The sequence below is a fragment of the Arenibacter troitsensis genome (assembly GCF_900177645.1).
Lineage (GTDB): Bacteria > Bacteroidota > Bacteroidia > Flavobacteriales > Flavobacteriaceae > Arenibacter > Arenibacter troitsensis.
Genome location: NZ_FXAO01000009.1, coordinates 57,672 through 168,559, shown reverse-complemented (window position 1 = coordinate 168,559; position 110,888 = coordinate 57,672). Strand labels below are relative to the sequence as shown.

Here is a 110,888-nt window from a genome sequence, read left to right as displayed (position 1 = left end):
TGATTTTCAAACCCTGAATACCCAACGGAACCCCAGATCATGTTGTCCAGCCCATAGCGCAGGTTGGATGGCCCTGCATGGGTGTCCCAGGTTCCGAAACCATCGAACAGCACCGTGCTTTTGTCCATCTTGTCGTCCCCATCGGTGTCCTGCAAAAAGACCATATTGGGGGCTTGGGACACAATGGCCCCGCCTTTTACCAAGGTGATTCCCGTTGTAAGATTTTGCTCGGTGGCGTAATCCGTAAATTTATCTGCCCTGCCATCCCCATTGGTGTCCTCGCAAATAGTGATCCTATCACCGCCAACATCATTGGCCAGCCCGTGTGGATAGTCCTTGGACTGTACCACCCAAAGTCTGCCCCTTTCGTCCCAGGTAAAGGCTATTGGGTTGATGATATCGGGCTCGGCGGCATATAGCTCCGCCTTGAATCCTTCCGGGAGTTGGATATGCTTTTGGGAATCCTCCGGACTTAAAGGATCCTGGACCCTTGGGTTCTCTCCCGTATAGGTCAAAGGAGGGGGCGGTTCCTTTTCCCCTGAACAGCTGGATAAAAGTGCCATTCCACAAAATAGCAAAGTAAGATAAGCGGTTATATTTTTCATTTTTTAAATTTTAATTTAATTGTTCAGTAGGGTCATTTATGAAACAATGTTTTTTTAGATAAAAACAAATGACACCCTATTATATCCTAGGTCGATAGTCCGAATATGGGGTATTTTCGCTTACATCCACGGTGCCGGCTTCCCAGCCCTCTGGAGGTGACAGGATGGCCAAAAATTCCAATTCGCCTTCTCCGGCGTTAAAAGTGCCATGGGCAACATTGGCACCGATATAGACCGAGTCGCCCTCCTCCAAAATTTGCATCTCATCCTCTATCCATTGTTCGGCCGTGCCCTTGAGTACATAAAGAATTTCATGCATTTCGGGATGAACGTGAAAGTTGTGTCCGCCGCCTTCCGGCATCACTACCTTTACCATGTAGGAGTCGGCCTGTTTTATGATCTCGGGATGATAGTGCCAATGATGGTCCCGCCCGAAGGCCCTTTCGAACATTTGGTCCTTTTCCTTGACAAATTTCCAATTCCTTTCCATAATCGAGCTATAGGGTCAATGCCTTGAATTCCTTGGTCAAATTGGTCAAGGATTGTTCTACGCCCATTCTTTCCAAGGAAGATGCCCCCACAAAGCCGTGTAGGCCGTTGCAATGTTCCAATACGTATTTTACGTCGGCCGGGGTATTTATAGGTCCGCCGTGGGCCAATAAAAATGCATTCGGATTGGCCTTATTTACGGCATCCACAATTTTTTGTGTACGCTCCAACGCATCGTCCATGGAGGCGGTGGCACTGGTAACCCCAATGGATCCCCCTACGGTTGTTCCTACATGGGCAATAATGGCATCGGCACCCACATCGGCCATTTGTACGGCCTCTTCCGGTTTGCCCACATATACAATGGAAAACAGGTCCATTTTGGTGGCCAGATCCACCATATCCACTTCTTTTTGAAAACTCATCCCGGTTTCTTCAAGGACATTTCTAAAATGGCCATCGATAATGGAATGTGTTGGGAAGTTATTTACCCCTGAGAATCCCATATCCTTTACTTTTCCCAGAAAATGCCACATCCTTCTTCGTGGGTCGCTTCCGTGCACACCGCAGATAACGGGAATTTCCTCCACTACTGGCAAGACTTCGAACTCGCCGATCTCCATGGCCACGGCGTTGGCATCCCCATAGGCCATCATACCGGCAGTGGAACCGTGTCCGGACATTCTAAACCTGCCGGAGTTGTATATTATTATTAGATCCGCGCCACCTTTCTCTATGAATTTGGCACTGATCCCGGTTCCGGCACCGGCCGCAATAATGGCTTTTTTTTGATTTACCACTGCTTGTAATCTATCTCTAACTTCTTGTTTTGTGTAGGGGTTTCCTTTCCCTGTCCATGGATTCGGCATAATATTCTATTTTATTATTAAATTTTTTATTTAAGTTTCAATTTCTAAAATTTTAAATCTATTGTTTGGGAATCTTATATTTCGACTTGTTTATATCCTCCGCGCTTTTTAAAATATAGTATAAGGATTAGATAGCCCAGGGCCATCGTTAAGGGTATCAATGCCGTTATCACCAATGCTCTTCCAGCACCATAAAAACCAGCCTGTTCCACAGGCACCTTGTCAATATTAACCTTGGTCTGGGCATTGTCCCACCAGTTTTTCAAATTACTCAGATTGGCGTTGTCACTTAATCTTTTTCCAGTGCTTTCCCAACGTTCAATATCTGCCTTCAACTGCTCTCCATTATCCCTTAGGATTGCGACTTTACTACCGTCCAATCCTTTTATTGGGCTAAAGAACAAGAATCCATTTTCCTGTTCCGCCTTATAACGGTCATATGATTCAGTAGACTCCACCTTAATTTTGTTGGAAGCAAAGTAATCTTGCTTATATCCAATACCAGGTCCACCCAAGAGACCTGCAGACAACATTCCCACTCCACCGACAATACCCATAGTAACAGCACCTCCCCTTGGAAATCGTTCCCCGACAACACCGAGCATGGTGGGCCAAAAGAAAGTTTTCGCTATTCCGTAAATAGTTACGGCAAATACCATCACAAGTCCAGAAGTGGAGTTTCCTAGGATATACAGTCCTATTGCTCCGAGTATAGAACAGACAAAGAGCAATCCTAAAGGTGATATTCTATGGACTATAGGTCCCGCAAAAAATCTAAGTACGAACATTAGGGCCGATGTGTAAATGAACAACAAGACCCCTTTAGTTGGATTTTCCAGAATATTACCTGTTATATTCTGTATCCAACTATCAGTGCCCAATTCTACATAACCTACCAGCATCATCAAGATCAACAAAGAAATTAATAATGGGGAAGCCAGTTGACGAAACATCTCGCTAAAGCCAACTCCTGCTGCCCTTGCCTCCGAAATCGGAAATTTTTCCTTAAGTATTATAAAACCATAAATAAGCACGGGAATCAGAAAGAAGCTCATTAAAATCTCCCAAGAGACCAAGCTATGAAAGGCAATAGCCAATAAACCGCCTACAATCATTCCTCCTGGCCAACCAGCGTGTAATATATTCAAGTAGTGCGTTTTGTTTTTTGGAAATAGTGTTGCTACAAGTGGATTTACAACCGACTCGCATATACCATTCCCTACAGCAAAAAGGAAAGTGCCCCAGTATAGGCACCAGTAGGCAGCCTCCCGTCCCATGGTTTCAAAGACATATACAGTTGCCACAGTGACGACCAAGGACAGAAAATGCATTATAAAAGCTAAAACAAGTAATGGTTTGTAACCGACCTTATCGACAACCAGACTGAAAAGTATAATGATAACGCCAAAGCCTACAAAACCACCTCCGGTAATGGATCCCAATTCGGTCATGGTAAATCCGAACTGATTTCCCCAATCTACCAGTATGGCCCCACGCACGGCAAAACCGACTCCACCTGTTACGATAGTGAAAAAACTTGCCCATAATAGTCTATTTCTATTGACTTTTCTTATTTCCATCATTTTTTGACCTTAATATTGTTTAACTGTTTATGACCACATCAATTCCAGTGAATCTTAAATTATTTCCAACAGTGAATTAACTGCGTGTATGGCAAATTCTTCAGTGTTTATATTTGATTGAACTTCTACTATTTTAATATTTCTATTTATATGCTCTTTTATAGAATTAAACAATTCTAGATCTATGGCAGGATTGTAAAAAACCTCTCCCTCTCCGCCAATTTGTGAAAGACCTCCCATTGGGAGCAGTACAATTACTGGAGCCTTTGATACATTTAATTTTTCGGCAATAATTTTACCTAGAGTTCTATTCTCCTCTGCATTAGTTCGCATAAGGGTAACGTCCGGAGCCCAACTGTATAATTGTCGAACTTTAAATTTTTCAGGTACGGTGTCCAAAGGACCAAAATTTACCATATCCAAGCATCCGGGCACGACAACCTGCGGTATTCCCATGTCGGACGCTGCCGTCAAACGCTTTGGCCCTGCGCTACATATCCCTCCGCAAAGTTCATCGGCCAATTCGGTGGTAGTAATGTCCAATACAGCATCGAAACATCCATCCCTAGTTAATCCTTCCATAGTTCTACCTCCTACTCCAACGGAATGGAATGCCAATATCTCATATTTCTTTTCCTTGAGTATTTCGGTACATTTATCTGCACATATCGTGGTATTACCAAAAACACTTATTGCTATAGATCGGTTCGGTCTTATATCGGACTGTACGGAGGCTTGCATCATTCCGACAATCGCAGACGCTCCCTGCCGCATTATTACTTTACTTATACTATTTAGTCCTGCAACATCTACAATTGAAGGCATTAATAATATGTCCTTGCTTCCTATATGTGTGGACAAATCTTTCGTTGCCAATGTGCTGATACATAATTTTGGAAAACCAAATGGCAAAGCCTGCATGGCTTTAATAGCTATGAAGGTTCCACCGCCTCCGCCCATACCTATAATGGCATTCACTTTATTTTGGACAAAGAGATCTTCAATTATGGTAGCTGCACCATTTCCCATTACTTCAATAGCATTCCCACGATCATTTATGTCACGTATACCTGTTAGTGTTGTGCTAGCTTTCAAGGCCACTATTTCAGCCTCAATATGTACAGGAAACAGATTGGTCGAGCCCATAATGCCAGTGTTTATTGTGATAACATTGACACCTAGTTGTACTAGACAGGTGTATAAGTATCCGAAATCTTCCCCTTTGGTATCAAAGCACCCCACCATTACAATATTTCCTGCTGAGGACAACCGATTAATTTTTGTTACATTCATTTCTGTCACTTGCAAGTATGGCTTAAGAATTGTTGAAACATTTTATGGTGGCCATTATATTTCTAGCTGTATCCTGAATAAGCTTTGGAGCTTCTTCAATTGCTTGATCCAATTTCATAGGTCGATTAACAATAGAATACACGGCATTGACGCCCATGTCATATATATCCTCAATATCCTCACCAATTTTACCAGTAATGACAATTACTGGAACTTGGTGTTTTTTGGCCATTAACGCAATTCCGGATATCGTTTTGCCTTGTAATGTTTGCCCGTCTATCTTGCCCTCACCTGTAAATAATAAATTTGCCTCTTTTAATCGCTCTTCAACTCTTAAAGTTTTCAATATTAATTCGATACCGTTTACGGGCCGTCCTTTTAAAAATGCCATTAATCCAGCCCCGGTCCCTCCTGCAGCTCCCGCACCTGGCATATCAGAGACATCCAGATCAAGGGTGGATTTAATTATTCTGGCATAATGGGCAAGATTGCTATCCAGTATTTTCAAATCTTGTTGATTTCCTCCTTTTTGATATCCGTAAACGAATGAAGCACCATTGATACCTGTTAGCGGACTGGAGACATCGCAGGCAACGATTACTTCACATTTCTCGATTCTTTTGTCAAAATCTGATAGATCAATTGTGAAAAGTTCATTTAAATTACCACCTCCATCATTAATCTCATCTCCAGCTTCATTTAAAAACTTTGCTCCCAATGCCCTAACCATACCTGCACCTCCATCATTGGTTGCACTTCCTCCAATACCAATAATGATCTTTTCACAACCTTGATCCAAGGCTTCCCTAATAAGCTGACCTGTACCAAAGGTTGTTGTTATTAAAGGATTTTTTTCATGTTCGGTTAATAATTCTATACCAGAGGCCTGCGCCATCTCTATTACTGCAGTTGTATTATCGTTTAAAATCCCGTATTCAGCTTTTATTTGTCGCATCAGAGGATCCATTACAAGAACAGATAGTCTTTTACCACCTGTGCCATTCAGAATGGCTTCGAGCACACCTTCCCCTCCATCAGAAATCGGAATTTCTTGGATTTCTGCATTGGGCATTACCATTCTGATCCCTAAAGCAATATTAGCCGCCACTTCCTTGGCAGTTAGACATTCCTTAAAAGAATCTGTAGCGACCACAATATTCATATTACATGGGTCTGGCATCTGTTGAACATTATTTTTACCGGTGTTATTGATTTGCAAATTCATTTTATTGACTCTTCAAAAACCTGAACTTGTTCTTGTTTATTTTTAAGTAATCCGACTTTGAGGAATCCTGTACAAATTGGATATTTACCATCGCTGTTCTTCTTGGTTGAACCATAGCATCGTCAAAATGAGTATGCAAAACATACTGTAGGTTCCCTTGGGTATCTGTAAATACGTCTCCATGTCCGGGGCCGTTCTCACCTAATTCACCCTTGTGGATTATTGGGTTTTTATCTGATTTTTTCCAAGGCCCCATTGGGCTATCACTAACGGCATAACCAACGGCATAGTCAGGGTTTCTGAAATCATTTGCAGAATAGATCAGGTAGTATAGTCCTTTGTATTTTAATACTGTAGGGCCTTCAGTTACCGGCCAATCCGTATTTTGTGTATTTTCCCATTCGCGTTCCCCAACAATACATTCCCTCAGGGTTTCTGGTTTAATTGCCATAAGATCTTCCTGCAATTCAGCTACATATATTCTATTACCTTTTGTAAGCCGTACATGGTATAAGTATTTTTTACCGTCATCATCAAAAAATACAAATGGGTCGATTTGTTTCACAGGAGCTTTGAGATCCTCCTTTGTAGCGTTTATAAAAGGACCCAAAGGATTATTACTGGTAGCCATTGCGATACGTTCATTTGCAGTATAGGCCATATAAAATTTATCGTTATACTCAAAAACCTGGGGCGCCCAGAATCCTATTTCCCCAAAAGCATCACCTTTTTGCAAGGCCAAGCCGTTCTTGGCTCCATTTGGTCCCGACCACTCTGATAAATCCTTGGAAGTGTAAACCAAAAAACCTTTATCCTTACCCATTTTGGGATCGCCAGTAGTGCCATACAAATAATAAGTATCGTCATAATAAAAGATAGTAGGATCTGCCAAATAGATTTGACTGGAATCCATATCCATATACTTTTGGGCATTAGCTCCCCAAAAAACAATTGAAACTAAAATTATACAGAATGCTCTCAAAACTTATTTAACGCTAAATTGATAAACTGAAACAGTATGGTAAACGTCCCCTGGACGAAGAGTAATCGAAGGAAAATCAGGTTGGTTGGGAGAATCTGGGTAATGCTGCGTTTCCAGACAAAAGGCCGTCCTATAATCGTCTTTGGCGCCGGATTTTAGTGTATTTGCCGAAGCCATAAAATTGCCGCAGTAAAATTGTACTCCAGGCTCCTGGGTATATACATCCATCACAATGCCAGATTTATCCCCTATAACGGTAGCGGCATGGTTCATGCCATATGATTTGGTTCCATTTAATACAAAATTATGGTCATAACCCCCGCCGTATGCCAATTGTTGATCCTCCTGCTCAATATATTCACCAATAGCATGCGCTTCGATAAAATCAAAAGGTGTTCCCTGGACGTCTTTCAATTCCCCTGTAGGAATCAATCCTTGATCCACAGGTGTAAATTGATCTGCATTAAGTTGTAAGGAATGGTTAAGGATACTTCCACTTCCTTCTCCATTGAGATTGAAATAGGTATGATTGGTCAAATTTACCACTGTGGCTTTATCTGTAGTGGCTTCATATTCCATTCTAACAGCCTTGGTATCCGTTAGCGAGTAAGTTACTTTTACTGTTAAATTCCCAGGAAACCCCTCCTCCATATCAGGGGAAGTATATCTCAGGATCAGGGTTTTGGCATCAGGTTGTTCGGCTTCCCAAACCTTATCCTGAAATCCGTTCTCCCCACCATGAAGGGCATTTTCATTATTGTTCGGTAACACAGAATATTCGGTGCCATCCAAAGAAAATTTACCTTTTGCAATCCTATTTCCTACTCGACCTATCGTAGCTCCAAAGTAGGTTTCGGCAGAATCCACGTAGTCCTTAATGTTGGAATAACCTATGGAAACATCAACATAATTGCCATTTTGATCTGGAGCCAAAAGAGTAACTATTCTACCCCCATAATTGGTAATGGCCATTTTCAAATCCTTGCTTTCCAACCAATAGAGCTTTACGGCCCTTCCATCAATGATGGTGTCAAAATTGTTTTGTTGCAAAGTACTTTCCATCGGTGTTTGCATATTTGTACCGGCCGTTTCTGAAATTATTTCTTTTTTATTGGCATTCTTGCAGGCCGACATTGCCATTATAGCAAACACAACTAAGATCTGACTACATTTTATTCTCCTCATTTGTTTAGTTTTTATATAAATTACTTACTTATACAATGGCCGTATTCGACTCACAATCTGTACCAATTTATTTATTTGCCACCTCATTCAATTTCTTTATCAAATCCGCCTCATCCTGTCGGTAAGGAGTTCCATCCTTTCTAAAAACTTCATGAAACCATTCGATTGGTTCCCCTCCGTCCTCGATCGGTGTATTCCAGGCATATTTTGTATTGGATCTTCCTGCTACCAATCCCCAGTTGATGGCGCCGATATTTTCTCTATGTAAAATGGGTAAAATATTAGAGAAGCGGCTATTATTGGTCCGTGCCATATATTCTGTGCAGACCATTGGCCTTCCATGGGATTTTAAAAGGTTGATTACATGCTGATGGTGTTTTTCATCCTCATAATTGTGATAGGTCAATATATCAGAATTCAAAGCCTGGAAAGCGTTGAGTTCTTGAAAGTCCCACGCCCATAAACCCGCAGTTAAGGGCTGATTAGGATTAATTTCCCTAGCCCATATGAATACGCTCTTTAGCAGCGGCATTGAACTGGTTAGTTTTCCCGTATTTCCCGGCTCGTTGTAAAGATCCCACATGACAATCCGATCATCATTGCCAAAGGTTTTGAGGATATCCTTGACATAAACCTCAAGAGCTGGGAAATTTTCCTTTTCTTTTGATGCCGGGTCACCGGGATCCTGCACCCATCCAGAATTATGGGTTCCCGGAACAGGGTCTGGCTGTTTTCCGATTTTAGGAGTCTTGCCCCATACATCATCAAAAAAAACAAAAATTGTTTTGATACCGTGATTACTCGCTATTTTCAAATAGGTATCCATACGCTGCTTAAACCCCGTAGGGTCTGCCTTGTATGCCAAGCTATGAAGATACACTCTCATGGTGTTGAACCCGATGCCTTCTGCAAAGCCCAATTCCTTATCTATTGTTTTTGCGTCGAAGGTACTCGCTTGCCACATTTCCAATTGATTAATGGCAGTACTTGGATTAAAATTGGCACCGGTCATCCACTTTTGTTGTGAGTACCATTCCTTGGCCTTTTCAATAGGCCATTTATTCTTAGTTAAAACATCTTCCTGTGAAATACCTGTATAAGATATAATTAGTGCGGAAACTATAAGTATTGTTTTTTTCATCTGCTTTTTTTTGATTTAATTGTTTCCCCAGTTGCTATCGGGAGAAATTACTTTTTTGAATAGAGTTGGATAAGGACTCATGTCTCCTCCTCATATATGCTTTTGCAAAAAGAAATTAACTATCGAGTTGTCCAATTAATTTGATAAAATTACCGGGCCTTATGGAGAGACCCGATAATTTAAGAAACTAACTCAACTCAAACATTCTTTGTTTTAGGTTAATGGATCGCTAACTTGGTATTTCAAGAATTACATTCTCGGGCAATGGTGGTCCCAGATACGGCATTCCACTTGTATCCCAATACAATCTTTGCATTCTTGGTGAGCGAAACCTACCGCAACCTTGACCCGGTTTGGAATTGGCATGGTACAGAATCCAATCCTGTTTGCCATCTGGGGACTTGAAAAATGAATTATGTCCCGGGGCATAAACTCCATTTTGTGGAGCCTGGGTAAAAATTGGTTCCTCCGATTTAGTCCAAAGAGAAGCATCCAGTAGATCATCACTTCCATTAAATGATAATAATCCAAGACTATAGTTATCGGTCCAGCAACCGCTTGCCGAAAAAACGATAAAAATGCGCCCCTTATGTTCTAAAAATTGTGGTCCTTCATTTACATTGACATGGGGAAGATCAGGATCATCCAAATCCCCATGTTTTTCCCAATCAAATGTTGGGGAAGAAATTCTTACCCTGTCCCCATCTATCTCCAATGGGTTTTTCATCTTGGCAATATAAATATCCTGTTGGCCGTTGGTGTCACCTTCCCATCCAGACCATATCATATATAGTTGCCCTTTATGGAAGAATACATTCCCATCAATTGCCCACTTATCAGTTTTGGCCGCAATTTTGCCTTTAAACTCCCATTTTCCTTTGAATGGGTCTTTTGAAGTATTTTGCAAGGCATACATTCGATGTGTTTTGTTATCACCGTCATCCGCTGCAAAATATATATACCAGTTGTTGTTTATAAAATGAACTTCCGGAGCCCAAATATCCTTGGAGTAATCCCTTCCTTCCGGTGGTGTCCATACCGTTACACTTTCAGCCTTGTCGAGGACCGCTAAATTTTTGGTTTTCCATAGTACCAAACGGTTCTGTAAGGTATTTGTATAGTAATAATATCCATTGTAATAGGTACTATATGGATCGGCCCCAGAGGGCAATATTGGATTGGTAAATGTTTTGTCTTGTGAAAACACCGAAATAGTGAAGAGAAGAAAAAACAATAATATGTATGTTATTTTAGGTGTTCCCATCTAGGTATTCTTTTATCCCTATCATTAGCGGAATATTGTTCTATTTGAACCCTCGGAAATTTTTGATCCCCGAGGGATTCATTTATTAAATTTAAAATTCTATTTTCTGAACTTGAGTGTAAATCATGTCTTCAATCCCAGCGATTTTAACACCAATACGGGCAAAAATGTAATTTTGATCCGGTTTCTTTGGATCACTGGGTATTTCTACGGACATATTGATATTGTCTAGATCGGAAAGGTCTGCCGCATCTACCTGTGCAAGACTTCCTTCACCTCCACTATTGGCATCAACAAATAGCGTCCTGTTGATAATCAATGTTACCCTTTCCACCGTTTTGGCATCTGCACCAGTAATGATTTGCTCCACCGCGCAACTAGCGTTTACGGATCCAGCTGTATATGAGAACTGGGAATTCCTGATCATGTGATATGGAGTTACCTCAATGTCCATAGCCTTATCCCCAGTCAATTCAAAAAATATAGTATCTGTAGGAGTTCTGAATGGACCCTGTCCGGGTACAAACGAGAGTTTGTATTCTCCCGTAAATAACCTACTACTGTAACTACCATCTTGAGCAATGGCAACGTCTATAGGTGCCGTAAGTGCATAGCCAGGTTGCCACAATTGAAACCTTACTTGGTTCCTTGCAACAGGAATGGCCTCACCGTTATAGACAATATTTCCGGAGAACATTGCATTTGGTTCATCAAAATTATCTAGTGAACAAGAAGTCACCAATAATAATGCGCTGAATATGAATATATAAAATTTAGCTTTCATTTTTATTTGTTTAAAATTGATTATTGATTTGGGTTTCTAACCAATTTAGGGTTGTTATTGATTAAATCCTGTCCTATTTCGGAGTAATAGTTCCCAAATTGAAATCTGTCAGCACCTGTGATTCTGGAAAGTCTCAAAATTTTGTAAAGATACTTACCATCATTAGGGTCACCAGGGTTATGATATTTATACGGCCAGATACTGTAAGGCTGGGTTTCTCTTTTCGTTGCTTCACCTATATTCTGGGTAACTTCAGCTTCGCTGATAGGATTTCCATCCAGTACGATATGTGCCAGCCTCCATCTTTTTAAATCAAAGAAATGAAGCCCTTCAAATGCCAATTCTACATATCGCTCATGCGCAATTCGGTCAAAATCGACATCGCCACCGGTTAATGGTGTAGTAATACCGGCTCTGGCTCGGACCTGGTTTAAATATCCTGCGGCAACATCTGGTTGTCCAAGTTCAAAAGCGGCTTCGGCAGCATTTAATAGAACTTCTCCAAATCTATATCGAATAAACCACACATCGCTTTGGGTCCCTCGTCTGCCAGATCCCGTATTTGGGTCCTGATATTTACGAATATAAAAACCTGATTGTGCAGTAAATTCCAACCCATCTATAGGACCGTCAAATCCAACCACCTGAACTTGTTCCGTGCCTCCAGGAAGCGTTTTTTCCTGTCCTCTAGAATCCCCACTTACTATGGATCCATCAGCCAGTACTATACCGGCCCATATATCGACTGGTTTAGATTTAAAAGTGGTGCCCGGTAAAATTACTGTTCCGGCCAAACGGGCATCCCTACCTTGGAATATATCGCCAATATTATCATAGTAAACTGGGTTACCACCCACTTCGTTTGCCAAGGGGGCATAAGTACCATCCAATAATTCAAAGGATTGAACGAATTGTAGACTAGGATTTATCCGACCACCTTCTTCTTCCTCTGCTCCAAAACGAGGTTGGTTCCAACCGGTAAAATAATGAGTTTTTCCACCACCAACTTTATAGTCTTCTACAAAAATAGCTTCGGGATTGTTGGCTTTATCATAAAACAAAGCCTCAAAATTCTCAGAAAGATTAGGCTTGGAGTTGTATAGAGCGTAAGCGCCGGCACTTCCACTTATAATGGCTTGGGCAGCTGTAAGTGCCTTGGTATAATAGCCTTCTGCCATTGAAGCTGGGATTCCAACCTCGTTTCCAGGTAGTGAAACCTGAGGGGTTGTTGCCCCATATTTAGCTATGGATGCTGCATAAAGCGCGGCTCTTGTTTCCATTGCCAAGGCTGCTCCCTTGGTAGCCCTTGACTTAGAATCTGCATCGGTTGGCAATATATCCTTTATAGCTTCAGCTTCACTTATTACGAAATCATAAATGGCGGCTTCTGTTTCCCTAGGGTGCTGTAAGTAGGATGCATCGCCACTAAAATCATAGGTTTCCGATTCCAATATTAAAGGAACTCCTCCCATGCGTTTAACCATTTCAAAATAATAAGAGGCACGCAAAAATCTTGCTTCAGCCAAAAAACGCGTTTTAAGGGAAGCCTCTAATTCAGTAGCTTCCTCACATCTTTCCAAGAATAGATTTATTTCACGGATGTATCCGTAATTCCAAATACCCCAGCTTCCAAATCCCCATCCATCATTTTGAAATGCAGGATAGCGGCCTGCCTCAGACCAATAGGCTATATTGAAATCTGCCAGAGAAGCCCAATCATCCAATCTTCCAAAATCTTCATATCTATTGTAAAGATCTCCCAAAACCGAGAGTACGGCACTCGGATCTGTAAAAATTTGCTCTTGGGTCAATATAGACGAGGGCGGTCGATCCAAAAACTCCTCATCGTTCTTTGAACAGCCTAAGGCCAAGAATAAGGCTAATAGTATTGTAAATATATATTTTTTCATTGCGTATAAATTTTAACGATTTATATAGATAGGTTTACCCCGACGTTTACGAATTTATTCTGTGGGTACTGCAATCCATTGGTATCGTTGACTTCTGGGTCAATACCAAATTTTGATAGGTTATCAAAGGAAAATAGGTTGTACCCATTTACATAGAACCTAGCTTTTTGTAGACCTATTTTTTCAAGAATTGGTTTAGGTAAGGAATACCCTAGTTCTATAGTTCTTGCCCTTAAATAGGTTACGTTATGCATCCAGAAGCTAGATGCTTGACCTCCTCTATAGTTACTGTGATATGATGCATTATAACGCAGCGCAGGATATTTCCCTGGAACCCAAGTACTATTGGGGTCCGCCGGATCCTGACGACTCCAGCTGTCCAAAAATATGGTGTTCAAAGCTCCCTGGTTTTGGAAAGCCCATCGAGTTTCCCATTCCTGTGCCCAGGAATATCCAGAGCCGCCTGAAAAATCCGCGGTAAAATCAACTCCCTTATAGGCCATGCGTATGCTAAGTCCGAAGTTTACAGAAGGTTGCTTACCAAAATTATAGCCTATCGGTTTTTCATCGTAACCGTTAATTCTTCCGTCACCATTTAAGTCTTCATAGATCAAATCTCCAGGCAATAAGGTTCTGTTACCCTGACCATCAATGTCTACTGGGTAATTGTTGATCTCTTCTTGGGACTGAAATTGACCGATGGTATTGAATCCCCATCTTATATCATTGAATCTTCCTTCATTGGATACCCTATATTCCTGCCATGAGTTTTCAAATCTAGGTTTATAGGATTCTATAAACTTACCACGGGAGTAGGAAGCATTACCAGAGACGGTTAGATAAAAGTCTCCAAAACTATCACTATAGCTTAAGGCCCCTTCAAAACCGGACTGGGCATCGCTATTTACGTTTTCATCTGGCAGACCATAGCCCAACTCACTGGGAATTAAGATATCATATTTCCTGCCTCTTAAACCTGTACGCAGTCTGTAGAAGTAGTCATAGGATCCATTGATCTTACCATCAAAAAGGGTGAAATCCATTCCTATATCCGTAATCTTACTCTTAAACCAGGAAATATTATCCACAATTTGACCTTTGTCCCTAGCACCTACGATTGGTTGACCATCCAATACAACTGTTCCTGTATTGTAATTGTAGCCTGGTAAATAGTCGTAGGCACCTATACCAATATTATCGTCTCCTAAAACACCATAGGAACCTCTTATTTTAAATTCCGAAACCCATGCATCCTCTCCAGCTATACTCTTATACCAGTCTTCCTCTGTAATCCTCCAACCGATGGAACCGGAAGGAAAAAATCCCTTTCTTTTGCTGGGGGCAAATTTCCAAGAGGCGTCCTGTCTTCCAGAAAGTTCCAAATAGTATTTTTCTTTGTAGTTATAGTTGAATTTACCAATGTAACCGATCCGTGCCTCTTCATTATCGGCATCTTGAAATTCTACCACATTTGCAAAATAGATCAGGGGCAAGATATTTGTTTCCGGTACCGAACGTACCCATTGATTTTGGTCACGTTGCTCTTGGCGTTCTACTAGAAATAGCCCTTCAACATTATGATCATCCCCAAAAGATTTTTTGTAGGTGGCTTGTCCTTGGTACACGTTTTTAAGAATCTTTCTATTTCTTCGTTCCCTCCATGGGTTGGAACTACCACCTGTAGCATTATAGGTGTCGTTGGCAGCATCATAGGTATATGCATCATAAGTGTATTCGTGGCCATTGAGTACTTGATCTGCTATATAATAGGAATACATTCCCTTTACAGTTAGTCCCTCTGCAAAACCACCGAACTTGTACTCCCCACTGAAGTTTGTTTGTAACACCCTCCAAATGTTGGTAGAATACCCTCCGATCTTCTTGTTGTGTAAAGCCCAGTTGGTCTCATTATGACCAATGTCATTAAGATATTCTGGGTTGTCATTGGCATATGGACGTTCAAAAGGACGATTACGCAATATGGCAAATCGTGGGAGCCAATAATCATCGGCACCAGGTATCCCCGGGTTATCAGTGGTTTCAATTCTACCGTTAATTTGAACTCCAACCTTTAATCGATCGGTAATATTGGCATCCAAATTACTCTGTATGTTATTACGCTCAAAATTAAACTCAGGGCCTAATACAGCTTCCTGTTTTAATTGGGTTCCGGAAATATAATAGTTGATTTTATCCGATCCTCCAGAAGTACTGACGTTTAAGCTGTAGAGCGGTGCGTCCTTCTTTATTATGAAGTTTTTCCAATCAAATGATTTATAACCGGCTTCTGTGCCTAATCGATACTTCTCCAATTCCTCATTCGTGATTTGTGTTTCTCCAAACTCGTTCAGATCGGCCTCTGCCTTTTTAGACATATACACATAGGAATCATTTACGGTCTTTGGAAATCTGGACCAATTTTGACCTCCGTAATAGGAATTGATATTGACCACATTTTTGGTATTCTTTCTACCACGTTTGGTGGTTACAACAACAACTCCATTTGCAGCCCTAACACCATAAATTGCAGCAGATGCATCCTTAAGTACAGAGATACTTTCAATATCGCCAGGAGAAATGTTGTTGAATTGACCGGCATCCTGTTGTATACCATCAATAACATATAGTGGGTCGCCCATATTCCTAATTTGAATGGCGGCAGTTGCCCCTGGTCGTCCATCTGGCATTTTAAAGGTAACCCCAGAAATTTTCCCAGCTAGTCCAGAACTTACCGAAGCCCCGGCATGGACGCTTTCTAAATCCTCGCTAGTTACCGTGGATATAGCGGCCGTAATGGATTTTTTCTCTTGGCTGGAATATCCAGTAACCACTACTTCATCCAAGGCAGCCACATCATCCGACATTTGTAGATCTATTGTAGTCCTGCCGTTTACAGGTAACTCCATAGTCTTGAAACCAATGTAACTGAACACAAGTACCGCATTTGTTGGTGCTTCAATGGTGTAGTTTCCATCAAAATCTGTGGAAACCCCATTATTTGTTCCCTTGACGATTACAGATACCCCAGGCAAGGGCATTGTGTCCGTTTCCGAACTTACATTTCCTGATATCTTCAGTTTATCCTGTGCATAGGATTGGGAAACCACTAAGAAGATACCCAGCAAACAGATCTGTTGAAATAATTTTTTTAAGATTGTCTTCATGTTGTTTTCATTTTTAATGTAATTAAGTTTTAGTTAGTTGTTAAAAGGTTTTTTTGAGACTGCTTTATTCGAAATTCAACCGTCAACATTTTTAGATTTAAGCTATGAGTATATTTTCAACTTTAATGGCATACTGTGTCGAATTAGATATTTGGTTAATTATTTGCCGATATCATAATATTGCACTGTTGTTGTTGATAATATTATTAATTCTATATATGTAAACTGTTGATTTAGCAGTTGCGACAAATAGAAGGATTTTAACATGGATTTAATTTGAATTTCGTTTCAATAGTTCCCCGAAATGATTCATAATCTTGCTTTTGTCTTTAGAAATGCGCTTATTGAGCCAAATTGTTGAACAGTGAAACATTATGTAGAACAAAAAGTTTTATATTTTCCAAAAATTGTTAAGCGTTGAAAAAGAGTGTTAAATTATTGGTTGTTGCTGTCCTTGTTTCCTGTTCCCTATGGTCACAGGAGTTTTACTTTAAACACTATAAGGTTGAGGATGGTCTATCGCATAATACGGTACTAAGTTCTTTACAGGACAAGAATGGCTTTATGTGGTTTGGTACTAAAAACGGACTGAATAGATTCGATGGCTATACCTTTAAACTGTTTCAAAACAATTCTGAAGATGTAAAAAGTTTACATGGCACTTATATTGAATGTCTTTATGAGTTTGAGGATGTCTTATGGGTGGGTACGGATAATGGTTTGTATAGCTATAACGAAAAACAGGAAAATTTTGATCTGTTGGAAGGAACTAGTGCCAAACAAATTTTAGGTCTCATGGCTGACGTAGAAAGTAATCTATGGTATATTGCCAACAGTACTTTGAACAAGTATAACACTAAATCTGGGAAAACCGATTCCTTTCCAACAGACCTATTTTTTAATGCCACAGCTATCATAAAAACAAATGATAACGAAATCATAGCGGCATCTAGTAATGAACTTTATAAATATAATAAGGTATCGAATAGCTTTATAAGTTATGGCATTAAGGTTCAGGGAGATCCTAAATTGCCATTTCGCATTAACCGATTATTTAATTTGAATGACCATGTAATCTTGTTGGGAACACAGAATCATGGTGTATTAGCATATGATATTTTAGAGGGTAAAATCTTAGACATGCTTCAGGAATTAAAGGGACCAATTTATGTCAGGGATTTTGCATTGAGAGGAAAAGAGGAGCTTTGGGTTGCCTCGGAATCCGGTATTCATTTATATAATATTAAAGAAAAAGTATATACCAATTTGGTAAAAGATTATGGTAATCCTTATGCTCTGGCCGATAATGCCGTATACGCATTAACAGTGGACGATGAGGGCAGTGTATGGGCGGGAACCTATTTTGGTGGAGTAAACTATTATCCCAACCAGTACAATCACTTTAAGAAGTATTTCCCGTCCCTATCGGAAAATTCAATTAGTGGAAATGCTGTACGTGAAATTCGTCCCGATAATAAGGGCAATTTATGGATAGGAACAGAAGATGCGGGATTAAATAAGTTCAATTTAGAAACGGGAAAATTTACAAATTACACCTCCAAGGATAAAGGAGGCATATTGTCCCATTATAATATTCACGGCGTACTTCCAATTGAGGACAAGGTTTGGATAGGTACATTCGATCATGGGTTGGATGTTCTGGACGTTAAACAGGACAAAATCGTAGCACATTACAATATGGGAGACAGGAGTACTCTCCGCAGTAATTTTATTTTCTCACTTTATAAAACTAGGACAAATGATATTATTGTAATATCCACATCCTCAATTCAATCCTATAATTCACAAACCGATAATTTTGATTTGGTAGGGACTTTTCCTGAACATATACATTATACATGCTTTTTTGAGGACAAAAGTGGGGTTTTATGGGCTGGAAGTTATTCCGAAGGTTTGTTTTATTACGATCCAAATACTGGTGATAACGGTAATTATATATACAATAGCCTTGATGCCGAGGGTATTAGCAATAATCACATAAATGGTATATTTCAAGATAACAACGATACAATGTGGGTTACTACAGAAAATGGATTGAACCAATACGACCCAATTAAAAAAACCTTCAAGAAATACGGGACCAAAGATGGTTTCCCAAGTAATGCTTTCTATTCCATGTTGGCGGGTAAGGATAACGAAGTTTGGGTAACTACCTCCAATGGATTGGTGGAATATGAAACCGTAACAGGTCAAAAAAAAATCTATTCCAAGGAAAGTGGTTTGCTTAGTGATCAATTCAATTATAATTCTGGTTACAAAAGTCCGGATGGAACAATATATTTTGGGAGCGTTAACGGAATGATAAGTTTTAATCCTGAAAACTTCCTCAATAATACCTATGTGCCCCCAATTTTAATTACAGGACTGCAAATTAACAACCAGGAGGCCATTGTAGGAGTAGATGATTCCCCATTGCAGAAATCAATAACTTTTCTAGATAACTTGCTGCTTAACGCAAACCAGTCTTCCTTTAGTTTAGATTTTGCCGCTCTAAGTTATATAAGTCCCGAATCTACAGAGTATATGTATCAAATGAAAGGCATAAGTGATGACTGGATTCCAATAAAAAAGGATCATAGGGTGCACTTCACTGAATTGGCAGCGGGCAAATATACGTTGAACATTAAATCCTTGACCAATAATGGTATTTGGAGTGCTAAGTCCAAACCCCTTTCAATAGAGGTTTTACCTATTTTTTGGAAAAGTAATCTGGCCTATTCCCTTTATCTAATTTTATTGGCAATTGCGGTGTTTTTAATAATTAGATTCTATCACTTGCGAACTGTATCAAAAAATAATCAGCGAATCAAGGAACTAAGCAATAAAAAAGAGAAAGAGGTTTATCAGGCAAAAATTGAATTTTTCACCAATATCTCCCATGAGATAAGAACTCCTTTGACCCTTATAAAAAGTCCTTTGGATAAATTGATTAATAATAATAATCATTCCCCCGATGCAATGGGCCATCTATCAATAATGCAGAAGAATACCACCAGACTATTGGATTTGGTAAATCAGTTATTGGATTTTAGAAAGACTGAGATGGAAAGTATTAGCCTCACCTTTGTTGAGTGCAATATTACTGAATTGATAAATAAAACCTGTAATCGTTTTAGTGAGGCAATCAACGATAAGGATATCGATTGTCAGTTGAATTTGGGAGAAACAGAGATATTTGCCTATGTGGATGCCGAGGCCATAAAGAAGATATTGAGCAATCTTTTTGGTAATGCTATAAAATATGCGCATAAAAAGGTTAATGTTAATTTGGAAACTACTTCGGAAACCTTAATACTCACAGTTCAGAATGACGGGGATATGATCCCGGAGCATCTTTCAAAAAAAATATTCGAACCTTTTTTCAGGGTTTCTGGGGTCGAGAATCAGAATGGAACGGGAATAGGTCTTGCCTTGGCTCATTCACTTACTAAGCTACACAATGGAAATTTGGAAATGGAAAACAAAAATAACTCCCTGAATACCTTTGTTTTAAAGCTGCCCATTCACCAAGAAAGAGAATTTAGACTTTATTCGCAAGATCGATCTTTGGAAAGTGACAAATCAGAGGTTGCAATGCTTAATATGGAGGAGGATGCAACCAAACCAAATATCTTAATAGCAGAGGATAGTATCGACCTTTTGGATTTTATTGCCAACGATTTAAAAGAACTGTACAATGTTTATAGGGCTACCAACGGACAGGAAGCATTGAGGATTATAGAATTAAAAAATATCCAGCTTGTGGTTACCGATGTTATGATGCCAATAATGGATGGTTATGATTTGTGTAGAAATATTAAGCGCAACTTGGAATCTAGTCATATTCCTGTAATTTTCTTAACCTCCAAACAGGCGTTAAACGCAAAAATTGTAGGATTGGAATCCGGTGCGGACGCCTATTTGGAAAAACCATTTTCCATATCGCACCTTAGGGTGCAAATTAAAAACTTGATTGAAAACCGAAAGAATATAATGGCGTACTATTCCAGTTCTCCCCTAGCCCACCTTAAGAGTATTGCACTGACGGCGACCGATGAAACGTTTATAAATAAGTTGGACGAGGTAATTTCCAAACATATTTCGGATCCAGATCTCAGTGTGGAAACCTTGAGTGATATAATGTTTATGAGTAGGTCAACACTCTATAGGAAAATAAAGGAAATGTCTAACCTTAGCCCGAATGAATTGATCAATATTGCCCGCTTAAAAAAAGCAGCTGAATTGCTAAAGAAAGGAGAATATAGAATTTATGAAGTTTCAGAAATGGTAGGATACAATTCCCAAACGAGTTTTGGCCGGAATTTTCAAAAACAATTCAATATGACCCCAACGGAATACATGAATTCTTAGGGTATTTACTTGATGTGTTCTTAACTATTGAGCGGCATCTAATTGGCGGTGCGTAATTAGGTGAGTATTAATGATTTTTAAAATTATAAGTATCTGATAATAAGCATAGTACGTAAGGGGTTGCAGTTCCTATTCTCCGCTGAAAAGCCCCGTAGACTAATGTTTATGGGGCTTTGTTTTTATAGGTGACAGAATAGGTGACAGTGTTTAGGGCTAAGGTTGGACGCTAAAGTTCAATTGTTCTGTTAATGTAAAGGTTTTAATTGTTGAACAAAATAAGATCTATCCATAATTTCTTATCAGGTCAATTCACATGAACTCAATGGAACAAACCAATTATTTTTTCTAGGTCTCGGGACATATAGATTTTACCTTCTCCAATATTTTTGCTTTCACTATATAAGAATAATTTTCTTCATCCATCAAATAATTGAGGTATATTTGATTTATACGTCAGTAAAAAATTAAAAATTCAGTGAAACTCCACGTTAAAAATATGGTTTGCAATCGCTGTATTATGGTTGTAAAATCGGCGTTCGAAAAACTTGGTTTTGATCCTTTATCGGTAAAGTTGGGGGAAGTTGAACTAGGTGAAGAACTTACTATTCAAGAAAAAGAAAATCTTTCAATAGCGCTTGAAGGCTATGGGTTTGCCATCATGGATGATAAAAGAAGTAGGTTGATTATTAAAACAAAGGCATTGATAGTTGAATTGGTCCATCAACAGAACAACGATATTAAGACCAACCTTTCCACATATTTGAGCGATATGCTTAATCATGACTATAATTATCTCTCCAATCTTTTTTCCGAGGTTGAAGGCACTACCATAGAAAAGTATTTTATTGCCCAAAAAATTGAAAGGGTAAAAGAACTATTGGTGTATGACGAATTATCTTTGAGCGAAATCGCTTTTCAACTCAATTATTCCAGTATAGGGCATCTAAGCAATCAATTTAAAAAAGTTACAGGCCTTACCCCCAGGCACTTTAAAGACGTTAAATTAAATAAGCGAAAACCCTTGGACGAACTGTAATCTTGTAAATTATTTCCATAAAAGTGTAATTTTTAAAGCCTCTAAAGTGGCCAACTTTGTATTATAATTTTAAATACAATTATTATGGCAACGTTAGCTGCAAAACCAATGTACATTCCATTAGAAGGCGTGGAAAGTGAGCACTGTGCGCTTATTGTGGACAATGGTTTAAAAAAGGTAAAAGACATTGAAGCCCACAAAATAGAAATCAATAACAAAAGAGCCGTCATTGAATCTTCTAAAATGAGTGCCGTGGTGCCCGAAGTGGTTAAAACTATTCGGAATCTGGGATATGAAGTGACTACGGTAAAAAAGACATTTCCCGTTATGGATATGACCTGTGCCGCCTGTGCTATTAGTGTAGAAAGCATTATAAAATATTTAGACGGAGTAGTGAATGCCTCGGTAAATTTCGCCACTGCCACCGTAAGTGTAGAGTATCTTCCCAATACGGTCAGTCCCAATGAACTTAAAAATGCCGTTCAATCCATTGGCTATGATCTATTAATTGATAACAATGAAAATGTTAATCAAACTTTAGAAGAACTACAAGCAAAGAAATTTCATCAGTTGAAATGGAGAACCATCAAAGCAGGTCTGTTTTCTATACCATTAGTAGTAATCGGGATGTTTTTTATGGATATGCCTTATGCCAATTATATCATGTGGGCCTTATCTACTCCAGTTATTCTTTGGTTCGGAAAGGACTTTTATATAAACGCATATAAACAGGCAAAACACCGTTCTGCCAACATGGATACACTGGTAGCCTTGAGTACAGGTGTAGCTTATATTTTTAGTGTGTTCAATACACTGTTTACCGAATTCTGGCACGCAAGGGGCGTACATGCCCACGTTTATTTTGAGGCTGCTGCAGTAGTCGTTGCATTTATTTTACTTGGTAAACTTTTGGAGGAAAAAGCGAAAGGAAATACCTCTACTGCCATTAAAAAATTAATGGGACTGCAACCCAAGTCGGTTACAGTAATAGATTCTCAAGGAAATCATATTGATACATCGATTGATCTTATCAATCCCAATGATGTGATACTAGTGAAACCCGGTGAAAAAATCGCGGTAGACGGTATTGTGACCAATGGAAACTCTTATGTCGATGAAAGCATGTTGAGCGGTGAGCCTGTGCCAGTTTTAAAAAATGCAAATGACCAAGTATTTGCAGGAACTATAAATCAAAAAGGGAGCTTTCAATTTCGTGCAGAAAAAGTTGGTGCGGAAACAATGCTGGCCCAAATAATAAAAATGGTACAGGATGCCCAGGGCAGTAAGGCACCCGTTCAAAAATTGGTCGATAAGATTGCAGGTATTTTTGTGCCTGTGGTAATTGGTATTGCCTTGATTGCTTTTGGGGTTTGGTTAATTTTTGGAGGCGATAACGGATTTACTCACGGTTTACTGGCCCTTGTAACGGTATTGGTTATAGCTTGTCCCTGTGCGTTAGGTTTGGCAACACCTACGGCTATTATGGTAGGAGTGGGTAAAGGAGCTGAAAAAGGGATATTAATCAAGGATGCCGAAAGTTTGGAACTAACAAAAAATGTAAATGCCATAGTATTGGATAAGACCGGTACTATAACCGAAGGTAAACCTGTGGTAACAGATATGGCCTGGTTGGACAATAATGATAGCACCAAGGGAATTCTGTACAGTATAGAAAAACAATCAGAACACCCCTTAGCTGAAGCCGTTATTGATTATTTGGGCAATGTACCACCTGTAGAGATTTCCAATTTCGAAAGTATTACAGGTAAAGGTGCCAAAGCACAACTGAACAATGAGGCCTTCTTTGTAGGCAACCAAAGATTGCTAAACGAACAAGCAATAGAGATTTCTACAAAATTACAGGAAATAGGGAATAATTGGAGCGCAGAATCCAAAACGGTAATTTGGTTTGCCAATTCTGAAGAAGCCTTGGCAGTAATTGCTATAGCCGATAAGATTAAAGAATCCTCCATTGAGGCCATAATGCAATTACAGGATAGGGGTATTGAAGTTTATATGTTGACCGGTGATAATGAATCGACCACAAAAACTATTGCAGCCCAAACTGGCATAAGACATTATAAAGCCGAAGTTCTACCAGAACAAAAAGCGGCCTTCGTAAAAATGTTGCAAAATCAGGGAAAAGTAGTTGCAATGGTGGGAGATGGAATTAACGATAGCGCAGCTTTGGCCCAGGCCAATGTAAGTATTGCTATGGGCAAAGGTAGTGACATTGCTATGGATGTAGCTAAAATGACCATTATTTCATCAGATCTAAATAAAATACCAATGGCTATAAAGCTATCCAAACAAACGGTAGCTGCTATTCGGCTAAACCTTTTTTGGGCCTTTATATATAATATTATTGGCATCCCTATTGCGGCAGGCATACTTTATCCGATAAACGGATTCTTACTAAATCCAATGATTGCAGGAGCGGCAATGGCCTTTAGTAGTGTAAGCGTTGTTGGAAACAGTCTATTGCTGAAGTTGAAAAAATAGAAATTTAAAACTTTATTGTAAATATATAAAATATTGATAATCAAACTATTAATTCGTTATGTGTAATTTAAAACATAAAAAGCAATGAAAACATTAAAAATACAAATTCCGAACATGCAAAGTTCACATTGCCAAATGCGTGTCAACAAGGCTTTAGGTACAATTTTAGGTGCCACCAACATTAGGACGCAATCCGGGGTTGCAAGCGCAAGCTTGCCAATGGAAGCTACTTCGGCGGAAGTTATTTCTACTATAGAAAATGCCGGATATTACGTTACCGATATAGAGCAGGAAAATGAAATTACCTTTTCGGAAACCGAATCTACTATTGAAAATGGTATTGTTAATGACCATTGTCTTGATTAGAAATTAAACAAGAGGGGTTACAGTTTTCATACGTATAGCAAAGAGACTTAATTCTGCTTATTGTATAATCCATAACATTGGATTTCCTCTTGACAACAATAGGTTCCCCGGTTTAGAGTGTTGGAGTACAACAAATGTAAATTCCATCCTTTTATACCGGGGCACTTCATTTACTATGGCACTTATAGTTATCCATAGCCCAATAAATAATAAAATCCTAAAACTTCCTCCAAGGCTAGTTTCTCAAATTTGCACTCAAGACCTAGTTTTCCAGCCTAATTCTGTCACTTAAATTCCATTAAATAAGATTGAAATTTTACAATTAATCTATGTAAAAGTGTAAAAATACAATTGTATTCAGAGGTTAATTTTGACACATGTTATTAACCTAAAAATCAATGTATTATGTATCTAAAAATCAACATTTGGAAAACGGCTTTTCTGTACGGAGCATTATCTGTATCCGTAATTTCTTGTTCAGAAAGCGCAGATAAAAATCTTGAATCCGATAGTACTTCAATGGAAGTAAATAAACTTCCAGTTGATGTAATAGAAGCCCAAGAATTAGAACTTAAACAGGAAGAAGTTCTTGTAGGAACCGTAGTCCCTATTCAGGAAGTTGCCGTGGTTAGTGAAATCTCTCAAAAAATCTCAAAAATAGCCTTTAAAAATGGGGATAATGTACGTAAGGGTCAACTCCTTTACAAATTAAACGATGCCGATTTAAGGGCAAAACAAAAAGAACTCAATGCAGCATTAAAATTGGCAAGTTTAAATGAACAACGTTATTCAAGTCTATTAAGAACAGAAACAATTCGTCAACAGGAGTATGATGAAATAGACACAAAACTTCAGTCATTACGTGCTCAATTGGAATTTTTGAATGTTCAATTGGGTAAAACAGAAATAAGGGCGCCGTTCTCTGGTATAATTGGGATTACACAAGTAGATGTTGGCGCCTTTGTTTACCCTGGTCTGGAATTGGTAAATCTTCAAGATCAATCCAAAGTAAAAGTCATTTTCTCTATACCGGAAAAACACCTTCTACAGGTAAGCAAGGGAAAGGTCATCAACTTTAGCACACAACTTTCCGATACAAAACACGAAGCAATTATTGCAGCTGGAAATTCTGGTTTGGATGATCAGAACAGAAGTTTAACGGTCGAGGCTATTGCCGATAATTTTCAAAATGAATTTAAAGGTGGTATGTCGGCTAAAGTTTATTTCTCAACCCTAAATCACGGTACAAAAGGAATAAAAATTCCGTCACAGGCCTTAATACCAAGTGAACATGGGTATAGTGTTTATTTACTTGAAAATGACAAAGCAAAAATGACCCCGGTCACCATAAACTATAGAACGGAAAATGAGGTGACCGTACTGTCCGGTATTAGGGACAAAGATAAGGTTATTGTATCCAATATCCTCCGCTTGGGTGAAGGTATACCAGTAGTGGAAGTTGTAACATCTAATTAAATATAAGATCATGAGTTTACCATCATTAAGTATAAAAAAGCCCGTTTTGGCAGGTGTATTTTCTGCCTTAATAGTTATTATGGGTATTGTTGGTTGGATGAATTTAGGGGTAAGGGAATATCCATTGACAGAACCGCCAGTAATATCCGTTGTAACCTTTTATCCTGGAGCAAGTCCAGACGTAATTGCTTCTAAGATTACCAAACCAATTGAAGAGTCTATTGCCGAAGCCAATGGGCTAAGAACAATATCTTCAGAATCCAGGGAGCAAGTAAGTATTATTTCTATCGAGTTTAATAGGGATATTGATCTTGAAGATGCCTTGAACGATGTACGGGATAAGGTTTCAAAATCCAAAAATCAAATTCCTGCGGATGTCGACCCACCCATCGTTGAAAAGGCATCATCACCAGATAATTTGGTTGCTTTTCTGGAGGTGGAAAGTGATACCAAGGATATTAAGGAAGTAAGCCATTTGGCTTCCACAGTTATTAAAGATCGAATTCAATCTATACCCGGTATCAATAGGGTGGCCGTCGTGGGTGAGCATAAATACGCCATGAGATTACGTTTTGACCCTATTAAATTGGCCTCATTACAACTTACCCCTGAAGATATAAGGGAGGCTCTATTAAGGGAAAATATCGATTTGCCATCAGGTCGGATTGAAGGTGATAATAATGAATTGAGCGTGCGTTCCATCGGGCGTTTAACCACAGAGGAGGAGTTTAATAATATGATTATTAAGCAAGATGCCAATTCCATCATTAAATTAAAAGATATTGGTTATGCAGAGTTGGGCGAAATGAACGAACGTACGGCCATCATCAATGGAACCAATAATGTCAACCGTGTAGGTGTTGGTATAGCCATACAGATTCAACGCGGTGCCAATGCCATAGAAGTTGTAGACGAATTCTATAATAGGCTTGATCAACTGAGACAAGAGGTGCCTAAGGAATACCGTTTAATTGTCGGTTTCGATTTTACAAAACCAGTAAGGGAATCGATAAAGGAAGTTGAGGAAACCTTATTTATTGCTTTTGGTTTAGTGGTGTTGATTATATTTTTATTCCTTCGGGACTGGCGTTCTACCATTATTCCTGTATTGGCCATACCGGTATCCATTTTATCGGCATTCTTTATCATGTATTTAGCTGGGTTTTCTATAAATGTACTTACCCTCTTAGGTTTGGTTCTGGCCATAGGATTGGTAGTTGATGATGCCATAGTAGTTTTGGAAAATATATATAAGAAGGTGGAAGAAGGCATGACCCCAATACAAGCAGCTTTTAAAGGTTCCAAAGAAATATATTTCGCCGTTATCTCCACTACCGTGACGCTTGCTGCTGTTTTTACACCTATCATTTTTATGGGGGGTATTAGTGGTCAACTTTTTAAGGAATTTGCCATAGTGGTCTCCGGATCTGTCCTGGTTTCAGCTTTCGTAGCATTAACACTATCCCCTATGCTCAGTGCCTATTTGTTAAAGAAACAGGATAAACCCAATTGGTTATATCGCACTACGGAGCCATTTTTCATTAGGTTGAATAATGGTTATGAAAGTTTACTGACCGCATTTATGAAAAAACGTTGGATGGCATGGATATTCTTGGTAATTGCAGGGGGACTAATTTATGTGGTCGGAAAATCATTGCCATCAGAGTTGGCACCTTTGGAGGATCGGTCTAACCTGAGCCTAATAGCAGTGGCTCCTGAAGGTGTTTCTTTTGACTATATGAAAAAAGGGATGACCGAAGTTGGTAGATATGTAAACGAATCCACAGATGGTCTCTACCAAACCTATTCCATGGTTGCAATTTCCTTTATCCCAGCCCCGGCTCCAGTAAATATAGCGGTACAAAGTATATACCTAAATGATCCAAAGGATAGAAAAATGTCTGCACAGGATTTGTACAATCAATATGGTGCGGCGTCAGGAAATTTTAGGGATTTCTTATTATTTCCTTATATGCCACCTACTATTGGAACTAGATATGGAGGCGGTATGCCCGTGCAATTTGTTTTGCAGGCACAAAGTCTTGACAGTTTAAATAAAGTACTTCCAAAATTCTTACAGGCTGCCCGTCAGAGTCCAAAGCTAATGTTTGTGGATTCCGATCTAAAAATAAACAAGCCAGAGGTCAAAATAAATATAGATAGGCAAAAAGCTGCATTAATGGGGGTTTCCATTCAAGAAGTTTCAAGGGCTTTACAACTATCACTTTCAGGACAACGTTATGGTTATTTCTTAAAAAATGATAGACAATACGAAGTTATAGGTCAGGTAGAAAAGCCACAAAGAAACGATATCAGTGATTTAAGATCGATCAATGTTAAATCTTCAAACGGACAAATGATTTCATTGGATAATTTGGTTTCTATGGAGGAAGGAATTAGTCCCGCTGCAATATATAGGTACGATCAATATACATCGGCAACTATTTCGGCTGCACTTGCCCCGGGAGTTAGTTTGGAGGAAGGAATAAAGGAAATTGAAGCTATTAAGAATGATGAATTGGGTCAAACGTTTAAAACTAGTTTAGCTGGTCAGGCAAGGGATTACGAAGAAAGTCAGGGCAACATACTTTTCACCTTAATATTGGCTCTTATCATTATATACATGATTCTTGCGGCTCAGTTTGAAAGCTTGAGAGACCCACTTATTATTATGCTTACAGTTCCTATGGCGGTAACCGGGGCTATTTTAAGTCTTTATTGGTTTGGTCAAAGTTTAAATGTATTTAGTCAAATCGGGATAATTACCCTGGTTGGCTTAATTACGAAAAACGGAATTCTAATTGTAGAGTTTGCTAACGATTTAAAGGCCCAGGGACTTTCTAAATTCGAGGCTGCAACGCAAGCAGCAGTTCAACGTTTTAGACCCATACTAATGACTTCTCTAGCCATGATTTTTGGGGCTTTACCCATAGCGCTCACTTTTAATAGCCGACAATCTTTGGGGATTGTAATAGCAGGAGGTTTAATTTTTGCAGGAATTCTGACACTCTTTATTATCCCCGCAGTTTACTCCTACTTATCCAGTGACAAATCTACTACTGAGGTTGAAGAGGAGTTGTATCCGGTATCAAAACTCATCAATGAACATTAAAACTAGAACAATGAAGACAACTGTTTTTAATATTGTGGTTTTCCTGTTGATCTATTCCTCAGGAATAAGGGCTTTTGCCCAGACCAACTTAAGTTTGGAAGATGCTATTGAATTGGCATCCAAGGGAAATAAAACGCTGAACATTCAAAATCTTCAGGAATTAAGTGCCAAACAAGCTGTAAGGGAAGCAAAAAGTGCTTTTTTGCCAAACATTGATTTCAACGGAAATCTTTCCAGATATTTTGATCGCCAAGTTATTTATTTACCTGGCAGTTTTGCAGGATCTGAAAAGGCCGTTCAGGACGTGTCAGTTGGTGGATTACATCAATATGATGCCGTAATTTCTTTGAATCAGAAACTTTTTTCCAAAAGTTCCAAAGAGGATTTCAAAGCTTCCAAGATTGCAGAAGAAATAGAGAATGAAAAAACAGCGGATATGGAAGGGCAGTTGATACATGAAGTCACTAAAAGTTTTTATCGGGTACTACTAAGTCAAAATCAATTAATGCTTTTGGAAAAAAGCTTGCACCGAAATGAAAAAGCCCTTCAAGACGCCAAATACTTATTGATTCAAGGAAAGGGTTTAAAAACGGATACCTTGCAAAGTTATATTGCGGTGGAAAATTTGAAAACTTCCCTTCACTATCAAAGGAGCAGTGTAGATATAGCCAAAACTCAATTGAAACAATTAATTGGGCTAAATGAGGAAGTGGACATAAGCTTGGAAGATATCTTCCAGATGGGTGAAAAAAGTGAAGATTTTTATATTCAAGATCAAGAGTTTCCAGTGGATGAATTGACGAGGCACGACCTATCCATTCAAAAATTGAACATTGAATTAGAGGAAAGAAAATTATCTGCTATAAAGGCTACCCGAGTTCCTGAAGTTTCTTTAATTGGCCAATATCAGTTGCAATCCCAGGATGATAATTTTGGTTTTAAGAACCAACCATGGCAGAATACTTCTTTAATAGCAGTAAACCTTTCGTTTCCAATTTTTAGCGGGGGTAGAACTTCTGCAAAAACAAAACAGGCACTTATAAGATTGGACCAGGAAAAATTAAGAATGGATGCTTTATATGACGAGGTGAAATTAGAGATTTCAACAATTTCAAACGAATGGAGTAATGCCAAAATGCAATACGCAACCCAAAAAAAGAATGTAGAAGCTGCCCAACTTAACTATTCCATGGTCAATCAGCGATACATTAACGGGATAGGTTCAAAACTGGAGATTTCAGATGCGGAACTCGCATTAACATCCTCGCAGTTCAATTATTTACAAGCCTTATATAATCTTAAAATTTACAGTTCGGATATGCAAAAGGCATTGGGCAGGCTAAAATTTTGATAGAAAACAAAATTATATAAAACATTAAATTTTAAAAAAAACTTACAAAATAGTGTAAAACTAGACCGTTCAGGAACAAGTAATTTTACTAAAATAATTAAATCTATGAAAACAAATGAAACCATGAATGCTGGTAACAATTCTTTACGTTGGATAGCATTATTTGTGCTTTGTGTTGCACAATTTATTGTCATAATGGACACTTCTATTATTGGTGTGGCCCTACCGGCAATAAAGGCTGACCTGGGTTATACGCAATCCGGGTTGCAATGGGTATTCAATGCCTATGTAATTGCCTTTGGCGGATTCCTATTGTTGGGAGGCAAATTATCCGATATTTTCGGTGCCCGCAGAATATTTGTTGCAGGCTTTACAGTATTGACTTTTTCCTCCCTTTTTGCAGGCCTGGCCTGGTCGGATCTTTCTCTAAATGTTGCTCGGGCATTACAAGGATTGGGATCTGCTTTAATAGCCCCTGCAGCACTGACCATGGTGTTTGGCCTTTTTAAAGAACCCAAGGAGCTGGGAAGAGCGCTTGGGTTCTGGGGAGCAGCAGCTGCTGCCGGTGGTTCGGCAGGAGTATTTCTAGGAGGTGTAATTACGGAATGGGTCTCATGGCAGTGGATATTTTTTATAAACATCCCAATAGGCTTGCTAGTACTTCTTGCATCTCCCCGTTATCTGCCTAGAGGAGTAAAAAGAAAAGGTCGGGTCGATGTAATTGGAGCTGTTTTGGCAACCTTATCACTAATGTTTACTGTTTATGCTATAGTTGCAGCAGAAAGAAATGGTTGGACTTCCTTTACCACTATGGGATTATTATTGGGCTCCATAGTTCTAATAATCCTGTTCATAGGTATACAAAAAAAGAAAGAACACCCATTGTTGCCCATGTCCATTTTTAAAACACCAAATCTTTCGGCTGGTAATGTCGTTATGGCACTATTGGCCGGAGCGTGGATTCCGTTATGGTTTTACCTAAACCTATATCTTCAGCAAATTTTGGGTTATTCCGCATTTCACAGTGGATTGGCTTTATTACCGATGACAATAACCATTATGATTCTTATGGTAGGTTATTCAGGAAAATTGGTGCAGAAATTTGGGTTCAAGAATAATTTGACACTTGGACTACTTTTTTTGACTTTATCATTACTCCTATTTGGAACAGTACCTTTAAACGGTAGTTTTATGATCCATGTACTACCGCCATCATTACTTGGCGCGATGGGAATGTCGTTGGCCTATATTCCAGGAACAATTGCTTCTATATCCAGCGCCAAACCCGAAGATTCTGGTTTGGCCTCAGGGCTTGTCAATACAAGTTATCAAATAGGGTCAGCTTTGGGATTGGCCCTAATAGTAGCCGTTGCAGCAGCTTCGTCTCATTCCATGGCCATTGAGGTTTCTACCACTCAGGAAGCTTTAATTTCAGGATTTAGATCTGCTTTTATGGCTGCCGCTGTTATAAGTGCTTTGGGTACGGTGATATCAATGTTTTATGTAAAGACACAAAAGGCTTAAAATTGAATTATTAATATTAAATAGTTATAACAATGAAAAAACTTGAATTTAAAACAAATATTAAATGTAGCGGCTGTATTGCCAAGGCTACCCCAATATTGGACGATAAACTAGGCAAAGGTAATTGGGAGGTAGACCTATTTACCCTTAAAAAAACCTTAACGGTTAAAGGAAATAATGCTAACGAAAATGAAATAATTTCCGCAGTCGGTGAGGCCGGATTTACCGCTGAAAAATTGTGATAATTACGTTGGAAAGGAATGATAAGTGAACCCCTATATTCAACCCCCGATAAACATTTTAGGCATATTTGCCGTAATCTGTATTATTAGATATAGGTGGTTTCCTTGTCATTATTCCTGCATCATTCTTTATAGCTAGTATGTTTACTAAGAAGTTTTCAACAACCATTTCTGTAGAAAGTGCTCACTTAATGCAGCCCAATTCGAAAATTTATGGCCTATTATAATTTGCACGTAACAGGCTTTAAAAAATAAATATGTCAGCGCTATATCATGGACTTATAATTAATAAGAAATGTTGCCATCAAATTGGCCTATGTAAGGTAAGTATTTCTAATTGACCCTTACTTGGGTAAAAAGTTTTCACAACCGTCATTTGCGGGAATTTAGGAAAATCCAATAATGGATCTTCCCATAACTATCCAGGAAATCCTATCAGGTTTAGATATGGTGTTAGTTTCATATTGCCATCCAGACCATTTTGATAGACCCGCAGAAGTTGCTATGGCCTAAGATACTCTGATTGGCCAACAGCCAGAAGAATTAAACTTTTAAAAATCAACGGGGTTTACCAATGTAAGGGCGAGGGATTCCAAATTTAACTTTGGGGACATATCAATAATAAGAACTATAGACCAACATGGACATGGGGACAGATTAACTGTGATGGGTACAGTATCCGGTTATGTATTCCAACATAAATTAGAACCAACTCTTTACTCGTTAGAGGATACGGTATTCAATGATAGTATCAAGGAGAATTTAATCAATTTTGCCCCCATTATTAATGGTTACCCATTCTAGTTGGGCATTGTGGTCCAAAGATGAGTTTCCTGTAATCATGGATAATAGGCAGACTTGGAAGTTTGTTTTATGTCACCGAAAGCAAAAATCTTATCAAAGCACATGGAAACCTTGGACTTGGCGACCATAACGGCGCAAGAACTTAGGATGTATACCAACAACTTTGGAATTTCGGATATACAGCTGTTAATTCCAATGGATTGGAAAAATTAATTTTTAACTTAGAATACGATGATAATTGAAACAGATAAATTAATTTCAGAATTAATAGAAATTACAAAAGAGAATATTACAATTGTGGAAGATTTTATTCAGAGACCATTCGATGATCTGAAAGCAAAATCAAATGAAAATAGTTGGAGTGTACTCGAGTGCATTGCGCACTTAAATTTATTTAGCGAATTTTATTTGCCTGCACTTAAAAAAGCGATAAACAAGAATATATCCCCTCCCTCCTATTTCTTCTATCCCAGCTTTACCGGGAAATATTTGGTTAAATTAATTCGGTACAAGGAAAAATTAAACAAGATGAAAACTTCATCCATAATGGATCCTAATGGAAGTATTTTATCCAAAGAGGTGTTACGACATTTTGTTTTTGAACAAAGGCAAATTATTGACCTTTTGGATGATGCTAGGGAGGTAGATATAAATAAGATCAAAACGCCCCTCATTTTGAGCAAATGGATTAAATTGAGATTGGGGGATACCTTTCGATTTGTAATTTATCACAATCAAAGACATGTATACCAGGCATGTCTGGCATCCGGGTCATTCAAAAGCATAGCCGTTTAAATTTAAACTGCATGGTTGTTCTTACAGCATTGGAATAGATACTACTGGTAGTCTAATTTTGTCAATAAGGTTTATCCTTATGGACCCAAAAGGGAATATTTATTTCTTAGGTCTTATTACTTGCTATTTATTAACGGTATTTAGTTACGTAAGGTGGTTCTCACCTACTCTGGTTACTCTTATGAATATGATTAAAAAAAGGAGACCAATTGCCTAGAGGCAATTGGTCTCCTTTCAATTTTTGTCTTTCTCCCCTATTGTACAGAATCTATTATACTTCCACAATTCATCATTTGTTCACCATAATACGGATTGCGAATTTCCTTTAGATTGCTGAGCCAAAATGCCCCCTTATTGTTATCTGCCATTGGACACTTTTGGATGTATAACGTTTCTGATAAACCCTCTGTATTTTTGACCAAGGGCACAAAATTTTCATTAAGTATAACGAAGTGGGAACGTTGGTTCTCCAAGTCGGTATTAGCTCCAATGGCATCCAACATTTCAATACTTTTGGCAAGGTGAGCTATTTCCATGTTGCCCAACCCATCCTGAGTTATCAATTTTAGTTTTTGGGAAGTGGATTTTGCCAAGGTAGAAACTTGCTTGGAATTCCCTTCTACAAAGGCATCTTTCAAATTAATATAATGTTCAAGGGAAGTCTTAAAACTTTGTTGAAAGGATTGAGGCAAAGTCATTTTCATTACTGGTGTTTCTGACTCTGTAGACCCCTTGTCCCTGTTCATCATAGATTTTTTACCTTGCAACTGTGCAGCAGCATCTACGGTAAAGGTACCATTGGTTACGATTTCATCGCCATTTTTTAACCCAGAAACCACTGTAAAATCGTCGCCATTTCTATTGCCAAGGGTAATTTCCCTCATTTCAAATACGGGTTCGTTGGGATTGGTCTTAATGTAAACTAAAGATCGTTCCCCAGTCCACATAATGGCTGTAGCCGGAATGCTTAATTGCCCTAATGGACTAGCCATAGAACTATCAATTTTCCCACTTACGAACATTCCGGGTTTGAACAATCTTTCACTATTCTGCAATACGGCACGAACGGCAACGGTTCTGGTAACTGTATTTAGAACGGGGTCTATAAAGGAAACATTTGCATTAAACACCTTATTGGGATAGGCATTGGAAGTTATTTTAATATTTTGTCCTTCCTTGAATTGTGCTATTTGATTCTCGTAAACATCGAATTCTGCCCAAACCGAGTTCAAGTTGCTTACTTTTAGAATGGGCTGACCTTGTTTAACATAGTCTCCTTCCGAAGCCAATTTTTCAGAAACAGTACCGGAAACAGTAGCATAAATCGGGAAGTTTTCCACTACTTTTCCCGTATCCTCAATGCTATTGATCTGCCTTTCCGTAAGTTTCCAAAGTTGTAATTTATTGCGCACCGCATTGTATAATTCCAGTTGCGTATCCTTTAAGGATGCAGCAGTAATCAATTCTTGCTGTGCTGCAACAAGATTTGGAGCATAAATAGTAGCCAACAACTGACCTTTTTTCACTTCTTGACCAACATAATCTATATTGAGACGTTCGATCCTACCATCAAAATAACTTGCCTGAACGGCATTGACTTCCTCGTTCAATTTTATTTTTCCAGATAAGGAAATAGTATTTTCGCTATCGGAAGTAGTTTTGCCGACTTTTAAAGTTTGAACGTTGGCAAGTGCCATAGCGTTCTTGGTCATCTTTATTTCGTTAGCGGTAAGTCCGTCAGCACTTGATTCCGCTGGTATCAGATCCATTCCACAAATTGGACAGTCGCCTGGTTCAGGTTGCATAATCTGTGGGTGCATGGAACAGGTCCACATTTGGACCAAGGATTCTCCTGTGTGATCGTGATCATCCGAAATATTGGAATCCTCTGTATTTGTATTGGATGTTCTTGTTGATCCTCCAAAAATGAGATATCCGGCAAGTAAACCAGCAATCACGGCTATCCCAATGTATAAAACGTTTTTATTCATGATTTTTTTTTCAGGGTATTATTTATTGTTTTCCAATCTGGTTATCATAGCCTTCATTTCCTCAATTTCTTTTTTTTGGGCTTTAATGATATCTTCTGCCAATCTTTTGACCTCAGGGTCTGCGATATCGGCACGTTCACTTGTTAAAATGGCTATGGAATGATGTGGTATCATTGCTTTCATCCAAAGTACATCTCCAATAATAGGAGCTTGTATTCTTACTAACGTTAGTGCTGTAGTAAAAAGAACTAAACTGCCCAGAACAATAGCAATGTTTTTCTTGTTGTTCCGGTACATATTGCGCATTGCAACAAACATAATTATAGCCATTGCAGAAATTCCCAAACAGCTCATATAGAACCGTGTAAGACTAAAATATACATGATCCATTTCATAGGAATTCAAATACATGGTAATGTACATAGCTACAAATGATGCTGCCAACATTAGAACAAATTTTGTGTATTGGTTATTACCTTTTTTATCTTTATTTTCCATAGTTTTTGATTTTAAGATTAATAATTTTCTCTCTTTTTGATCTTCCTAATTGTCGGGGAACTAATATACCAAAGCAGAAAACCACTAAATACAGTAACAAGGCCTAGAATTGAAAAGATTCTTAATATTATGGTGTTAAAATCATCCCTGCCTTCGTAATCCATAGTATGGGTCATCCAAAGGAAATCGAACCAACGCCAATCACGGTGTCTTACGGTTTGGAAAGCTCCATCCCGAGCAGAAACATAAGCCATAAGATTGTTCGGAGTTTCATATGAAATAACATAGGCGGGAAGCCTTCCATTCCTATATTCCGAATATTTTCCTACTTGCTCTAGACGCTCAATGCCGGTAACTTTAAGTTCTTTTAACATATATCTTTCCGCAATTTGAAGGGCATCCGATTCCATAATTTCATTTTTTAACCTCCCCGTTTGCGCATGTACTAATTTCTGGTCATTAATCCAATAATAGGGTTCTCCTGCAATTTCACGAAGTGCAATTGAGGTTATCTTTTCCTCGGGTTCAATTGCAGAGGGACTAATTAAATTGGAATAGGCTGTTTTTCGAACGTGCTCCAGGCGAAATTGGTCTCCATGTATATCATCAATATCTGTCCAACTAAAATATGTGCCACTAATGGTCCACATCAAAAATTGGATGCCCAAGAAGATGCCCAGATAGCGGTGAGCCTTTCTGATCAATATCGCCGTTTTTCTTTTGGCCATATCCTTTAGTTTATATTTGAACCTTTTAGCCTAAGCGAATTGGCTATGACCGAAACCGAACTGAAACTCATAGCCAAGGCCGCTATCATTGGAGACAACAAAATCCCGAAAAAAGGATATAGCAATCCCGCAGCGATGGGAATCCCTAGGGTGTTGTAAATCATCGCAAAAAACAAATTCTGCTTAATGTTCTTCATTACCACATCACTTAGGTTTTTTGCCTTTACGATGCCATGAAGGTCGCCTTTCACCAAGGTAATGGAGGCACTTTCTATGGCCACATCGGTTCCCGTTCCCATGGCGATGCCCACATCGCTTTTGGCCAAGGCAGGGGCATCATTAATGCCATCACCAGCCATTGCGACGACTTTTCCGTTCTTTTGTAGTTTTTCCACTTCCTGCAATTTGTTTTCAGGTAGCATTCCAGCCTGAAAGTCAGCAAGATCGAGTTCGCTTGCAACGGCCTGTGCCGTATCATGATTGTCGCCCGTAAGCATTATCACGGCGATTCCTTTGTCCTGTAGTTCTTTGATGGCCTTGGCACTAGTTTCTTTGATTTTATCGCCTATGACCACATAGCCGACCGTATTACGGTCGATAGCCAGAAACGAAACTGTTTTGCCCTGTTTTTGGTAGGATAGGGCTTCTTCTTCCATTGTCTCGGAAAGTACTGATTTGGCCCGTTTCATCATTTTGGCATTACCTAGAAATACTTTCTTGCCATTGACAATTCCTTCAACACCTTTTCCCGTGACAGCATTAAAACCATCTGCTTTAAGGAATTCAGCGTTATGTTCCTTACCGTATTTAACGGTTGCTGCTGCTAATGGATGTTCGCTTTGACTGTTGAGTGAAATGATATATTGAAGTACCTCGCTTTCGCCGAAGTTTTTATTATCAAAAGAACCTACTTTCTCAACCGTGGGTTTTCCTTCAGTAATGGTCCCGGTCTTATCCACGATAAGCGTATCCACTTTGTCCATTTTTTCCAGGGCCTCGGCATTCTTTATGAGCACGCCGTTTTGTGCGCCTTTGCCAACACCCACCATAACGGACATTGGTGTGGCAAGACCCAGGGCACAAGGACAGGCGATTATTAATACGGCAATGGCATTCACCAAAGCATAAACATAAGCGGGTTCTGGACCCCAAATGGCCCATACCCCAAAAGTTATGGCTGCAATGATGACCACAATGGGTACAAAATAACCTGAAACCGTATCGGCCAGTTTTTGGATAGGTGCACGACTGCGACTGGCATCGTTGACCATCTGGATAATTTGGGACAGCAAGGTGTCAGAACCAACCTTTTCAGCTTTCATCAAAAAAGACTGATTGCCGTTTATCGTTCCGCTGCTTACTTTATCACCGACGGATTTGTTTACAGGAATGGGTTCGCCAGTAATCATCGATTCATCTATGGATGTTTCGCCCTCGGTAATAACACCGTCAACGGGAATCTTATCCCCCGGTTTTACCCTTAGAAAATCGTCCAATTCAATTTGGTCGATGTCTACTTGCTGTTCTTCCCCATCCACAACTTTAATTGCTTTGTTGGGTGCCAATTTTAAAAGTTCCTTTACTGCAGAATTGGTCTTGCTATGGGCGCGTGCTTCGAGCAATTGACCCAATAGAACCAAAGTCAGAATTACGGTAGCCGCTTCAAAATAAACGTGCACCGTGCCAGCTTCGGTCTTGAATTGGTCTGGAAAGAAGTCTGGAAATAACATTCCGAACACGCTAAACAACCAGGCCACACCGGCACCTATGCCAATAAGCGTAAACATATTTAGATTCCAAGACCTGATGCTTCTATATGCTCTCTCAAAGAACATCCAGGTGGCATAGAAAACAACCGGTACGGAAAGAGCGAACTGCACCCAGTTCCAATATTTCAATTCCAGAACGTCGTACAATGGATTGTTAGTCAGCATCTCCGACATTGCAATAATAAAGATGGGCAATGTAAAGGCAGTTGCTATCCAAAACTTTTTGAGCAGTTTTTTATACGTCTTTTCCTCGGCGGACAGGTCGGGTTCCATAGGTACCAAATCCATCCCGCAAATTGGACAACTTCCAGGAGCATCACTAATAATTTCCGGGTGCATTGGACATGTAAATTGAGTGGCCGAACTTGTTGTTAGTTTATGCTCCTCTACTAGGTCCATGCCACATACTGGGCAATCTCCCGGATGATTATAGGTTTTGTCACCCTCACAATGCATTGGACAGTAAAAAGTTCCTGATCCCTTACCTTCTGGTTTTGATTTCTTTTGCGCCATCTCCTTGGCATGATCACCGGGCATATGGATGGAATAACTTCCTCCATCTTTTTCCAATGCTTCTTGAAATTTCTGAATAGGAATGTGATTTTCCATTTCAATCCTGGCCTCTGCTTTTTCTAAATCCACCGAAACGTTGGATACCCCTTCCACTTTTGCCAATATTTCTTCAACATGGCTCCGGCAGCCATTGCAAGTCATTCCGTGTATATGATATAAATGTTTCATTGAATAATTGGATTTAGAATATTGTCTGTTTCAGTTTATGTTTCAAGGTTGATAGAGTCTAAATTGAATATTTTCAATTTATAATTGTAATTATCCCTTTGATATTCCCGACTTTCATTGGTCAGAAATTTAAATGGAATTATATGCCTGAAAAAGGAAGGATAATAAACACTAACCATTAACTATACTTCTCCTTCCCCAAACAGGACTTCACTTTATACTGCTGCTAAGTTCTTGTAAATATTTTGCGATATATGTCCTATCATCACCTGACAGCGTCGCATCCTTATGAATAAAAGTATAAGATTGCATTGGCATTTTTCCATTTTTGATCTGACTCTTGATCGACTTTAATTTGCTTTTCTTCCTTCTATCAGATAGTGTCCCCCATTCATTGAAGTTCAATACCGATTTTCCTTCATTAATGTGACTTTCCAAGTACCATGCCGCGGGTTGAATTTTATTGTACCACGGATACTTGGTGTTATTGCTGTGACAATCATAGCATGAAACCTCTATGATTCCCCGAATCTTGGATGGCACCTTATTGACCAACATAAAATCAGTATCGGGAACAACATCACTTTGGTTGGGATTGGTGGGTATAAATTGGATACCCACCATCACAACCAAAAAAAAAATCACTATGAATTTTAAAGCATTCACTTAATTAATCTCTTTCTGCACTTTTCCGCAAGTCAACATTTGGCTTCCGTAGTAAGGGTTCATAATCTCCTTGCTAGCACTTAACCAAGCAGTTCCCTTGTCATACATAGGACAGAACTGTTCATAAATGGTCATCGAGGTTCCCGTAATGGCCACTATATCGGTCATATCCTTACTTAGCGTCTTAAAGTGCTCGCGTTGGTGATTAATGTCACTCTCTCCAATATGCTCTGCGTGTTCTGTTGCATCTTCGATAATGTCTTTCAATTCGTTTTGCTCGTTATCGGAATAACTTGATGCATCAAAGGATTTGAGCGATTGTGCCAACATATTTCCCAGTTCCTTTGCTAGGGAATTGTCATCGTTGACCAAGGCGTCCTTCAAGCTGAAATAATCCTTCAATATCGCTTCCGCCTTGGCATCTTGACTTTTGCCCATAGCCATATCTTCTTTGTCATCCATGGTTTTTTGATGCATTTCAGTGCTCACCGGTGTTGTAGCTTCTTTTTTGTTCCCATCTTTACAGGAAACTGTTGCAATCATTACAGCGGCAAGTGCCATTGTACTCATTGTTCTTTTTACTGACTTCATTTTGTTTGTTTTAAATTGTTACTTGTTAAAATCGGGCTAAAAGGCCGCCACCCCAGCCATATCGGTTGTTGTAATTTGCTTGTATTGAAAAATTTCGGGATAGGATATAAGAGGCTCCCACCAACCACTGCGTTTCGCTTTGATAAGATGAATCCCCAATATCGTTCACCCAAACTAAGTCGGCTCGGTATTCGTATTCCCCTTCCAGAAAAATTCTCGGAAAAATCAAGAATTCCCTATCCAGACGAATTCTTGGCCTTAGTTGGTGGTCCATACTCACATCTACATTGAAGCGGTACGGAGTAAAGTATTTTAAACCCACCAAACCTACCGTATTAAAGGTGTTATAAGAATCGAGTGTGGAGGTTTCGGTATTTACCCCTACGTATAGGCGCACCCAATCATTAAGGTATCTGTTATAGTTTACTTCGGCTTCAAGGTTTTTGTCATAGTCAAATTCAGCCCGTAGTCCGAACTCGTTGCGGATATTGCTTGACATTAAAAAGAGTTCATTGAAGTTTGAGCCCAAGCGCGCCATCCCCCACGAATAATAATGGTCTGTTTCGTCAATCAGTTTTTGAACAGGAAAATCCTGCATCCTTTCATCCCTTGGGGTATCATAACTGAAAATGCGTGCCATACCACCCATCATATGGTACAGGATGTGGCAGTGAAAGAACCAATCGCCATACTCCTCGTTGTAAAACTCGATGACCACTTTCTGCATCGGTGGCACATTGACGGTATGCTTTAATGGGGAACGTTCGCCATTTTCGTTGATTACCCTAAAATAATGACCGTGTAGGTGCATCGGGTGGTGCATCATTGTAAGGTTGTTGAGCGTAATGCGGGTTACTTCACTTCCTTTGATTTTAATTTTATCCGTTTCTGAAAGCGGCACACCGTTCATACTCCATACATACCTTTGCATATTCCCGGTCAGGTTCAATAGAATATCGTTCACGGGCAAATCAGCATTGTAGGTCGTATTTTCGGTTGCCTTTAAGAAATCATAGTTGAAGTAGGTTTTTCGGGTATCATAATCGAAAGATGAAGTGTCTTTCTTCATCATAAACATATTGTGACCCATATGACCCTTCATTTTATTGGATGCGTTCTTTTGGTTCATAGGCATTGAATCCTTTCCTGCCCGTCCGGCAGGCGGGTTCATTCCCTCCATACCGTCCATCTTTTTGTCCATCTCCATTTGCATATGTTTTTCATTCATATCCATAGGTTTTTGGTCATCCATTTTCATTTTATCCATTTGGCCATTATTCATTGACATCTTATCGTGCATTCCCATATTCATCTTGCCGTCTTTCATATCCATATTCATTCCGTACTTTTGCATAAGATATTCCGGCGTGTTCTTCTTTTTGTTACCGGCCATTGCAGGTGCGCCCATTTTCATATTCATTTTGGCCATCTGTTTCATCATTGCCACCTTATCGGGCCTGTCGATTCTTTTTGCCGGATACAGGGTTCCTTGGCCCAAGCGCAACGAAGTACTTCCAGAGCCATCCTGTGCCGTTGCAGTAACCTCCAAAGTACCCTCGGGAACGGTAACTATAACATCATAGGTCTCTGCAATGCCAAAAAGAAAACGACTTTTGAATACAGGTTCCACATCAATACCGTCGCCGGAGACCACCATAGGATTTCCGCCTCCGAAATCCATCCAATAATAGGTAGAGGCGGATGCATTGATAAAACGAAGCCGCACTTTTTCGCCCGCCTCGAATTCTGGATATTCCGCCAAAGTTTTCCCATTGGTCAGAAATGCCGGATAATAGATATCGGCTATATCAGCACCTTCCATACGGTCTCTCCAAAACTTGAGTTGAGCACCAAATGCACCCTCTTTGATGACCCTCCCTAAAGGAACCGCCGTACCTTTTTTGACTTGATACCACTCATTCCCGCGCTTAAGGTTTCGCAGTACGTTCATTGGTTTTTCGTTGGTCCAGTCAGAGAGTACCACGACCAAATCCTTATCATATTCCAATGTTTTTTCCTTGGGCTGAATCATAATGGAACCATAAACACCCTTTTGTTCTTGGAGCATCGTATGCGAATGGTACCAGTAGGTACCCGATTGGTTAATGGGTATTCTATATTGAAAAGTGGTTCCAGGTTCTATTGGTGGGGTAGTCAAATAGGGTACGCCATCATAAAAGTTAGGCAGTATCAATCCGTGCCAGTGGACAGAGGTTTCCACGTCCATTTTATTGGTCACGTTTATGATGGCGAGGTCACCTTCAGTAAATTCCAATGTAGGTCCGGGAATACTGCCATTGATGGTCATCCCGTTTGCCGTTACTCCTCCAAGTGTTATTCTATTATTTTCCAAAACAAGGCTGTATTCCTTGACTGGTCGCCCCTCTTCCTTTCTATCCTGCCCGTTGGTTCCCACTTGGGCGAATACCGTGGAAGAAGACAGGAGTAATGTGATAATTCTTAGCAATTTCATAGTGTTTTCATTGTTATTGTTCAATAAAAATATTACTGGCATTCAGTATGTTGTATCCTAATTCTGGCTCATATCTATACAATTTTGTCCAAAGGATTTCTAAAATTTTTCCGGCCATTCTTATAATCTCTCAGGCTCATCCCAGTCTCGCTTTTAAATTGTTTGCTTAAATGATTGACGTTGCTGTAATCGAGCATCTGGCTTATTTCCATAAAATTGTATTCCGGTGTCTGGATAAGTTCCTTGATCTTTTCTATCTTCAGCTTGATAAAATATTTTTCAATAGTGATGCCCTCTGTAGTGGAAAACACCTTGCTGATTTTCGAATAGTCCCTTTGTAATTTATCCGCAAGAATATCTGATAGCTTACCTTTATTTTCAAGTGGCATCATATTCAGTAACTTTATCAATTCAATTTTTACTTTCTCCGTCAATTTATCCTCGGTCGAAATGATGAGTGCAAAACCGTGTTCTTTCAATAAAGTTTCGAGTTTATCTACATAATGGTCTTCAATATCCAATCGCAAACGGCCTAATTCTACCTGAAGCAATTCAATGTTATGTGCATGAAATTCGTCTTTCAACCCCTTTATACACCTGTCATAAACCATATTATTTATGTAGAAATCCTTGACCATAATCAATTGATTAAATAGTTAATAATTGCCGATTGTACGTAATACAATTGCACTGATTCGACTTGGTTCAATTGAAATTTTAACTGCAATTCCTGAATATCCAGCACATCATTAAAATCAATAGTACCAGTCTCATAATTTTTCATAAGAATTTCTTCAGCATTTTTGGACTGTTTTAGATTGATTTGTTGGGTGTTATACTTGATACGTGCCTCATTACGAACTGACTCAGCCTTTGCCAATGCTGATTGAAGTAGATTAATGCGCTCATTTTTTTGCAATTCGGTTTCTTTTAGACGCATTTCGTTTTGCTTGGAAACAGATTTAATACGATTGTTAAAAATAGGGAAAGAGAAAGTTACCATGGGCATCACAATATCTTTCCCATTATCTTCAAAATTCATGTCCGGTCTTTCCTGAACAGGAATGAAATCCACTCCAAAACCAATATTGGGAGCACCATCCTTTTTGTTGAGCAATTCTGATTGGACTATGGATTCATACAATTCATCGTACTTCAGGATTTCAGGGTTAAGTTCCAATCCATTCCCTAAGTAAATAGGGTCCTCCAAGGGAAGGGTCATTTCCGAAACAATACCTATAGACATGGTTGTCTTTCTATTTAAAAGATTGTTGAAATTAGATTTTTCGGCCACGTAGTCCTGATCCAAAATTTCCCTTTGTTGGCGTAATTCATTTTGACGTATTTGTAATTTCAGTACATCAACGGCCGAAGCCTTACCTACTTCCACCGAAGTCAATGCCAATCGCTCATACGTTTTCAGTAATTGTATGTTCTGATCTAGTACCTTTTGCTTTGCTTCAATGGCATGCAATTGGTAATAAGATTGGGCCACAGCAAGCGCCAATTTACGTTTGGCGATAGCTATTTCTATGTAATCCACATTGGACATTGAAACAGCATAATTTTGCCGAGCTGTTATGGTCCCAAACCAGGGCAACATCTGCGATACCGAAAACCTGGCCCGTTGTGCTCCAGTTCGTGTTTCCGGTTCACTTACAAAATAGCCTGCGCTCAGGTTGGTGTTGGGTAGCGTATTTACCTCGTTTACCTTCTCTTGGGCAATGCTATATTTTAGATTAAAGGCCTGTATCTGTGGATTATTTTCCTGAGCCTCCAGAATATAAGATTGCAGATCCTGTGCTTCTGCCCAAGTCGAAACCATTATTAAACAAATGAGGATTTTAATATTTTTCATTTACTTACTCTTTTTAATTGAAATTCCTTTTTCCAACTATAAAGTACCGGTACAATAAAATAAGAAGTGATATCTATGACCATTCCCCCAAAAATGGGGATTGCCATTGGGATCATTATATCACTGCCTTTTCCGGTAGACGTCATTACGGGCAGGAGGGCAAGGATTGTTGTGACTGTGGTCATTAAACAGGGTCTAATACGTTTTTCCGCTGCCTCTAGAGCAGCTATGCGTATCCCCTTTTTATCGGTTGGATTTTCTCTGTCAAAAGTTTGTGTTAGGTAAGTGGCCATGACTACCCCATCATCTGTAGCAATACCAAACAGGGCAATAAATCCTACCCATACGGCCACACTTAGATTGATTGTTTTCATGTTAAACAGATCCCTAAGGTTTTCTCCGAAAAAACTGAAGTTTAAAAACCACTCTTGGCCGTATAGCCATATCATGATGAATCCGCCAGCAAAAGCCACTGTAATTCCCGTAAATACCATTAGGGAGGTTGCTACGGATCTAAACTGAAAATATAGTATCAAAAAGATAATGGCTAATGCCAAAGGAACCACAATAGATAGCGTTTTTTCTGCGCGTAATTGGTTTTCGTAGGTTCCGGTAAATTGATAAGTAATTCCCTTAGGAACCACTAGTTCTCCGCCATCTATTCTTCCCTTGATTATGGTCTGGGCATTCTCTACCACATTTACTTCTGCAAAGCCATCAAGTTTGTCAAACAAAACATAGCCAACTAAAAAGGTGTCTTCGCTTTTGATGACTTGTGGCCCTTGTTCGTATCTTATATTTACCAATTGGCCCAATGGCACGGGACTTCCTTTTTCAACTGGAACATATATGTTTTCGAGATCCGTTGGATTTTCCCGTAACTCCCTTGGATAACGAACCCTTATTGAGTACCGTTCCCTGCCTTCAACAGTTTGGGTCAAAGGCATTCCGCCCACCGCTACTTGTAGAACTTCTTGTACGTCCATTACAGATATGCCATAACGAGCAAGTTGCTTACGATCGATATCTATCAATAAATAGGGCTTACCAACGATACGGTCTGCAAATACGGCCTGTTCTTTTACGCCATCTACCTGTTTAAGGATTTTTTCCAATTGCAGACCAAAGGCTTCAATTTCCTGTAAATCCTGACCCTTTACTTTTATGCCCATTGGTGCGCGCATACCAGTTTGCAGCATCACCAAACGTGTTTCTATGGGTTGCAATTTAGGAGCGGAGGTAATTCCAGGAAATTTAGTTACCCTTACAATTTCGTTCCAGATATCGTCAGGAGATTTTATTTTTGGTCGCCAGTTCCTATAATATTCACCGTTATTATCTGGAACCAGGTCATCATTGGTTACTATTGTTTGCAATTGATACTCCTCGTAATGTTTGTCACCGTCCAATTTGTTATTGTGATTAATATTAAAATTGCCATTTTTCAAAACAAAAAGGCCATCCTCATTAACTTTATACCGTTGGCGTTCTCCTTTCGAATTACGCATGTACTCCGATTTGTATTGAATTACATTTTCGTACATGGAAAGAGGTGCAGGGTCCAATGCCGATTCTGTTCGTCCGGATTTACCTACTACAGTTTCAATTTCGGGAATGCTTGCTACGGCCATATCTAGCTGTTGTAGCACGCGCTTATTCTCTTCTACACCTGCATGAGGTAATGATGTAGGCATTAATAAAAATGAACCTTCGTTTAAAGAGGGCATAAATTCCTTGCCGGTATTTTTCATGATAATAAATCCCAATGTTAAAACCGTGGTAGGAATTATCAAGAAGAGTAATTTGTTTGCCAGCGCCCATTGGAGAATACGGGAGTAATAGTTTCTGAAAATCGAGAAACTTCCCAACAGACCAAAACAGATAATACTAACGAAGATCAGGTTCATGAATATGCTTCGATCAAAACCAAGAGGCCTCCAATACGCCGCAAGCAGCAGTATTATGGCTACAACCGATATGATAATATTGATCAAATTTGCTCTTTTAGAGGAAACTTTCCCCAGTATACCCAAAAACGCGGTTGTTGCAAAAGCTATCAGAATCAACCCAAGCCAATATCCATAAAAGATGGCTGTGATGCCAAGCATAACGAGGATGGCATTTAAAATATATTTAGAATTTTGTTTAAGGTTGTTCTTTTTAAAGAACACTGCCGCAAATGGGGGAATTAAAAACAGTGCTATAATCAATGAGGCCGTAAGTGCCATGGTTTTGGTGAAGGCCAATGGACGGAAGAGTTTGCCCTCCGCACCTATCATTGTAAATACAGGTACAAAGCTTATAATAGTTGTAAGTACGGCGGTTAAAATGGCACCGGAAACTTCTGAAGTGGCATTATAAATAATTTCGTTGATCGTATATTCGGTGCCGTTTTCGTTATGACGCAACTTCTCATCTTCCAAGTGTCTTATCATATTTTCGGCGAGAATTACCCCAACATCCACCATGGTACCGATTGCAATTGCGATACCTGATAGGGCAACAATATTGGCATCCACATTAAAAAGCTTCATGGTAACAAAAACCATTAATACAGCTACAGGTAATAAACCGGAAATAAGTATGGAAGCCCTTAAATTGAATATCATTACAATTATGACTAAAATAGTAATGAGAATTTCCAAGGTCAAGGCTTCATTAAGTGTTCCCAGGGTTTCATGTATCAATTCCGTTCTATCGTAGAAAGGAACTATGGTCACCTGCGAAGTTGTACCATCCTCTAACTGCTTTGATGGTAGACCAGCGGCCAACTCCTCAATTTGTTTTTTAACATTGTTAATGACTTCTAAAGGGTTTGAGCCATACCTAGCTACTACTACTCCACCAACAACTTCGGCTCCTTCCTTGTCCAATATTCCACGACGAGGGGCCGGCCCCATGTGTACCTTGCCTAAATCCTTAATGCGGAGGGAAGTGAAATTTTCTGAACTTACAACTGCATTTTCAATATCCTCAATAGACTCGACATAGCCAAGGCCACGCACCAAGTATTCGGCTTGATTAATCTCCAAGGTCTGGGCACCTATATCCTGATTAGATTTTTTAACGGCTTTGACAATATCGCTCAAGCTAATATTGTACTGCCGCATAATTTCAGGATTTACGTCCACTTGGTACTCCTTAACATATCCACCAATGGAGGCTACTTCTGAAACACCTGCAGCAGAAGAAAGCGCATATTTTACGTAATAGTCCTGAATACTTCTTAATTCCTGAAGATCCCATCCCCCGGTAACATTACCATCTTTATCCCGACCTTCCAACGTATACCAAAAAATCTGCCCCAGACCAGTAGCATCGGGACCTAGTGCAGGATTTACATTGTCAGGTAATAGTCCGCTGGGTAAGGAATTAAGTTTTTCCAAGATTCGACTTCGTGACCAATAGAATTCAATATCTTCTTCAAAAATGATATAGATACTTGAAAAACCGAACATGGAGGAGCTACGTATCGTTTTTACTCCTGGGATTCCAAGTATCGAGGTAGTAAGTGGATAAGTAATTTGATCCTCTATATCCTGAGGGGACCTTCCCTCCCACTTGGTAAAAACTATTTGCTGATTTTCACCTATATCAGGAATAGCATCCACAGCAACCGGATCTGTAGGTAAAAATCCTGTATCCCAATTAAAAGGGGAGTTGACAATGCCCCAGCCTACAAAAAGAGTAAGCATTAGAACCGCAACGAGCTTATTTTCTATTAGAAATTTTATGCCTTTGTTCAGCATGGATTCTGGTAATTAGACAGTTATACATTTGTGTGTTGATGGGCGTACAGAATATTGAACGCAACAAAAGTTGCCCATATCGGATGTACCGTTGGGCTTATATCCCGATAGTTTTCGGGAACTGTCTAAAAATCAAATCAAATATACTTCGTAGAGAGTCTGTGCGTCCTGTTTGAGAAACGGTGGTGAGTAGTCAATAAAATGTTTGATGTTTTCATCAAACCCCTCATACAGATTAATATAAGAATAAAGAAATGCAGCAACAAAAATTTGCTGCTCAAAAGTAATTTTATCAAATGATATTTTGAGGTCTTGATTAGCTTGCTTGACCAACTGGTGTTCTGTACAACAAGACTTTGAAGTAATTTCCGTTTCGCAATCTTGTGTAGGCTGTTCTTTTTCCATCCCACAGCTATCCGCAACTCCATTGAATGAAAGATCTACCAAAGATGTTCCGCAAAAGTGCATGTCCATGGTAAAGGACATTGTAGTAATCATAACCACAAACGCCATGGAAACCGCTAAAACCTTATGGAAGATTTTCTTCATACCATGCAAAAATACAAAATTTTGTTATTATTAATTGAGATTAACAGAATTTTAATTTAAATATTTAGCAATAATGAACACCTTTTTGGGCGAGCTGGCAAACAGTTATACCATAATATCATTATACGAAACAATCGTCATCTTTTGACCTTAACATTTTCTTGCAGCTTGTGCATTCATAGAAAAATTGATAAGCATCCGTGGGCATTTGCTCTTCTTTTTTATGTCCACGGTTGGGGCATTTTAAAGTAATAAAGACCTTTATTTTTATATTATTCAACAATTTTATATCCTGTGCTGTTAATGGCTTTTTGGATTGCGGCCAAATCGGTTTTGGCCTTCTCATACTTCACTACTGTATGCGCATCTTCGTAACTGGCCTTGACCGATAAAATGCCATCCAATTTGTTGACCTCGCTCTGTACGTGTCTTCACACCCTGCGTAGGTCATTCCTTCTACATCAAAGACATGCTTTACGATATTGGATTGTGAAACGTCAATAACATCCTTACCGGGCTGTGCATAAAACATATTCGAGTAGTTTGGAAATGCCAATATCAATCCCGCGAAAACTGTTACTATTAAAAGAAAGCTCTTTGGTTACCAAAAGAAGGGTTTTGCATCATCCTCACAAGCACAGCCAATTACCTTCTGGGCTTTTGGTCGTAGTTTCTGGTACCAGGCTAAGACCAATACGAGTACAATGATGTCGATAAGATAGGGCCGAAATGGTTCCACCCAAGAAAAGGTGGATGCGATTCCACTGGTTCCTGCAATCAATGCCATAACCGAGGTTATACAACATATTGATGCCGCTATGGCCGTCAATATTCCGGCGTAGGCGACCTTGTTCGAGGTTTTTCCTGTTTCCATTTTATGCTACCTTTTTATTTTCTGAATTTTGGCAAAGACATTGTCCAATACTTCGTTATGATTCTGGACCAGTGAATAATACAGGGTCTGCCCCTCACGTCTCGAAGTAATCAATCCTACATCCTTCATTTTACGTATGTGCTGTGAAACTGAGGGTACACTCATTTCAAGTATATCAACAAAATCGCAGGGACATAGCTCACCTTCCTCTTTCAAAAAGAAAAGTATCCTTAATCGCGTTTCGTTACCGGCCAAGGCCAGGACTTTGCAGATTGCGGTAATTGCCTCTGAGTTTGTTCCTTGGGTTTCGCGACAGCGTGTAGTTGTTTTTGGTTGGCCTCTGCGCGCGTACAACTCAATTCAAGTGTTATAGTATTATTTTCAGGAAAGATATATTCATGTAATTATTTAAGCAAATACTTAAATAAAGTTAATATCGTAACCCTATGTTTTTAAAGGGTTACGATAGAACTATCTAATTATTTCTTGAAACCATCAATTGATATACACAGGGAATTACTAACAAGTTTAAAATGGTCGCAGATAACAATCCCCCCAAAATAACCACTGCCATAGGGCTTTGTATTTCACTACCAGGCTCGCCGCCTTTTAGTGCCAATGGAATCAATGCCAAACCTGTTGTAAATGCCGTCATTAAGATCGGGTTTAGGCGATCTAAAGCTCCTGTTTTTATCAATTGAAAACCTTTCATTCCATCCTTTCTCAAATCCTCATATCTGGAAACCAAAAGGATTCCATTTCGGGTTGCGATACCGAAAAGGCTAATAAAACCTATGGTCACTGCGATACTGATAATTCCGGAAGTGAAGTACACGATCAATATACCACCGATTAAAGCCAAAGGCAGATTGATCAATACTACAAATGCCAGTTTTACATCTTTAAATTCATAATACAATAGCAAGAAAATGATAGCTATTGCAATGACTGCAGTGAACATAAGTAATTGGGATGCTTTGGATTCGCTTTCAAACTGTCCGCCATATTCCACCCGGTAACCTTCCGGAATTTTTACATTACTGCCAACAACATCCTTTATTTCATTTACGGCACTTCGCAAATCCCTGCCCTGTACATTGGCAGCGACTACAATTTTACGTTGCACACCCTCTCGGTTAATAGTGTTTGGACTGCTCACGGATTGAACGGTTGCCAATTCACCTAATATTGTGTATTTTCCATTGGGAAGGCTTACCAATGTATTGTTGATGTTCTCAATGTCATTCCTAAATGGTTTTTCGTAGCGCACAACCAGACCGAAATATTGTTGACCTTCATAAATTTCACCAGCTTCTTCACCTGCAAAAGCAATATCTACCTGCTCCATTAAATTGCCTACCGTCATTCCATAGGCTGCCAAAATTTGACGTTTAGGTTTGATGCGTATCTGCGGAACTTCTATTTGTTGGTCTACCGCTACATCCGCCAAGCCATCAATATCTTTGATGCTCTTCTCTACGCTCTTGCCTACTTCAAATAAACGTTGTAGGTCGGAGCCATAAATCTTGATCGCAATATTGGCACGTGTACCCGATAGCATATGGTCTATCCGGTGAGCAATAGGTTGCCCTAATGTAATGTTTACCCCTGGGGCAATGCTTAATTTTGTACGGACTTCTTCAAAAAATTCTTCCTTGGTTTTGTCTTTCAAAATAAAGGGCACATCAATTTCTGAAGCATTTACACCTTGTGCGTGTTCATCCAGTTCTGCTCGTCCTTGTCTTCGGGTAACCACTTCAACTTCGGGCAGGTCCAGTAATATCGTCTCTATCAATTTTCCTGTTTTGTTGCTCTCTTCCAAAGACATTCCCGGGGGTCCTACCACACTAATTACCAAAGAGCCTTCATTAAATTCTGGAAGAAAACTTCTTCCCAATTGTGTTAAAACTAAAAGACTTACAATAAAGGCAATGACCGTTACACCAATGACAGCTTTTGGAATTTTTGTGGCACGTTCCAAGGTATTTCCATAATGTTTCTGTAACCATCGTTCCACCCGTGTGCCCTCTGCTTGTTTGTTCAAAAGCTTTTCGTTATCCAACAAATAGGAACATAATATTGGGGTTACCGTTACAGCCACGATCAAAGACGTTAGAACAGATGTAACAAACGCAATGCCCAACGGTTGCAATAAGCGACCTTCCATTCCGCTCAAAAAGAATAGCGGTATAAATGATACAATGATAATCAAGGTGGCGATAATGATCGAACTTCGTATTTCTACGGAAGCGTCCCGAACGACCGTAATTGTCGATTGCCGACCAGACTTTGGTTTTCTGATATTTTCTCGCAGGCGCCTATACACATTTTCCACATCAATAATAGCATCATCCACCAAGGCGCCTATAGCAATTGCCATCCCACCTAAACTCATGGTATTAATAGTATAACCCAGCCATTTTAAGATGATAATGGACACCAATAAGGAAATAGGAATGGCAAGCAATGAAATTACCGTTGTTCTCCAATTCATTAAAAAGATGAAAAGGATGATCATTACAAAGAATGCACCTTCCATTAAGGTTTGATTCAAATTACTGATCGAGGCATCAATAAAATCTGATTGTCTAAAGATTTGACTTTTGATGTTTACACCTTTTGGCAAAGTTGCCTGTAAATCAGCAATAGCTTCATCCAAACGATCTGTAAGTTCCAATGTGTTTACATCCGGTTGCTTTGAAATGGTTAAGATCACCGCAGGGTTTGCATTCAATGAACCATCCCCGATCTTGTCGGCAGCTCCAATTTGCACCGTGGCCACATCCTTAATTTTGATGGTTTGACCATTGACCTGTTTTAAAACTGCTTCCTGTAAATCCTCCAATACATAGGCTCTACCACTTCCTTTGATAATGTATTGGTTCCCATATTGATTGATAACACCACCTGGTGCATTGGCATTGGCCTCTTTAACCTTTTCTACCAATTCTGAAAGACTTACATTGTAATGTTTCATCTTTTCAGGGTTCGCAAATACTTGGTATTGCTTATAATCGCCACCAATAACCACCACATTGGCGATACCACCAATGGCTTTTATACGTGGTCTAATGGTCCAATCGGAAAGGGTTCTGAGCTCCATTGCCGAAAGGCTATCCGAAGTAACTCCCATGAGCATTATTTCGCCCATAATGGATGAAATAGGAGCCATAGTCGGCGCACCTATTCCTTCTGGTAAATTTTCCCTTACCATTGGGATCCGTTCGCTCACAATTTGGCGTGCACGATAGATATCGGTTCCCCAATCAAATTCTACCCAAACAATGGATATACCTGCTGCCGATGAAGAACGGATTCTTCGAACATTTGGCGAGCCGTTCAAGGCTGTTTCCAGTTGATAGGTTACTAATTTTTCAACTTCTTCAGATTCCATTCCATGGGCTTCGGTAAGAATGGTTACAGTAGGTGCCGTAAGGTCTGGGAATACATCGACGTTCATTGTCCTGGCATAATAAATACCCAACACGCTCAATGCGACCGCTCCCAATAGAATGACCAATCTATTTTGAAGTGAAATTGATAATATTTTGTTTAACATTTCTCTTCTATTTTTTTAATGTTCGTGACCGTGTGCAGGTGTTGAACCGGACATTGAAGCCATTTTAACCTGATATGCTCCTGTGGTTACTACCACTTCCCCAATCTCCAGACCTTGGAGTATTTCAACATTTTCTCCATTGCGCTTTCCAATTTTTACAGGCCTTCTTTCAAAACTTTCTCCTGAAAGTTGTACCATAACGGAATAGCTACCGTAATCTTCCAACAAAGCATTTACAGGAATCATTGTGTTTAGGGTTGCGTTGCCCATTGCAATTTGAACCTGGGTCAAGCTCCCTTCCGGCATTTCAATATCATCATTGACCTTGGCGAATACTGAAATTAGCGGTCTGTTGTTATCTACATCTTTAGCAATGGAAAGGATCAAACCTCCAGAAGATGCAGCATTACGCCATTGACCATCCTTGGTCTGATACCAAATGCCTTGTGCATTCTCCATGGTGAGTCCATAAGAAGGTGCAATTTGGGTCTTTAATACCCTGGACCGAAGCGTTCCTACAGTTACCATTGCTGCTCCTTGGTCTACATAATCCCCATTGGCAACATTTATCGCTGTGATATAACCATCAAATGGTGCCCGAATTTGCTTTCCGTCACCTGCCACTCCAGCCGCAAGGCCTTGATAATTGGATCGGGCGATATTGAAATTGCTTTCTACTTTTTCAAACTCTGCTTTAGGAACAATTTTCGATTCGTACAATTGCTTTTTACGTTCATATTCGGACTTTGCCTGTTCAAAACTGGAACGCGCCTTTGCAATTTCTATACTCAAATTATTGGATGCCAAACCTTGACTGCTAACATTGATCAATAATTGGTCTTTTTTTACTGGCGTACCCTCGGTAAGATTGCTTACTGCAAAATCCACCACCCCGTTGGATTTTGCTGCCATTGTCTTAACGGAACCGGGCGAAGGCATCCAAACACCTGAGGTATTTATAACATCATAGATTTTACCATTGACCGCAGCAGCTGTTTGAAAGTCTATTTTCCAAGCTTGTTCCTTCAGAAATGAAATGCTCCCATCATCTTTGGCTGCACCCAAGGCCTTTATGGCTTCATCTGCATTGGCATATACAGTAATATCATCAATAACGATCTTATCTGAATATCCGGGCGTAGTTAATTCAAAGACCAACTGATAGTTCCCTGCTTCCTTGGGCTGAATTGCAGGTGAAAATATCCCAGGTGATGTGGGTGCATCCGCCGTATTCCTGATGCCCTTACCATCTTTTATTAAGCTTACGGTTACCGAACCTTCCCTAACAGGCTGGTGTCTGTCCATTTCGGTAAAATGAGCAGCGAATCTACTTCCATTTCCAACTATTAATGCAGGAAATTCTACGAATAGTTCTGTTTTGTCCGTCCAAATGGTGTGGTCCAATCGGGGAATTTCTTCTCCAATGTGACTACCATCGGCATTATGTGCGTGTGCATCATCTGCCTTGTTATTACAAGACATAGCCAAAAAGGCAAGCACTATAATTATATATTTCATTTGCTACAACTATTTATATTTTAATGATTGTGGTGCTCAGAACCATCATCATGTTTATGGGTTTCAGGTTTAATTGCCATAGAGTCCTTATCAACATGGAACTCTTCTTGTTCTATAGTTTCCTCGTGCATATGACCGCCGTTTGCATCGTGGTCATGACCGTGCTCTTCCGTACTTTCTGTCTTTGATATTGTGTCTCTACAAGAAGTTAAGGCAACTGTTGAAACTAGGGCTACTGCGTATACTATTTTAAAAATTTTCATAATGTTTTATTTTAAATTTTATAATTGATGTTTTAATAATTGTGCCTGGAGCAAATGCAACTCTTTTTCCATTTGCAGCATTTTATCTGATGCATTTCGGTAAAATTGGAGCTCTACATAATAATCCATAAAAGAATACTCGCCCAACATATAGGCTTTAAAAAGTAATTTTTCACTTTCTAAATTACTCATCGTCGCTTGATACTCATTATACTTTGAGTGCATCAATTGGTAGCGATTAAAAGATTCTTGAAATTGGGTGTAAAGGGTATTTGTTATTACTTGGGTATTCGTTTGCTGATACTCATGGTTTGCTTGTGCAGCTTTCACCCTGTTTTTACTGCCCCATATGGGAATGGAAAGTCCCCCATAAAATCCCGAATAATTATTTCCATTTACTCCTTGATAGTTGTAGCCTAGAGCGACATTTGGAAGTACCTTGTTTTGCTCCAATTTCATTTTTTGCAAGGAGGCAACCTCATTCGTCTTCAATTCTAGGAGCGAAGGGTCGTTGGCTACTTTTTCCTGCCAAAGCTTGTCCATGCTTCCTATTTTAACGGGCAAAACAATTTGCAATGAAAGTCCATCCAATGGTTTGTCGCCATTTAAGGTTTTAAGTTTGGAAATTAGAATCTGGATGTCGTTTTCGATTTGTTCAACGACAAATTGTTCCTGAATCCAGGCAACTTTGGCTTTATTCAAATCTAAAATACCTACCTGCTCCTTGTCATAGAGCTCCTTAATCTGATCAAATACCTGTTTACCTTGGGACCTTCTTTCGGCCTCAATGCCTTTTTGCTTCTTTAAGAAAGCAAGTTCTATAAGTTACTCCTTCGCATTTAATAGCACCAACTGTCTCCTTTTCGTATAGGCAGTTTGTAGTTGCTCCGATCTTAAATCGTTCCACTTACCCCTTGCAGCGTATACCGTTGGGAACTCAAAAGATTGTGATATTTGATATTCCGTATAAGTATCTGCGGTATTATCGCCAAAAGGCAAATAATAGCCAGATAGCTGTGGGTCCGGCAAATTGTTGGTGCTCTTGTTTTCGAGCTGTTGACTTTCAATATAGGATTGATAGCCTTGTAACTCGGTATTATTCTGTTCTATTTCAGCAAGTAATTCCTCCAAATTTCTGTTTTGAGAGAAACCACTAACAAAAAACAGGCATCCGCAAATAGCGAATACTATATGTTTATTCATTGTTTGTGAATTTTAGGTTTAATCAAAATTTATAAAAGGATTACTACCATAGCGGTAAGTATTCCTAATCGATTAACCTAAATATGGGGGACCTCGTGTATCGAGGCATGAGAGATAAGAATTAAAATAAGTATTCGGTGGATGATAAATAGGAGATGCTCTATTTTGCCCATCATCAATTAAAAAAAGACCTTGAATATCAAAAACACCATTAGCAATCTCTTCACCAATAATGGTCTGATTTTCAACAATGTCCCCATTAAATAATCCAATTTCGCTCGACACCGTAGAATGGACGTGCATATCCAAAAAGAATCCAAAGAAACCTAAAGGTGAATTTTCGTCTTCTTGGGAATGGTCATCATTGTGATGGTGTTCGCCCGTATGTGCAATAACTGAATGGGAATGTGTTTCCTCATGTTGATGATGCAAATGAGGAAAGGCTTGATGCAGCATCATAAAGCTGAACAGGCCTAAAAAGAATAATGCTTTTATGTGATTGTACTTTTGCATCAAAAACAAAGATAACTTTTCCGATTTAATTTTAAACAGATGTAAAGCTTTTTTAAAATTTTGATTGGGCTATAGTAAAAAAAAGGTTTTTCCTATGAAATATAAACTCTAGCAGTCCCAAGAATCTAGTTTTTAGCATGGGGAATGTGCCAAAAAAGGTATATTTAATTAGATTTTGCGATTATTTCGATGAAAGTTTTGCACAACATCTACTTTTAGATACTAATTCAATATTTGAGGCAAATTTTTGCTACTTTTCATTTTTTGAAACATAAAGGATTTAATATTGCAAGTATGGTGACAACCAATTTAGAAAAATTAGTAAGCAAAATCATTGGCTATGTGATGTTAGAGGATAAGTTACGCATTCTTGAACATTTCGTTTTCCCAAACTATTGCTATAATATTTATATCCTGTAATTTACACTATACCCATTTCACGATTTTACTTATCGGAGAAAAGCAGGTAAAAGAAATAAAAAATAGCATCGAAAAAATATACTATAAATCCTATGATAAATATTCCAGCAATTACGAGGGTGCCATATAATCTGTCCTTTTTGGTCACCGTCCGATCCTTATGTTTTTCCGGTGTCTTATTTTCTCTCCTCTTTCTCCTACTTTGAGACATATACTTAATCCTATTTATTGGTTTTTTTCCAATTGATAATTAGTGCCACACTTTTTTTTGAAGGCGAATGGCATTGAGTATTGCCAAAAAGGCCACCCCGACATCAGCAAAAACAGCTTCCCACATTGTCGCTATTCCGAACGCCCCTAGAGCCATTACCAACACTTTTACGCCAAAGGCAAGACCAATGTTTTGCCAAACAATTCGTCGTGTGGAACGCCCTATTTGAATAGCACGTGCAATCTTACTCGGTTGGTCGTTTTGGATAATAACATCTGCAGTCTCAATAGCCACATCGCTGCCAAGACCTCCCATAGCAATTCCTACATCACTTGCCGCCAACACAGGTGCATCGTTAATACCATCGCCAATAAATGCAACTTTGGTATCGAGCTGCTTTTTTAGTTTTTCGACTTCGTTAAGTTTATCTTCAGGTAATAGACCACCCTTCGCCCAATCGATTTTCAATTCTTTTGCTACCTGCTGGGTTATGGAATCCTTATCGCCAGAAAGCATGATGATTTTGGAAATCCCTGATTGCCTAATTTGCTTTATGGCTTGATGCGCATCGTTCTTTAGTTCATCCGCAATGGTCACATAGCCTGCAAATTTTCCATCAATGGCAACCATTACAATTGATTCTACGATACTATCTGTTTCTGAACTTACTTCTATTTTGTTAGAGGTCATTAAGGCCTTATTTCCCACCAACACGGTTCTTCCATTGACCGTTCCTTTTAACCCTTTCCCGGCGACTTCGGTAACCTCGGTCGCTTCAAAATCAGCACCCTCAGCCTTGTATTCCAAAATTGCCTTTGCAATGGGATGGGTGGATTGTTCTTCCATCGACATTAGGTACTGCACAAATTCCGATTCGGTAAAAGCCGAGCTGGTTACAACTTCCTTGATTTTAAAGACCCCTTTAGTAACGGTTCCCGTTTTATCCATTACGATGGTTTTTACCTTGGTCATCGCATCTAGGAAGGATGCACCTTTAAAGAGAATCCCATTTCGGGAAGCTGCACCTAGACCCCCAAAATATCCTAGCGGAATGGAAATGACCAAGGCACAAGGGCAGGAAATCACTAAGAAAATCAGCGCACGGTAGAGCCATTCACGGAACACGTAATCACCTACAAAAAAGTAGGGCAGGAATGTCAGCCCGATAGCTAGGAAAACAACGATGGGGGTATAAATCCGTGCAAACTTTCTGATAAAAAGCTCCGTTTTGGACTTTCGGGCGGTGGCGTTCTGTACCATATCCAAAATTCGTGCTATGGAACTGTCCTTAAATTCCTTTGTCGTTTCCATTTCTATAACACCATCGAGGTTGATGCTACCGGCAAATACCTTTTCATCCTTTGCAATGGTATCGGGTTTGCTTTCTCCTGTCAAGGCTGCCGTATTAAACGAACCTTTTTCAGAAAGTAGCATACCATCAAGCGGTACTTTCTCCCCCACTCGTACCTGAATCTTCTCACCTATAGCAACCGTTTCTGGATTGACGGAAATAAAGTCGCCATCGCGAAATACCAGTGCTTCATTGGGGCGTACGTCCAGCAAAGCTTTGATGTTTCCCTTAGCACGGTTGACAGCGGCATTCTGGAACAATTCGCCCACAGCATAGAATAACATCACGGCCACACCTTCCGGATATTCGCCTATAGCAAATGCCCCCAAAGTTGCAATGGACATCAAGAAGAATTCCGTAAAGAAATCCCCCTTTTTAATACTATTCCAACCTTCTTTAATTACCGGAAACCCTACAGGTATATAAGCTACTGAAAACCAAACGATTCTGAACCATCCACTAAAGAAAGGAATGGCTTCAAAATAATCAATGGCAATTCCGATTATCAGCATAACAAAGCTGAAAATCGCAGGTAGGTAAGTTCTAAAATTGGATATTTTTTTAGGACTACTGTGATTATGGCCATCATCCAGCCCCGGCTGGCGGGCGTGACTGTGCTCGCTTCGATGTTCCTTGGTTTCTAAATCGCGTAAGTTTACTTTTTTCTTTTTCATATTGGATATCAAGTTCTTAAAAATAAGAGTGCAATGGACGTGCATTTATTGGCCGCTACACTTCTCACAAATTCCCGTTATCACCAAGTTTGCATCCTCGGCGATGTAACCGCTGGGTAAGTTGATATGAGGAATTTTATGATCCGTTAAGCAAACTGTTTTATCGCAATTACTACAATGAAAATGTAAATGTAGGTCTTGGTCCAGCTCGCAATTACATCCTTGTTCGCATAAGGCATATTTTGAGATACCTGTACCATCATCAATATGATGAACAATCCCCTTGTCCTCAAAGGTTTTTAGTGTCCTGTATAATGTTGTTCTTTCAGCTTTAACAAAGGCATTTTCTATATCTGTAAGTGCTATCGCCACTTCCTTTTTAGCCATAAATTTATATATGAGAATACGCATCGCTGTTGGTCGTATTCCATTGTTTTCCAATGTTTTTTCAATTTCGGTCATTCTAGTATTTATTATAAAGAATTAAATTGATTGTGGTGCAGGCGATGCCAATCCAGATTAGGGCGATAATGAGTACAGCCATCACACTTTTTTTTCTCTCCCATTCATACGTTTTGGCCAGTATCCGACTGGTCTCCAAAACTTCCTTTGGTATTAGCTTTATCGCCAAATAGATGCCCAATGGCAACAAAATTAAATCATCCAACAATCCCAGTATTGGAATAAAATCTGGTATCAGGTCAATTGGGCTAAGGACATAGCCCAAAGTAATAACAATTATAGCCTTTGCAGTCCAGGGTGTTTTTGAATTCTGATAGGCCAAATGGAGGACAACTAAATCCAGCATTAATTTTTTGGCCTTCGCCTTTAATTTTTTTATTATTAACATATCAATTAATCATGATGCCCGCCTACTGCTTTGTTCATTACCGCTTTTAATGTAAATGCCCCATTCAAGACAATGGCAGTTGTGTCCCGTATTTTATCATAATTTTTTATCTGAATATAGTCTGCAGATTTAATACCCGGCTCAAAAGCTACTTTTTCAAATTTGATTTCGCCCTCATTATTAAAGGTTTTGATAAAAAAATAGGAGGTTCCTTTATCCATAATGATTGCGGACGTTGGTAAGACCCTTGCCTTTTTGTTATCCTGCATAATCTTTGCCTCTGTATAAAGCCCAGGAATCAGCATTTCATTTTCCTTGAAATGTGCGTGCACCCTAATAGTTTTGGAAACTACATCCAGGTTTTTGCCCACTAGGGAAACTTCACCATCAAATACTGGACTGTCCTCAAATGCCGGAATGCTAAACTGTACCTTTTGTCCTTTCTTGATCTTGGGAATATCCTTCTGGAAGAGTTGTAGCTCCAAGTGCATATGTTCCCGATTGATTACCTGCATTATTTCCTGGCCGGACATCACTTTTACGCCATTATGGGCAGAAATCGATGTAACCGTACCCCCAAAAGGTGCTCGCAGATATACTCGGTTCTGAATCTCACCGTTCTCAATGGCTTTTGCACTTATTCCCAGGTAATTTAATTGCTCTTTCAAAGCTGCAAGTTCAGATTTTTTGGATGAAAACTCGGACTTTGCCTGTTGCAGGTTCTTCTTTGCGCCCACATCAGCATCATTGAGAATTTGCTGACGTTCCTGTTCTTGTTCCAAGTACTTTAGTCGACCATAAACGCTCAAATATTCCTGTTGAAGTTGGATATAGGCCGGGTCTTTCAATTCAACCAATACTTGCCCCATTTTAACGATATCACCTTCCAGGAAATTGATCTTGACCACAAATCCATCCAATAATGAAGAAATGGAAGCAATATTATTGGGAGGCAATTCTATGCTTCCGTTGGCCTCAATTGGAACTTCTACTTCCTTTTGACTGAAGGTACCGTAGGTAATTCCGGCATCTTCCGCCTGGGATTGGGTTAAACCAATGTGGTCTTCCTCCAGATGTTCCTCTTCCGATTTTTCTGTTTTTGTTGCAGCAATGTCCTTTTGATCGTTCTTACAGCTTACTAGGGATAAAATTGCGCATCCTAAGACCGCTATTATTGATATATGTTTCATCTTATTTATTATTGACAGTTAAATATTTCAGTTCTACAACCGATAAATTATAATTGAGCAAGGCATCGAACCAATTGGTTTTTATATTCGTAGCTTCGGAAAGGCTCTGTATATATTCCATATAATCAATACCTCCAACATTAAAGGAAAGCGATGCACCTTCCAATAATTCAGTGCTCATAGGTAACCCTGTTTTTTCATAGTAGTCGACCTGCTGAACCCATTGATCATAATTTGCGATTGCAGTGGCCAGCCGTTTTTGTATGTTCAGTTTTTCGCTATTCATCAATTCCTCTTGCTGCATCCTTTCTATCTTCAAGGCATGAACATTCGCTTTTTGGGAATTGAAAATTAACGGAATGCTTATTCCTGCCTGAAAGCCATAGAACCCATTAATGCCATTAACGGTCTGAGAAGAATATTGAAGGTTGATATCTGGTAACCATTGGGATTGTTGGACATCGGTTGCTTCCTTTGCAAGATTTACCAACTCGTTCCGATAAGATAGAAAAGCGTTATCATCAATAGATTGGTATACACTCTCTGTTGGTAAGATGGGCAAATACTTTATTTCATTAGGGTGTGCTCCTTCTAAAATTTCAGAAAATGTTAACTGTTCCAGTTCCAGAATTGCAGATTTGTAGAGAATCTGGACCTCTTTCAGTTTCAGTGAAATTAGTTTTCGTTTGCTACTGGCATTCAATTGCTCCAATTTAGTGGTCTCTCCTGTTTCAAAACGAAGTTTGGCAGCTTTCTCAAAATTGCCATATAAACTGTCCAGTTGGCCATAGAATTTCACTTTTTGCCAACCATTGACCCATTTAAAATACGCCGTTGCCAACTGTTTTTCCAGTTCGTTTCGTTGCAATTCATACCCTTTTTCTGCTACCACGGTCCTTTGTTTCAATAACTGTGAACGTTGGATATATGTGGTCGGGAAATCAAAGCTTTGGCCCACTCCGTAACTATGGATACCGCTGCCAAGATTGGATTGACCCGCACCATTGCCTGGCACTTCCTCTTCCGAATAGAAAAAGTTGGTATTCGATGGATTGAATGCCGTTCCTTGCAACTTCTTATTTTTGGATATGTTCAAGCTATCTGCCTTGAGCATTGGATTATTGGCCATCGCCCGTTCCTTAAGTTGAGACAGGGAAATACCTATACTGTCTTGGGTCGTTTGCCCTTGGGCGGAAAACGAGAACAGGGCAAAGACCAATACGATTGCCATTGCCGGATTTATCTTCCTATTTTTGGATTTTTCGAACCAGCTGTACAATACTGGTAAAACTACTAATGTTAGTACAGTAGCCGTAAACAATCCCCCAATGACAACGGTGGCCAAAGGCCGCTGCACTTCAGCGCCAGATGAACTGGAAAGCGCCATGGGCAGAAAACCAACTATATCTGTTACGGCCGTAAGGAAAATAGGACGCAATCGCGATTTAGTCGCTTTTCTGATCCGGGTTTTTAAATCGTTCACTCCATCGGCTTTAAGTTCGTTCAGACTACTTATCAATATGAGACCGTTTAACACAGCTACCCCAAATAGGGCTATAAAACCGACACCGGCCGAAATACTGAATGGCATCCCGCGAAGCCAAAGTGCGAACACCCCGCCTACAGCTGCAAAAGGAATGGCTGTGTAAATCAGTAACGATTGTTTTAGGGAACGAAGGCTGATGAACAGGATAATAAATATGAGTACCAAAGCCAAGGGAACGACCAATGAAAGCCTTTTTTGTGCTCGCTGCAAGTTTTCAAACTCTCCTCCATATGTTACCGAATAGCCCGGTGGCAGGTCCAGTTGTTTTTGTATGGTATTTTGCATTTCCTCTACAAGGGATTGTGTGTCCCGGTTACGCACATTGACACCGATAACAATACGCCTACTTGTATCATCCCGCGAAATCTGGGCAGGAGCATCTTCAAAACTGATGTCGGCCACTTCCTTGAGCGGAATTTTTTGCCCGTTTGCAAGTGGAACGTAAAGATTTTGAATGGACGTGATGCCCTCTCTGGATTTTTCCTGAAGCCGGACAGTAAGGTCGAACCTTCTTTCACCTTCAAAAACCTTGCCCGCAGTTGCTCCTGCAAATGCTGTACTGACGATCCGGTTGAGTTCGGATATAGTAAGGCCATATTCCGCCATTCTAGGGCGCCTATAATCGATAACGATCTGCGGAAGACCAACCACCTGTTCCACACGAACATTGGCTGCACCATTAATGCCCCTGATAATTTCTGCAGCTTGGTTTCCTTTTACTTGCAACAATTCCAGATCCTCCCCGTATATTTTTACCGCGATATCCTGTTTTACCCCCGTCATGAGTTCGTTGAAACGCATCTCTATGGGTTGTGAAAATTCCACATCAACACCGGGCAGTACAGATAACGCTTCTTCCATCCGTTCGGCGAGTTCATCCTTGCTTTCTGCTGACACCCATTCATCCTTGTTCTTTAGACTAACCATGATATCGGCCCCTTCAATAGGCATAGGATCCGTAGGGATTTCGCCAGCCCCAATTTTTGTGACCACGGTCTTTACTTCTGGAAATTTATCCAATAAAATTGCTTCCAGTTTGGTCATGTTTTTTGTCATTTCAGTAAGGGAAGTACCTGGTGCCATTCGGGTTTCCAGGGCGAAATCGCCTTCATCCAGCTTTGGGATAAATTCTCCCCCGAGTGTAGAAAATATGAAAATGGCGATTCCTAAAAGAGCTACCGCACCTATTACCACAACTTTTTTAGCGGACAATGCCCAATCCAGAACTGGACGATACTTACGCTCCATCCAACCCATAAATTTATCGCCCCACGTTTTTTTATCCAATTTTTTGGAATACAATAGGCTGGATGCAATCATTGGAACGTAGGTCAGACATAGTATCATGGCACCAACAATGGCAAAACCAAAAACGAGCGCCATGGGCCGGAACATTTTTCCCTCGATGCCTGTAAGTGTTAGGATTGGAATAAAGACAATCAGAATAATAATCTGACCAAAAATAGCCGCATTCATCATCTGGGAAGATGATTTCAACGCAATTTTATTTAATTCTGTTTTCCGTTCTTCCTTGGAAAGGGCTTTGAGTTTGGCAAGACGGCCAACCAGTAGAACAACCATAGCTTCAATAATTATAACCGCACCGTCGACAATGATTCCAAAATCGATGGCTCCCAAGCTCATGAGATTGGCCGATACCCCAAAGGTGTTCATCATGCCCAATGCAAATAACATAGAAAGGGGAATTACGGATGCTACGATAAGACCTGAACGCCAAGTCCCCAGGAGGAATACCAGGAAGAATATTACGATCAGTCCGCCTATAATCAAATTCTCTGAAATGGTCGATGTGGTTTTTTCAACAAGTCGGGTCCGGTCAAGAAAAGGTTTGATAGTAATTCCTTCCGGTAATGTCTGTTGGATTCGTGCTACATTTTCCTTTACCCGTGCAATGACATCTGCAGAATTTGCATTCTTGAGCATCATCACAATACCTACAACAGTTTCACCTTTTCCATCCTTTGTGGCGGCACCGTAGCGTGGTGCTTTGCCAATGCCTACTTTTCCGATCTGACCTATGGTGAGAGGCACACCGTTCCTGTTAGTAATTACAGTTTGTCGTATATTTTCAAAATCATTGGCAAGACCTTTACTACGTATGTAAAATAGCTCAGGGCCTTTTTCAATATAGCTTCCTCCAGTATTGGCATTGTTCTGTTGCAGGGCGTTGAATACTTCTGTTAAGGTGAGATTGTACGAGTTAAGCACAGAAGGGTCAATGGCCACTTCATACTGCTTGATAAAGCCGCCCCAACTACTTATTTCAACTACGCCGGGAGTCATGCTCAACTGGCGTTTTACGATCCAGTCCTGAATGCTCCGTAATTTTACCGCGTCGTATTGGGATTCGTAACCAGGTTCAACTTCCAGCGTGTATTGATAGATTTCCCCAAGTCCGGTAGAAATAGGGCCGATGGAAGGTGTGCCAAGATCTGAACCAATGTTCTCTTCGGCCTCCTTTAATTTTTCGTTGACCAATTGCCGAGGAAGATAGGTTCCCATGCTTTCCTCGAAGACAACGGTAACTACTGAAAGTCCAAACCGGGATATTGAACGGATTTCCACCACCCCGGGAATATTGGCCATTGCCAATTCTACCGGATAGGTGATGAACTGCTCTACTTCTTGTGCAGCCAGATTTTGGGAAGTGGTAATTACCTGTACCTGGTTATTTGTAATATCGGGTACGGCATCGATAGGTATTTGATTGAGCGAGTAAATTCCCCAGCCGGTAATGAGCAGGGTAAACAAGCCAATAATTAGTTTATTATTGATTGAAAAATCAATGATTCTGTTGATCATGGATTAAAGCATTTATCGGTTAAAAAAATGTAAGAATGCTTTCGCAGTAGCGAAAAACAACAACGATACTTACTACAATGTAAGCATCAAAACAAGATAGAATTATCCTATAAAACCCGATTTATGCCCTGGGGGGTTGGTAAAGTGATTCCAGAAATCTGGAATTGAATTGGAACGGATATTGGCCAAATTCAATGCTGTTTTCCAATCTTATCGACTTAATTGAAACTGAATTGGCGGGGGCGATAAATACTATCGGGTGGCAGCACTGGTTATGGGTATGAGTAGGAGTTTTTTCTTTTTCCGAACCCGTATGATGGCCTTCCTTATCGCCGTCTGTATTGAAATAATCCTCTACCACGTACTCAAAAAATGAATCTCCATCGTACTCCCTGTGATCTTGATAATGTTCAACGAAATGCGATATTTTTTCAATTTGTTCACATAAGTCCATATCCATTGCCACTCCTTGAAGAAGAAATATAAATGACATTGATATGGAAACAAATATTTTCATTTGAATTGCAAAGGTAATTGAATTTTAGTGCAACTGGGTTGCAAAATTTTTAAATCCAATTTAGAAAACACAAAAGAATAACTTCTTAGGTTTAGTACCAAGTATTCATTTTAATTGAAAAAAATATATTCTCAGATTGACTGACGGAAGTTCTATATGTTGGAAGACAAGCAGGCGAAATGTTAAGATTTATTAGGTGCGTAATTAGGTGAGTATTAATGATTTTTAAAATTGTAAGTAGCTGATAATAAGTACAGTATGTGGAGGGTTGCAGTTCCTCTTTCTCCGCCAGGAATTGCGCAAATTCCACCAAAAGCCCGTAAACATTATGTTTTCGGGCTTTTTAAATTTTCTAATATATCAAATTCCACCGATAGGAATTGGGATCAGGAACAATTGTTGTATTTATGTAAAGTTAGGATTAATTTGATCACTCATGTTTTTTGAACAATAGTTTTAATTAATAGGAGCAATCTAGAAAAACCAACCATTAAATCATTCTTTCATTTTCTTTGCTTGTCCAAAGAAAACGAAACAAAAGAAAAGACTCTTCTTCACTAGGTGGCCCCTAAAATCTTAGGATTTTAAGGGCCGATGCCATGGCCTAAATTATTTCCAGGGCTTCAATAATTCTTAACGGCCATGCCATCTCCACTACGGAAGAAGAACTACCGAACCATAGACCTTCAGGAGAATTCCCAGAGGTATTGAATAACGGACAATGACTTATCCCCACATGAAGGTCGACGGAACAAAGGACCGGCCTATTTTCAATTTCGTCTTAAATCGAGTGGTTTTCACACTGGTCGTGGGAAGCCGTCCATAGAGCATTTCACCTTAGTGAAAGCGGCCTGGGCGGCGCGGCTGTGGAAATTGCGTAGATTTAAAGAAATTTAAAATCAGCCTAGCGTTTTTTGGTTCGTTTTTTGGGCGATGCAAAAAATGAACAGAACACTAACTTGAGTTGGTCAGTTATATCTTTTTGTAATTCACACACAACTTTTGGGATTGATCCTGGAATTGCTTAATGATGATATGTTTCTATAGGTCAAAATCAGAATTCATTGATTAAATCTGTTCAATCCTTTGGTAGATTTCTTTTTTAGAGTTCTCAAAAATTTCTCCACCAAACTCCTCATTATCCAATGATATTATAGAAATGTCTTTTATGCCCATAATTCCGAAAACGAATTTCAAATAGGTTGTTTGGAAATTCATATGCTGGTTTTTCTCATTTTCCCCATAACCTGTATCTCCACGACTCGACAGAATGAACATTTTCTTGTTTTCAAGAATTCCTACATAATCTCCGTCTGGCTCGCCTGAACGGAATTTCCAAGTTTCGTTAATTCTCATAAGTTGGTCGATGTAAGACTTAAGTCCACTCGGAATTGACCAATTATACATTGGCGTTCCCAACACATAAATATTATGCTCCTTGAACTCTTTAATTAATTTATTGCTTAACTCAACACCAGACTGGTTTTCTTTTGTCCTTTCATTTGGTTTTACAAACGCGCTTGCAATCCATTTTTCATTGATTGCCGGGATTTCCTCTAACCCAACTTCTCGATGCGTAAAATTGTCGTTAGGATTTTTCTTTTTCCAGTTATCCACAAAAAGTTGTGTTAGTTTTCTACTGTGCGATTTTTCTTTTCTTACACTTGCGTTGATGATTAATACATTGTTCATAGCCTTATATTTAGATTATGAAACAAAGTTCCGAATTGGGTAGGTAATAAAAATTGATGTAGTTTAAGATGATTTGATTTTTTTGCGCATCCTACTCAAAAACTCGGGTGTAATCCCCAAATAAGAAGCGATTAGATAATTTGGTACTTTACCTGAAATTTTTGGGTAATTTTTCAAAAAATCTATATACCGTTGTTCTGCATCAAGCGTGTTATTTAAAATTATTCTCCTCTGTAAACTCCCAAGATAATTTTCGAGGATAATTCTAAAAAAGCGCTCAAGTTTTGGTATTTGCTTTAACATTTCTTGAAATGAGTTAAAGCGGATTTGTAGTAGTGTGGTATTTTCAATGGCTTGAATGTTGTAAATCGAAGGGCTTTGTTTTTGAAAACTTTCAATATCCGTTGCCCACCAATTCTCTATTGCAAAATACAAGATCTCCTCCTTGCCTGTTTCCGGATTTATATAAAAAGCCTTCAAAGTTCCATTGACAATAAAATTATCAGTTCGGCAAGTTTCTCCATTTCTCAAAAGATAATCTCCTTTCTCAAGAGTTTTCTCTGTCCAAAAGGCCTCAATTAAATTTTCTTCTTCGGAACTTAATTTAATGTATTTTGTAATGGTTTTGATAAGTTGTTCTTTCATAAATACCAATTGTTATCCACGTTTAGCATAACCGCATTTTTTGCGGGTTGATAGGAGTTAATTTTTAGTTTACGACCGACTTAAGCCATAATGCACGGATTAATGAGACCGCCCCGATCGAAGTTGAAGGGTAATCGAATCCGCCCTAATTGAGGAAAGCATCTAGGTAAAAGCAGTAAGTAGAGTATCATTAAGATGAATCAAAAATAAAAGACATTAACACTCGAATTACGGCCACACCGAAGTTATTAATTGGTATCGACATACACAAAAAGTGTTGAGTACAGTCTATAGACATTAGACTAAAACATTGTATTGTGCAATATTAGATATCCATATCATTTTTCCCTAAAGCCAATTTATATTTTGAGCTGTATGTTAAGCATTCAAGCTTATAGCCATCATAAAAGGTGCATAGATGTTCTTGAAAAGGATACTATCGCGCGCTACCTAATTAGGATTACCTAGGCTCATTTTTATAAGAATGAAACCATTTAAATTTATTTTTAAAAATAATGGCAATGCAAGTTTTTGAACCTTTTTCCTTATCAGGATTAGAATTAAAGAACAAAATTGTTATGGCTCCTATGACAAGAAGTAGGGCCATCAACAATATTCCAAATGATTTAATGAAAGAGTATTATTCCCAACGCGCAGACGCAGGCTTAATTCTTTCTGAAGCTACCGGTGTTTCAGCCAATGGAACCGGATACCCTCGAATTCCATCTGCTTATACCTGCCAGCAAATTGATGGTTGGAAAAATATTGCTAATGGTGTACATGTAAAAGAGGAGAAATTCTTTGTACAGCTTTTCCATACAGGACTTGTTTCAGCATCTTTAAATTTACCTAAAGGAGGCAGAACTGTAGCACCTGCATCCATACCTTTAACGTCAATGGAAATGTACACCGATCAAGAGGGTATGCAACCGCATGATGTTCCAAAAGAAATGTCGCTTTCTGATATTAAACAGGCGCAAGAGGAATTTGTATCGGCTGCGACCAAATTTATTGAAGCTGGTATTGATGGAATAGAAGTGCCTAGTGCAAATGGTTACTTATTGGAACAATTTTTAGACGCAGGTACAAATCAACGAACTGATGAATACGGTGGAAATTTTAAAAATAGAGCAAAGTTCACCTTAGATACTACTCAAAAGGGAGTTGATGCTATTGGGCCAAGAACTATCCAAAATGGGAATTGCCTATATCCGCATTGAAGACCAAGGTGCAGCCATATCCGCCCCCGAATTTGCAACAGAAATCTGAAAATTATAGGAGAAAACTTTAACGGTACTATGTTAGGAGGTGGTGACGTTTGGAGTGCGGATAAGGCCGAAGAATTATTGAAGGATGGATTTGATCTAATATATGTAGGTAGGGCATTTATCGCTAACCCCGATTTAATCGAAAAATTTAAAACGGGTAAAGAGCTATCCGCTCCAGATGTTGATAAACTATACACTCCTGGACCAGAAGGTTATACCGATTGGGAATAATAATGTCTTTGGATAAATAGCGACTACATCTATGCAATAATCCTTTACAAAGGCATAGGAAACTAACTGGGATGTTCCAGGTATTTAGTTACTATTGAAAAGGAAGCGTTAACCCAGAGATACATAATTTTCATAAAGGGGCAAAATCCATGGTATATTCTTAATCCAAAGAAAACAAAACGGCCATTTATTGGCCGTTTTTTCATTTTCCTAGTATATAAGTTACGAGCTATATAGCAATTGTATAAACTTGATGTCGTTCTTAATTGGGATTAATAGTGACCTTGACCATTTCGGACACATTGGGCACATGACTTCCAGGATTTGTTTCAACTTCAATTACCCCTTCTTCATTCGCACCTGTATTTGGGCCGGTTTGCCGTACAGGTTGATTATTCCCGGCACCGGCATATTCGTCCGTTTCGGTTCCCGCATCAAATAATCCAATTAAATTGGTTATATCCCCAGAAACTGGAGTCCCGTTATTGTATAATTGTATGCCTTCGGAACCAACAAACCAGTCATTGGATTGAACCAACATGGTAGCAAAAGACAGCAAATCTCCTTCCGTTGCCTCAAATTCAAAGGAATAGGAATTACCAGGAAAAATAGGTCCGGGAGAACTACCACCATCGGGCGTGTTAAAAATAAGTGAAAAGCCAACAGGACTACCATCCTCAGCTAAACCCTCCAATGCCTCGTTTGAAGCTTCACCAGAAGTGAATACAGGGTCGTTGATTCCAAACGATCCTGGGGCAAATGGTGATACGTAACCGCTATTCGAAGCCAAGGACTCTTCCAAAATTGCATTGTTCCCGTCTTCAGCAACTCTTTCCAGACCTTCAGTAGAAGCACTTCCCTCTGAGAACAATGGTGATTGTCCACTGTTATGGACTACCCAAGTTCCTGGGGCCAAGGGGGTGGGAAGCGGGGATGTTCCAGATACATTTTCAATGGTTACCGTAAACATTGTTTCGCCATCATGCTCCAACGAAACTTTTATTACTGCTTCGTCTTCAGGATAGGTAAAACCGTCCTCTACGTTGCCAATGAGCTCAACGGTACCGTTTTCAACCACCCCAGTATTTGGACCACTTTGTCTAGGAGCCTGATTTTCACCAACCCCAGGTTCCTCATTTACCTCTGTTCCTGCATCCCACAGGTTAAACATGGAGGTTACATTACCTGTTACAGCATTTCCATCACTATCGTATAACGCCATTCCGTTATCATCTGGTGCATAAAATAGATCGTTGGATTGGACAAACATAGTGGCAAGACTTAAGTAATGTCCCCTACCTGCTTCAAAAGAAAAGGATTCTGACATGCCTGGTTGAATTAGGCCCGTAGTACCGTTTTTGAAATACTCCTTCTCTTGAAATACATTTTTAATAGTGACCGTAAAACTATTGGTGGTTGCTCCAATATCTACATGATCATCATCACTGTTACAACTTAAGTTTGTCATTAAGGTAAAAAGGACAAGTCCCCGAAATAAAAATTTAAAATTCATAATTACATTTTTTTGTTAATATTAAATCCCAATTTATTATTGGCTTTTTTCTGTGTCGAAAAGAGGTTGATCACTATTGGTTAGAATCACTTATATTTTCAACAGCGTGCCGGGTAATGGCTTTAACTGTTTCGAATAGCTTTCAACTCTATTCGCAAAAACCAAAACATATATGTTGTGTATTGGCATAACCCGACAGAATATTTTTGATATCGTTCTGTGTTCAGTATATAAACTGAATAATTACATATTATTTACTTATTCAGTTAGAAGTGCCCTTCGTATGTTTGCCAGGGAAGCTGTTCTAATCAACCGATATTATTATGCGTTCCGCTATTTGTTTAGCTGTTGTTATATGGGAGAGATCCTTGTACAATGTGCCATTAGCGCCCGAATGATGGCCATGGCCTATTAAATCCATCACGTAGTATTTGGTCGATTCAAAGTCTGAAGCAATAACCTCAGCGGCATAAATCAAGGAAGGTTGTCCGACCTGTCCTGATCCAGAATATATTTTATCATTAGGGAATTTATCCTTGGTGTAATATTCATTCCAATCATATGATTGGTTTACCTCTAACATTATTCTGTAATTCCTCAAACTAAAATTGCCTCTAGAGTTAATTATAAAACTTCCAGTTGGCGTTGCTCCGGAATAGGCATCAATATCCTCTGAATTTCCCATGGGTATGTAGAGTCCGTCTGCGGCTTGTATACCTCTTTTGTGAGACCAATATGGTAACGATTCGGGTCGCCTAATTAGGGCAGGTTCCCATTTGCCATTGACCTTGTTGCCGTAATCAAAAGTACTGGAGGATATAACTCTAGAAATATAAAGGGTCTGTATGTATTCCCCTTCTATATTCTCTATCCAAACCGCAAACAAAGGATATTTGAATGCATCTCCTTTTTGGAGTTCAATACCAATGTTTCTGTCCCCAACAGTGTTGTCTAGGGTTATAATTTGAAAATCGAAGGACTTTTCTATTTTCCCCAATCGCGAATTCCTCATTTCATTGCCAAAAGCATATACATCATTGAGAACACTAATATTGAAATAGAGCCCCAATGTCAAAAGAAAGGCGATCATGGAAAACAATGGAAATTGCAATTTATTAAGTTTTGAAAGTCTTTTTCCGACGATGTAATTTTTCAAGGGTTTTTTATTGTTTACAATATGAAACACCATTGCCAATATAAAAAGCATAGCAAAAAAGGTGTGTATTGATGCTACTCTTTTATCAAATGGCATTAAATACATTAGCATTCCTGAACCTATCAATATTAAAAGCAGAATAAGTAAAATATTCCCCAATAATCTCCTGTCCATCAAAATCAAATTTTATTAAATTAATTACTTCCTATCCCTACTATATGGTCTAGGTTTATTATTGTACTGTTTAACAGTTTCCAAATAGTTAATGAAAAATTTAGCTTAGCGCTAACTAAGGATTAAAGGGTGAATTCCCTATAAATTCCCAATTTGCATCATGTTGATTTTCGGTCATGATCCATTCTAAAACCTTAAATGTCCAAAAACGACCAGTGCCACCTGTTTTTTCCAAATCAATTGCTGAGTTTTGGTTAAATACCAGCTCAGATTTTCCTGTCAGCTGTAAGGTTCTTTTGTTTGCAAAATCGATAAACAATATCCCGGTTTTGTTATTTTGAGCGACATTGCCCATGGTATTGAACAAACTGTTGCCTGGATAGTCAGGTACTTTTAAGGTGTTATCGTCCAGGACTTCCACAAAACCCTTTTTGCCCCCTCTGTGGGAAGCGTCAAGGCTACCTGAGTTACTAATACTTCCCACAAAAAAGGTGTCAGAGGAAGAAATCCAGTTTTGTAAATCCATATCCAATGAATGCCCATATTTCTTTTTTATATCAACCTGTCTTTGCACATTGGGTTGTTGGATGGTTCTTTGCTGAATATACTTGGGACAATTGGGATATGCCTCCAAAATAGTAATGTTGATCTTGTTCCCTTTCAAGGCTAATGTTCCATTGATTCGAAATCTTCTTCTAGTAGCAAGCTCAATAAATAAGGTTCCGATCTGATTGCCATTTACAATGTTCTTATAAAAAATATCTTGCTGATCACTATGTACATTCTCCAAGTTGATAGACAAAGAATTGGAAACGGGAACCTCAGCAAAACCAGCATCACCAACCAAAATGGATGTCCATACCTGATTGCTTTTGTCAATAGAACTCACTATTACCATGGATTGCTTTTCAATAAATTTAATGGCTCCTTTAATGATGGTATCCTTTATCATTCTAGCGTTGGAATCTGCTATTGATACCTCACCAGTCATTTTCTGTATTTCTATTTCTCCAGAGTGAAATGTTGTGTGCATGCTATTCACTTTATTTTGATCATAGTTTTGTAAGTTCAATGTTTAAACGATTGGAAAAACTCCCACTTTGAGAGGGTTAACTTTTACCTCAAAAATTGATTATCGTGTAGCCATCGTTTTGTAGTGCCAGATAACTACTTGAACCAACAGAACCAGGCAAAGGATTATTTTTTATTAGATCAAGCCCTGAGGCATCAGCACCAAAGACATCCGCGCAAGCGCAGGAAATTCCTTCTATTTTGTCTTCTATTGCCTTATACAATGCGTTGGCAGGATGATCTTCTTTTTGTAGGATTTCCGGCCATCTAGTTCCTGCCCCTTGAAAAATAATTTTTACTTCCTCATTAGCCTCTTTGAACTCATAAACTGTCCCTAGGGCATTAAATACTCGACCTAATGCTTCATCAGAACCATCTTTTGGATCCGATAGTACAACGATTGCTGTTTTATTCATTTCTTTTTGATTTTATGGATATTTTTAAAAATTCAGTAATTGATTAATTCGCCTATAGAGGTCATTTAACATTTCTTCATCAAGATTATAATCCTGTAGATTCCCAATGGGATTTTGAAAACTTACCTCGGTATGTCCATTACCCAGGTTTCTTATCACAAATTTTAATGGGATATCATTGATAGCCAATGGATCATTTTCCATTATTTGACCTACATATTTTGGTTCAAAGAACAGTAATTGAATCAATTTTGGAATAATTATACCCTGTTTGGCAACTATATTTTGGGTATTTATTTCATGTAGCAATAAAAACCCGTTTTGTTTTATCCTTTTTTTTAACATTGTATAGGTTTCGTAAAAACTATAACCCAATGTTTTATTTAAAACTGTAGCCTTCATAGAATACATTGTTAAACCATTCGCATATTACATACTTGGTCATTTTCATTAAATTAAGGGTCATTTTAGGAAACAGCTCTTGCAAAACCTACTGTTTCCCGGTATACGGATGGTGAAATGTCCGCATTGTTCTTGAAGAAGCGACTGAAATAGTGCTCATCCTCATAGCCAAGGTTGAATGCAATTTCCTTAACCGATTTGTCCGTTAGGTAGAGCTCACGTTTCGCCTCAATAATAATCCTTTCCGATATAAGGTTGGTCATGGTCTTGTTGAAATGGTTTTTGGTAATCTTTGCAAGGGCCTTTGGGGTAATATTCAAAAGTTCCGCATATTCGCTGGCCGAATGCTTCGTTTTGAAGTTGGCCTCGATCAAGTTCTTGAGTTTCTGGAGGATAAATGGCTCATTATCGTAAACGGCCTCCAATTCCTCTGGATGCTGTTTTGCCTTGGACCTTGACGCGGTAATTAGAAATACCTTTAAATAGGAGACCAACAGATCGTATTGTGCAAGGCCTACATTTTGTATCCCCGTTCTCATGTTCGAAATCAACATCTCGAACTCACTTTTTGTATTGTCATCTATGTACTGCATTGGGGGGGTGTAGATATTGTTAAAAAGTACCCCGTTACAGGCTACCTGATCTTGGTGTTTGTGTATACAAAAAAAATCAGGATGAAAATTTAACACCACACCCTCCAATTGCTCTTTTTCACTAAACTTAAAAGGCTGATAGGGGGTCAAAGCGAACATTGTACTATGGGAAAAATCATGCTCGGAAAGATCTATCGTGGCCGTGCCACTTCCTTTTTTTATCCAGATCAAAGAGTAATGATTTAATCTCTTAACCTTGCAGAATTCATTATTGTCCTCAAAATCCCAAATTCTAAATGCCAGGTCTCCTGTATGTTCATTGATAAGGGTGTAGGTGTTAAAAATATCCATAATTATAAATTATATAAGTTTCCTATCTTTTTCCAAAATGGGAAGGTCATTGATACTCGCATACCTTTTTTCCATAAGGCCGTTTTCATTAAATTCCCAATTTTCATTACCGTATGCTCGGAACCATTGCCCTTCTTGGTTTTGATACTCATATTCGAATCGTACGGCTATTCTATTGTCGGTATATGCCCACAAATACTTACGTAGCCTATAGCGCAATTCCTTTTTCCATTTATCCTTTAAAAAGTCAACCACCTCTTTGCGACCATTGACAAATTGTGATCTATTTCTCCATTCGGTGTCTGCTGTATATGCCATGGACACGGCTATCGGGTTTTGACTGTTCCAGGCATCTTCTGCCAATTGTACTTTAATTTTAGCCGTTTCCTCCGTAAAAGGGGGCAACGGATATTTCTTCTCTATTTCCATGTTAATCCTCTTTAAGAAAAATATGGGCAAGCGTTAATTATGATGTACTTACCCATATATTCTATAACTATTTACTGTTCTTGACCTTTGGCCAATTGGCATAGGCAGCCTTTTGTAGCTCCGTTGTCCTTTTATTCCAATCCAAAATGGTATTGAACTGTTCCCCATTAAAGGGTGCATTGAAAAACAAGTATAGTTTTCCATCAACAATATCATAGGATTCGGGATCTATTGGAAATTTTGCGGACTTTGCCCCTACTCCCCAGGCACAGAAGCCATCAAATTGAGGCAGGTATTTCTCAGGAGATTTGTTAAAGGCTGCCCTATTGGACTTGGTAAAAAAGTAATAAGTAGCACCATTGTACTTTACGGAAAAGCTTTCAAAGCCTCTTTTCGCCTCTCCAGAGAAATAAGAGACTACGTCATATCCACCAATGGCCACCCCGTTGTTGTCTACTGGAGGTATTTGGGCCTGTGCGGTATATCCTAATAAAAGGATTGAACTAAATATAAATATCGATTTTAATGTTCTCATTGTTTTTGAATTTAATTGTTAAATAATTATTGGATATTGGCTGTGCTGACCACAGGGAAATCAATTTCTGTATCGGCCGTGTTATTGAAATAATTGGTCAATACATTAAGGGCTACATGAGCAACAATTTCTCCGATGGCACCCTCCGAATAACCGGCAGACTTAACAGCCTCTACATCAGAATTACTTACTATTCCACCTTTTAGAACTAATGACTTTGCAAAAGTTAGGGCTGCGGCTATTTTAGGGTCGTTACTTTTTCCTTCTCTTGCCAAATGCAAAGAATCAGTATCTATTTTAACCAATTTCTCCCCGATGAATGAGTGGGCGGATAAACAATAGTTACAAGAATTGGCCTCAGCCACGGTCAATGCAATGAGCTCTCCCAATTTACTACCCAAGATGCCCTTGCCCAATGCATCGCTAAGATTTAAGTATCCTTCCAGTACAGCGGAAGAATTGCCCATAGTTCTCATCATGTTTGGAACCATTCCCAATTTGGCTTGTATACCATCAAATAATTCTTTAGATCTACCGGTTGCTTCCTGTGGATCAAGTGCTTTTAAACGTGTCATAATTTTTAATTTTAAGTTATTTGTCATTATTGACATTACAAAGATGCGATGATGGGATATGTTATAAAATGGATGATGTACGCCAGTAGATGGACATTTTTCCCTGGTCATTATAAGTGATATTCTTTGGGTTGAACTTCCTACGTGAACCAAAAGCCGAAAACCAAAAAAGGGACAGATACCTGAATATCCATCCCCCTAAACACAATCAACACAATGTTGTACGTGGCCTTACTTTTTCATCATTTCGTTCCCAAGTTCTCTCACGAGCTCTTGTGTGGTAAAAACTTTGCTGGATACCATTTTGTAATTGGTCTGTGCGGCCTGGTTCCCGTCCAAACCGGGTAATTTGGCAGATGCCGTAGCATCGCCTACCACGGCCACTTCAAATCCGGCTTCGATAAGGTCCCTCATGTGGGATTCGGCACAAAGGTTACCGGACATCCCGGCCAAGATCACTTTATCTATTTTTTGTTTTCTCAGCTGTAGGGCAAGATCATTGGACTCTGGTCCGAATACTTTATGCGGGCTCGTAACCACCACTCTGTCCTTTTTGATATACTTTTTATATCTGGGCAACCAATCCGCTCCCGATCCTTCAAAACCCTTGACATTCAACTGGTCCCCACGGTCGAACATGGAAATATTGTGCATCAACTTTTCCAAGGTACCCTCAAACTTCCATACATGGTCGTGCTCATAATAATAATGAGGGGAGACGAAAACGGGGATATCGTGTTTTTCCCCCAATTTGAAAATCGTTTCCAAGTTTTCAATGGTATTGTTCTCCTTGACACTTTCACCCACAGCTCCCCATGCCACTCCTTGGGGGCTCAAAAAATCGTTCTGTGGATCTGTGATGACTATTGCCGTATTCCCGTCTATTACAAATCCGGGCTCTGGTAATTGAGCAAATAAACTGTTGATTCCAGCAATGAATACTACTAATGTTCTAAATAAATTTTTCATTGTTTGATTAAATTAAAATGTTAGACTTTATTCTATGAAACAAAGTTGCGACGATATAGTTGGCTAGAAAATGGACTATCCACGCAAGTGAGTGGACAATTTTTCCTTATACGGGATTCTTTTAAGGAGTAATAGACTTTGTATAAAGAACATTATAATGAGGTTTGAAATTTAATGTAAATAGCCGTTGGGGCTTAACCTTATTATGCGTTATATCCACTATCAATGTAAAATTGTGCCTTGAAATGTTAGGTATAACCCAAAATCGATACTAAGGGAATGGAATGGAAAACCATATTAAAACCTCAACAGTGCCATTGGTTAAGAAGGTCATCCTACTTAATCTTTAAACGTAGCATGCGTTAGATACTTATGATATAGGTAAATAGAAAAAAGAAATATGAAAGCTGAAATTAATACCATCTGGATTGACCTAAACGAAGAACTTTACCAATTCATTTTAAGCAAAGTGAAAGATGAACAAACTTCAAAAGATATTCGTCAAGAGGTTTTTTTAAAATTGAAACCAAAATCGATCAACTAAAACATACCTCAAGACTAATCGGATAGAACAGGTAAACTACTGGATTACATAAATAATTAATATTAGCAGCCTCTTTTTCCAAATAGTAACCTCCAACTTATATAACATAAAAAAATTAAATATGGATAGTTCAAAAAAAACAGTTAAAGTACATATCCTTAACGCTTTTGCAGAAAACGGTAAAGGCGGAAATCCAGCAGGTGTTGTTTTAAACGCAGATGCCTTATCCAATAAAAGTAAGCTTGAAATTGCTAAAAAAGTAGGATTGTCAGAAACCGCTTTTGTTTCAAAATCCAAAACTGAAGACTTTAAATTGGACTTCTTTACACCCAAAAAACAAATAGCACATTGTGGACACGCTACAGTAGCCACATTTTCATATTTAAAACAAATAGGTACTCTAAAAAATGACAATTCTTCAAAAGAGACCATAGATGGAAAAAGAAAAATAGAAATAATTGGGGATTTGGCATATATGGAACAATTGGCTCCTATTTATACTGACGTAAGCCATAAGGAAACTTTAATTCTAAATTCCTTGGGATTAAAAAAGACCGACCTTATATCCAATGCTCCCATTCAAATAGTAAATACGGGAAATTCATTTATACTAGTTCCTATTAAAAACAATGAAATTCTGAAAAATTTAACCCCTGATTTTGAATTGATAAACGAAATCAGTGATGAATTCGATTTAATTGGCTATTACGCTTTCTCTACCAATACGGAGTATGACGCTACTACTAGGATGTTTGGTCCACGTTATGGAATACTGGAAGAATCGGGAACAGGAATGGCCGCCGGACCTCTTGGATGTTATTTATTTGACGTTTTGAAGATTAAGCAAAGAAGTTTCCAGATTCAACAAGGAAAATATATGAAAGAACCTTCACAAAGTTTGATAAACGTTAAGCTGAGAATTGAAAATGGAGAAATAAAAAGTTTAATGGCTGGTGGAAAGGGAATATTAAATAGACAAATGAAAATTGAAATAGATATATAAAACCTGGATTTATTGTTATTGCACCAATGGAGAAGTTGCTGGTGTCTCCATTTGGATCCATAGGGATCGAGGCCATTGTGAAAAACGGAATTGGTTGGAATACCGTACCGAAAAACTGAAAGGCATTAAGGTTTCTCATGGATTACCCTTGAAGGACATGTGTAAAATATTGTGAAGCCCAAGTAGAATTAAAAATATGAAGTAGATAACTTCTATTAGTGTACCGGACTTTATGTACAAAGTGGTGAGGGCATTTTTATTTGAGATTAGGAAAATTGACTTCAAGTGACCTCAGTACCTTGTTCAAAGATATGCGTGCGAAGATAATCAACAGGTTTTGGTACTGAGCCGAACATGCACAAGGAATTGGATTACGAACTAAATATTTATATAAATGAAAAAAGTAGCTATTAACGGAATGGGACGAATTGGTAGGGCCTCCCTAAAAGTAATCTTGGACTCAAAAGATTTGGCCCTAGTGGCAGTAAACGATATTCTACCTATAGATAACCTTGCCTATCTGCTTAAATATGATACCACCTATGGCCCTTATAGGAGAGATGTTTCATTTTCTGAAGATTCCTTAATCGTGGATGGCCAAAAGATTCGCTATCACCGTGAGCGGAATCCCAAGGATCTTCCGTGGAAGGAATACGATATAGATGTAGTTATTGAAAGTACGGGTGTTTTTACACAATCGGATGATGCTGCATTGCATTTGCAAGCTGGAGCCAGGACCGTTGTGATTTCAGCACCTACCAAAAGTCAAGACGCCCCCACCGTCGTGCACGGTGTAAATTCTTCAGTGGGGGATTCCCATATTTTTTCATGTGCCAGCTGTACCACAAATAACATCAGTCCTATTGTTGAAATACTTGGACGTACAGTGGGCATCCAAAAGGCCATAATGACAACCATACATGCGTATACGGCCTCTCAAAGTCTTATGGACAGTGCATCTCCAAAAAATCTGCGGATGGGAAGAGCTGCCGCCGATAATTTGGTGCCTACCAGTACGGGTGCAGCCATTGCCACTACCAAGGCTCTTCCAGAATTTGTTGGTAAGTTTGATGGGGTTGCAGTGCGGGTTCCTGTAAAGGTAGGTTCCATATCCGATATGACCTTCGTTACAAAACGCCCAGTGAGCACTGAAGAAATTAATGAAATCTTGGAATTGGAAGCTCGTGGAGAGCGTTATAGCGAAGTGCTATCCACTACCCGGGAAGCTCTGGTATCATCGGATATCATAGGTAGTCCTTATGCGGCTATTGTGGACCTTAATATGACCAGGGTGGTAGATGGTGACCTTTTAAAGGTCATGGCATGGTATGACAATGAATGGGGTTTTACCCATCAGATGATTCGACTAATTCAAAATCTTTAGAAAATATCCCTAATTGAATAATTGCCAATATGAACTTAAGGGAAGAAGATGGTTGTGCCCAAACTATAAATAGCCCCATGATGGGCTATGTATTTTTGCCACAATTTGGCAAACGTTATTGTAATATTTTGGAAACTTCTATTACATGAGAAGGTTAGATTGTATAAGCTTTTTCTTTATGTTTTTATAATTTAGACTTAGATGTACATATGCGTTGAACAATCAGTATTATGGTTTAGGATATTACCTTAAAATATAGTGATATTCGCACTGTATTTATTAAGACCACTATTGTTAAATGGAACACTGTTTCCTAAAAATAAAACGGTCCCCGGGCTATGCCCCGCGTTTTTATAAAGCTCTTACATTATCTCATCCAATTGTTTTGGATCCCCTATTCCTGGATATCCCAGAAAATAAAAATCATGTTGAACATCTTTGTCCAAAGAAGAATTTAAAGACTTCTTCTATTAACCTAATACTTCCTCTTGGGCCAGCAAAACAATCAATGGGATTAATAGATAATTGATTTTACTATACATCGGCTTCATATGTACATAGGAATTTTGATGGCATGTAAAAGCCGCTTTACTGGATCTGATCGGAGAGAGGAGTTTTGGAAGTCAGTTAAAGCGGCTCTTGCAGTATTTTATAATTGAATAGTCATCAAGGGGCAAACGTTTGGAACTTTGCCATATTTTGCCAGTTCTTGTTAGCTTGGGCAATGTGCTTCTCCTTACCTTCTTTTTCCCAAACCTTAACAAAGTCTCCTTCTACATTAATGGTAAACAGATATAACTTGCCATCAATAACACGAAAACTATTGGGTTCTGGGTGGAATTTTCCTCCTAAAGAAACTGCGAACGCACACCAGCCACCATACTGTGGTATGTATTTAACTGGGTTTGCCTTAAACTTTTCCAATTGTTGTTTATTCATAAAGTAATAGGTAAGCCCATCATAGGTGGCCTTGTACTCTTTTTTTCCCAATTGCGCCTTACCATTTTCAATATAGGATACTGAGCTGTAGCCATTAAGGGCAATCATGCTCTCATCTGTGCTGTAACTATGTGACTGGGCCATTAGTGAACCCATCCCAAGAAATAATGACCAGCTTAAGACAAGTAACCACTTGATACTTTTATTGTAATTTGTTGCATTCATAATAATTTGTTTTAAAAATTTGTAATTTATATTTATTGTTTCGTTTCAAAATTAGCCAGATGGAAGATGCGGTATTTTAGTAAACCTTGCAGGATGTCTGAAAACTGCTATTTCCGTTCAGGACTGAAATTGCCATTAGAGCCCCAGCTTTATTTAGGAAATACTATTTCCATTAAGTTTTTATCCTATAATTGGCGATCCTTTTCGTGTATAGGTAAATCATTAATACTTGCGTATCGCTTACGCATAAGTCCATTTTCATTGAATTCCCAATTCTCATTGCCATAAGCCCTGAACCATTGGCCAGATCTATTGCGATACTCATACTCAAACCGCACGGCAATTCTATTGTGGGAATGTGCCCAATATTCCTTTTTTAACTGGTAATCAAGTTCATTTTGCCATTTATCCTTAAGGAATTTCTGAATTTCGGCACGACCTGTAATAAATTGTGAACGGTTTCGCCATTCGCTATCGACCGTATAGGCTAAGGAAACTGCAATGGGATCTTGGCTGTTCCAGGCATCTTCCGCCAATTTTATTTTTATTTTGGCCGATTCCTCTGTAAATGGAGGTATTGGCAATTTTTTGTCACTCATAATTCTGTATTTGCTGTTCTGTATGTTTTCGATATTTATATGTATACTGCCTATACAATTTCAGGCAGGAAATGCCAACCCGGTAAAAGATCAATTGTATGTCTAGCCAAAAATGTTTCATGAAATGGATTTAAGCAACTTCGTACCAATTATGATTGAGGTAATGTCTTATTTTTTTACGTGCACGACTCAATGCTACCCAACTATTTAACTTGTTAATACCCAGTGTACTGCATATTTCCTCGGTGCTGCATCCATTAATTTTCATGCTTAAAACTTTTCGCTCCTGTTTGCACAATAGCTCAAGGCCGGAATTTAGTATGGTGTCAAGCTCACTAGCATAAAGAAGTTTCATTACATCGTTATCATCCCGGCTGTTGGATGGACTTTCCAGGTTCCGCCAGGCCGGGTAATCGGAAAGACGTATGGCGGTTTGCCAAAGTTTACCTTGTTGAGTATTGGCCTTTCGGTAATGATCCGTGATTTTGTTGTTCAAAATGGCTGTAAGCCAAACACGTTCACTAGAGTGCCCTCTAAAACGTGGTGCGGCCTTTAAGGCTGCCAGAAAAGTATCTTGTACAATATCCTCAACCAAGTCGCTCGGAAGTTTACGGCGAGCCATTGTAGAAAGATAATCCTGGTGTCGAATGGACCACATTTGAGGTTCCAATCCATTTGATTTTGCTATTGCTTCCATAATATTAGGTATTAATTTATATTATTTACTTTAGGCCACTGGCTTGGTATAGTGGTTTAATGGGCTATCATAAGCTACCAGTTTTTGGTAACGGGAGTTTTTTTGAAGATATTTTTTTACCTCTAGGTCTACTGGAACAACCTTGAAATCTGCTTGGTATATATATTCCAACACCCGCTCTATCAAGGCATTGCCAACCTCAACCTGGTTGAGGTATTTAGATATCTCAAGTCTGGATAAAACTATTTTACTCTTCTCTTTCATATGGTATTCTAGTGATGCGAGCTGGCCATTTAAGTGGAACTGAAAATAGCTTTTGGCGGCGTCGGACTTGAACACTAATGGCAAACGGTTAATGTTACTTTCTGGAAACATAATTTTATTGTTTTTTAGAGAAGGAAATGCTTCCCCTAGTTCAACTATTTCTAAGGTTATAAGGACTTGAATTCTCTTTATATCCTTTACAAAAATCCAGTTTTAGCTGCTCCTAGTTTTGTTGGTAATTGCCAGATTATAGTAAAATTGCTATCCAATTGGATATACAATGTGAACCCCAAGCATCAGTAATCCAATGAACACAAACAATAGGGGCAGCCCTATTTTTATGTGGACCTCAGGTAATACTTTTTGAAGTAGTGGACCTAATGGCCTCCTATTAGAACTCCGGGGATAGTAAACCAAATCATATTGGTAATATCTGTTAAAGCCCCTTCCGGTGAGTGGAAAAAGAACTGATAAAAATGACCGATGGACGCAAACAATACGGTCAATACCACCGTAAAAACGGCTGTTGCCACAGCTACCGGTGTTGGTGTTCTACATTGCGAAACCAAATGATAGTCAATTAATTCTCCCAGCCCCACCGAGATTAGACCAACAAATATTCCTCCTAACATCCCAAAGAATCCCGCTATTGGCTTGTTGCAATAGGTATATCCAAATTCCCGATGCCAACGGTCTACAAGGCAAGTGGTTTCCATTAGGCTATGGGTTTCTAAGGTCTGGTTTAACAAGGAGCTGGCTTTGAAATGGGCCCGTAAAATCTGTATTCCTAGGTATAGCATCCCTATTCCAAACATAATTTTAAGGTTGTGGGCAGAAACAATAGGTGATATTAAGGCCCCTAAAACGGTCGCAGGTATAGAATATTTTAATATGTCCCATCCTAGACTAAAATCAATCAATTTACTCCGTAAATAGGCTATTACTCCAGAAGTGAAATTAAAAAGTTACGTCAACAAGGCCTTACCTATCACAATCTGAGCCTTCAGTCCCAAGACAAATATAGAGAGGGGAAAAGAAAATGGTCCCTCCAATTCATGAGGCCATGGCCATAGTTGATATCGCAATTGACAATGGCAAAAGGTACCAAAGATCATAAGTGAATTCCATTTTGTATTTTTAAAAAGAAGGGAGGTCTTTAAAACGTACCTCCCTTCCAAACCAAACTAATCAACACTAATAAGATGTTATCGTGAAACCTTGGTCTACCCCAAAAAATCTTTAATTACTCTTCTGCAAGAATCTTTCGTGATTCCAATACTATCTCCAATTGACTTGTGGTATAAACTTCGCTGGCCATCATCACAAAATTCGTTTGGGCTGCTTGGTCGCCATCAAGGTTTGGCAGTTTAGCGGAGCCCGTTGCATCACCGACCACAGCGACCTCGAAACCACATTCCAAAAGTTCTCTCATATGCGATTCTACGCATAGATTGCCGGACATCCCGGCCAATATCACTTTGTCTATCTTCTGTTTGCGCAATTGAAGTACTAGATCATTGTTTTCAGGTCCAAATACCTTATGTGGACTTACAACGGTGACTCTTTCTTTATCATTTATATAAGGCTTGTATCTTTCGAGCCAATCTGCACCCGACCCCTCAAAGCCTTCTACGTTTAACTGATCTCCCCTATCGAACATGTTTATATTGTGCATCAACTTCTCCAAGGTCCCTTCAAACTGCCATCCGTGGTCGTGTTCGTAGTAATAATGTGGGGATACGAAAACATGTATTCCATTTTCTGCACCCAGTCGAAACAAGGTTTCAATGTTGCCAATTGCATTATTTTCAATTACACTTTCTCCAACAGCACCCCATGCTACTCCGTCTGGACTAAGAAAATCCTTTTGAGGATCTACAATTACGATAGCCGTATGGCGGTCGATTTCAAAACCTGATACTGGTAATTGTGCAGTTTCCTTGCCCTGTTTTGCTTTTTCTGTAGAATTCATAGTTTCAGCTTTGTTTTAAGTTATATGCATTAATTTTTTATAACGTAAATCTCCCTCAAAACAGAAACCTATATTATTCTGTGATTGCCAAAATGTTTCCAATTTGCCAAATAAAGGCTTAGTATGGTCCAAGGCTATTGGTTAGTACTTATTGTTGTGCTGAGGTAGATGTGGGTATAACTGGAATCTATAAAGTGGATGGACCGTAGGTATATCTGTCATTTTTTCCTAGAAAATAAAACAGAGACATTATAACTGAAGTCTGGCCTTAACTAATGGTCACAGATTAGATTAGATTGAAGGACCAATTATCATGAAATAACAACCTTCTAGGAAAAGTAAAAAAGGATAAAAAGTAAATTAGCAGGGCACATTTGAATACATCCGCTACAGATTTCAATATTATTTCTTTATCGAAGGATCTTCTGAAAATTGAAGGTATGGAACTCCCTGAATCATGTGATTAGTTTGTTTTACATTCCGTTGATCCTCCGAAATCTTTGGATCTAAAAGTACATCCTTCTCGGGTTTCCAATTTGCAGGAGTAAGTACTTGGTGTTTCTCATGCAACTGTAGCGCATCGATTACTCGCAATATTTCGTCAAAATTTCTGCCTATTGCCATGGGATAGGTCAGGTGAAGTTGGATGTCCTTGTTGGGGCCTATTATAAAGACAGATCGTACCGTGTGTGTACTGGATACTCCTTCATGGATCATTCCATAGCGCTTGGCTATGGTCCTTTCCTCATCTGCTATAATAGGGAATCGCACCTTTACGTTCATAGATTTTTCAATGTCTGTTTTCCACCCAAAATGGGATTCCAGACTGTCAATACTAAGTGCAATGGCCTTGATATTTCGTGATATAAATTCCTGTTCCAATTGCGCTACCACACCTAGTTCAGTTGTACATACTGGTGTATAGTCCTCTGGATGGGAAAACAGTAAACCCCATGAATCCCCAAGCCATTGGTGGAAACAAATCTCCCCTTCCGTTGTTACCGCCTCGAAATCTGGTGCTAAACTACCTATACCCAATAGCATCTATAAACATTTGATTATGAATGCAAAATAAAGATATTTATACAAAAATCTATATATTTAGGCCTTTAATTGCAATTTCAAATATAATGACCTTTCAAATTCGGTCAATTTTGGTAGATGATGAACAAAGGCATCACGATATTTTGGGAAAGATGTTGGTAACCTTTTGTCCGAATGTAAGCTTGATCGGGCATGCCTTTTCTATTAATGAGGCGGTTTCCTTAATCAAGGAGGAAAAGCCAGAATTGGTCTTTCTGGATATAGAAATGCCCGATGGCAACGGATTTACACTTTTTGATTATTTTGAAGAACCTCCTTTTGAGGTTATCTTTACTACAGCCCATGACCTATATGCGATTAACGCTATTAAATATGCAGCTTTGGATTATCTCTTAAAGCCAATAAACATTCAGGAATTGAAGCAATCGGTGGAACGTGCCGGCAAAATATTGGCCAAGCAGGCTCCTTCCCGTGAAGGTGAATACCAAGTGCTCAAGGACAATATGCATATACAGGATAGAAAATTCACCAAAATAGCTTTACGATCTTCCGAAGGAATTGATTTTGTGGAAGCCAATCAATTGCTACATGTAGAGGCCAATCATGTTTATTCCAATTTCTATCTTGTTAATGGCAAGAAGATAATGGTTTCAAAACCTTTGGGAGACTTTGAACCATTGTTGGAGTCCTGTAATTTTTTCCGGGTCCACAAATCCCATATGGTCAATTTGGATCATATTAAGAAATACATTAAAGGTAAAGGTGGTTACCTAATTTTAACAGATGGGTCTCATGTGGACGTATCGGTTAGAAAGAAGGAGGAGCTACTCAAAAGATTAATGTAGATCATTGGGCAAAGATAGTTTTACTAAAGTGCCGGCGGGTTCATCCCCATTCCACAAATCTTTAACTGTAACACTGAATTCCTCACCTCCAAATTCCATCTTCAATAGTGCAAGACGGGCTTCAATATTCGACATGGCGACAGAACGATATTGGTTTTCTTTAATTTTGGAAGCTCTTGACCTACCTATGCCATTGTCCTGAATGGTACATGAGATAAAATTGTCGGTTTCTACAATTTCTAAGATAAGATGGCCTGGTCTAGATGATTTTCTTAAGCCATGAATTATAGCATTTTCAAGATAAGGCTGAATAAGCATGGGGGGAATCATAATATTTTCAGGAGTTGAAACGTTTATTCGGACCTCATAGGTAAAGGCATTGTTAAACCGCATTTTCTCAAGTTTTAAATAAGTTTTCAAAAACTGCAGTTCGTTTGCCAGGGTTATGTGCGGTACCATGGAATTTTCTAGGTTCTGCCTCATAAGACCAGCAAATTCTGAAAGAAAATTGAGGACTTTCTCCATTTCGTTTGCCAGAACAAATTCTTGAATCGAGGAAAGGGAATTGAAAATAAAATGTGGATTCATTTGGGAAGACAACATTTTCATTCTAGCCCTTAAGGCCTCCTGTCGTCGCCTATTTATTTCGTTTTGATGGAACCTGGACGCGGATATCACCGATCTTACACGAGCTTTTAATATCTCATGATGTATAGGCTTCCTAATATAGTCGTTTGCACCTAAATCAAAACACTTGGATAGTGTCTCTTCTTCTTCTTCCGCACTTATTATTATTACCGGAAGAGTTCTATATTTAGGGTTGCTTCTCATTTGTCGCAATAATTCATAACCATCAGCCCCAGGTAAATTGACATCCAGTAGAACCAAATCATATTGATGATTGAAAAGCCGTTGAAATAAAAACTGCCCTTTTGGTATAAAAGAAATGTTGTAACCAACATCTGCCAGAACATGATTGATTTGTTCGAGGACTTGTCGATTGTCATCCACAATAAGAATAGAGGCACTATCCTGCATTCAAAGCACTTGTTAAAAATTCTTGTAAAGCCAAATCATCTCCCGTATAAATGGCATCCTCCAATTCACTATAAATGTTTGGGGGTAGCAGTTCGCTTAAAGTCCCTGCTACTGCGACCAACTTTTCAGTTTCAAAAATGGGAAGGCTTTTAATAGTATTTAGGGCATTAATTTTTTTCTCCAATTGTTTTCCGTTCAGAATCCCTAACTTTTTTGTGGATTCCTCTGTTTTAGGGAGGTAATGTTTAAGTAGTTTTACCAACTGTTCCAATTTTATGGGCTTGGTTAGATACGCAGAAAATCCTGCCTTTAGTGCAGCTTCCTGTTGTTCCTTAAAGGCATCGGCGGATAATCCAACAACAGGTACATTTTTATTGAACCTACGTATTTTAATCAGTGTATCAAATCCGTCAATCTTTGGCATATGGATGTCCATAAAAATAATGTCCGGATTAAAGCGTTTTGCAATTGAAATTCCCTCCTTCCCATTGTTTGCCACCATAATTTCAGATCCAAGTTCAGCAAACAGTGCCCTAATCATTTCTTGATTCAAGGGATGATCTTCAACCACTAAAATCTTACTTTTAAGAGGAATCTGGTACTTGGCGAACAATATTTCGGGATATTCCGCCTGGGGAGAAGTGGCCGGTTCATATGGGATTCGTATGGTAAAGCAGGTTCCCCTACCCTCTTCACTTTCCACATTGATACTCCCATTTAATATTTCAACCAAACTTTTGGTGATAGCTAAGCCAAGACCTGTTCCTCCGTATTTTCTATCGGTTCCAGCATCAGCCTGGGTAAATGGTTCAAAAATTCGTTCCAAATCGGGGGTTGGAATACCAATTCCCTGATCTGATATCCTAAATACTATAAACCCGTCTTCCGGATAGAGTTTGAGTTTCACACAATTGGAAGAAGGGGTGAACTTAATTGCGTTACCAATAATGTTCATCAAAATTTGTTTGATTTTGCTTCGGTCGGAACGTATATACCTAGGGGTGCCTGGAGCCAAGTCGTAAACGACTTTTACTTCTTTGGATTTAGCAAGACTATTTTGAATGCGATAAACAGACAGGAATAGTTGTCTAAGGTCCATATCCTGCTGGGCGATTCCCATTTTTCCAGCCTCTATTTTCGATAGGTCCAGGATATCTTGGATTATTTCCGACAGGGATTCGGCGCTTTGATAAATATTACTTAAGTAACGGCGAAAAGAATAAGTTAATTCAAGTGATCTACTTTGGTTGGCCAAAATTTGTGCAAAACCGACAATGGCATTAAGAGGCGTACGTATTTCATGACTCATATTGGCGAGGAATTGTGATTTTGCCCTATTTGCGTTGTCCGCATCATTCTTTGCAAAAATTAAGTCGCGCTCTGCTTCCTTTCTCATCTCGATTTCATGTCGTAAATGTTGGGTTCGTTCTTTTATCTTACCTTCAAGGGCCTGATTGAGTTTTGCCAATTCTTTTTGGGAAGTTGCCAATTCCAGGTTCAAATTTATGGCTTGTTCGTACAAAATGGAATTGGCAATGGAGATAGCCGCTTGGGAGGCAATAACGCGCAACACTTCCAAGCCTCCTTCGTTAAACATTCCGGTCATTTGGCTATTGGCAATATATAATACGCCAATGAGATCGTTTTGTTTAATAAGGGGTAATAATAATAAGGAACCCGTTGTATTGATCTCGGAAAATTCAGAGCTTGTATAATATTCGGCTAAATTATCAATACATAATTCTTTTTTACTTAAAATTACATGTTCAATGAGGCTAATGGGCAAGGCTGTTGAAGTATTTAATGTACATTCGGTAATCTGCCCATTGGAGGAATCTGTAGAATCAATATAGGCCGCCACATTCGGTTCCGAATCATTAAGTAAGACAAGAGCCCCCTTATCTGCGCCAGCATTCTCCATTACAACCTGTAAAAGATATTGTACAAGTCTGTCTTGATTAACTTCTGCCGATATGGCTTGAGTGGCCTTTATTAAACTTTGAAAATCAAATCCTAGGGCTTCATTGCGGTTTATTCCCGAAGTTATTTGTTGGTCCACTTTATCATTCCCATCCTTGAATTCCACTCCCCACGCCAAAAATAGTTTGGTGGCTTCATTCTTTAAGGCCTCCTTTATAAATCCATAGCGTTCCTTGGGCAGAGCCCTTTGTAACACGTCCGTAAATAATGCTCTGACGGCAAAATGGCCACTGTTTTTTGGGGATCTTAAAACCTCTTCAATTTTATCCGCTATATTGTGAAGATTACCCGATTTACACTCCCAAAGGAGTTCTACCATTTGGTATTCAACCCAAAAATTGTTTGGTAATGTTTTTGCCCAATTTTTTAGGTTTTCCTGTCTGGAAGCCACGCGTTCCAATACCTTTTCATTAGGGTTCTTTAACAGCATGAGTTCGCAAACTGACTGCAGGATATGATATCGAAAAAACTGGGGTTCCGAGCTCGAAAATTGCAATATTGTCTCATGACGTTGGAAATATTTGTTTGCCTCTTCGTAATTTCCCTTAAGACAATACACCCATCCAATGAGTATATGGTAACTAGACAATGAGACCTGGCAATTATGCTCCTTTAAAAACTGCAGAGCCCATTCCTCATTTGAAACATAGACTTCAGGTTTATAACCACTTAACCTGCATCCTATGGATTTTAACAAATATATTTGAGCAATAAACCCTTTAGAGGAATTGATTCCCAGGGCATCTATCGAATCATCACACAACCTTAAAAAACCTTCAAGCTTTGTGCCTGTTAGTAATTGGTTCCGAATTTTAGCATACATCAAATTGTTAGCACCCTGGGTATCTCCTCGTTCTATACAATGTTCTATTCCTACATTTAAAGTATCTTCCAATTCATCGTATTTTTTAAGGAACGGGCCCATTAAAATGTGATAAACAGATATAGTTCTATTATAATACTTATGAGATACATTGGAATCCAACATGTTTAAAGCAAAACTGCACATTTCCTTACCTTTATCATGAGACCCATATTTATAACAAAGTAGTGAACCTAATTGAATCATAATGAAAGGTGCCGAATTGACTGGACCGTTACGAAATATCAGATTTCCTAACTTCAGAAGGATTAAAATATAAAGATCGGGGTTGGAACGATAAGCAGAAGAACACATATTTACCAGGATGGATATCCCATACCTAATAATTTCTGAGGGTATTTTAATATTTGTGCCATATTCCTTAAGATGTTCTGGCATTGTTCTCTGGAATTTTTCATATTCCAAATCAATTATTTCCGATAATGACTTATCTTGATTTTGTGAATATAATGGAATACCTAAGGCTTGAAGAGCACGCAAACCTTCCGCTGCATTTTCATCGTATTTGGAATAGGCCTCATAAAACTTAATATTCAAGAGATAAACCTCGTAGGTTTGTTTAAAGTTTAATGCCGCTTCTAGTGCCCGCTTTGCAAAATCCTTGCCCTCGTTCATAGACTTCATAAGAAAATACGCCTTGGCAAGCTCAAATAGAACCTCGAAAACATAAGTATTCAAATTAAACTTTTCTTGTAATTCCAGAGCAAAATTCAAATATTTTTGGGCTGTTGCAGGAGAATTGGAGTCGTTGGCCAGTTGTCCGGCCTGCAATATAAACCCTAGTGCCATAGCAACTGTTTCCCCTTGTAGGTGACTTCGGGACTGTAGCAAATGTTCAACGAATTGATTTAATTCTATAGTGCCATGAAATTTACCTATTTTCAGATGGTATATTGCCAGAGCAAAATGCAATGCATCCTTCTTTATATCAAAATTTGGAATAGTGAGATGAAGGGATGCTTGCTGAACCCCTTTGTGGCTAAATGTATAGGAAACTTGATCTTGGACTATTCTGGTCAGCAATCCGGCCTCGGTAAGCAATTCCAAAAATAGAATAACGATTTCTTCTGGAAAATTGCAAACAGATGCCAATAGGGGAACATTGAACCTTCCATTGTTGAAGGCTGCCACTTTTAGTAGAATTTGAGCTTGATAAGATTGCGTCAATAATTGTTTTGCATAAAAGGCAACTACGTTATCTGCTACTTCTTGCCGCATTACACTTTCCAAATGGTATTGCCATCGGTGTCCGACGGAATCGTAAGTCAATACTTTATCTTCATGGAGCGACTGTAGAAAGTGCTGAATATAATATGGATTGCCGTGTGTTTTCTTATAAATAACAGCAGATAGATCACTAATCCGATCACATTCAACGGATAGGGCATCCACAACAATTTGATGTGTGGCCGCTTGGCTTAATGTCTCCAACCTTACGACTGGAACACCCTTGTTGGCATTTCGCAGTGTTAGTTGTAAATCTCGTAATGGATGTTTTTCGGAAATATCATCAGGATTGTAGGCAAGGACAAACATTACCCTTGAAATAGGGGCCAATGCCATATATTTGAACAATTTGATCGACGAAGCGTCGCACCACTGAACATCATCTATAAAAATTACCCGCTTCAATCCGATGCCATCCAAGGTTCTACAGTAGCGTGCAAAACAGTTCATAAAGCGATCACCGGTCTCCAAAGGCCCCAATTCCTCTGGAGGAGGAAGATTGCCTGTAAGTTCCTTCAAGTCAGGTATTACTTCAAATAAAACGGAGAGGTCGGAACCTAGTCCTGATGTAAAAATATCCCGGATTTCTGAATGGCTTCGACCTGATTTAATCAAGATTCGCTGTGCAACATTGCGGAAAGCTTGTTGAAATGCCCGGTATGGAGTTGATTGGGATTCGTCAAACGCCCCATAAGAATAAAGGGTATCCGATTCGTTGATGGCAGATTCAAAAGCTTTTCCAAGTCGAGTTTTACCCACCCCCGATGAACCTTCAAGAAAAACCACAGCCGATGCACCTTCACGTACCTCATAATATTTGTCCAGCAACTTTTGAAGTGCATCATTTCTTTCAAGAAGGGTTCCTGAAATGTTAATTACCCCAGGGTTGTAGTTTATACTCAATTTGGGAATTTCAATTATTTCCCCTCTACTAAATTGAAACTGTAGAGTTGTTAAATCTCTGAGAATCCCATGGGCAGATTGGTATCGATCCTCCAATTTTTTTTCCAAAAGTCCACGGATTATGAGATAAATACCGGTGTGCTGCCATGGAGAATCCACTCCACCTCCAACATACGGTTCGGTTAAGTGCTTATACAATACTTCCTGTCTATCTCCTGCTTTAATAAAATGTTCGCCGGTAAGCCAATAATGAAGTAGGACTCCCAATCCATAAAAGTCAGCCCTATAATCTGGCTGTACGTTACTGCGTTCACTGTATTCCGGTGCCAGGAAATAGAAGTAATTATCGTGATATGCCGTTAAATCATTTTTGGAATATGATTTCTTAAACAGTGAGAGACCAAGAAGAATTAGCTCTCCAGTATGACCTATCTCAAAACGGTCATCACTAAGAATTCCGAAGCAGTGTTTGGCTTGATGAACTGCCAGTATGGCTTTGGTAAGCACTACAGCTCGATTGATGTATTCTATGAACTCGGATGTTCTTTTCGGTACTTTGGGAAAATCCTTGGCAGGTAAAGAAATATGGTAAGTAAGGCGTTTAGGGCCGATATGGGTTAATTCTTTTATTCCTACACCTTTGAAAAAAGAAGTCTCAGTTAGATTCTGAATTAAAGCCGTTTGGATTTCTCCTGACGTCTTTTCCTCAATCGAACAGATCTCTGAAGAAGAATTAAATTTAAGGTCTACACCTTTAATTTTTATCGGATTCATTAGGTATCTATTTGGAATACAATTTACTAATTTCTATTCAAATGTCTTAAACGTTAAGAAGCTGAACAGCAACGTTGGGAAGATATTTTGAATGCCCATAGCTGATAAATGATGCCAAAACATAATAATTTGGTAAGTAATACTGTCAAATTAACCCTTTTCAACTTCAATTAACACACTTATAAGGAAAATGTCTTCACTGAGAAAAAGTGGCTAGTAAAGCAGTGGAGTGCAAATTACTTTTGGCATGTGTTGGTTGTGGAACCTGCAGGATACGCATCAATGGCAAAGGTCCAAACAATAGTTAAAAAGACAGGGTAATTACACCAAGAAATATTTCGAAACGCTTCTGACTAACCGGTAATAACGAACGTTTCAAAAAACAATTTAAAAAACCATAAAATATAGAAACCATGAAATACGTAAGCCATATCCACCAAGAAATATTGGACAGAAGCTCAATTAAAAATCTTGCACACAAATACCCAATTATACTATTCCTTATAAAAGATGGGCACAATTCAACGGAAGAATCGGTCTCCGATAAGAAATACCAATTTATGTATACGTTGAATCCTATGCCCAATTTCAAGCCTAAGGCTCCTTTGGTGTTTGGTATGTATAATGGCATTTTTGGTACTATGAATCCTGAAATGGATACCCAGAGTTTTGAACATATACCTATACTTGATAATCCTTTAAGTAATCAACTTGCCCTCTACGTGGTACAGGAACTGCAATTCTGCCCAAATGAAGATAAATCATACCTGGAAAATATGATTGTTACCATGGCGGACCTATTAGTAAAAAGGTACTATTTGCAGAAAGAGATAAGCTGTAACTTACAAATGGGATTGACGCCTTTTATTGTTCAGAAAATACAACAATATGTTATAAAGCATATAGATCGTCCAATTCTGACCTCTGAATTAGCTAAAGTAGCCCGATTGAGCATACACCATTTTATAAGGGTGTTCAAAAAAACAACTGGAGAAACTCCCCACCAATTTATAATGCGGCTAAAATTGGAACAAGCAAAAAAACTTCTCATTTCAACTGAGGAAAGTATAATCCAAATAGGAATGGGTGTTGGATGCGACAATCCAAGCCACTTCTCCCAATTATTCAAGACAAATTTTGGCGTACCCCCATTAAAATTTAGAAAAGCCTATCAAATAGGTATGTTATCCGCATGAACTTTTTTATGCACTTATCACATATCAAAGATATATCAAAATGCGACTTACTCAAATTGATAATAAAAGACCAATTAGCAAGGTAAAAGAGTGCACAATGCTGTTCCCAGCAACTTAATCATAAAAAATAAACATCATGAACTTAATACACAAGATAAAATTGCTATTAAAAATGGGTAACAAGCAAAAGACAAAGACTATGGTGCCCGATGATTGTGATAAAGAAAAACCTTATGAAAACCATGCTGACATGGAGGAAATTTACGATGACACAGGGTTATTTATATAAAACAAGATTATGATGCCCATTAAAACGTCAACTTATTAATTAGGAGTTGCGATTGAAAGGCGCTCTATTTCAATTACAAATACATTTTAATCCTTAATATATATACTATGAAAACTACATTTTCTAAAACGATTTTATTTCTAGCATTTTTAACAACATCATTCAATGAATTAATTGCCCAACTACCAGAGCCTGGATTTGTAATAGACGGGAATACGGCAATAGTCATCACAGATCCACAGAACGATTTTTTGAGCCCCCAAGGAGTGGCATGGGGAGCTGTGGGTGAAAGTGTCAAGGAGAACAATACCATTGAAAACTTGGAAACGATTTTCAAGTTGGGGGAAAAACACGATATCCCCGTTTTTGTCTCCCCTCATTATTATTATGAGCACGACCATGTATGGAAGTTTGAGGGTACCTTGGAAAAGTTGATGCACAATATTTCCATGTTCGACCGTGGGGACCAGTTGAATGTCAAGGGTTTTGAAGGATCGGGAGCGGATTGGTTGCCCAGATATAAAAAGTATATCAAAAAGGACAGAGTGGTGGTTACGAGCCCGCATAAAGTATTCGGACCCGAGTCCAATGATCTTGCCCTACAGCTGAGAAAACAAAAAATAGATAAAGTGATCTTGGCCGGGATGTCCGGTAACCTTTGTGCCGAATCCCACATGAGGGACCTTATCGAAGCCGGATTTGAAGTGGCCGTGGTAGGCGATGCCACGGCATCTGCCAAATTACCCGGTTTGGACGGGAACCAGGCCGCACAGACCAATTACAAAATGGTATCCAGCAAAGTTTTTACCACCAAAGAACTTGAACAGGTACTTAATAAATAGAAGTATTAACATTGAGATATAGGGAAAACAATAGAAAAATTCTTACCCTTGTGTTTACTAAGTTTATTACCATTGATACACTTTATAAGGCCAATATAGCTCAGGTTTAAGGCCTCTTCTTAGACATTTGTATTATTTTTTCAACAAGCTTCGTTAGCTATAGGCTTTTATTTTGCAAAATGTGGTTTGAACAAAAAGGCGTGGACCTCAATGTTTCAAACCACATTTTTTATTGCCCAATAAAACACACAATTTATATAAGGCTACATTTCATATCCATTCTATGTTTCTTTAGGTGTGTATATACATTACTTAAAGTATGTCTAACTTTAAGAATAGGAGCCTATTGTAAAATTTTTATTGTATTTGTAAAGCCTTCATGACATAATTCCCCAAATTGGCCAACTCCAAAGAATTGGAACTTTTGGCCTAATCTGATATTATAGGAATAGAATTTTGAAAACCCATTTTGAATTGGATAAGGAATACTATGTCTAAGCAACTTCCCGGACCAAACCTATTAAATAATAATGAATTTTAACCTATACCCCTTTCCTGGCTTGTTCTACTAAGACATAGGACATTTTATCGGGACAATAAAAATCATGATGTGCATGTCCATCACAATAATTCTTAGTACCATTGGAATCATGTGTTATTTTCTCATGCAGGTTCAATATTCCCAAAATCAATAATTTTAAATTGCCAACTATTTTCATATTACGTGTTTTAATTAATAATTTTTGTTAATTTTTCCCTTAGTACAGCATCAGATGTCAGTCCAACTACTCTATCTACTATTTGTTCGTTCTTAATAAAGAATAAGGAAGGAATACTTCTCACTTGAAATTGTGACGCTAATTCCTTGTTTTCATCGATATTTACTTTTTGAATTTCAACACTTCCTTTATACTCTTCAGAGAGTTTTTCAACGATTGGTAATAGTGCCTGACATGGAGGACACCAGTCTGCGTAAAAATCTAATAACACGGGTTTCTTCTGAGCTATTAAATTATCAAAATCCTGTTTGCTTTCTACTTTTTTCATAATTGAATATTTAAGATTAAAGTGCAAATTTATCTCAAGGGATTGGGCGAAGGTTAGGCAAGAAATCCCCCTCAATTGGCAAAACTTCCCTACAGGTGTACACAAATGGACAATAAGGAAAATAGCGCAGTTCGAAGCCTGTATTGGGTCGGTTACGAATTTTAAAGGGCCCTAATAATGCTTTGTAAGAGAAGTAACCAACTAGTCTTCATTAATATTCATTTTTGACAAACCACAAAGGTTCTAAAACGATGGCCCCTTTTTTTGTACGAAGCTAAAATACTTGCGGATTTTGTTGGGTAATATTAGTTTAAAACGTAAGCCTCTCTCCAATATTACTCTGAATTCAGTAACGGTTAATTTCTTCATAATTCGGTTCAATGGTTGGAAGATTCATTTTTCTGCCTATAAAATGCAAGCCAAAAAAAAAGAGACTGCCTTTTTAGATAGCCTCTTTGTTGCATCATGGTTCATTATAATTTTAAAATTATAAATGTAGCTTCATTAGTATTTCATGGCTACCGTTATTGGAATAGGCTATGGTATTTTCCAAGACGGCCTCATAGGCATAACCTAAATGTATTCCCTTAGTGGCTTTAAATATAAAAAAACCACCAACACTTTCATCAAACCTATATGCTGTCCCCGATCTCGAACCTATCATGAATTGCAAGTGCCCCTGTTAACTCCAATGATATTGGTGAACCTTCTACCATTCTGAACATTGCCGATGGCTTAAAGACTAAACTATCGCTCAAGGCAAAGTCACAGCCACTGCTTATAGCGGACAAGCAATGCTCTGATACTCGCTTTATCCTTAATTCTTTGTGAACAGCTTAAAATCAGAAAACCAATTCCAAGTATCATTAAAATTCTTTTCATTTATTTGGGTTTGGATATAGTATACATCAATTGGATATAATCCATTAATCATATCTCTTTAATAGGTTCAATTTAATAAATCTTTCTTTGCCCTGGTTTTAATTTGGAGGCTAACAGTTATAAGTGCCCCTACCCCATTATTGTCCAATGGCCTTCCTAGTCCCACTTTTGTTTAAACTCTATTATGGCCTTAGTAGACTTGTAGTTAATACTTTGTTTTATGCTTGTAATACAACTGGGTTAATCCTGTTTCAAATGTTTTGGCACTTATAAATTCCAGAAGCTGCTCTGGCCTACCTTTCTTAATTAGTCTCGTACCATTGCCTACCAGAATGGGCACAACGGAAATAGTAAGTTCATCTATGAGGTCATTTTTGAGTAGTTCGTTAACGACTTCAGCGCTACCATCACAATTAATGTCTCTTCCCTTTTCACTTTTGAGCTTTGTTGCCAAATCCTCTCTAATTTTTTGGGATGACTTCACAATTTTCAAGTTTGGAATTGTGCCATTTAAAAATCTATGTGTCATGAACCAATAAACCAGATACTCAAACAGTTCAGCGAGTTTTTATTGAGTTGAGGCTTGACAGTCCTTATTTTGAAACAAATAAATAGTAGTCATTATTTCAGGGATTATTTTGGATTATTAAATGAAATCGGAGATTAATTTGGTAAAGACCGATCTTACATCCGGATGTTAATTGTTGATGACATATATTAAGGTATTTTAGATTAATATGGGAGAAGAAACCTTGTGGATAATTGATGATGATATGGTATCACAATTTGCCATTAAGTATAAGATAGGCCAAGCGTACCCCAACAATAGGATTAGTACTTACTATTCCGTTGAAGAGGCTTTGACCGCCCTAAAGGAATGTATGGATGGTAAATTGGAGTTTCCGGAAAAGGTTTTATTGGACTTAGGCTTGCCAGTACTTACAGGGTGGCACTTTCTGCAGGAACTGGAAAAAATTCGAGGAAATATTGCCCCGTTCGAAATTTATATCGTTTCAGCATTTTCCAATTCAATGGACCGTAAGCGCGCTAAAGATCATTCTTTGGTCAAGGGCTATTTTGAAAAACCGTTGGATAACTTTGCAGTAGACCAAATATTTATGTCGCGGTAGCACGATCATGGATTAGGTTATGCTGTTGAACATGGAGACAAAAGTAATACCTAATCTTTCCAATTTTGAAGTCGATCAAGATATAGATATCCTTCAACAAACTCTCTATGCTCTGGACCGGACATTTTCTCCAAAAGATTTAAGGCCGATATATAGCTTGCCAAATTACCGTTCGAGGAGCTGAATTTTCCGTCCTCTACAAAGGTCACCGAACTGTCGTTCTGTACCTTTAGATTAGGGTAATCCTTCTGCAATTGTGTGCCCCCTCCGATCCAGGTAACAATTTTATGTCCATCTGCAATACCGGATTTGCCGATCAATTGTGCTCCAGCACAATTGCTTACGGTATATAGCGTTTCCCTATTTTTTTCCTTTATAAAACTTACAATTTTTTCATTATGAACTTGAGCGTACATGTCATAGGCACTTGGAACAAACAAGGCCGTAAGTTGTGGGCAGTTTTCAAAGGTGTAATCTGGTAAAAACCGTATTCCTTCCTCTGATGTTATTGGGTCGGCATTTTCAGCAATGGTTATTACATTATACAGCTGATTTCCTTCTATACTTGGTTTGGCAAAAACATCAGAAGTGGCAATGACTTCACTCTGCAGGACGCCATTGAACATCAGCAGTCCTATAGTTGGCAACTCCTTTTTGAAGGGCTTTAAGTGTTTCGTCAAAGTGTCCGTGGTAATGCTCAGGTCTGGTAAATGTCCAGTTTTGGCACTATTTTTTGATTGGTCCATTTTGCAACTTCCGAAAAAAACCAACAATGCAACTAATATTAGATTATACTTTTCCATAAGTCCTTAAGGTATTATTTTTTATCGTTTGGTTTGATGATCATTCTAAAATACTGATCCTTATACAGGTAGTACCCGATCCAGTTAATGAATGTGCGAAACCTATTTTTAAAATTAACCAACCCCATAATATGCACGAAGATCCAAATTAACCAGGCTATAAATCCTTTTATAAAAAACCTTTCCTTTGGCAAGTCAAAAACTGCCTTATTTCTTCCAATAATTGCCAATGACCCTTTGTCCCTGTACTTGAAAGGAGTCCATGGGCTTTTGTCCCTCTCTAAATTAAAGGCCAAATTCTTGGCCTGTTGAATTGCGGGTTGGGCCAATTGGGGATGGCCTTCAGGATAGCCAATATCTCCTTGGACCAACGCACAATCGCCCAATGCATAAATATTATCGTAGCCGTTGACCAAATTGAAAGAGTTGGTTTTTAATCTTTTTCCCTTTCCAAAACTGTCCATGGAGAAACCATTGAAAGCCTTTGCAGTTACCCCGGCCGCCCAGATTAGATTTTTGGATTCTATTGTAGTACCATCGGACAGTAAAACAATGTCTTCCTTAAAATCATTAACCAAACAGTTCAGCTTTATTTCTACACCCAATTCATTTAGCTTGGAGTAGGTATAGCTTTGGGAGTTTTTTGACATGGTATTCAAAACTGTACTTTGACCATCTATTAAATATATTTTTCCTAAATCACTTTCACTCAATTCCGGATAATCTTTCTTCAAAATAGAGGTCTTCATCTCTGCTAAAATGCCTGAGAGTTCAACTCCTGTAGGTCCGGCTCCAGCGATAACAAATGTCAATAATTTTTTTCGTTCTTCTTTGTCATGGTGTCTTGTTGCCCTGTCCAGCCTAGTAAGAATGGTGTTTCTAAGAGTTAACGCATCACTTATGGTTTTCATTGGTAAACTATACTTTTCAATGTTCTTATTACCGAAGTAATTACTTTCAGTACCTGTGGCCATAACCAATATATCATAGTGCAACTCTCCATTGCTCAACATTACTTTGTTTTCATTGGGAACCACTTCCAATAAACTTCCAAGCCTAAAGCGAACATTCTTAAAGTTCCTCAATATTTTTCTATAGGGGTAACTAATGGCCGATGGTTCCATAAACCCGGTAGAGACCTGATAGATCAAGGGCGGAAAGAAATTATAATTATTGGCATCTACCAATATGGTTTGGTAATTAGGTGAATTTCCGATCCTTTTTATCAATTCCAAGCCTGCAAAACCTCCCCCTACTACTATTATCGACTTTTTCATAGTATTCCATTAAGGGTTCAAAGGTCCTGGATTTCGCCATAAATATTCTTGAACTGGTTCAAGAAATATCTTTTTTATTTAATTTGCTTACATATTCTGGCGATAAGCCTAAAAAACTTGCTACTAGATATTGAGGTACATTGTTAACAAAATCAGGAAAGGCCTCTTTAAACCTAAAATAGATTTCTTCTTTTGAATAAATAAAAAGATACTTTATCCGATTAAGTGAGGCACCATAAGCTGTTTGATATATCTTTCTGAAATAAGTTTCCATTTTAGGAAACCGTCTAAGTAATTCTCTTTCGTTATTATGTGTTAAGTGAAGTATGGCCGAAGCTTTAACTCCTTGGATATAACACTCTGAACGCATATTGTTGTGATAGGCCAAATAATCCGTAATCCACCAATTCTCTATGGCAAATTGTAAAGTATGCTCGGTTCCCTTCTCATCAATAATATACAATTGAAGACACCCGCTTAAAACAAAATAGTGGTCCAGGGATTTGTTACCGGGTTCGTAAAGCAGTTCTTTTTTTTTGACAGTTTTCAAATCAAAGTATTTGGCAATCTCCTGAAACTCATTATTGTCAATTGAAGTGTATTTGTTAATATGTTCGAACAGTTTTTGCATTTTAATGGGTTCATCTAATATCAAATTTAGCACAATTCATCGATTACCCCAGACCATTCCATTTTTTAGTTTTTTCAATGATTTAATTAAATCAAGTATTTGAATATACAGCCCTGGATAATTAACTACCCATAAGTATCAATTCACAACATATAATAAAGGGTTGTCATCATTTATTGTGCTCAGGTATGTCATTTGGGTACCTTGAACTTTTTATTAATCAATTTATCCCCCAGATTATGAAATTGAGATGTATAATAGTGGACGATTCGTTCATGCAGCGAACTACCATGGCCAGATTAGTGGACAATCATCCGAACTTAGCTATGGTAGCCGAATATAGTAATGCCATTGAGGCAAAAAATGGTCTAAAAAATAACGAAATAGATCTTATTTTCCTAGATGTGGAAATGCCCATCATCAATGGTTTTGACCTTCTGGAATCTTTGGAAAACCCACCACAGGTAATTCTGATTACCGGTAATCCCGATTACGCACTCAAGGCTTTCGATTACAACGTAACCGATTATCTTTATAAGCCCATTTCCCTAGCTCGATTTGATGCCTCCGTAAAAAGGGCCGTGGCCAAATTTGAGCAGATTAATCAAATGGATGAGGAAGAGGAGTATATCTTCGTAAAAAGCAACCTTAGACAGCGCAAAGTTGTTCTAAACGATATTAATTGGGTCGAAGCTCTTGGCGATTATATTAAATTGGTAACGAATGAAGGCAATGTTGTTATTCTTTCCACCATGAAATCTTTTGAACAAAAGTTACCAAAGGATAGCTTTTTGAGAATCCACAAATCCTATATCGTTAATCTGGAAAAAGTTGAAAAGTTCAACAGTAAAACAGTGGAAGTAGTTGGTAGACAGATACCTCTTAGCAGACATAAAAAGACAGAACTCGCCGAGGCTCTTTACAACGTCTAAATTAAAGGGGCCTATAAGGAGCACTTAAATATCGGGGTATTACCCCCGATATTTTAGCATGTAACTTTAAGCTGATTTCAATTCTACGGCAATAAGTTATTTGCAATATGGTTTTCCAAGAATAACTCCGATCTAATTTTCTATTTGTTCAGGTTCGGTTAGACGAAAGTTTTCAAACTTCAAACCTTTAAGATGTTTGTGCCATTTTTCAATTAGTGGTCGTTCAAGCTTAAACTCACGGAATTCGTCAGGACTCATAATTGGTATTCCTTTTACGATTGGATACAACCTTTTGCAGGATGAGCATACTAAAAAGCCTTCCAAAATATTATCATCTACATCTTTTGTGATTTCTGTGAGGCCAAGGTCCCCTTTGTCAAACGGACAACAAAGTTTATCGATTGTTTCTTTTTTCATATGTTATTTAATTTGTGGGCATATTTTTTAATGGATTCGTTGGGGGCATCGCTGCTCATAATTCCCGACACTACTGCAATTCCCGTATATTTTAGCCCATCTAGTCGATGAATGTTTTCAGGTTTGATTCCACCAGCTAAATAGATAGGTAAACCGTAATTTTTTGACGCTTTATGAATGGTTTTAAAATCTACAATTTCACAACTGTTGGCCGTTTGTGAAGGGAAAATGGAACAGAATGAAATATAATCGAGCTTGTTCCTTCTTGCCCATTCTACATGTGTTAAATCGTTGTTGCATGTAATTCCACTAATAAAAGGATGGATTACACTTCCTACTATAGATGTGTAATCCTTGGGAATATCGTCAAAATGTACACCATCCAATAACGAATTATTGAGCAGTTCCCATCTATTGTTTATCAATACTGGAATATTTTTAGCATGGCATTGTTCACAAATCTTATTGATCAGGTCAATTATGTTTTGGTTGACTTTAAAATTGTCCCAAATTTGAACTGCGGCTAATTTTTCACTCAAACATAAATTTAATTTATTCATGAGAATCGATTCATCCATTGCCGGGTCGACAATTAAATAGATTCCAGAACCCATGTTTCTTTTCGCTTTCCCCCTTACTTCCATCCTGAATTAAGTGCTTTGAAAAAGGCCGCCCAGTAAGGGTCGTTCTCATTGTACAATAGATCATTGGCTATATTATTGGTAACGAGTTTGATACCCTGCTCCCTATGGGCTATTTTTCCCACTTCTGAGCAGAAAATATTTTCCCTGGCCAAACGATTGATAACTTTTTTTGCACTACCCTGCTTACAGGTGATGATCATTGAACCTGCTCCAATACAGTACCGCGGATCCAACGAAAACAATTTACAAACTTCACTTTGTAGAATGCCTATAGGTAGTTTGTCGTTATAAATGATTGCACCATTGTTCGAGGCGGTTGCCAATTCATATATGGCACCCAAGACACCGCCTTCCGTAACATCGTGCATGGCGGTTACATCATTATGTTCACGGTTCTGACCTACTGCTGATAGGGCGTCCTCAAGGGAAGAAGTTTGATAAAAAGTAGCGCATGCCTGTTGTTGTATTTCGGAACCAAGTTTGTTAGTAACCGTTTCAGGGAAACACATAGCAAGTATGGCCGTCGAAGAAATAGCACATGATTTGGTAACTAATATCACATCGCCGGGTTTTGCATATTTAGAAACCAGTATTTTAGTTTTAGGAGCAATACTGACAAATGTCCCACCGCCTGCGATGGTAGAATTTTGGCCTTCAATAAAACCTGTATGCCCCCCGGTAATGGCAATGCCTATTTTTGAGCAAAAGATGTGGATATAATCCCAATATTTTTGAAAATCGGATTTCGAAAAAGTACTCGGAAGATTTAGAACAAACTGCCCATACATAGGTGCATATCCCGTGGTTGCCATGTCATTTGCCATTAATTGCACGGATAGCCAAGCGGACTCTTCCAAACCTAGACTTGGAAGTAAGGTCAGAGGGTCACTGGTCATGGCCATCGCCATAGTTCCGGGTAAATCTACTATGGATGCATCAACACCAAAATTAGGACCTACACTTACTTCCTCTCTATTAAAACCACATTTAGTACTAATAAACTGCTCAAATACATGTGGGTCTATTTTGCCTAGTTTATCACCCATTATTTTACGTCGTTTAATTTGATATACAAGCCAAAAAAGTCCCCTAAGGGTAGACTCCATTGTTGGATCGGAAACCATTTTGGTAGGCCTGTACACGTCCATTCAATGGAATAATCGCGTCCTCGAAGTGCCTCTTCAATAATTTTTGAGAGTTTTTCAGGTGTATAAAAGGTCGCGGTCAAATAGAAAGGATTCATGCCAAATACTTCTTGTATTCTTCTTCTAACTACCTTGGTCGAATTTCTGTTCATCATTCCCATAGCTATTCCATATTTTCCAACGCGTGCGGCTTCGCGAATTACTTGAACAGGGTTCTTGTAATATTCAAATGTGGTAATGAATGCAAGCGAATCAAACGTATGGTCCTTAAATGGCATATAGTGTGAGTCGGCCATAACAAGATCACCTTCAAATAGTTCTACGGCTTGGGAGAGCATTAGTGGTGATATATCACCACCAGTAGCCTCTATGCCAATCTCCTTCCACCAGCGTGTAAAACGGGTTGTACCACAGCCAAACTCCAATAGGGTTTTAACACGTTTGTCTTTTGAAACCAATTGTTCCATTACCTTTTTTTGCCATATTTCAGCACGCTTGTACCTACCTTCATACCATTGTTCATAGGTGTCTGTATGTTCTCTGTTAAAAAACCATTCTGGCCTGTTCTGCCAGTTTTGATCTTCCTTGGGAATAAGTTCTGAAGTTGCTTTTTCTATTTTCATTTTATATTATTTAAAACAAAAACTCCATTCTTTGGGGTAACCAATGAATGGAGCCTAAAATGAAATATCTTAGCTTGCATCCCTACGTTGGCATTATCCAAATCAGGTCTCGGGTATTATCTCAGCTTGGCTTTTACCAGGCACCCCGTGCTTTTGTGTTGATAAATGTACGATTAAAATTTAAAATTCTAAGCTATACCAAATGTTTCAAGAAAGAAAATTGTATTCCTTTTTTTTATTGAGAATATCCATAATAATTGTAATTGGAAGGCACAGTCTTTAGGAAACGCCACTGTACATATTTTTGGTTGCAAGGGAAAACGGTATTAGTACAAGATGGACCACTTTTTATACTGTTAATTTAATGTATAGAATAAGAATCGCAATAAGAAGTCAGTACTGGCAAGTTGTCCAAATAACTTGTCATCCATCGACATTAAAGACCTTAAAATGATAAAATAAAACAGAATCCATGAAATTCAACATCCCTAGTTCTTTTAGTGTTGGTTTCATAAAAGCATTGCTCTTGGATCCTAACCCATATTGGCCGCTCTGTTGGTTCAACAATTTTCTTTCTGATTACGAAATTACCAAAATGTCCAAGACGTGTTTGAAGTCGGTTATTTACTTGTGGCAGATGCAATATTTATCCATCCACATGCCTTAAGGCTATCTATTTAGATTTGCTTTTAGCAAAAATTCATATTTTAAATGTGGAAATAAATATGTTCCAACTATTATCCAGATGATTTGAACACAATGGTCTATTATTTTATTTTTTTGAATCTCATCATTGGTATTTCTCCAATCAATAAATTTAGCCTACCTTCCTTGTCCAAGCTAAAGGCATTTATTTTTTTCATCATATTCAGAAACTGAGGTTCGCCATCACCACAATACATTAATGTTGAAGGTCCAGGTTCGCCTATGGTGATGCTATTACCATCAATTTTAAAATCGGCGGAATAACCGTTACAGCTGTTATTGCCCGTAATCTTCCCTGTGGTTTTGTTAAATGAAATTACCGGCTTCTTGTCCGGATATAGGCCATCAAAAGCGATCCGTGTTCCTGATATATACTCCAATTCCCATATGGAATTGTAAAGGTTATTATTACTCCCATTTTTAGTTGCAGTACATGAAACGATAACCACCATAAACAAAAGGGTTGAAACTAAAATGTAATTCTTTTTCATATAATAATTCTTTGATCAAGTTCTTACGAAATTTTCCAGCGATGATGAGCAATATCATCATCAGAATGGATACACCCAAAATTATGCCAATATTAAGTAATATTCCACCACAAATTGTAAGCCACCTTTCATTTGTCGGTCAATATACTTGTCTGGTGCAGGTCGCAGGTGATGAATCCGTAACCTTCTTATAATCCTTTAAAATATTTCTCGGTTTTTTCTAAAACTCTTGAATTCAATTGGATTATTACTATAGTTTAGAACGAACATGGTTTGTTGTTCTCCCTTTAACCCTTTGTATCCTATTTTAGGCTTAATGATAAACTCTACTTCGTTAGCCAATAATTTTGTTTTGACTTGTTCAAATTCCTCATTACCTAAAATACATCCGAAATGGGAATTGGAACATGGACATTATCGACCAAACCACTATAATCCAACCCCACAATGTCTTTTGAAACATGGGCCGATAATTGATGACCAAAAAACTTTGGCCTATGCAAACGTAAAAAAGTTAATTAATGACAATGTTGTCTAGGGTATAGCCGGTGAAAAATGGATAAAAATAAAAAGATCCAAAAACGGGCACTAGGAGTAATATACCCATTTGGCCATCTGCACAGGCAATTATCGATAAATATACGGAGCTTCTAGCCGTTCTAAATAGAGCCAGACTATTTCCTGTGTTGAGGAATCAAAAAATAAATGCCTTTATTAAGGAGATAGTCGATCTCTGTGACATTAATAAAAATCTTACCTTCCATTTAACCAGGCATACATTTGCCACGACCGTAACCTTAACCAATGGTGTTTCTAATGAATCCGTAAGTAAGATGTTGGGTGATAAGTAGCTGAAAACCAAGTAACATTATGTTAAAATATTGGATAGCAAGGTAAGTGAAGATATGGAAATGTTGAGAGAGAGATTAAATTTTAATAACTAGATCTATAATACTTATGGATTTTATTGGCCTTTTTCAATTTCCATTTTGAAAAGGATTACTCCAGTAAATCACTTATTATATTTTAAGGTGTAAATACCCCTAGATGGATTTTCTAAAATTCCCTGGTTTTTCAATTCGGAGATATAGACCAGAATAGAACTTATCTTCATTTGAGGGTAATCTTCTAATATTCGCTCAATCAATTCTTTTTTGGTCAGGATCTTTTGTTCCAAAAAATACGATTGTATCCTTAATATAAATAAATTGTTCAAAATCAAATATTTAAAATACCTTCAACATAAATTTACGGACAATCATAGAATAATCGTAAAATTAATTTGAATTTTAAACGTATTTGCAATAGGTAAAAAAAGCTGTTGTTTAACGATAGAGTCAATTTTCTTTTTTAATGAGAACCTTTTGAGCCCAATTAAATGCTATATTTGTTGCATATAAGTTAAGACTTGCATAATAGGTTATTAAACAAATCTATTTTTACAGTTTAAAAGAGGACGTAGGGGTGCGTCCTCTTTTTTATTTAATATGATTGCGTCTTCAATACTGGGTATGGTCTAAAATTGCTTCAATGGATATAACGGGGGTTGTATATTTTGAGCTTTTATTTGCTATATAAACTATCATCTTCATGAATTTTTTTTATGGAAACGTATGATTAGCTTTTCCAAAAACCCCTTTTTTATTATCCTTTCGAACTGTTATCTACGCCTAGGTTTTATATTACTCGTCCTTGTTCACCCTGTTAACCTCCGAATTGGAGTAAAGTGCATATATCAACTTGGTCAACACTACCTTTCAGGGGCTATAAACCACAGTTTTTTAAGTTTTCCTAGCCCATGGGCTTTGTGTGTATGTAATTTTAATTGATTTATTATCTCCAGGAGGTCTGGTAATTTATCGGGACGGAACAGTTTTTAACGGGTTACTGCAATGTGCGTAGGACAAAATGGTCAAAAATACTTTTTGCGAAAATTCATGGGTGTCATGCCCGTTCTGGATTTGAAAAACTTTGAAAAATAGGCATAGTCAGTAAATTCGAGGGTATATGCTATTTGGGCTAAATTATCTTGGGAATGTACAATCAATCTTTTTGCTTCTAGAATCGTTCTTTCAGAAATCAATTGACTAGTTGTTTTGTTAATTGTTTGTTTCACTACTCTATTAAGATGTTTTGTGGTTATACTTAATTTATCAGCATAAAACTTTGGTAATTTTTCTTTGTGAAAATTGACATCGATTAAGTTTTCCAATTTTTCAAGTATGTGGAAATAGTGATTTGATTTGAGTTTTTCTAAATTGATGCCAACTGTATATTCCCTTGTTAATTCTATAT

General features: G+C 38.6%; 92 protein-coding genes, 2 pseudogenes and 1 riboswitch (1 of these 95 only partly in view). Of the genes and pseudogenes, 21 read left to right on the top strand and 73 right to left on the bottom strand.

Features of this window, described 5'->3' with window-relative positions; translation table 11 throughout:
• The 13 genes from B9Y87_RS18675 to B9Y87_RS18615 all read right to left on the bottom strand — a co-directional run.
• The coding region (locus B9Y87_RS18675; protein ID WP_394334971.1) for a PVC-type heme-binding CxxCH protein at positions 1–605 on the bottom strand (605 nt) is incomplete at its 3' end.
• Positions 606–684: 79 nt separating this feature from the next.
• Positions 685–1,095: a cupin domain-containing protein gene (locus B9Y87_RS18670; protein WP_085500483.1), complete on the bottom strand. Its 411-nt coding sequence runs from the start codon at positions 1,093–1,095 to the stop codon at positions 685–687.
• A gap of 7 nt (positions 1,096–1,102) precedes the next feature.
• A complete protein-coding gene (locus B9Y87_RS18665) occupies positions 1,103–1,963 on the bottom strand; it encodes a phosphoenolpyruvate hydrolase family protein (RefSeq protein WP_085500482.1) in 861 nt (286 codons plus the stop codon).
• A 74-nt stretch (positions 1,964–2,037) separates the two neighbouring features.
• Complete coding sequence (locus tag B9Y87_RS18660; protein ID WP_085500481.1) at positions 2,038–3,546, bottom strand: MFS transporter; 1,509 nt, start codon at positions 3,544–3,546, stop codon at positions 2,038–2,040.
• Positions 3,547–3,600: 54 nt separating this feature from the next.
• Positions 3,601–4,815: a Tm-1-like ATP-binding domain-containing protein gene (locus B9Y87_RS18655; RefSeq protein WP_245808750.1), complete on the bottom strand. Its 1,215-nt coding sequence runs from the start codon at positions 4,813–4,815 to the stop codon at positions 3,601–3,603.
• Positions 4,816–4,861: 46 nt separating this feature from the next.
• Positions 4,862–6,064 (bottom strand): glycerate kinase, encoded by a 1,203-nt coding sequence (locus B9Y87_RS18650; protein ID WP_217807539.1) that lies wholly within the window; start codon positions 6,062–6,064, stop codon positions 4,862–4,864.
• Position 6,065: 1 nt separating this feature from the next.
• Entirely contained in the window at positions 6,066–6,977 is a 912-nt protein-coding gene (locus tag B9Y87_RS18645; RefSeq protein WP_317045141.1) for a glycoside hydrolase family 43 protein, read from the bottom strand.
• 72 nt (positions 6,978–7,049) lie between these two features.
• The gene (locus tag B9Y87_RS18640; protein WP_085500478.1) at positions 7,050–8,231 is read right to left on the bottom strand and encodes an aldose epimerase family protein; all 1,182 of its coding nucleotides are present in this window, start codon (positions 8,229–8,231) and stop codon (positions 7,050–7,052) included.
• 67 nt (positions 8,232–8,298) lie between these two features.
• Complete coding sequence (locus B9Y87_RS18635; protein ID WP_085500477.1) at positions 8,299–9,372, bottom strand: cellulase family glycosylhydrolase; 1,074 nt, start codon at positions 9,370–9,372, stop codon at positions 8,299–8,301.
• Between the two features lie 229 nt (positions 9,373–9,601).
• Positions 9,602–10,636, bottom strand: a complete 1,035-nt coding sequence (locus B9Y87_RS18630) for a glycoside hydrolase family 43 protein (RefSeq protein WP_085500476.1) — start codon at positions 10,634–10,636, stop codon at positions 9,602–9,604.
• A 91-nt stretch (positions 10,637–10,727) separates the two neighbouring features.
• Positions 10,728–11,420: a DUF3823 domain-containing protein gene (locus B9Y87_RS18625; protein WP_085500475.1), complete on the bottom strand. Its 693-nt coding sequence runs from the start codon at positions 11,418–11,420 to the stop codon at positions 10,728–10,730.
• Between the two features lie 20 nt (positions 11,421–11,440).
• Positions 11,441–13,330, bottom strand: a complete 1,890-nt coding sequence (locus B9Y87_RS18620) for a RagB/SusD family nutrient uptake outer membrane protein (protein WP_085500474.1) — start codon at positions 13,328–13,330, stop codon at positions 11,441–11,443.
• 20 nt (positions 13,331–13,350) lie between these two features.
• Entirely contained in the window at positions 13,351–16,494 is a 3,144-nt protein-coding gene (locus B9Y87_RS18615) for a SusC/RagA family TonB-linked outer membrane protein (RefSeq protein WP_085500473.1), read from the bottom strand.
• Between the two features lie 417 nt (positions 16,495–16,911).
• On the opposite strand from B9Y87_RS18615, the gene B9Y87_RS18610 reads away from it, so the two are divergent.
• The 10 genes from B9Y87_RS18610 (at position 16,912) to B9Y87_RS18565 (ending at position 34,073) form a co-directional block, all read left to right on the top strand.
• Positions 16,912–20,865 carry a hybrid sensor histidine kinase/response regulator transcription factor gene (locus tag B9Y87_RS18610; protein ID WP_085500472.1) on the top strand — a complete coding sequence of 1,318 codons (3,954 nt, stop codon included), beginning with the start codon at positions 16,912–16,914 and terminating at the stop codon, positions 20,863–20,865.
• Positions 20,866–21,382: 517 nt separating this feature from the next.
• The gene (locus B9Y87_RS18605; RefSeq protein WP_245808749.1) at positions 21,383–21,901 is read left to right on the top strand and encodes a helix-turn-helix domain-containing protein; all 519 of its coding nucleotides are present in this window, start codon (positions 21,383–21,385) and stop codon (positions 21,899–21,901) included.
• Positions 21,902–21,985: 84 nt separating this feature from the next.
• Entirely contained in the window at positions 21,986–24,403 is a 2,418-nt protein-coding gene (locus tag B9Y87_RS18600; protein ID WP_085500470.1) for a heavy metal translocating P-type ATPase, read from the top strand.
• Between the two features lie 84 nt (positions 24,404–24,487).
• Positions 24,488–24,769: a heavy-metal-associated domain-containing protein gene (locus B9Y87_RS18595; protein WP_139827288.1), complete on the top strand. Its 282-nt coding sequence runs from the start codon at positions 24,488–24,490 to the stop codon at positions 24,767–24,769.
• Positions 24,770–25,174: 405 nt separating this feature from the next.
• Positions 25,175–26,245, top strand: a complete 1,071-nt coding sequence (locus B9Y87_RS18590; RefSeq protein ID WP_085500468.1) for an efflux RND transporter periplasmic adaptor subunit — start codon at positions 25,175–25,177, stop codon at positions 26,243–26,245.
• A gap of 10 nt (positions 26,246–26,255) precedes the next feature.
• Positions 26,256–29,357, top strand: coding sequence for an efflux RND transporter permease subunit (locus B9Y87_RS18585; protein ID WP_085500467.1), 3,102 nt, complete (start codon positions 26,256–26,258; stop codon positions 29,355–29,357).
• 10 nt (positions 29,358–29,367) lie between these two features.
• Complete coding sequence (locus tag B9Y87_RS18580; RefSeq protein ID WP_176225678.1) at positions 29,368–30,708, top strand: TolC family protein; 1,341 nt, start codon at positions 29,368–29,370, stop codon at positions 30,706–30,708.
• A 105-nt stretch (positions 30,709–30,813) separates the two neighbouring features.
• On the top strand, positions 30,814–32,232 hold the full coding sequence (locus B9Y87_RS18575) for an MFS transporter (protein ID WP_245808748.1): 1,419 nt from the start codon (positions 30,814–30,816) through the stop codon (positions 32,230–32,232).
• A 32-nt stretch (positions 32,233–32,264) separates the two neighbouring features.
• Positions 32,265–32,474, top strand: coding sequence for a heavy-metal-associated domain-containing protein (locus tag B9Y87_RS18570; RefSeq protein WP_085500465.1), 210 nt, complete (start codon positions 32,265–32,267; stop codon positions 32,472–32,474).
• Positions 32,475–33,509: 1,035 nt separating this feature from the next.
• Positions 33,510–34,073, top strand: a complete 564-nt coding sequence (locus tag B9Y87_RS18565; protein WP_085500464.1) for a DinB family protein — start codon at positions 33,510–33,512, stop codon at positions 34,071–34,073.
• A 254-nt stretch (positions 34,074–34,327) separates the two neighbouring features.
• On the opposite strand, the gene B9Y87_RS18560 is transcribed toward B9Y87_RS18565, so the two are convergent.
• From B9Y87_RS18560 to B9Y87_RS18420, 28 genes and pseudogenes are all read right to left on the bottom strand, one after another.
• Positions 34,328–36,064 carry an efflux RND transporter periplasmic adaptor subunit gene (locus B9Y87_RS18560; protein WP_085500463.1) on the bottom strand — a complete coding sequence of 579 codons (1,737 nt, stop codon included), beginning with the start codon at positions 36,062–36,064 and terminating at the stop codon, positions 34,328–34,330.
• 18 nt (positions 36,065–36,082) lie between these two features.
• Entirely contained in the window at positions 36,083–36,562 is a 480-nt protein-coding gene (locus B9Y87_RS18555) for a DUF305 domain-containing protein (protein WP_085500462.1), read from the bottom strand.
• A 17-nt stretch (positions 36,563–36,579) separates the two neighbouring features.
• Entirely contained in the window at positions 36,580–37,290 is a 711-nt protein-coding gene (locus B9Y87_RS18550; RefSeq protein WP_085500461.1) for a PepSY domain-containing protein, read from the bottom strand.
• Between the two features lie 5 nt (positions 37,291–37,295).
• Positions 37,296–39,800: a heavy metal translocating P-type ATPase gene (locus B9Y87_RS18545; RefSeq protein ID WP_085500460.1), complete on the bottom strand. Its 2,505-nt coding sequence runs from the start codon at positions 39,798–39,800 to the stop codon at positions 37,296–37,298.
• Between the two features lie 210 nt (positions 39,801–40,010).
• Positions 40,011–40,466, bottom strand: a complete 456-nt coding sequence (locus B9Y87_RS18540; RefSeq protein WP_245808747.1) for a heme-binding domain-containing protein — start codon at positions 40,464–40,466, stop codon at positions 40,011–40,013.
• Positions 40,467–41,057, bottom strand: coding sequence for a DUF3347 domain-containing protein (locus B9Y87_RS18535; RefSeq protein WP_085500459.1), 591 nt, complete (start codon positions 41,055–41,057; stop codon positions 40,467–40,469).
• Between the two features lie 25 nt (positions 41,058–41,082).
• Complete coding sequence (locus tag B9Y87_RS18530) at positions 41,083–43,530, bottom strand: multicopper oxidase domain-containing protein (RefSeq protein WP_085500491.1); 2,448 nt, start codon at positions 43,528–43,530, stop codon at positions 41,083–41,085.
• 74 nt (positions 43,531–43,604) lie between these two features.
• Positions 43,605–44,168: a helix-turn-helix domain-containing protein gene (locus B9Y87_RS18525; RefSeq protein WP_085500458.1), complete on the bottom strand. Its 564-nt coding sequence runs from the start codon at positions 44,166–44,168 to the stop codon at positions 43,605–43,607.
• 2 nt (positions 44,169–44,170) lie between these two features.
• Positions 44,171–45,388: a TolC family protein gene (locus B9Y87_RS18520; protein WP_085500457.1), complete on the bottom strand. Its 1,218-nt coding sequence runs from the start codon at positions 45,386–45,388 to the stop codon at positions 44,171–44,173.
• Positions 45,385–49,137 carry an efflux RND transporter permease subunit gene (locus B9Y87_RS18515; protein WP_085500456.1) on the bottom strand — a complete coding sequence of 1,251 codons (3,753 nt, stop codon included), beginning with the start codon at positions 49,135–49,137 and terminating at the stop codon, positions 45,385–45,387. Before B9Y87_RS18515 ends, B9Y87_RS18520 begins: the two co-directional genes overlap by 4 nt.
• A 132-nt stretch (positions 49,138–49,269) precedes the next feature.
• The gene (locus tag B9Y87_RS18510; RefSeq protein WP_085500455.1) at positions 49,270–49,686 is read right to left on the bottom strand and encodes an HYC_CC_PP family protein; all 417 of its coding nucleotides are present in this window, start codon (positions 49,684–49,686) and stop codon (positions 49,270–49,272) included.
• Between the two features lie 121 nt (positions 49,687–49,807).
• Positions 49,808–50,032 (bottom strand): GDCCVxC domain-containing (seleno)protein, encoded by a 225-nt coding sequence (locus B9Y87_RS22400; RefSeq protein ID WP_317045140.1) that lies wholly within the window; start codon positions 50,030–50,032, stop codon positions 49,808–49,810.
• Positions 49,959–50,560 (bottom strand): annotated as a pseudogene (gene merTP / locus B9Y87_RS18505) (mercuric transport protein MerTP). The gene B9Y87_RS22400 and the pseudogene merTP overlap by 74 nt, the downstream one beginning before the upstream one ends.
• A 6-nt stretch (positions 50,561–50,566) precedes the next feature.
• Positions 50,567–50,914 (bottom strand): ArsR/SmtB family transcription factor, encoded by a 348-nt coding sequence (locus tag B9Y87_RS18500; protein WP_317045139.1) that lies wholly within the window; start codon positions 50,912–50,914, stop codon positions 50,567–50,569.
• 121 nt (positions 50,915–51,035) lie between these two features.
• Positions 51,036–54,119 (bottom strand): efflux RND transporter permease subunit, encoded by a 3,084-nt coding sequence (locus tag B9Y87_RS18495; protein WP_085500454.1) that lies wholly within the window; start codon positions 54,117–54,119, stop codon positions 51,036–51,038.
• Positions 54,120–54,134: 15 nt separating this feature from the next.
• Positions 54,135–55,637 carry an efflux RND transporter periplasmic adaptor subunit gene (locus tag B9Y87_RS18490; RefSeq protein ID WP_085500453.1) on the bottom strand — a complete coding sequence of 501 codons (1,503 nt, stop codon included), beginning with the start codon at positions 55,635–55,637 and terminating at the stop codon, positions 54,135–54,137.
• Positions 55,638–55,657: 20 nt separating this feature from the next.
• Positions 55,658–55,900 (bottom strand): hypothetical protein, encoded by a 243-nt coding sequence (locus B9Y87_RS18485; protein WP_085500452.1) that lies wholly within the window; start codon positions 55,898–55,900, stop codon positions 55,658–55,660.
• 18 nt (positions 55,901–55,918) lie between these two features.
• A complete protein-coding gene (locus B9Y87_RS22250) occupies positions 55,919–56,602 on the bottom strand; it encodes a TolC family protein (protein ID WP_245808746.1) in 684 nt (227 codons plus the stop codon).
• A 123-nt stretch (positions 56,603–56,725) separates the two neighbouring features.
• The gene (locus B9Y87_RS22245) at positions 56,726–57,103 is read right to left on the bottom strand and encodes a hypothetical protein (RefSeq protein WP_245808745.1); all 378 of its coding nucleotides are present in this window, start codon (positions 57,101–57,103) and stop codon (positions 56,726–56,728) included.
• Positions 57,104–57,175: 72 nt separating this feature from the next.
• Positions 57,176–57,616, bottom strand: coding sequence for a hypothetical protein (locus B9Y87_RS18475; protein ID WP_085500451.1), 441 nt, complete (start codon positions 57,614–57,616; stop codon positions 57,176–57,178).
• Positions 57,617–58,286: 670 nt separating this feature from the next.
• Complete coding sequence (locus B9Y87_RS18460) at positions 58,287–60,272, bottom strand: heavy metal translocating P-type ATPase (protein WP_085500448.1); 1,986 nt, start codon at positions 60,270–60,272, stop codon at positions 58,287–58,289.
• Positions 60,273–60,317: 45 nt separating this feature from the next.
• Entirely contained in the window at positions 60,318–60,734 is a 417-nt protein-coding gene (locus tag B9Y87_RS18455; RefSeq protein ID WP_085500447.1) for a Fur family transcriptional regulator, read from the bottom strand.
• A 1-nt stretch (position 60,735) separates the two neighbouring features.
• Complete coding sequence (locus tag B9Y87_RS18450; protein WP_085500446.1) at positions 60,736–61,122, bottom strand: YkvA family protein; 387 nt, start codon at positions 61,120–61,122, stop codon at positions 60,736–60,738.
• A gap of 5 nt (positions 61,123–61,127) precedes the next feature.
• A complete protein-coding gene (locus B9Y87_RS18445) occupies positions 61,128–62,312 on the bottom strand; it encodes an efflux RND transporter periplasmic adaptor subunit (protein ID WP_085500445.1) in 1,185 nt (394 codons plus the stop codon).
• 1 nt (position 62,313) lies between these two features.
• The gene (locus B9Y87_RS18440; RefSeq protein WP_085500444.1) at positions 62,314–66,681 is read right to left on the bottom strand and encodes a CusA/CzcA family heavy metal efflux RND transporter; all 4,368 of its coding nucleotides are present in this window, start codon (positions 66,679–66,681) and stop codon (positions 62,314–62,316) included.
• A 121-nt stretch (positions 66,682–66,802) separates the two neighbouring features.
• The gene (locus tag B9Y87_RS18435) at positions 66,803–67,174 is read right to left on the bottom strand and encodes a hypothetical protein (protein WP_085500443.1); all 372 of its coding nucleotides are present in this window, start codon (positions 67,172–67,174) and stop codon (positions 66,803–66,805) included.
• A 1,092-nt stretch (positions 67,175–68,266) separates the two neighbouring features.
• A complete protein-coding gene (locus tag B9Y87_RS18425; RefSeq protein ID WP_085500441.1) occupies positions 68,267–68,890 on the bottom strand; it encodes an FMN-dependent NADH-azoreductase in 624 nt (207 codons plus the stop codon).
• Positions 68,891–68,953: 63 nt separating this feature from the next.
• On the bottom strand, positions 68,954–69,535 hold the full coding sequence (locus B9Y87_RS18420; protein ID WP_085500440.1) for a Crp/Fnr family transcriptional regulator: 582 nt from the start codon (positions 69,533–69,535) through the stop codon (positions 68,954–68,956).
• A gap of 521 nt (positions 69,536–70,056) precedes the next feature.
• On the opposite strand from B9Y87_RS18420, the gene B9Y87_RS18415 reads away from it, so the two are divergent.
• The gene (locus tag B9Y87_RS18415; RefSeq protein WP_176225676.1) at positions 70,057–70,755 is read left to right on the top strand and encodes an oxidoreductase; all 699 of its coding nucleotides are present in this window, start codon (positions 70,057–70,059) and stop codon (positions 70,753–70,755) included.
• Between the two features lie 78 nt (positions 70,756–70,833).
• The gene (locus B9Y87_RS21860) at positions 70,834–71,034 is read left to right on the top strand and encodes a hypothetical protein (protein ID WP_139827286.1); all 201 of its coding nucleotides are present in this window, start codon (positions 70,834–70,836) and stop codon (positions 71,032–71,034) included.
• A 262-nt stretch (positions 71,035–71,296) separates the two neighbouring features.
• Here the strand turns inward: B9Y87_RS21860 and B9Y87_RS18410 are convergent, their stop codons facing one another.
• From B9Y87_RS18410 to B9Y87_RS18365, 10 genes are all read right to left on the bottom strand, one after another.
• A complete protein-coding gene (locus tag B9Y87_RS18410; RefSeq protein ID WP_085500439.1) occupies positions 71,297–72,547 on the bottom strand; it encodes a spondin domain-containing protein in 1,251 nt (416 codons plus the stop codon).
• Positions 72,548–72,851: 304 nt separating this feature from the next.
• Positions 72,852–73,877, bottom strand: coding sequence for a hypothetical protein (locus tag B9Y87_RS18405; protein WP_085500438.1), 1,026 nt, complete (start codon positions 73,875–73,877; stop codon positions 72,852–72,854).
• 115 nt (positions 73,878–73,992) lie between these two features.
• Complete coding sequence (locus B9Y87_RS18400) at positions 73,993–74,910, bottom strand: PNPOx family protein (RefSeq protein WP_139827285.1); 918 nt, start codon at positions 74,908–74,910, stop codon at positions 73,993–73,995.
• An 88-nt stretch (positions 74,911–74,998) separates the two neighbouring features.
• Complete coding sequence (locus B9Y87_RS18395) at positions 74,999–75,364, bottom strand: DsrE family protein (protein WP_085500436.1); 366 nt, start codon at positions 75,362–75,364, stop codon at positions 74,999–75,001.
• Positions 75,365–75,388: 24 nt separating this feature from the next.
• Complete coding sequence (locus B9Y87_RS18390) at positions 75,389–75,766, bottom strand: DUF302 domain-containing protein (protein ID WP_176225675.1); 378 nt, start codon at positions 75,764–75,766, stop codon at positions 75,389–75,391.
• Between the two features lie 65 nt (positions 75,767–75,831).
• A complete protein-coding gene (locus B9Y87_RS18385; protein WP_085500434.1) occupies positions 75,832–76,710 on the bottom strand; it encodes a helix-turn-helix domain-containing protein in 879 nt (292 codons plus the stop codon).
• A 9-nt stretch (positions 76,711–76,719) separates the two neighbouring features.
• On the bottom strand, positions 76,720–77,139 hold the full coding sequence (locus tag B9Y87_RS18380) for a nuclear transport factor 2 family protein (RefSeq protein WP_085500433.1): 420 nt from the start codon (positions 77,137–77,139) through the stop codon (positions 76,720–76,722).
• Between the two features lie 67 nt (positions 77,140–77,206).
• A complete protein-coding gene (locus tag B9Y87_RS18375) occupies positions 77,207–77,674 on the bottom strand; it encodes a YHS domain-containing (seleno)protein (RefSeq protein ID WP_085500432.1) in 468 nt (155 codons plus the stop codon).
• A 26-nt stretch (positions 77,675–77,700) separates the two neighbouring features.
• Positions 77,701–78,249 (bottom strand): carboxymuconolactone decarboxylase family protein, encoded by a 549-nt coding sequence (locus B9Y87_RS18370; protein WP_085500489.1) that lies wholly within the window; start codon positions 78,247–78,249, stop codon positions 77,701–77,703.
• Between the two features lie 231 nt (positions 78,250–78,480).
• Complete coding sequence (locus B9Y87_RS18365; RefSeq protein WP_085500431.1) at positions 78,481–79,218, bottom strand: cysteine hydrolase family protein; 738 nt, start codon at positions 79,216–79,218, stop codon at positions 78,481–78,483.
• 400 nt (positions 79,219–79,618) lie between these two features.
• Here B9Y87_RS18365 and B9Y87_RS21855 point away from each other — a divergent pair, with 400 nt between their 5' ends.
• The 3 genes from B9Y87_RS21855 (at position 79,619) to gap (ending at position 82,149) form a co-directional block, all read left to right on the top strand.
• Complete coding sequence (locus B9Y87_RS21855; protein WP_176225674.1) at positions 79,619–79,762, top strand: hypothetical protein; 144 nt, start codon at positions 79,619–79,621, stop codon at positions 79,760–79,762.
• Positions 79,763–79,883: 121 nt separating this feature from the next.
• The gene (locus B9Y87_RS18360) at positions 79,884–80,765 is read left to right on the top strand and encodes a PhzF family phenazine biosynthesis protein (RefSeq protein WP_085500430.1); all 882 of its coding nucleotides are present in this window, start codon (positions 79,884–79,886) and stop codon (positions 80,763–80,765) included.
• Between the two features lie 394 nt (positions 80,766–81,159).
• Positions 81,160–82,149, top strand: a complete 990-nt coding sequence (gene gap / locus B9Y87_RS18355) for a type I glyceraldehyde-3-phosphate dehydrogenase (protein ID WP_085500429.1) — start codon at positions 81,160–81,162, stop codon at positions 82,147–82,149.
• Between the two features lie 666 nt (positions 82,150–82,815).
• On the opposite strand, the gene B9Y87_RS18345 is transcribed toward gap, so the two are convergent.
• The 7 genes and pseudogenes from B9Y87_RS18345 to B9Y87_RS18315 form a co-directional block, all read right to left on the bottom strand.
• Positions 82,816–83,313, bottom strand: coding sequence for a YHS domain-containing (seleno)protein (locus B9Y87_RS18345; RefSeq protein ID WP_085500427.1), 498 nt, complete (start codon positions 83,311–83,313; stop codon positions 82,816–82,818).
• Between the two features lie 185 nt (positions 83,314–83,498).
• A complete protein-coding gene (locus B9Y87_RS18340) occupies positions 83,499–83,912 on the bottom strand; it encodes a nuclear transport factor 2 family protein (RefSeq protein ID WP_085500426.1) in 414 nt (137 codons plus the stop codon).
• A 130-nt stretch (positions 83,913–84,042) separates the two neighbouring features.
• Positions 84,043–84,609 (bottom strand): RNA polymerase sigma factor, encoded by a 567-nt coding sequence (locus tag B9Y87_RS18335; RefSeq protein WP_085500425.1) that lies wholly within the window; start codon positions 84,607–84,609, stop codon positions 84,043–84,045.
• Between the two features lie 30 nt (positions 84,610–84,639).
• Entirely contained in the window at positions 84,640–84,984 is a 345-nt protein-coding gene (locus B9Y87_RS18330; RefSeq protein WP_085500424.1) for an N-acetyltransferase, read from the bottom strand.
• Between the two features lie 266 nt (positions 84,985–85,250).
• A pseudogene (locus B9Y87_RS18325) lies at positions 85,251–85,817 on the bottom strand (sulfite exporter TauE/SafE family protein); the annotation flags it as partial.
• 299 nt (positions 85,818–86,116) lie between these two features.
• On the bottom strand, positions 86,117–86,845 hold the full coding sequence (locus B9Y87_RS18320) for a cysteine hydrolase family protein (protein WP_085500422.1): 729 nt from the start codon (positions 86,843–86,845) through the stop codon (positions 86,117–86,119).
• A gap of 402 nt (positions 86,846–87,247) precedes the next feature.
• Positions 87,248–87,889: a peroxiredoxin gene (locus B9Y87_RS18315; RefSeq protein ID WP_085500421.1), complete on the bottom strand. Its 642-nt coding sequence runs from the start codon at positions 87,887–87,889 to the stop codon at positions 87,248–87,250.
• 86 nt (positions 87,890–87,975) lie between these two features.
• On the opposite strand from B9Y87_RS18315, the gene B9Y87_RS18310 reads away from it, so the two are divergent.
• Positions 87,976–88,734 (top strand): LytR/AlgR family response regulator transcription factor, encoded by a 759-nt coding sequence (locus B9Y87_RS18310; protein WP_176225672.1) that lies wholly within the window; start codon positions 87,976–87,978, stop codon positions 88,732–88,734.
• Here B9Y87_RS18310 and B9Y87_RS18305 read toward each other — a convergent pair.
• Together B9Y87_RS18305 and B9Y87_RS18300 are read right to left on the bottom strand one after the other, a co-directional pair.
• The gene (locus tag B9Y87_RS18305; protein WP_085500419.1) at positions 88,726–89,772 is read right to left on the bottom strand and encodes a response regulator; all 1,047 of its coding nucleotides are present in this window, start codon (positions 89,770–89,772) and stop codon (positions 88,726–88,728) included. The genes B9Y87_RS18310 and B9Y87_RS18305 overlap by 9 nt on opposite strands.
• Positions 89,762–95,539, bottom strand: coding sequence for an ATP-binding protein (locus B9Y87_RS18300; protein WP_085500418.1), 5,778 nt, complete (start codon positions 95,537–95,539; stop codon positions 89,762–89,764). The genes B9Y87_RS18305 and B9Y87_RS18300 overlap by 11 nt, the downstream gene beginning before the upstream one ends.
• Positions 95,540–95,952: 413 nt before the next feature.
• Here B9Y87_RS18300 and B9Y87_RS18295 point away from each other — a divergent pair, with 413 nt between their 5' ends.
• From B9Y87_RS18295 to B9Y87_RS18290, 3 genes are all read left to right on the top strand, one after another.
• Positions 95,953–96,735: a helix-turn-helix domain-containing protein gene (locus B9Y87_RS18295; RefSeq protein WP_085500417.1), complete on the top strand. Its 783-nt coding sequence runs from the start codon at positions 95,953–95,955 to the stop codon at positions 96,733–96,735.
• Between the two features lie 136 nt (positions 96,736–96,871).
• The gene (locus B9Y87_RS22025) at positions 96,872–97,024 is read left to right on the top strand and encodes a hypothetical protein (RefSeq protein ID WP_176225671.1); all 153 of its coding nucleotides are present in this window, start codon (positions 96,872–96,874) and stop codon (positions 97,022–97,024) included.
• Between the two features lie 107 nt (positions 97,025–97,131).
• On the top strand, positions 97,132–97,866 hold the full coding sequence (locus B9Y87_RS18290; RefSeq protein ID WP_085500416.1) for a cysteine hydrolase family protein: 735 nt from the start codon (positions 97,132–97,134) through the stop codon (positions 97,864–97,866).
• A 542-nt stretch (positions 97,867–98,408) separates the two neighbouring features.
• Here the strand turns inward: B9Y87_RS18290 and B9Y87_RS22020 are convergent.
• From B9Y87_RS22020 to B9Y87_RS18270, 4 genes are all read right to left on the bottom strand, one after another.
• A complete protein-coding gene (locus tag B9Y87_RS22020) occupies positions 98,409–98,585 on the bottom strand; it encodes a hypothetical protein (RefSeq protein WP_176225670.1) in 177 nt (58 codons plus the stop codon).
• 10 nt (positions 98,586–98,595) lie between these two features.
• Positions 98,596–98,913 (bottom strand): thioredoxin, encoded by a 318-nt coding sequence (gene trxA, locus B9Y87_RS18285; RefSeq protein WP_085500415.1) that lies wholly within the window; start codon positions 98,911–98,913, stop codon positions 98,596–98,598.
• A gap of 487 nt (positions 98,914–99,400) precedes the next feature.
• Positions 99,401–99,577 carry a type IX secretion system membrane protein PorP/SprF gene (locus B9Y87_RS18275; RefSeq protein ID WP_085500413.1) on the bottom strand — a complete coding sequence of 59 codons (177 nt, stop codon included), beginning with the start codon at positions 99,575–99,577 and terminating at the stop codon, positions 99,401–99,403.
• Between the two features lie 423 nt (positions 99,578–100,000).
• Positions 100,001–100,279, bottom strand: a complete 279-nt coding sequence (locus B9Y87_RS18270) for a dihydrofolate reductase family protein (protein ID WP_245808744.1) — start codon at positions 100,277–100,279, stop codon at positions 100,001–100,003.
• 253 nt (positions 100,280–100,532) lie between these two features.
• On the opposite strand from B9Y87_RS18270, the gene B9Y87_RS18265 reads away from it, so the two are divergent.
• The gene (locus B9Y87_RS18265; RefSeq protein ID WP_085500411.1) at positions 100,533–100,925 is read left to right on the top strand and encodes a response regulator; all 393 of its coding nucleotides are present in this window, start codon (positions 100,533–100,535) and stop codon (positions 100,923–100,925) included.
• A gap of 50 nt (positions 100,926–100,975) precedes the next feature.
• Here B9Y87_RS18265 and B9Y87_RS18260 read toward each other — a convergent pair whose 3' ends face one another.
• The 3 genes from B9Y87_RS18260 to B9Y87_RS18250 all read right to left on the bottom strand — a co-directional run bounded on the left by B9Y87_RS18260 (position 100,976) and on the right by B9Y87_RS18250 (position 103,636).
• A complete protein-coding gene (locus B9Y87_RS18260; RefSeq protein WP_245808743.1) occupies positions 100,976–101,671 on the bottom strand; it encodes a DJ-1/PfpI family protein in 696 nt (231 codons plus the stop codon).
• 71 nt (positions 101,672–101,742) lie between these two features.
• Complete coding sequence (locus tag B9Y87_RS18255) at positions 101,743–103,005, bottom strand: NAD(P)/FAD-dependent oxidoreductase (protein ID WP_085500409.1); 1,263 nt, start codon at positions 103,003–103,005, stop codon at positions 101,743–101,745.
• Between the two features lie 58 nt (positions 103,006–103,063).
• Positions 103,064–103,636 (bottom strand): Crp/Fnr family transcriptional regulator, encoded by a 573-nt coding sequence (locus tag B9Y87_RS18250; protein ID WP_085500408.1) that lies wholly within the window; start codon positions 103,634–103,636, stop codon positions 103,064–103,066.
• 239 nt (positions 103,637–103,875) lie between these two features.
• Between B9Y87_RS18250 and B9Y87_RS18245 the strand changes: the two genes are divergently transcribed.
• Positions 103,876–104,568 carry a LytR/AlgR family response regulator transcription factor gene (locus tag B9Y87_RS18245; RefSeq protein ID WP_085500488.1) on the top strand — a complete coding sequence of 231 codons (693 nt, stop codon included), beginning with the start codon at positions 103,876–103,878 and terminating at the stop codon, positions 104,566–104,568.
• A gap of 132 nt (positions 104,569–104,700) precedes the next feature.
• Here B9Y87_RS18245 and B9Y87_RS18240 read toward each other — a convergent pair whose 3' ends face one another.
• The 6 genes from B9Y87_RS18240 to B9Y87_RS18205 all read right to left on the bottom strand — a co-directional run.
• Complete coding sequence (locus B9Y87_RS18240) at positions 104,701–104,985, bottom strand: Trm112 family protein (protein WP_085500407.1); 285 nt, start codon at positions 104,983–104,985, stop codon at positions 104,701–104,703.
• The gene (locus tag B9Y87_RS18235; protein ID WP_217807540.1) at positions 104,982–105,599 is read right to left on the bottom strand and encodes a thiamine phosphate synthase; all 618 of its coding nucleotides are present in this window, start codon (positions 105,597–105,599) and stop codon (positions 104,982–104,984) included. The genes B9Y87_RS18240 and B9Y87_RS18235 overlap by 4 nt, the downstream gene beginning before the upstream one ends.
• A 20-nt stretch (positions 105,600–105,619) precedes the next feature.
• Positions 105,620–106,675 carry an AIR synthase family protein gene (locus B9Y87_RS18230; RefSeq protein WP_085500405.1) on the bottom strand — a complete coding sequence of 352 codons (1,056 nt, stop codon included), beginning with the start codon at positions 106,673–106,675 and terminating at the stop codon, positions 105,620–105,622.
• The gene (locus B9Y87_RS18225; protein ID WP_085500404.1) at positions 106,675–107,397 is read right to left on the bottom strand and encodes a class I SAM-dependent methyltransferase; all 723 of its coding nucleotides are present in this window, start codon (positions 107,395–107,397) and stop codon (positions 106,675–106,677) included. The genes B9Y87_RS18230 and B9Y87_RS18225 overlap by 1 nt, the downstream gene beginning before the upstream one ends.
• 62 nt (positions 107,398–107,459) lie before the next feature.
• Positions 107,460–107,555: riboswitch (TPP riboswitch) on the bottom strand.
• 609 nt (positions 107,556–108,164) lie between these two features.
• Positions 108,165–108,593: an META domain-containing protein gene (locus B9Y87_RS18220; protein WP_085500403.1), complete on the bottom strand. Its 429-nt coding sequence runs from the start codon at positions 108,591–108,593 to the stop codon at positions 108,165–108,167.
• Between the two features lie 1,912 nt (positions 108,594–110,505).
• A protein-coding gene (locus B9Y87_RS18205) for an AraC family transcriptional regulator (RefSeq protein WP_085500400.1) crosses the window boundary here: on the bottom strand, positions 110,506–110,888 show its 3' portion. Its footprint extends 490 nt past the window's final position; 383 of the gene's 873 nt are visible here — the last part of the coding sequence; its start codon lies off the right edge, out of view — the gene reads right to left on this strand; it ends in the stop codon at positions 110,506–110,508.

Coding starts and splice junctions, on each gene's coding strand:
- B9Y87_RS18630 (WP_085500476.1), bottom strand. CDS start 10,636: ATGGGAACACCTAAAATAACATACATATTATTGTTTTTTCTTCTCTTC.
- B9Y87_RS18650 (WP_217807539.1), bottom strand. CDS start 6,064: ATGAATTTGCAAATCAATAACACCGGTAAAAATAATGTTCAACAGATG.
- B9Y87_RS22020 (WP_176225670.1), bottom strand. CDS start 98,585: ATGAAAATAGTTGGCAATTTAAAATTATTGATTTTGGGAATATTGAAC.
- B9Y87_RS18345 (WP_085500427.1), bottom strand. CDS start 83,313: ATGAATGCAACAAATTACAATAAAAGTATCAAGTGGTTACTTGTCTTA.
- B9Y87_RS18455 (WP_085500447.1), bottom strand. CDS start 60,734: ATGACCGAAATTGAAAAAACATTGGAAAACAATGGAATACGACCAACA.
- B9Y87_RS18475 (WP_085500451.1), bottom strand. CDS start 57,616: ATGCAAAAGTACAATCACATAAAAGCATTATTCTTTTTAGGCCTGTTC.
- B9Y87_RS18620 (WP_085500474.1), bottom strand. CDS start 13,330: ATGAAAAAATATATATTTACAATACTATTAGCCTTATTCTTGGCCTTA.
- B9Y87_RS18555 (WP_085500462.1), bottom strand. CDS start 36,562: ATGGAAAATAAAGATAAAAAAGGTAATAACCAATACACAAAATTTGTT.
- B9Y87_RS18440 (WP_085500444.1), bottom strand. CDS start 66,681: ATGATCAACAGAATCATTGATTTTTCAATCAATAATAAACTAATTATT.
- B9Y87_RS18360 (WP_085500430.1), top strand. CDS start 79,884: ATGGATAGTTCAAAAAAAACAGTTAAAGTACATATCCTTAACGCTTTT.
- B9Y87_RS18485 (WP_085500452.1), bottom strand. CDS start 55,900: ATGAAAATTTTTAAAATAGTATACGCAGTAGCCCTAGTTTCAACAGTT.
- B9Y87_RS18225 (WP_085500404.1), bottom strand. CDS start 107,397: ATGAAAATAGAAAAAGCAACTTCAGAACTTATTCCCAAGGAAGATCAA.
- B9Y87_RS18320 (WP_085500422.1), bottom strand. CDS start 86,845: ATGAATTCTACAGAAAAAGCAAAACAGGGCAAGGAAACTGCACAATTA.
- B9Y87_RS22245 (WP_245808745.1), bottom strand. CDS start 57,103: ATGAATAAACATATAGTATTCGCTATTTGCGGATGCCTGTTTTTTGTT.
- B9Y87_RS18545 (WP_085500460.1), bottom strand. CDS start 39,800: ATGAAACATTTATATCATATACACGGAATGACTTGCAATGGCTGCCGG.
- B9Y87_RS18410 (WP_085500439.1), bottom strand. CDS start 72,547: ATGAATTTTAAATTTTTATTTCGGGGACTTGTCCTTTTTACCTTAATG.
- B9Y87_RS18265 (WP_085500411.1), top strand. CDS start 100,533: ATGGGAGAAGAAACCTTGTGGATAATTGATGATGATATGGTATCACAA.
- B9Y87_RS18305 (WP_085500419.1), bottom strand. CDS start 89,772: ATGCAGGATAGTGCCTCTATTCTTATTGTGGATGACAATCGACAAGTC.
- B9Y87_RS18420 (WP_085500440.1), bottom strand. CDS start 69,535: ATGAAAGAACAACTTATCAAAACCATTACAAAATACATTAAATTAAGT.
- B9Y87_RS18445 (WP_085500445.1), bottom strand. CDS start 62,312: ATGAAACATATATCAATAATAGCGGTCTTAGGATGCGCAATTTTATCC.
- B9Y87_RS18240 (WP_085500407.1), bottom strand. CDS start 104,985: ATGAAAAAAGAAACAATCGATAAACTTTGTTGTCCGTTTGACAAAGGG.
- B9Y87_RS18565 (WP_085500464.1), top strand. CDS start 33,510: ATGATAATTGAAACAGATAAATTAATTTCAGAATTAATAGAAATTACA.
- B9Y87_RS21855 (WP_176225674.1), top strand. CDS start 79,619: ATGAAAGCTGAAATTAATACCATCTGGATTGACCTAAACGAAGAACTT.
- B9Y87_RS18590 (WP_085500468.1), top strand. CDS start 25,175: ATGTATCTAAAAATCAACATTTGGAAAACGGCTTTTCTGTACGGAGCA.
- B9Y87_RS18605 (WP_245808749.1), top strand. CDS start 21,383: ATGGTTGTAAAATCGGCGTTCGAAAAACTTGGTTTTGATCCTTTATCG.
- B9Y87_RS18665 (WP_085500482.1), bottom strand. CDS start 1,963: ATGCCGAATCCATGGACAGGGAAAGGAAACCCCTACACAAAACAAGAA.
- gap (WP_085500429.1), top strand. CDS start 81,160: ATGAAAAAAGTAGCTATTAACGGAATGGGACGAATTGGTAGGGCCTCC.
- B9Y87_RS18495 (WP_085500454.1), bottom strand. CDS start 54,119: ATGTTAAACAAAATATTATCAATTTCACTTCAAAATAGATTGGTCATT.
- B9Y87_RS18250 (WP_085500408.1), bottom strand. CDS start 103,636: ATGCAAAAACTGTTCGAACATATTAACAAATACACTTCAATTGACAAT.
- B9Y87_RS18300 (WP_085500418.1), bottom strand. CDS start 95,539: ATGAATCCGATAAAAATTAAAGGTGTAGACCTTAAATTTAATTCTTCT.
- B9Y87_RS18370 (WP_085500489.1), bottom strand. CDS start 78,249: ATGACACGTTTAAAAGCACTTGATCCACAGGAAGCAACCGGTAGATCT.
- B9Y87_RS18645 (WP_317045141.1), bottom strand. CDS start 6,977: ATGGATTCCAGTCAAATCTATTTGGCAGATCCTACTATCTTTTATTAT.
- B9Y87_RS21860 (WP_139827286.1), top strand. CDS start 70,834: ATGTTAGGAGGTGGTGACGTTTGGAGTGCGGATAAGGCCGAAGAATTA.
- B9Y87_RS18570 (WP_085500465.1), top strand. CDS start 32,265: ATGAAAAAACTTGAATTTAAAACAAATATTAAATGTAGCGGCTGTATT.
- B9Y87_RS18335 (WP_085500425.1), bottom strand. CDS start 84,609: ATGGAAGCAATAGCAAAATCAAATGGATTGGAACCTCAAATGTGGTCC.
- B9Y87_RS18310 (WP_176225672.1), top strand. CDS start 87,976: ATGACCTTTCAAATTCGGTCAATTTTGGTAGATGATGAACAAAGGCAT.
- B9Y87_RS18255 (WP_085500409.1), bottom strand. CDS start 103,005: ATGAAAAAGTCGATAATAGTAGTAGGGGGAGGTTTTGCAGGCTTGGAA.
- B9Y87_RS18640 (WP_085500478.1), bottom strand. CDS start 8,231: ATGAGGAGAATAAAATGTAGTCAGATCTTAGTTGTGTTTGCTATAATG.
- B9Y87_RS18525 (WP_085500458.1), bottom strand. CDS start 44,168: ATGGTCAAGGATTTCTACATAAATAATATGGTTTATGACAGGTGTATA.
- B9Y87_RS18220 (WP_085500403.1), bottom strand. CDS start 108,593: ATGAAAAAGAATTACATTTTAGTTTCAACCCTTTTGTTTATGGTGGTT.
- B9Y87_RS18230 (WP_085500405.1), bottom strand. CDS start 106,675: ATGGGTGATAAACTAGGCAAAATAGACCCACATGTATTTGAGCAGTTT.
- B9Y87_RS18415 (WP_176225676.1), top strand. CDS start 70,057: ATGCAAGTTTTTGAACCTTTTTCCTTATCAGGATTAGAATTAAAGAAC.
- B9Y87_RS18670 (WP_085500483.1), bottom strand. CDS start 1,095: ATGGAAAGGAATTGGAAATTTGTCAAGGAAAAGGACCAAATGTTCGAA.
- B9Y87_RS18260 (WP_245808743.1), bottom strand. CDS start 101,671: ATGGACCAATCAAAAAATAGTGCCAAAACTGGACATTTACCAGACCTG.
- B9Y87_RS18395 (WP_085500436.1), bottom strand. CDS start 75,364: ATGAATAAAACAGCAATCGTTGTACTATCGGATCCAAAAGATGGTTCT.
- B9Y87_RS18450 (WP_085500446.1), bottom strand. CDS start 61,122: ATGTTAATAATAAAAAAATTAAAGGCGAAGGCCAAAAAATTAATGCTG.
- B9Y87_RS18510 (WP_085500455.1), bottom strand. CDS start 49,686: ATGAAGAAAATCTTCCATAAGGTTTTAGCGGTTTCCATGGCGTTTGTG.
- B9Y87_RS18375 (WP_085500432.1), bottom strand. CDS start 77,674: ATGAGAACATTAAAATCGATATTTATATTTAGTTCAATCCTTTTATTA.
- B9Y87_RS18275 (WP_085500413.1), bottom strand. CDS start 99,577: ATGATAGGTTCGAGATCGGGGACAGCATATAGGTTTGATGAAAGTGTT.
- B9Y87_RS18385 (WP_085500434.1), bottom strand. CDS start 76,710: ATGGATATTTTTAACACCTACACCCTTATCAATGAACATACAGGAGAC.
- B9Y87_RS22400 (WP_317045140.1), bottom strand. CDS start 50,032: ATGAGAAGGCCAAAACCGATTTGGCCGCAATCCAAAAAGCCATTAACA.
- B9Y87_RS18435 (WP_085500443.1), bottom strand. CDS start 67,174: ATGTCATTTATATTTCTTCTTCAAGGAGTGGCAATGGATATGGACTTA.
- B9Y87_RS18515 (WP_085500456.1), bottom strand. CDS start 49,137: ATGCTGAACAAAGGCATAAAATTTCTAATAGAAAATAAGCTCGTTGCG.
- B9Y87_RS18585 (WP_085500467.1), top strand. CDS start 26,256: ATGAGTTTACCATCATTAAGTATAAAAAAGCCCGTTTTGGCAGGTGTA.
- B9Y87_RS18380 (WP_085500433.1), bottom strand. CDS start 77,139: ATGGAAATAGAGAAGAAATATCCGTTGCCCCCTTTTACGGAGGAAACG.
- B9Y87_RS18330 (WP_085500424.1), bottom strand. CDS start 84,984: ATGTTTCCAGAAAGTAACATTAACCGTTTGCCATTAGTGTTCAAGTCC.
- B9Y87_RS18560 (WP_085500463.1), bottom strand. CDS start 36,064: ATGAATAAAAACGTTTTATACATTGGGATAGCCGTGATTGCTGGTTTA.
- B9Y87_RS18625 (WP_085500475.1), bottom strand. CDS start 11,420: ATGAAAGCTAAATTTTATATATTCATATTCAGCGCATTATTATTGGTG.
- B9Y87_RS18580 (WP_176225678.1), top strand. CDS start 29,368: ATGAAGACAACTGTTTTTAATATTGTGGTTTTCCTGTTGATCTATTCC.
- B9Y87_RS18460 (WP_085500448.1), bottom strand. CDS start 60,272: ATGAAAAAGAAAAAAGTAAACTTACGCGATTTAGAAACCAAGGAACAT.
- B9Y87_RS18390 (WP_176225675.1), bottom strand. CDS start 75,766: ATGAAGGCTACAGTTTTAAATAAAACATTGGGTTATAGTTTTTACGAA.
- B9Y87_RS18340 (WP_085500426.1), bottom strand. CDS start 83,912: ATGAGTGACAAAAAATTGCCAATACCTCCATTTACAGAGGAATCGGCC.
- B9Y87_RS18595 (WP_139827288.1), top strand. CDS start 24,488: ATGAAAACATTAAAAATACAAATTCCGAACATGCAAAGTTCACATTGC.
- B9Y87_RS18535 (WP_085500459.1), bottom strand. CDS start 41,057: ATGAAGTCAGTAAAAAGAACAATGAGTACAATGGCACTTGCCGCTGTA.
- B9Y87_RS18520 (WP_085500457.1), bottom strand. CDS start 45,388: ATGAAAAATATTAAAATCCTCATTTGTTTAATAATGGTTTCGACTTGG.
- B9Y87_RS18290 (WP_085500416.1), top strand. CDS start 97,132: ATGAAAACTACATTTTCTAAAACGATTTTATTTCTAGCATTTTTAACA.
- B9Y87_RS18365 (WP_085500431.1), bottom strand. CDS start 79,218: ATGAAAAATTTATTTAGAACATTAGTAGTATTCATTGCTGGAATCAAC.
- B9Y87_RS22025 (WP_176225671.1), top strand. CDS start 96,872: ATGAACTTAATACACAAGATAAAATTGCTATTAAAAATGGGTAACAAG.
- B9Y87_RS18550 (WP_085500461.1), bottom strand. CDS start 37,290: ATGGCCAAAAGAAAAACGGCGATATTGATCAGAAAGGCTCACCGCTAT.
- B9Y87_RS18245 (WP_085500488.1), top strand. CDS start 103,876: ATGAAATTGAGATGTATAATAGTGGACGATTCGTTCATGCAGCGAACT.
- B9Y87_RS18635 (WP_085500477.1), bottom strand. CDS start 9,372: ATGAAAAAAACAATACTTATAGTTTCCGCACTAATTATATCTTATACA.
- B9Y87_RS18235 (WP_217807540.1), bottom strand. CDS start 105,599: ATGGGTTCTGGAATCTATTTAATTGTCGACCCGGCAATGGATGAATCG.
- B9Y87_RS18490 (WP_085500453.1), bottom strand. CDS start 55,637: ATGAAATATATAATTATAGTGCTTGCCTTTTTGGCTATGTCTTGTAAT.
- B9Y87_RS18660 (WP_085500481.1), bottom strand. CDS start 3,546: ATGATGGAAATAAGAAAAGTCAATAGAAATAGACTATTATGGGCAAGT.
- trxA (WP_085500415.1), bottom strand. CDS start 98,913: ATGAAAAAAGTAGAAAGCAAACAGGATTTTGATAATTTAATAGCTCAG.
- B9Y87_RS18530 (WP_085500491.1), bottom strand. CDS start 43,530: ATGAAATTGCTAAGAATTATCACATTACTCCTGTCTTCTTCCACGGTA.
- B9Y87_RS18575 (WP_245808748.1), top strand. CDS start 30,814: ATGAAAACAAATGAAACCATGAATGCTGGTAACAATTCTTTACGTTGG.
- B9Y87_RS18295 (WP_085500417.1), top strand. CDS start 95,953: ATGAAATACGTAAGCCATATCCACCAAGAAATATTGGACAGAAGCTCA.
- B9Y87_RS18425 (WP_085500441.1), bottom strand. CDS start 68,890: ATGAACAATGTATTAATCATCAACGCAAGTGTAAGAAAAGAAAAATCG.
- B9Y87_RS18405 (WP_085500438.1), bottom strand. CDS start 73,877: ATGGACAGGAGATTATTGGGGAATATTTTACTTATTCTGCTTTTAATA.
- B9Y87_RS18400 (WP_139827285.1), bottom strand. CDS start 74,910: ATGCACACAACATTTCACTCTGGAGAAATAGAAATACAGAAAATGACT.
- B9Y87_RS18315 (WP_085500421.1), bottom strand. CDS start 87,889: ATGCTATTGGGTATAGGTAGTTTAGCACCAGATTTCGAGGCGGTAACA.
- B9Y87_RS18615 (WP_085500473.1), bottom strand. CDS start 16,494: ATGAAGACAATCTTAAAAAAATTATTTCAACAGATCTGTTTGCTGGGT.
- B9Y87_RS18600 (WP_085500470.1), top strand. CDS start 21,986: ATGGCAACGTTAGCTGCAAAACCAATGTACATTCCATTAGAAGGCGTG.